The 113,672-nt window shown below is 51.8% G+C and carries 110 protein-coding genes and 1 riboswitch (1 of these 111 running past the window's edge); of the genes, 53 read left to right on the plus strand and 57 right to left on the minus strand.

Annotated elements, in window-relative coordinates; all coding sequences use genetic code 11:
- The first annotated feature begins 346 nt into the window (after positions 1–346).
- Positions 347–982 carry a pyridoxamine 5'-phosphate oxidase gene (gene pdxH, locus JIG40_RS07250; protein WP_020328702.1) on the plus strand — a complete coding sequence of 212 codons (636 nt, stop codon included), beginning with the start codon at positions 347–349 and terminating at the stop codon, positions 980–982.
- Between the two features lie 29 nt (positions 983–1,011).
- Here pdxH and JIG40_RS07255 read toward each other — a convergent pair whose 3' ends face one another.
- From JIG40_RS07255 to JIG40_RS07265, 3 genes are all read right to left on the minus strand, one after another.
- Positions 1,012–1,731, minus strand: a complete 720-nt coding sequence (locus tag JIG40_RS07255) for a helix-turn-helix transcriptional regulator (protein ID WP_020328703.1) — start codon at positions 1,729–1,731, stop codon at positions 1,012–1,014.
- 310 nt (positions 1,732–2,041) lie between these two features.
- Entirely contained in the window at positions 2,042–3,862 is a 1,821-nt protein-coding gene (locus JIG40_RS07260) for an SUMF1/EgtB/PvdO family nonheme iron enzyme (protein WP_180954019.1), read from the minus strand.
- Positions 3,863–4,019: 157 nt separating this feature from the next.
- Positions 4,020–5,123 (minus strand): PEGA domain-containing protein, encoded by a 1,104-nt coding sequence (locus tag JIG40_RS07265; protein WP_024373717.1) that lies wholly within the window; start codon positions 5,121–5,123, stop codon positions 4,020–4,022.
- 427 nt (positions 5,124–5,550) lie between these two features.
- On the opposite strand from JIG40_RS07265, the gene JIG40_RS07270 reads away from it, so the two are divergent.
- The 11 genes from JIG40_RS07270 (at position 5,551) to JIG40_RS07320 (ending at position 20,474) form a co-directional block, all read left to right on the plus strand.
- Positions 5,551–6,375: an AraC family transcriptional regulator gene (locus JIG40_RS07270; RefSeq protein ID WP_158145943.1), complete on the plus strand. Its 825-nt coding sequence runs from the start codon at positions 5,551–5,553 to the stop codon at positions 6,373–6,375.
- A 272-nt stretch (positions 6,376–6,647) separates the two neighbouring features.
- Entirely contained in the window at positions 6,648–9,767 is a 3,120-nt protein-coding gene (gene putA, locus JIG40_RS07275) for a bifunctional proline dehydrogenase/L-glutamate gamma-semialdehyde dehydrogenase PutA (RefSeq protein WP_199465051.1), read from the plus strand.
- Positions 9,768–9,791: 24 nt separating this feature from the next.
- Complete coding sequence (locus JIG40_RS07280) at positions 9,792–10,490, plus strand: 1-pyrroline-5-carboxylate dehydrogenase (RefSeq protein WP_199465052.1); 699 nt, start codon at positions 9,792–9,794, stop codon at positions 10,488–10,490.
- A gap of 72 nt (positions 10,491–10,562) precedes the next feature.
- Positions 10,563–12,053 carry a sodium/proline symporter PutP gene (gene putP, locus JIG40_RS07285; RefSeq protein ID WP_020328711.1) on the plus strand — a complete coding sequence of 497 codons (1,491 nt, stop codon included), beginning with the start codon at positions 10,563–10,565 and terminating at the stop codon, positions 12,051–12,053.
- 214 nt (positions 12,054–12,267) lie between these two features.
- Positions 12,268–12,495, plus strand: a complete 228-nt coding sequence (locus tag JIG40_RS07290) for a hypothetical protein (protein WP_020328712.1) — start codon at positions 12,268–12,270, stop codon at positions 12,493–12,495.
- 198 nt (positions 12,496–12,693) lie between these two features.
- On the plus strand, positions 12,694–14,583 hold the full coding sequence (locus tag JIG40_RS07295) for a methyl-accepting chemotaxis protein (RefSeq protein ID WP_047462279.1): 1,890 nt from the start codon (positions 12,694–12,696) through the stop codon (positions 14,581–14,583).
- 147 nt (positions 14,584–14,730) lie between these two features.
- Positions 14,731–15,207 (plus strand): Lrp/AsnC family transcriptional regulator, encoded by a 477-nt coding sequence (locus JIG40_RS07300; RefSeq protein WP_020328715.1) that lies wholly within the window; start codon positions 14,731–14,733, stop codon positions 15,205–15,207.
- 13 nt (positions 15,208–15,220) lie between these two features.
- Positions 15,221–16,651, plus strand: a complete 1,431-nt coding sequence (locus JIG40_RS07305) for a coniferyl aldehyde dehydrogenase (RefSeq protein WP_199465053.1) — start codon at positions 15,221–15,223, stop codon at positions 16,649–16,651.
- 126 nt (positions 16,652–16,777) lie between these two features.
- Positions 16,778–16,918, plus strand: a riboswitch (FMN riboswitch).
- Between the two features lie 112 nt (positions 16,919–17,030).
- Positions 17,031–17,687 (plus strand): 3,4-dihydroxy-2-butanone-4-phosphate synthase, encoded by a 657-nt coding sequence (ribB, locus tag JIG40_RS07310; RefSeq protein ID WP_020328717.1) that lies wholly within the window; start codon positions 17,031–17,033, stop codon positions 17,685–17,687.
- Positions 17,688–18,148: 461 nt separating this feature from the next.
- Positions 18,149–19,096 carry a glycosyltransferase family 9 protein gene (locus JIG40_RS07315; protein WP_199465054.1) on the plus strand — a complete coding sequence of 316 codons (948 nt, stop codon included), beginning with the start codon at positions 18,149–18,151 and terminating at the stop codon, positions 19,094–19,096.
- 184 nt (positions 19,097–19,280) lie between these two features.
- Complete coding sequence (locus tag JIG40_RS07320; protein ID WP_199465055.1) at positions 19,281–20,474, plus strand: DEAD/DEAH box helicase; 1,194 nt, start codon at positions 19,281–19,283, stop codon at positions 20,472–20,474.
- A 105-nt stretch (positions 20,475–20,579) separates the two neighbouring features.
- Here the strand turns inward: JIG40_RS07320 and JIG40_RS07325 are convergent, their stop codons facing one another.
- The gene (locus JIG40_RS07325; protein ID WP_199465056.1) at positions 20,580–21,767 is read right to left on the minus strand and encodes an MFS transporter; all 1,188 of its coding nucleotides are present in this window, start codon (positions 21,765–21,767) and stop codon (positions 20,580–20,582) included.
- Between the two features lie 281 nt (positions 21,768–22,048).
- On the opposite strand from JIG40_RS07325, the gene JIG40_RS07330 reads away from it, so the two are divergent.
- Positions 22,049–23,017 carry a LysR substrate-binding domain-containing protein gene (locus JIG40_RS07330; protein WP_199465057.1) on the plus strand — a complete coding sequence of 323 codons (969 nt, stop codon included), beginning with the start codon at positions 22,049–22,051 and terminating at the stop codon, positions 23,015–23,017.
- Positions 23,018–23,358: 341 nt separating this feature from the next.
- Complete coding sequence (locus JIG40_RS07335; RefSeq protein WP_154182927.1) at positions 23,359–24,090, plus strand: class I SAM-dependent methyltransferase; 732 nt, start codon at positions 23,359–23,361, stop codon at positions 24,088–24,090.
- Between the two features lie 85 nt (positions 24,091–24,175).
- Here the strand turns inward: JIG40_RS07335 and JIG40_RS07340 are convergent, their stop codons facing one another.
- Positions 24,176–25,066: a GNAT family N-acetyltransferase gene (locus tag JIG40_RS07340; RefSeq protein ID WP_199465058.1), complete on the minus strand. Its 891-nt coding sequence runs from the start codon at positions 25,064–25,066 to the stop codon at positions 24,176–24,178.
- Between the two features lie 179 nt (positions 25,067–25,245).
- Between JIG40_RS07340 and JIG40_RS07345 the strand changes: the two genes are divergently transcribed.
- Positions 25,246–25,662, plus strand: coding sequence for a MerR family transcriptional regulator (locus tag JIG40_RS07345; RefSeq protein ID WP_047462256.1), 417 nt, complete (start codon positions 25,246–25,248; stop codon positions 25,660–25,662).
- Positions 25,663–25,727: 65 nt separating this feature from the next.
- Here JIG40_RS07345 and JIG40_RS07350 read toward each other — a convergent pair whose 3' ends face one another.
- Positions 25,728–25,967 (minus strand): RNA-binding protein, encoded by a 240-nt coding sequence (locus tag JIG40_RS07350; RefSeq protein WP_020328725.1) that lies wholly within the window; start codon positions 25,965–25,967, stop codon positions 25,728–25,730.
- A gap of 109 nt (positions 25,968–26,076) precedes the next feature.
- Positions 26,077–27,318 carry an aminotransferase class V-fold PLP-dependent enzyme gene (locus tag JIG40_RS07355; RefSeq protein WP_199465059.1) on the minus strand — a complete coding sequence of 414 codons (1,242 nt, stop codon included), beginning with the start codon at positions 27,316–27,318 and terminating at the stop codon, positions 26,077–26,079.
- 137 nt (positions 27,319–27,455) lie between these two features.
- Here JIG40_RS07355 and JIG40_RS07360 point away from each other — a divergent pair, with 137 nt between their 5' ends.
- Entirely contained in the window at positions 27,456–27,926 is a 471-nt protein-coding gene (locus JIG40_RS07360; RefSeq protein ID WP_024373730.1) for an Lrp/AsnC family transcriptional regulator, read from the plus strand.
- A 77-nt stretch (positions 27,927–28,003) separates the two neighbouring features.
- Here the strand turns inward: JIG40_RS07360 and JIG40_RS07365 are convergent, their stop codons facing one another.
- The 5 genes from JIG40_RS07365 to ltnD all read right to left on the minus strand — a co-directional run bounded on the left by JIG40_RS07365 (position 28,004) and on the right by ltnD (position 33,122).
- On the minus strand, positions 28,004–29,455 hold the full coding sequence (locus tag JIG40_RS07365) for a TRAP transporter large permease subunit (protein WP_100268781.1): 1,452 nt from the start codon (positions 29,453–29,455) through the stop codon (positions 28,004–28,006).
- Positions 29,456–29,552: 97 nt separating this feature from the next.
- Positions 29,553–30,329, minus strand: a complete 777-nt coding sequence (gene otnI / locus JIG40_RS07370; protein WP_024373732.1) for a 2-oxo-tetronate isomerase — start codon at positions 30,327–30,329, stop codon at positions 29,553–29,555.
- On the minus strand, positions 30,329–30,961 hold the full coding sequence (locus JIG40_RS07375) for an aldolase (protein WP_000139626.1): 633 nt from the start codon (positions 30,959–30,961) through the stop codon (positions 30,329–30,331). The genes otnI and JIG40_RS07375 overlap by 1 nt, the downstream gene beginning before the upstream one ends.
- Entirely contained in the window at positions 30,958–32,214 is a 1,257-nt protein-coding gene (gene otnK, locus JIG40_RS07380) for a 3-oxo-tetronate kinase (protein ID WP_199465060.1), read from the minus strand. Before otnK ends, JIG40_RS07375 begins: the two co-directional genes overlap by 4 nt.
- A 2-nt stretch (positions 32,215–32,216) precedes the next feature.
- A complete protein-coding gene (gene ltnD, locus JIG40_RS07385) occupies positions 32,217–33,122 on the minus strand; it encodes an L-threonate dehydrogenase (RefSeq protein WP_055452525.1) in 906 nt (301 codons plus the stop codon).
- A gap of 266 nt (positions 33,123–33,388) precedes the next feature.
- On the opposite strand from ltnD, the gene JIG40_RS07390 reads away from it, so the two are divergent.
- From JIG40_RS07390 to solA, 3 genes are all read left to right on the plus strand, one after another.
- Positions 33,389–34,189 (plus strand): DeoR/GlpR family DNA-binding transcription regulator, encoded by an 801-nt coding sequence (locus JIG40_RS07390; protein WP_020328734.1) that lies wholly within the window; start codon positions 33,389–33,391, stop codon positions 34,187–34,189.
- A gap of 239 nt (positions 34,190–34,428) precedes the next feature.
- The gene (locus tag JIG40_RS07395; RefSeq protein ID WP_199465061.1) at positions 34,429–35,742 is read left to right on the plus strand and encodes a PAS domain-containing methyl-accepting chemotaxis protein; all 1,314 of its coding nucleotides are present in this window, start codon (positions 34,429–34,431) and stop codon (positions 35,740–35,742) included.
- A 181-nt stretch (positions 35,743–35,923) separates the two neighbouring features.
- Positions 35,924–37,051 (plus strand): N-methyl-L-tryptophan oxidase, encoded by a 1,128-nt coding sequence (gene solA / locus JIG40_RS07400; protein WP_199465062.1) that lies wholly within the window; start codon positions 35,924–35,926, stop codon positions 37,049–37,051.
- Positions 37,052–37,123: 72 nt separating this feature from the next.
- Here the strand turns inward: solA and JIG40_RS07405 are convergent, their stop codons facing one another.
- On the minus strand, positions 37,124–38,017 hold the full coding sequence (locus JIG40_RS07405; protein WP_047462238.1) for a LysR family transcriptional regulator: 894 nt from the start codon (positions 38,015–38,017) through the stop codon (positions 37,124–37,126).
- A 142-nt stretch (positions 38,018–38,159) separates the two neighbouring features.
- Here JIG40_RS07405 and JIG40_RS07410 point away from each other — a divergent pair, with 142 nt between their 5' ends.
- Positions 38,160–38,795 carry an NAD(P)-dependent oxidoreductase gene (locus JIG40_RS07410; protein WP_199465063.1) on the plus strand — a complete coding sequence of 212 codons (636 nt, stop codon included), beginning with the start codon at positions 38,160–38,162 and terminating at the stop codon, positions 38,793–38,795.
- A 75-nt stretch (positions 38,796–38,870) separates the two neighbouring features.
- On the opposite strand, the gene JIG40_RS07415 is transcribed toward JIG40_RS07410, so the two are convergent.
- Positions 38,871–39,758: a DMT family transporter gene (locus JIG40_RS07415; RefSeq protein ID WP_055452522.1), complete on the minus strand. Its 888-nt coding sequence runs from the start codon at positions 39,756–39,758 to the stop codon at positions 38,871–38,873.
- A 130-nt stretch (positions 39,759–39,888) separates the two neighbouring features.
- Entirely contained in the window at positions 39,889–40,854 is a 966-nt protein-coding gene (locus JIG40_RS07420; RefSeq protein WP_024375397.1) for a helix-turn-helix domain-containing protein, read from the minus strand.
- Positions 40,855–40,965: 111 nt separating this feature from the next.
- Between JIG40_RS07420 and JIG40_RS07425 the strand changes: the two genes are divergently transcribed.
- Positions 40,966–41,472 carry a cysteine hydrolase family protein gene (locus JIG40_RS07425; protein WP_199465064.1) on the plus strand — a complete coding sequence of 169 codons (507 nt, stop codon included), beginning with the start codon at positions 40,966–40,968 and terminating at the stop codon, positions 41,470–41,472.
- Positions 41,473–41,521: 49 nt separating this feature from the next.
- Here the strand turns inward: JIG40_RS07425 and JIG40_RS07430 are convergent, their stop codons facing one another.
- On the minus strand, positions 41,522–42,457 hold the full coding sequence (locus JIG40_RS07430) for a helix-turn-helix domain-containing protein (protein ID WP_199465065.1): 936 nt from the start codon (positions 42,455–42,457) through the stop codon (positions 41,522–41,524).
- A gap of 153 nt (positions 42,458–42,610) precedes the next feature.
- On the opposite strand from JIG40_RS07430, the gene JIG40_RS07435 reads away from it, so the two are divergent.
- The 4 genes from JIG40_RS07435 to JIG40_RS07450 all read left to right on the plus strand — a co-directional run bounded on the left by JIG40_RS07435 (position 42,611) and on the right by JIG40_RS07450 (position 44,704).
- The gene (locus JIG40_RS07435; protein WP_158125954.1) at positions 42,611–43,006 is read left to right on the plus strand and encodes a rhodanese-like domain-containing protein; all 396 of its coding nucleotides are present in this window, start codon (positions 42,611–42,613) and stop codon (positions 43,004–43,006) included.
- A 182-nt stretch (positions 43,007–43,188) separates the two neighbouring features.
- Positions 43,189–43,911, plus strand: coding sequence for a sulfite exporter TauE/SafE family protein (locus tag JIG40_RS07440; RefSeq protein ID WP_020328744.1), 723 nt, complete (start codon positions 43,189–43,191; stop codon positions 43,909–43,911).
- Positions 43,912–43,972: 61 nt separating this feature from the next.
- A complete protein-coding gene (locus JIG40_RS07445; protein ID WP_020328745.1) occupies positions 43,973–44,263 on the plus strand; it encodes an antibiotic biosynthesis monooxygenase in 291 nt (96 codons plus the stop codon).
- A 9-nt stretch (positions 44,264–44,272) separates the two neighbouring features.
- Positions 44,273–44,704, plus strand: a complete 432-nt coding sequence (locus tag JIG40_RS07450) for a YccF domain-containing protein (protein ID WP_020328746.1) — start codon at positions 44,273–44,275, stop codon at positions 44,702–44,704.
- Here JIG40_RS07450 and JIG40_RS07455 read toward each other — a convergent pair.
- Positions 44,701–45,297, minus strand: a complete 597-nt coding sequence (locus JIG40_RS07455; RefSeq protein ID WP_024375393.1) for a LysE family translocator — start codon at positions 45,295–45,297, stop codon at positions 44,701–44,703. The two genes, JIG40_RS07450 and JIG40_RS07455, sit on opposite strands and share 4 nt — an antisense overlap.
- 163 nt (positions 45,298–45,460) lie before the next feature.
- Between JIG40_RS07455 and JIG40_RS07460 the strand changes: the two genes are divergently transcribed.
- On the plus strand, positions 45,461–46,843 hold the full coding sequence (locus JIG40_RS07460; RefSeq protein WP_158126361.1) for a PLP-dependent aminotransferase family protein: 1,383 nt from the start codon (positions 45,461–45,463) through the stop codon (positions 46,841–46,843).
- On the opposite strand, the gene JIG40_RS07465 is transcribed toward JIG40_RS07460, so the two are convergent.
- Positions 46,830–47,696 carry a glycerol kinase gene (locus JIG40_RS07465; RefSeq protein WP_199465066.1) on the minus strand — a complete coding sequence of 289 codons (867 nt, stop codon included), beginning with the start codon at positions 47,694–47,696 and terminating at the stop codon, positions 46,830–46,832. The genes JIG40_RS07460 and JIG40_RS07465 overlap by 14 nt on opposite strands.
- A 209-nt stretch (positions 47,697–47,905) precedes the next feature.
- Here JIG40_RS07465 and JIG40_RS07470 point away from each other — a divergent pair, with 209 nt between their 5' ends.
- Entirely contained in the window at positions 47,906–48,997 is a 1,092-nt protein-coding gene (locus tag JIG40_RS07470; protein WP_199465067.1) for a hypothetical protein, read from the plus strand.
- A 140-nt stretch (positions 48,998–49,137) separates the two neighbouring features.
- On the opposite strand, the gene JIG40_RS07475 is transcribed toward JIG40_RS07470, so the two are convergent.
- Positions 49,138–49,467 carry a hypothetical protein gene (locus tag JIG40_RS07475; protein ID WP_171934459.1) on the minus strand — a complete coding sequence of 110 codons (330 nt, stop codon included), beginning with the start codon at positions 49,465–49,467 and terminating at the stop codon, positions 49,138–49,140.
- A 19-nt stretch (positions 49,468–49,486) separates the two neighbouring features.
- The gene (locus JIG40_RS07480) at positions 49,487–49,948 is read right to left on the minus strand and encodes a hypothetical protein (protein WP_024375388.1); all 462 of its coding nucleotides are present in this window, start codon (positions 49,946–49,948) and stop codon (positions 49,487–49,489) included.
- 787 nt (positions 49,949–50,735) lie between these two features.
- Between JIG40_RS07480 and JIG40_RS07485 the strand changes: the two genes are divergently transcribed.
- Positions 50,736–51,080, plus strand: a complete 345-nt coding sequence (locus JIG40_RS07485) for a YajD family HNH nuclease (protein WP_020328762.1) — start codon at positions 50,736–50,738, stop codon at positions 51,078–51,080.
- A 152-nt stretch (positions 51,081–51,232) separates the two neighbouring features.
- Here the strand turns inward: JIG40_RS07485 and JIG40_RS07490 are convergent, their stop codons facing one another.
- From JIG40_RS07490 to JIG40_RS07500, 3 genes are all read right to left on the minus strand, one after another.
- On the minus strand, positions 51,233–52,222 hold the full coding sequence (locus JIG40_RS07490) for a zinc-dependent alcohol dehydrogenase family protein (RefSeq protein WP_047462206.1): 990 nt from the start codon (positions 52,220–52,222) through the stop codon (positions 51,233–51,235).
- Positions 52,223–52,459: 237 nt separating this feature from the next.
- On the minus strand, positions 52,460–53,863 hold the full coding sequence (locus JIG40_RS07495; protein WP_172558459.1) for an HD-GYP domain-containing protein: 1,404 nt from the start codon (positions 53,861–53,863) through the stop codon (positions 52,460–52,462).
- 494 nt (positions 53,864–54,357) lie between these two features.
- Positions 54,358–55,629 carry a phospholipase D-like domain-containing protein gene (locus JIG40_RS07500; protein WP_199465068.1) on the minus strand — a complete coding sequence of 424 codons (1,272 nt, stop codon included), beginning with the start codon at positions 55,627–55,629 and terminating at the stop codon, positions 54,358–54,360.
- A 463-nt stretch (positions 55,630–56,092) separates the two neighbouring features.
- Here JIG40_RS07500 and JIG40_RS07505 point away from each other — a divergent pair, with 463 nt between their 5' ends.
- Positions 56,093–56,533 (plus strand): GNAT family N-acetyltransferase, encoded by a 441-nt coding sequence (locus tag JIG40_RS07505; RefSeq protein ID WP_020328772.1) that lies wholly within the window; start codon positions 56,093–56,095, stop codon positions 56,531–56,533.
- A 173-nt stretch (positions 56,534–56,706) separates the two neighbouring features.
- Here JIG40_RS07505 and JIG40_RS07510 read toward each other — a convergent pair whose 3' ends face one another.
- Positions 56,707–57,486: a transporter substrate-binding domain-containing protein gene (locus JIG40_RS07510; protein ID WP_020328773.1), complete on the minus strand. Its 780-nt coding sequence runs from the start codon at positions 57,484–57,486 to the stop codon at positions 56,707–56,709.
- A 249-nt stretch (positions 57,487–57,735) separates the two neighbouring features.
- Between JIG40_RS07510 and JIG40_RS07515 the strand changes: the two genes are divergently transcribed.
- The gene (locus JIG40_RS07515; RefSeq protein ID WP_158125946.1) at positions 57,736–58,086 is read left to right on the plus strand and encodes a glyoxalase/bleomycin resistance/dioxygenase family protein; all 351 of its coding nucleotides are present in this window, start codon (positions 57,736–57,738) and stop codon (positions 58,084–58,086) included.
- A gap of 29 nt (positions 58,087–58,115) precedes the next feature.
- On the opposite strand, the gene JIG40_RS07520 is transcribed toward JIG40_RS07515, so the two are convergent.
- The 3 genes from JIG40_RS07520 to JIG40_RS07530 form a co-directional block, all read right to left on the minus strand.
- On the minus strand, positions 58,116–58,733 hold the full coding sequence (locus JIG40_RS07520; RefSeq protein ID WP_024374744.1) for a 3'-5' exonuclease: 618 nt from the start codon (positions 58,731–58,733) through the stop codon (positions 58,116–58,118).
- Between the two features lie 113 nt (positions 58,734–58,846).
- Positions 58,847–59,623 carry a GNAT family N-acetyltransferase gene (locus JIG40_RS07525; RefSeq protein ID WP_158125944.1) on the minus strand — a complete coding sequence of 259 codons (777 nt, stop codon included), beginning with the start codon at positions 59,621–59,623 and terminating at the stop codon, positions 58,847–58,849.
- An 18-nt stretch (positions 59,624–59,641) separates the two neighbouring features.
- Positions 59,642–60,118: a pyridoxamine 5'-phosphate oxidase family protein gene (locus JIG40_RS07530; protein ID WP_020433431.1), complete on the minus strand. Its 477-nt coding sequence runs from the start codon at positions 60,116–60,118 to the stop codon at positions 59,642–59,644.
- A gap of 210 nt (positions 60,119–60,328) precedes the next feature.
- On the opposite strand from JIG40_RS07530, the gene yegD reads away from it, so the two are divergent.
- From yegD to JIG40_RS07550, 4 genes are all read left to right on the plus strand, one after another.
- Positions 60,329–61,681, plus strand: a complete 1,353-nt coding sequence (yegD, locus tag JIG40_RS07535; protein ID WP_199465069.1) for a molecular chaperone — start codon at positions 60,329–60,331, stop codon at positions 61,679–61,681.
- A gap of 110 nt (positions 61,682–61,791) precedes the next feature.
- Positions 61,792–62,808 carry a lipoate--protein ligase gene (locus tag JIG40_RS07540; protein ID WP_199465070.1) on the plus strand — a complete coding sequence of 339 codons (1,017 nt, stop codon included), beginning with the start codon at positions 61,792–61,794 and terminating at the stop codon, positions 62,806–62,808.
- A gap of 79 nt (positions 62,809–62,887) precedes the next feature.
- Positions 62,888–63,367, plus strand: coding sequence for a YbaK/EbsC family protein (locus tag JIG40_RS07545; RefSeq protein WP_020328782.1), 480 nt, complete (start codon positions 62,888–62,890; stop codon positions 63,365–63,367).
- Positions 63,368–63,527: 160 nt separating this feature from the next.
- Positions 63,528–64,454, plus strand: coding sequence for a LysR family transcriptional regulator (locus JIG40_RS07550; protein ID WP_199465071.1), 927 nt, complete (start codon positions 63,528–63,530; stop codon positions 64,452–64,454).
- A gap of 30 nt (positions 64,455–64,484) precedes the next feature.
- Here JIG40_RS07550 and JIG40_RS07555 read toward each other — a convergent pair whose 3' ends face one another.
- The 7 genes from JIG40_RS07555 to JIG40_RS07585 form a co-directional block, all read right to left on the minus strand.
- Positions 64,485–65,996 carry an AbgT family transporter gene (locus JIG40_RS07555; RefSeq protein WP_172571588.1) on the minus strand — a complete coding sequence of 504 codons (1,512 nt, stop codon included), beginning with the start codon at positions 65,994–65,996 and terminating at the stop codon, positions 64,485–64,487.
- 51 nt (positions 65,997–66,047) lie between these two features.
- Entirely contained in the window at positions 66,048–67,223 is a 1,176-nt protein-coding gene (locus JIG40_RS07560) for a M20 aminoacylase family protein (protein WP_199465072.1), read from the minus strand.
- 148 nt (positions 67,224–67,371) lie between these two features.
- Positions 67,372–67,551, minus strand: coding sequence for a hypothetical protein (locus JIG40_RS07565; RefSeq protein WP_020328787.1), 180 nt, complete (start codon positions 67,549–67,551; stop codon positions 67,372–67,374).
- Between the two features lie 71 nt (positions 67,552–67,622).
- Positions 67,623–68,552, minus strand: coding sequence for a Gfo/Idh/MocA family oxidoreductase (locus JIG40_RS07570; RefSeq protein ID WP_199465073.1), 930 nt, complete (start codon positions 68,550–68,552; stop codon positions 67,623–67,625).
- A gap of 110 nt (positions 68,553–68,662) precedes the next feature.
- Complete coding sequence (locus tag JIG40_RS07575) at positions 68,663–69,196, minus strand: MltR family transcriptional regulator (protein WP_020328789.1); 534 nt, start codon at positions 69,194–69,196, stop codon at positions 68,663–68,665.
- Positions 69,197–69,257: 61 nt separating this feature from the next.
- Positions 69,258–70,403: a mannitol-1-phosphate 5-dehydrogenase gene (locus tag JIG40_RS07580; protein WP_199465074.1), complete on the minus strand. Its 1,146-nt coding sequence runs from the start codon at positions 70,401–70,403 to the stop codon at positions 69,258–69,260.
- A 103-nt stretch (positions 70,404–70,506) separates the two neighbouring features.
- On the minus strand, positions 70,507–72,396 hold the full coding sequence (locus tag JIG40_RS07585; protein ID WP_199465075.1) for a PTS mannitol transporter subunit IICBA: 1,890 nt from the start codon (positions 72,394–72,396) through the stop codon (positions 70,507–70,509).
- 988 nt (positions 72,397–73,384) lie between these two features.
- On the opposite strand from JIG40_RS07585, the gene JIG40_RS07590 reads away from it, so the two are divergent.
- Both JIG40_RS07590 and JIG40_RS07595 read left to right on the plus strand, forming a co-directional pair.
- The gene (locus tag JIG40_RS07590; protein ID WP_024375415.1) at positions 73,385–74,332 is read left to right on the plus strand and encodes a M23 family metallopeptidase; all 948 of its coding nucleotides are present in this window, start codon (positions 73,385–73,387) and stop codon (positions 74,330–74,332) included.
- Between the two features lie 8 nt (positions 74,333–74,340).
- The gene (locus JIG40_RS07595; protein ID WP_020328794.1) at positions 74,341–74,646 is read left to right on the plus strand and encodes a polymer-forming cytoskeletal protein; all 306 of its coding nucleotides are present in this window, start codon (positions 74,341–74,343) and stop codon (positions 74,644–74,646) included.
- A gap of 67 nt (positions 74,647–74,713) precedes the next feature.
- Here JIG40_RS07595 and JIG40_RS07600 read toward each other — a convergent pair whose 3' ends face one another.
- Complete coding sequence (locus tag JIG40_RS07600; RefSeq protein ID WP_199465076.1) at positions 74,714–76,498, minus strand: M20/M25/M40 family metallo-hydrolase; 1,785 nt, start codon at positions 76,496–76,498, stop codon at positions 74,714–74,716.
- Positions 76,499–76,773: 275 nt separating this feature from the next.
- Positions 76,774–77,574 carry a glucosamine-6-phosphate deaminase gene (gene nagB, locus JIG40_RS07605; RefSeq protein ID WP_020328796.1) on the minus strand — a complete coding sequence of 267 codons (801 nt, stop codon included), beginning with the start codon at positions 77,572–77,574 and terminating at the stop codon, positions 76,774–76,776.
- A 319-nt stretch (positions 77,575–77,893) separates the two neighbouring features.
- On the opposite strand from nagB, the gene JIG40_RS07610 reads away from it, so the two are divergent.
- Entirely contained in the window at positions 77,894–78,145 is a 252-nt protein-coding gene (locus tag JIG40_RS07610; RefSeq protein ID WP_020328798.1) for a DUF3081 domain-containing protein, read from the plus strand.
- Between the two features lie 90 nt (positions 78,146–78,235).
- Here the strand turns inward: JIG40_RS07610 and JIG40_RS07615 are convergent, their stop codons facing one another.
- Both JIG40_RS07615 and maoP read right to left on the minus strand, forming a co-directional pair.
- Positions 78,236–80,224 (minus strand): flavohemoglobin expression-modulating QEGLA motif protein, encoded by a 1,989-nt coding sequence (locus JIG40_RS07615; RefSeq protein WP_158143509.1) that lies wholly within the window; start codon positions 80,222–80,224, stop codon positions 78,236–78,238.
- A gap of 72 nt (positions 80,225–80,296) precedes the next feature.
- Positions 80,297–80,656: a DUF413 domain-containing protein gene (gene maoP, locus JIG40_RS07620; RefSeq protein ID WP_020328800.1), complete on the minus strand. Its 360-nt coding sequence runs from the start codon at positions 80,654–80,656 to the stop codon at positions 80,297–80,299.
- Positions 80,657–80,806: 150 nt separating this feature from the next.
- Between maoP and JIG40_RS07625 the strand changes: the two genes are divergently transcribed.
- Positions 80,807–81,700, plus strand: coding sequence for a LysR family transcriptional regulator (locus JIG40_RS07625; protein ID WP_172571593.1), 894 nt, complete (start codon positions 80,807–80,809; stop codon positions 81,698–81,700).
- A 60-nt stretch (positions 81,701–81,760) separates the two neighbouring features.
- On the opposite strand, the gene JIG40_RS07630 is transcribed toward JIG40_RS07625, so the two are convergent.
- Both JIG40_RS07630 and JIG40_RS07635 read right to left on the minus strand, forming a co-directional pair.
- Positions 81,761–83,038 carry a cytosine deaminase gene (locus tag JIG40_RS07630; protein WP_199465077.1) on the minus strand — a complete coding sequence of 426 codons (1,278 nt, stop codon included), beginning with the start codon at positions 83,036–83,038 and terminating at the stop codon, positions 81,761–81,763.
- Between the two features lie 118 nt (positions 83,039–83,156).
- On the minus strand, positions 83,157–83,594 hold the full coding sequence (locus tag JIG40_RS07635; RefSeq protein WP_020328803.1) for a DoxX family protein: 438 nt from the start codon (positions 83,592–83,594) through the stop codon (positions 83,157–83,159).
- Between the two features lie 276 nt (positions 83,595–83,870).
- Here JIG40_RS07635 and JIG40_RS07640 point away from each other — a divergent pair, with 276 nt between their 5' ends.
- Genes JIG40_RS07640 through JIG40_RS07650 form a run of 3 tightly spaced genes read left to right on the plus strand, consistent with a single transcriptional unit; the run spans position 83,871 to position 86,145 of the window.
- Positions 83,871–85,241 (plus strand): AlkA N-terminal domain-containing protein, encoded by a 1,371-nt coding sequence (locus JIG40_RS07640; RefSeq protein WP_199465078.1) that lies wholly within the window; start codon positions 83,871–83,873, stop codon positions 85,239–85,241.
- Between the two features lies 1 nt (position 85,242).
- Entirely contained in the window at positions 85,243–85,716 is a 474-nt protein-coding gene (locus JIG40_RS07645) for a methylated-DNA--[protein]-cysteine S-methyltransferase (protein WP_024374890.1), read from the plus strand.
- Between the two features lie 18 nt (positions 85,717–85,734).
- Complete coding sequence (locus tag JIG40_RS07650) at positions 85,735–86,145, plus strand: hypothetical protein (RefSeq protein WP_244662647.1); 411 nt, start codon at positions 85,735–85,737, stop codon at positions 86,143–86,145.
- A gap of 10 nt (positions 86,146–86,155) precedes the next feature.
- Here JIG40_RS07650 and nhaD read toward each other — a convergent pair whose 3' ends face one another.
- The 4 genes from nhaD to JIG40_RS07670 all read right to left on the minus strand — a co-directional run bounded on the left by nhaD (position 86,156) and on the right by JIG40_RS07670 (position 90,786).
- Positions 86,156–87,601, minus strand: a complete 1,446-nt coding sequence (gene nhaD, locus JIG40_RS07655; protein WP_044367304.1) for a sodium:proton antiporter NhaD — start codon at positions 87,599–87,601, stop codon at positions 86,156–86,158.
- Positions 87,602–87,734: 133 nt separating this feature from the next.
- Positions 87,735–89,033, minus strand: coding sequence for a dicarboxylate/amino acid:cation symporter (locus JIG40_RS07660; protein ID WP_020328808.1), 1,299 nt, complete (start codon positions 89,031–89,033; stop codon positions 87,735–87,737).
- Between the two features lie 444 nt (positions 89,034–89,477).
- The gene (locus JIG40_RS07665; protein WP_020328809.1) at positions 89,478–89,807 is read right to left on the minus strand and encodes a hypothetical protein; all 330 of its coding nucleotides are present in this window, start codon (positions 89,805–89,807) and stop codon (positions 89,478–89,480) included.
- A 10-nt stretch (positions 89,808–89,817) separates the two neighbouring features.
- On the minus strand, positions 89,818–90,786 hold the full coding sequence (locus tag JIG40_RS07670) for a hypothetical protein (RefSeq protein ID WP_199465079.1): 969 nt from the start codon (positions 90,784–90,786) through the stop codon (positions 89,818–89,820).
- Positions 90,787–91,092: 306 nt separating this feature from the next.
- On the opposite strand from JIG40_RS07670, the gene JIG40_RS07675 reads away from it, so the two are divergent.
- Complete coding sequence (locus JIG40_RS07675; RefSeq protein ID WP_020328812.1) at positions 91,093–91,962, plus strand: AraC family transcriptional regulator; 870 nt, start codon at positions 91,093–91,095, stop codon at positions 91,960–91,962.
- 29 nt (positions 91,963–91,991) lie between these two features.
- Here the strand turns inward: JIG40_RS07675 and JIG40_RS07680 are convergent, their stop codons facing one another.
- The 7 genes from JIG40_RS07680 to JIG40_RS07710 form a co-directional block, all read right to left on the minus strand.
- The gene (locus tag JIG40_RS07680) at positions 91,992–92,888 is read right to left on the minus strand and encodes a DMT family transporter (RefSeq protein ID WP_061055327.1); all 897 of its coding nucleotides are present in this window, start codon (positions 92,886–92,888) and stop codon (positions 91,992–91,994) included.
- 155 nt (positions 92,889–93,043) lie between these two features.
- Positions 93,044–94,357, minus strand: a complete 1,314-nt coding sequence (locus tag JIG40_RS07685) for an alpha/beta fold hydrolase (protein WP_199465080.1) — start codon at positions 94,355–94,357, stop codon at positions 93,044–93,046.
- Positions 94,358–94,472: 115 nt separating this feature from the next.
- Positions 94,473–95,516 (minus strand): DUF2955 domain-containing protein, encoded by a 1,044-nt coding sequence (locus tag JIG40_RS07690; protein ID WP_044367317.1) that lies wholly within the window; start codon positions 95,514–95,516, stop codon positions 94,473–94,475.
- A 12-nt stretch (positions 95,517–95,528) separates the two neighbouring features.
- Positions 95,529–96,587, minus strand: a complete 1,059-nt coding sequence (locus JIG40_RS07695; RefSeq protein WP_020429523.1) for an HlyD family secretion protein — start codon at positions 96,585–96,587, stop codon at positions 95,529–95,531.
- A gap of 19 nt (positions 96,588–96,606) precedes the next feature.
- On the minus strand, positions 96,607–97,077 hold the full coding sequence (gene slyA / locus JIG40_RS07700; protein WP_020328817.1) for a transcriptional regulator SlyA: 471 nt from the start codon (positions 97,075–97,077) through the stop codon (positions 96,607–96,609).
- Positions 97,078–97,264: 187 nt separating this feature from the next.
- Positions 97,265–98,221: a porin gene (locus JIG40_RS07705; RefSeq protein ID WP_020328818.1), complete on the minus strand. Its 957-nt coding sequence runs from the start codon at positions 98,219–98,221 to the stop codon at positions 97,265–97,267.
- Between the two features lie 175 nt (positions 98,222–98,396).
- Positions 98,397–98,822 (minus strand): organic hydroperoxide resistance protein, encoded by a 426-nt coding sequence (locus tag JIG40_RS07710; protein ID WP_032080874.1) that lies wholly within the window; start codon positions 98,820–98,822, stop codon positions 98,397–98,399.
- Positions 98,823–98,951: 129 nt separating this feature from the next.
- Between JIG40_RS07710 and JIG40_RS07715 the strand changes: the two genes are divergently transcribed.
- Both JIG40_RS07715 and JIG40_RS07720 read left to right on the plus strand, forming a co-directional pair.
- Positions 98,952–99,422: a MarR family transcriptional regulator gene (locus JIG40_RS07715; RefSeq protein WP_024374884.1), complete on the plus strand. Its 471-nt coding sequence runs from the start codon at positions 98,952–98,954 to the stop codon at positions 99,420–99,422.
- Positions 99,423–99,526: 104 nt separating this feature from the next.
- Positions 99,527–100,141, plus strand: coding sequence for a fumarylacetoacetate hydrolase family protein (locus JIG40_RS07720; protein ID WP_199465081.1), 615 nt, complete (start codon positions 99,527–99,529; stop codon positions 100,139–100,141).
- Between the two features lie 33 nt (positions 100,142–100,174).
- Here the strand turns inward: JIG40_RS07720 and JIG40_RS07725 are convergent, their stop codons facing one another.
- The 3 genes from JIG40_RS07725 to JIG40_RS07735 form a co-directional block, all read right to left on the minus strand.
- Positions 100,175–100,495, minus strand: coding sequence for an AzlD domain-containing protein (locus JIG40_RS07725; protein ID WP_020328822.1), 321 nt, complete (start codon positions 100,493–100,495; stop codon positions 100,175–100,177).
- Positions 100,492–101,214: an AzlC family ABC transporter permease gene (locus tag JIG40_RS07730; protein ID WP_199465082.1), complete on the minus strand. Its 723-nt coding sequence runs from the start codon at positions 101,212–101,214 to the stop codon at positions 100,492–100,494. Before JIG40_RS07730 ends, JIG40_RS07725 begins: the two co-directional genes overlap by 4 nt.
- 155 nt (positions 101,215–101,369) lie before the next feature.
- Positions 101,370–102,206 (minus strand): AraC family transcriptional regulator, encoded by an 837-nt coding sequence (locus tag JIG40_RS07735; RefSeq protein WP_199465083.1) that lies wholly within the window; start codon positions 102,204–102,206, stop codon positions 101,370–101,372.
- 189 nt (positions 102,207–102,395) lie between these two features.
- Between JIG40_RS07735 and JIG40_RS07740 the strand changes: the two genes are divergently transcribed.
- Positions 102,396–103,028 (plus strand): LysE family translocator, encoded by a 633-nt coding sequence (locus JIG40_RS07740; RefSeq protein WP_061055331.1) that lies wholly within the window; start codon positions 102,396–102,398, stop codon positions 103,026–103,028.
- A 73-nt stretch (positions 103,029–103,101) separates the two neighbouring features.
- On the opposite strand, the gene JIG40_RS07745 is transcribed toward JIG40_RS07740, so the two are convergent.
- Positions 103,102–103,680, minus strand: coding sequence for a TetR/AcrR family transcriptional regulator (locus JIG40_RS07745; protein ID WP_020429517.1), 579 nt, complete (start codon positions 103,678–103,680; stop codon positions 103,102–103,104).
- Positions 103,681–103,831: 151 nt separating this feature from the next.
- On the opposite strand from JIG40_RS07745, the gene JIG40_RS07750 reads away from it, so the two are divergent.
- On the plus strand, positions 103,832–104,875 hold the full coding sequence (locus tag JIG40_RS07750) for an alkene reductase (RefSeq protein WP_104964999.1): 1,044 nt from the start codon (positions 103,832–103,834) through the stop codon (positions 104,873–104,875).
- A 66-nt stretch (positions 104,876–104,941) separates the two neighbouring features.
- On the opposite strand, the gene JIG40_RS07755 is transcribed toward JIG40_RS07750, so the two are convergent.
- Positions 104,942–106,654, minus strand: coding sequence for a phospho-sugar mutase (locus JIG40_RS07755; RefSeq protein ID WP_154183029.1), 1,713 nt, complete (start codon positions 106,652–106,654; stop codon positions 104,942–104,944).
- 315 nt (positions 106,655–106,969) lie between these two features.
- Here JIG40_RS07755 and coxB point away from each other — a divergent pair, with 315 nt between their 5' ends.
- From coxB to JIG40_RS07775, 4 genes are read left to right on the plus strand one after another with little or no spacing between them, the layout of a single operon-like run.
- Positions 106,970–108,139 (plus strand): cytochrome c oxidase subunit II, encoded by a 1,170-nt coding sequence (gene coxB, locus JIG40_RS07760; RefSeq protein WP_020328830.1) that lies wholly within the window; start codon positions 106,970–106,972, stop codon positions 108,137–108,139.
- Complete coding sequence (gene ctaD, locus JIG40_RS07765) at positions 108,136–109,779, plus strand: cytochrome c oxidase subunit I (RefSeq protein WP_024374876.1); 1,644 nt, start codon at positions 108,136–108,138, stop codon at positions 109,777–109,779. Before coxB ends, ctaD begins: the two co-directional genes overlap by 4 nt.
- A 10-nt stretch (positions 109,780–109,789) precedes the next feature.
- Positions 109,790–110,389 (plus strand): cytochrome c oxidase assembly protein, encoded by a 600-nt coding sequence (locus JIG40_RS07770; protein ID WP_020328832.1) that lies wholly within the window; start codon positions 109,790–109,792, stop codon positions 110,387–110,389.
- Positions 110,386–111,270 carry a cytochrome c oxidase subunit 3 gene (locus JIG40_RS07775; RefSeq protein WP_199465084.1) on the plus strand — a complete coding sequence of 295 codons (885 nt, stop codon included), beginning with the start codon at positions 110,386–110,388 and terminating at the stop codon, positions 111,268–111,270. The genes JIG40_RS07770 and JIG40_RS07775 overlap by 4 nt, the downstream gene beginning before the upstream one ends.
- A 12-nt stretch (positions 111,271–111,282) precedes the next feature.
- Here the strand turns inward: JIG40_RS07775 and JIG40_RS07780 are convergent, their stop codons facing one another.
- The gene (locus JIG40_RS07780) at positions 111,283–111,510 is read right to left on the minus strand and encodes a DUF2909 family protein (protein WP_020328834.1); all 228 of its coding nucleotides are present in this window, start codon (positions 111,508–111,510) and stop codon (positions 111,283–111,285) included.
- On the opposite strand from JIG40_RS07780, the gene JIG40_RS07785 reads away from it, so the two are divergent.
- The 3 genes in view from JIG40_RS07785 to JIG40_RS07795 are tightly spaced (at most 19 nt apart) and all read left to right on the plus strand, a layout consistent with a single transcriptional unit that may run on beyond the window.
- On the plus strand, positions 111,509–112,246 hold the full coding sequence (locus tag JIG40_RS07785; protein WP_244662648.1) for an SURF1 family protein: 738 nt from the start codon (positions 111,509–111,511) through the stop codon (positions 112,244–112,246). The genes JIG40_RS07780 and JIG40_RS07785 overlap by 2 nt on opposite strands.
- The gene (locus tag JIG40_RS07790; protein ID WP_047459542.1) at positions 112,243–112,785 is read left to right on the plus strand and encodes a hypothetical protein; all 543 of its coding nucleotides are present in this window, start codon (positions 112,243–112,245) and stop codon (positions 112,783–112,785) included. Before JIG40_RS07785 ends, JIG40_RS07790 begins: the two co-directional genes overlap by 4 nt.
- Before the next feature lie 19 nt (positions 112,786–112,804).
- Positions 112,805–113,672: the 5' portion of a COX15/CtaA family protein gene (locus JIG40_RS07795; RefSeq protein ID WP_199465085.1), read on the plus strand. 188 nt of this gene lie beyond the right edge of the window; 868 of the gene's 1,056 nt are visible here — the first part of the coding sequence; its start codon is at positions 112,805–112,807; the stop codon falls past the right edge of the window.

Raw genomic sequence — 113,672 nt, forward strand, 5'->3', positions numbered from 1 at the left:
AAAACAGCACCATCACCCACAACATAATGCGGGCACTGCTCGGGGTGTTGAGCAGCAGCGCGGCGGTCTGGTCGTCGACAAATTCAAGTTCGCCGGGCGAGAGCTGGTGATAACTGCGTTGACTCATGGTGCGATCCTGCGTGTGTGAGAAAAACGAGGTGGCAAGTCGCCGAGACTTGTCATTACAGTTTAGACGTTTTCTTATTCCTCGCTGTGATGGCTGGCCGAATAAGTATCCGAAAATTAACGGTTATGAGAGATAGAGCGCGTGCGCTTTTTGGCGGCTTGCGGCTTGAGTTCTGAGGCGTATAAGCGCACAATCGGCAAAAAATAATGAGGAGTAGAAATGGATCTTTCAGATATTCGCCGTGAATACATTCAAGGTGGTTTACGCAGAAAGGATTTGCTTGCTGACCCGATTGATCAGTTCAACCTTTGGCTGCAACAGGCGATTGATGCCAAGTTAACAGACCCGACCGCAATGACCGTGGCCACGGTGGATGAAACCGGCCAGCCATTTCAACGAATCGTGTTGCTGAAAAACGTCGATAAAGACGGCTTTGTGTTTTATACCAATCTCGGCAGCCGCAAAGCGCAGCATATTCAGCACAACAGCAAAGTGAGCCTGCATTTCCCTTGGCATCCGCTTGAGCGTCAGGTACACATCACTGGTACGGCAGAAAAGCTGAGTGCGCTGGAGAACATGAAGTACTTCACCTCTCGTCCCAAAGAGAGCCAGATCGCGGCGATTGCCAGCCATCAGAGCAGCCGTATTTCTGCTCGCGGTGTGTTGGAAGGTAAGTATCTGGAACTGAAACAGAAATTCGCGAAAGGTGAAATTCCGGTACCGAGCTTCTGGGGTGGATTCCGTATCAGACCGTCGAGCATTGAATTCTGGCAGGGCGGTGAACACCGTTTGCATGACCGCTTTATTTACAGCAAAGCGGATGCTGGCTGGGATGTGGATCGCCTAGCACCTTAATCTGCGAAGATGACACCAGACACGCCGCTTTATGCGGCGTGTTCGTTTTTCAGCACCACCGACAACTGCGTTTTGAGCAGCGTTTTCGGAATCACCGAACCAAAACCCAAATCCAGCGCTAGATCGAGCAAGTTTTCTTTGCTGTGAGCACCAAACTTATTGCGCAATCGCGCTTCATAACCTTCGACGGTCTTGATTGAAATTCCCATCACGCGCGCAATGTGCTGTGGTTTTTTACCATACAGCATCAGAAACAGCGTCTCAGATTCACGAGTTGTCAGTTTCGGTAGTTGGGTTGTGTTGTGGCTGTTGGATGTTTTGAAGGGAGATGTCAGGCCCGTGGCCCGGCATACCCAGTGTCCCACTTCTAAAATCGCCGTGTCCGTCAGATCCTGGCCGTAGAAAATGGTGCCCTGAATCCTGCCTTCGGCATCGCGCCATGGGCTTTTGGTAAAAATGTGGGCATGCCAGCGGCCATCGGGGTAGGGGTGTATATCGAGTACCTTGAGTGAGCGCCCGGTTTCCATCACATAGCGATCCTGTTCCTGAAAATCCCCGGCACAGGCGACCGTTGGGCTTGGCATTTCGAAATCGGTGCGACCGACACACTCTTCGGCGGAATCGACACCGATCAGCTCACCATACGCATCATTCGCGTAGACAAACACCGAGTTTAAGTCTTTGCAGCCCCAATAACCGGGCAATTGTTTAAACAGTAAGATTTGTTCGGCAGTCAGATGAGTAGACACACATATTTCCTCAAGTACAACGCGACTTATGATATCAAGCAGCAATACGGTTGTAAGCAACGAAATGCAGTGATTTTCGGGGAAAATGACGAAAAAAAGCCAGCCTGAAGACGGGCTGGCAATAAATACAAGAAACATATCTTGTCGACGTGTAGAAGAGGTTCCATGATTTCAGCGAGGGTCTGCTGAAAACACAGAGGTATCAATAAGATACCGGGCATTAGGTGTTACCCAGTGCTTGAGCTAACTATATTGAAGCGGCCAGAAACGCAAAAGGGGGGAAATCCCCCCTTTTGAGAAAAACCTGCAGTTAAAGTTCGCGAAGTATGCGGAAACCGACATAGTTCGCGGCCGCAGACGGCGAAATAAACAATTCGCTTTCTGCTTTGGCCATTTCCGGAGAGAAACTCCAGGCGCCACCTTTTGCTAAACCGCGTGCATCATTGGTCCACTGCCAAACGTTGCCGACCACGTCATAAAAACCTAAGCGGTTCGGTTCAAATGAGCGGACTGGTGATGTGCTCTTGTTTGACCAAGGTGTGCCACCCCAGCCCGTGTTGGCCTGACCGCTGCCGAAGTTATCACCCCACCAGTAACTGGTTTTGCTGCCGGAACGGGCGGCCACTTCCCACTCATCTTCACTAGGCAGACGGTAGGTAAAGCCGGTTTGTTTTGATAGCCAATGCGCATACGCGTTGGCATCGTTCTGACTGATACACACGGCCGGAGATTGCGCCGATTGTTTAAAGCCTGGGTTGCGCCAGTAGCTGTCTGGAATCGGCGTTACTTCGGAATTGTTGACTGCGATACAAACGTTCTGCAGCTCAGCATCGGTTTGGTATCCAGTCTGATTGACGAAGGTTTCAAACTCACCGACAGTAATCGGTGTCGCGCTGACTGCGAAAGCATGATCAAGGCGAACCTGACGCGATGCGTTTTCACCCAGCAGGTATTCTCCGCTAACTAACGTGATCATTTCCGGCGCCTTGATGTTTCCTTTCAGCGAGTCAGCAAACTTAAAGCCCTGCTTAAGAATGTTGGCCTGCTCGCGCAGCACCGCACGTAAGGTGTGATCGGAATTGATGCTCAGTTCCTGATGGAATGAACGGTAGCCTTCTTTTTCCACCGTGATCATGTGATTGCCAACCGGCAGCATGATTTCGACCGGAGTGCTGCCGTAGCTGACACCATCAACCGACACTTTGTCGTTGTACTGATTCGAACGAATGGCCAGGTTCACCCACGCCACTTCTTTTTGCTTGCTGGTCTGAGCGTTTTCACCCGGCGCAAAACAGTATTGTGAATCGACATTCAGCAGCTTACAGGGGGTGTTTTCTGCCGGGCGGGCATCCAGTTGCGTGTCGATAACGGTTTTAAACTTGCTGCCGTCATAGAAGCCAGAATCTGTCGTGGTGTGTTTGAGTACGTGGATATTGAGCGACACGTCAGCCAGATGCTGTTTCACTACCGCCGCTTCGCTGGTTTCATCAATCAGCCAGGCCTGGAACTGTTTCACGGCTTTCTGCAACGCCAGATCAGTGGTCTGTTTGGCACATTGCGCCAACGTCATATCGGCGCTACACGCGTTGGTGAAGCTGACTTTTTGCTCACCAGTGCGATTGAGCTCAGAACGCAGACGTTCAACCCGTGCGCGCAGTTTGTCTTGATCAAGCTTGGCAATACTCTGCTCAATCACCTGCTGCGCAGCTTGGGTCTGAGCAAGTGCTGCCTGCTGCTCCTGTAGTTTCTGCTCGGCTTCCAAACGTGCTTTCTGATTCTGTTTGATGTCTGACCAGGCTGCCTGATAGGCATTCTGAGAGCCTGTAATATCCAGCTCTGGCTCATCAATCATTTTCTGGTAATCACGCTCGAGGTTCGCTTTGGCTGTCTTCAGCGCCGCGTCCAAGCTTTGCGTTTGTTTATTCAGGCGATCCAGTTCAGCTTGCTGATTATCAACAGCGGTTTGCTGAGTCTGGGTAGCCTTTTTAGCGTCCTGCAACTCTGATTGCTTGCTAAACAGTGCATCATCGATAGCCATAACAGTGGCGGGTGCCGTGTCTTCAGCTATCGCGGGCACTGCCAGTAAGCATGGCGAGAGTGCGAATAACAGAGCGGGTAAACCTTGTCGCATGGTTGTCTACTTCAGTTAAATGTTTGAAAAAACCTGTCAGCATTCTAAACGAAAACGCCATTTTGTCAGAAGTCATCTTTCAATAACTTAGTGACAAAATGGCGTTTAAACGACAGCTTTGTGAAATTCGACACCAAATCAGAGCCGCATGGGATGATTAGCTGTCTTTGTTCGGGCGAAGCTTCACCCAAACCGTGTCATTACCATTGACGGTAATCACGCGGTTGTAAGTTTCATAACCGTCTTTGGCAACTGTCACCTGATGACGGCCTGCTGGTAGCACGATTTCGACTGGCGTGCTGCCGTAGTTGATGCCGTTGATGGTGACTGAATCGTTGTACTGATCAGAACGTACAGTGACATTCGCCCACTGCTTGTCTTTCTTGGTCGTTTGCTCATCAGAAGAGCCTTTCAGACAGTAGCGGCTTGAGACGTTCAGCAGTTTACATGCAGCCACTGCCTCTGGTTTTGCCTGTAGCTGAGCCTGCATTTGCGTAAAGTATTCGTTGTTGCCTTCAAAGCCGCTGCGGATGATCTGGCTTTCCTGAACGTGAATGTTCAGTTCCACACCGTTGAGATTCTGCTTGGCAATCACGGACTCAGTCAGGTTATCCAGCAGTTTGGCGCGGAACGTTTTCACTGCTTTCTGTTTCGTCAGATGTTGACCCTGACTTGAACATTCACCCAGCGTCATAGTGGTAGAACACGCTGTTTTGTAGCTGGTTTCCAACACATCGCTTTCGCGCAGTTCCGCATCCAGACGTTTTACGCGCGCTTCGATTTTGCTTTCTTCCAAGTTGGCAAATTCGGTTTTCAGACGTGCTTGCTTCTGCTTGATTTGTGACAGACGCATTTCGCTTTCGGTAATGGCCTGATCGTTCGTCAGTGCTTCAGACTGATTCTCTTTCACCGCGCTCCAGCTTTCCTGATATTTCTTCTGGAAAGTCACTAAGTCTGTATCTGGATCTTCAAGAAGGCGGCTATATTGTTTGTCCAGTGCCGACTTAGCTCGGTTACGTTTCGCATCCAACTCATCGCTTTCACGCTGTAAACGACTTTGTTCGTTTTTCAGCTGTTGAAGCTTAGAGCCTTCGGCGTCGTACTCAGACGCGATGGAATCGATCTCGCTCTGTTTTGTACTGATTTTCTCATCGATAGCGGTAACAGGATCAACCTGTGTAACTTCATCCGCGTACACCGATGCAGATACCCAAATAGGGCTTAGCGCAAGCAGTAGCGCTGGGAGGCGATGTCTGATCATAGGTCCCTGCAACAAATTGATGTGGTTCCACTGAGGTCAGTGGGAAAAGACAAACTTTTGACAGCGCGATGGATACGCTGGTTTACATAATGCAAAAGCTATTTCTATTACAATAAAATCACAAAATCTGGACAATAGGCCACTGATTTTGTGAGTCTTCTATTTCTCAAGCTCCATTTTGAGCAGATTATCGAAATATGCAAGCACCGATTTCTGATCTGGTTTGACGTTTTTCAATTGAATACACATTGACCGTAATTTATGTGCACTTGATCATTGTTCCGAAGTGTGAATTTGGTCGGAATTTCATGCCGGGCCAGCACAATTATGCACATGGTTTTCTATAGCGCATCTTGAGTGGCGGGTAATTTCGCTCGAGGCGAAATTGTTATACCATGCAGGTCTGTCATCGTGAGGTGAAACCAGTATGAGTACATTATCTTCTCACAAGCCGTCCATTTTAGAGCAAAGAGCCAAACTTTTGTCGCCTCGTCCGGCAGAGTTGGTGACCTTGCCTTCCCACATGCACTGTCACGATCACAGCTATACCCAGATTGTTATCGGCTTAAAAGGTCAGGCTGAATTTGAAGTCAGTGGGATGGGGAATATCGTCGGCCCGGGGCAGGGTTGCGTGGTGACGTCCGGATCCGATCACGCATTTGGCGGCATCATTGGTCAGTCGGATATTCTGGTACTGAACATGCCACTGCCGAGCAACGATGATCCTTTGATGTTGCAGAAGATCAACGATCTTTCCAACGCCGATGTTTATTTCCAGCTGGATGGTCAGATCCAGAAACTGGTGCAGATGTTGGTGCAGGAAATGCAGAACAGCCCGGAAGATATGTTGCTCAGCCGGGCTTGCAGTGACACAGTGCTTGCTTTGTTGCAGCGTCATATTTCCGCCTTCGAAACTCATCGCCGTGAGTCGCGATTTGATCTGGAGGCGATCGATCGCTACATCGAACAACACATCAGCAGCCGCATTTCCGTCGCACAGCTCGCGGGCAGCGTGTTTCTCGGCGAGAGCCAGTTTCATATGCTGTTTAAAGAGCAGATGGGCATCACGCCGCACCAGTATGTGCTGGGCAAGCGTGTTGATATGGCCAAACTGATGATTGAACAGGGCCGATTGACGCTCGGCCAGATTGCCGAACTGAGCGGATTCTCCAACCAGAGTACCTTTACCCACACCTTTTCTCGCCTGCAAGGGGTCTCTCCTTCTCAGTACAAAAAAATGTGCCGCAACTAAACGCTGAATATCGCGAATTTTAATGAGAATTATTCTATAACCCGAGACTGTTTATGCACTCTCGGGTTATTTATTTGCGAAAATTGGTAAATGAACAGCATTTTATTTTATCTAAATTGATGTGATTCTGTTTTTGCTTTGTTAAAAAACCGAGTTTTTGGCAAAAAGCTCGGAGTTTTTGACAAGTATTCTTCACGCGCTCAAAATACACTGCCAGCCATTGTAGGAAACCCGACCCAATTGAATCTCGGGTGTGAGATTGAGGAAAACGCATGTTTACAGCAACAGATGTGTTGAAAGCAGAGTTTGTTGAGCAGCCGCTTAGCAAGCTGTGGTCAAAGATCTCGCCACTTTACATGGTGGACGAATCCCAATGGCTAGAGCAGCTTTTACCTTTGGCGACCCCAAGCGATGCAGAAAAATCGTCGATGGCCGTCAAAACCACTGAACTTATCGAAGCAATTCGTAAGGACAAAAAGTCGATTCAGATGATCGACGCCCTGCTTCTTGAGTACAGTTTGGATACTCAGGAAGGCATTCTTCTGATGTGTCTGGCTGAAGCGCTGATGCGTATTCCGGATACTGAAACCGCTGACGCGTTCATTCGTGACCGCTTGGGCGTGGCAGACTGGAAATCTCACCTGAAGAGCTCAGATTCGGTGTTCGTTAACGCGTCCACCTGGGGTTTGATGCTGACCGGTAAAGTGATTGGTCTGGCCGATGCAGAAGGCACCAGCCCGATTCAAGCGGTAAACCGCTTGGTGAACAAGCTGAGTGAGCCGGTGATTCGTAAAGCGATGCATCAGGCGATGAAGATCATGGGTCACCAGTTCGTTCTGGGCCGCACCATTGCCGAAGCGCAGAAAAACGGTCGCCCGATGCGCGATAAAGGCTACACCTACTCATTTGATATGTTGGGTGAAGCGGCGCTGACCACGGCAGACGCGAACAAATATTTCAAAGATTACCTGATGGCGATTGAGGCGGTTGGCCGCGACAAATATGGTCTGGACACCAGCCCGGCACCATCAGTATCGATCAAACTTTCCGCGCTGCACCCACGTTATGAAGTGGCAAACCGCGACCGCGTAATGACTGAGCTGTACAGCACGCTGATCCAACTGCTGGATCGTGCGATGGAGCTGGATGTGGCGATCACGATCGACGCAGAAGAAGCGGATCGTCTGGAACTGTCACTGGAACTGTTTGAAAAAGTTTACCGCAGCGAGAAAGTGAAAGGCTGGGGCAAATTTGGTCTGGTGGTGCAGGCGTACTCAAAACGTGCCCTGCCAGTCCTGGTTTGGCTGACTGCGCTGGCGAAAGAGCAGGGCGATTTGATTCCGGTGCGTCTGGTAAAAGGCGCGTACTGGGACAGCGAAATCAAATGGTCACAGCAGAGTGGTTACACCGGTTATCCGGTTTACACCCGCAAAGAAGCGACCGATGTTTCTTACCTGGCGTGTGCCCGCTTCCTGCTGAGCGAAAGCGTGCGCGGCAATCTGTTCCCACAATTTGCCAGCCACAATGCGCAGACCGTAACCGCAATCGCAGTGATGGCGCAGCACAAAGACTTTGAATTCCAGCGCCTGCACGGTATGGGCGATGCGCTCTACAACCACGTCATGGCGGCATACAAGCAATCTGTGCGTATTTACGCACCCGTGGGTAGCCACAAAGATCTGCTGCCGTATCTGGTTCGTCGTCTGCTGGAAAACGGCGCGAACAGCTCATTCGTACACCGTCTGGTGGATGCGCGCTGCCCAATCAGCACGTTGACTCAACATCCGGTGGACATGTTGCTTGCGTTCGATACGTTGAACAACACCAAGATTCCTCTGCCTTCACGCATTTTTGCTGAGCGCAGCAACTCGTACGGTGTCAACATCGACATCGAGAGTGAAGCGAAGCCATTCGAAGAGCAGGTCAATGCCTTCCTGAGCAAGCAATGGCAAGCATCGCCGATCATTAACGGCGAGATTCAGTTCGAAAGCATGATCAAGGCAGCTGGCCAGCCAGAACTGGTTAAAGCGCCGTATGATCGTCGCATCGAAGTGGGCCAGGTTTTCCATGCTAGCCATGATCATGTTTCCGCAGCGATCGAAACCGCACATGCTGCATTTGCTGAGTGGAACCAAGCTCCGGCACAAGCGCGTGCTGAGAAACTGGACAAACTGGCGGACCTGCTGGAAGCCAATCTGGCTGAACTGGTGGCAATTTGTCATCAGGAAGCGGGTAAGACCATTCACGACAGCATTGATGAAGTGCGCGAAGCGGTCGACTTCTGTCGTTACTACGCCAAACGCGTAGACACACTGGGCGAGTTCTCGGTAGAGGGCTTTGATGGTCAGAGCCGTCAGGTTGCTCGTCAGGGCCGCGGTGTATTCGTATGTATCAGCCCGTGGAACTTCCCGCTGGCGATTTTCCTGGGCCAAATCAGTGCCGCACTGGTTGCGGGTAACACCGTCGTGGCCAAACCTGCAGAACAAACCAGCCTGATCGCAGCGCGCGCTATCGAACTGATGCTGGAAGCGGGTTTCCCTGGCGGCGTGATTCAGCTACTGCCTGGTCGCGGTTCGCAAATCGGTACGGCGTTGACGTCACACGCGGCCATTGCTGGTGTGGCGTTTACGGGTTCTACTGCGACAGCGCAGCGCATCAACCAAACGTTGGCTGAGCGCGATGCTGATCCCGTACCGTTTATCGCGGAGACTGGTGGTCAGAATGCGATGATCGTTGACAGTACAGCCCTGCCTGAGCAAGTGGTGCGTGACGTTCTGCGCTCTGCCTTTGCGTCGGCGGGTCAGCGTTGTTCAGCACTGCGTGTGCTGTTTGTTCAGCAAGACGTTGCCGATCGCATCATTACCCTGATTCAGGGCGCGATGCAGGAGCTTTCGGTCGGTACTCCTTATCTGCACAACACGGATGTGGGTCCGGTGATCGATGCAAAAGCTAAGCAAGGTCTGCTTGAGCACATCGAACGCATGACCAAAACGCAGAAGAAAGTGGCACAGCTGGAACTGGGCGAGGTGTGTGAACACGGTGATTTCGTTGCGCCGACTGCGTTTGAAATCTCGGGCATCGACTGCCTGACTGAAGAGCAGTTTGGTCCAATCCTGCACATCGTTCGCTTCAAAGCGAGTGAATTGGCGCAGGTGGTTCAGCAAATCAACGATACCGGTTTTGGTCTGACCATGGGGATCCACAGCCGTAACGAAACGACCTATCGCTGGATTGAAAAACACGCGCGTGTGGGTAACTGCTACATCAACCGTGACCAAGTTGGTGCGGTCGTCGGTGTGCAGCCGTTTGGTGGTCAGGGCCTGTCCGGCACCGGACCAAAAGCAGGTGGTCCACACTACCTGTACCGCTTCACTCAAGTTCAGTACAGCTAATCCGTTCAGCGAAGGAGACTAACTATGGTGCATCAAGTAACTCGTTTTTCTGACGCTTTTTCGGCTTGGGAAAACTGGAATCTGACTGGCTTTGACTCAAAATGTGAGTCACTGCTGTCATTGAAACACAATTTAGAAAGCGCTATGCCAGCATTGGCAAAAGTGATTTCTTACCAACTTCAACAGGCTTCAGCTTTATTGGCGCAACCGCACCAATTAGTTGGACCCACTGGAGAAACCAACGAGCTTTATACTGCAGGGCGCGGTGTTGCCCTCATCGTTCAGGATGACAGCAGTAATGAAGCAAAACTGGCGGTCGCAGCTCAATTGTGTGCTGCGCTGGTCGCAGGCAACAGCGTCGTATTCTGTAGTGACGATGCTGAGCTGACGTCCGCTCTGTCGGCTGCTTACGAGCAGTCAACGCTCCCGGCTAACCTGCTGCAGTTTGCAACGTTCGACGCCTATCATCAATTGATGGAATCGGATATTCGCTGCATGGGTTATGTCGGTAATACGTCGGTTGAACGCACAATCAACCGTCAACTAGCCAAACGCTCAGGCGCAATTGTTAGCCTGGTGTCTGAAACGGATTTTGCCGCACTCCCGGTGGCGAATGATCCACACTTATCGCTGCGTTTTATTACCGAACGTACGCGCACAATAAATATAACAGCAGTGGGTGGTAACGCGACCTTGCTTGAGCTTGGGAACGAGGCCCACTAATCCTTTCTGTAGTTCTCCCCCCGCACCTTGTGGGGGGACATGGAAGGCGATCGTATATAAGAGGACACATCAATGGAAAATAGCTTTGCTATTACGACCACATTTATCGTCTACCTCATTTTGATGTTGGCGATTGGGGTCTATGCATATCAGCGAACGAAAAACTCAGCTGATTACTTTTTGGGCGGCCGTTCTTTAGGCCCATGGCCTGCAGCGCTTTCTGCGGGTGCATCTGACATGAGTGGCTGGCTGCTGCTTGGTCTGCCGGGTTACGCATACGCGGCCGGTATTGAAGCGTTCTGGCTGGCGGGTGGCCTGCTGGTGGGTACTTGGGCAAACTGGCTGATCACAGCTAAGCGTCTGCGCACCTACAGCATTACCACTGACGCACTGACGCTGCCTGAATTCCTGTCTCGTCGTTTCAACGACAATTCAAAACTGATTCAAACGATTTCAGCGTTTTTCATTCTTCTGTTTTTCCTTTTCTACACCAGCTCGGGTCTGGTGGCAGGCGGTAAACTGTTTGAAACAGTCTTCGGTCTGGATTACAGCACAGCGGTTATCGTGGGTACGGTGTGTGTGGTTTCTTACACACTGTTCGGCGGCTTCCTGGCGGTATCTTGGACCGACTTGGTGCAAGGTCTGCTGATGGCAGCGGCACTGATGATCGTACCTATCGCAGCCATGAATGGTGGTTTCACTAAGCTGGACAACGATCTTTTGGCAATTAACCCACAACTGCTGACCATGTGGAATGACGTGAAAGGCCAGCCGCTGTCTGCGGTGGCGATCGTCTCGCTGGTTGCGTGGGGTCTGGGTTACTTTGGTCAGCCACACATTCTGGCGCGTTTCAAAGCGACACGTTCGAACAAAGATCTGACCACAGCACGCCGCATTGCGGTTATCTGGACGGGTCTGTCAATGGCGGGCGCGATGCTGGTGGGTCTGGTTGGTCTGATTTACGTGACCAACGACGGTTCTATTCAGCTGGACGACGGCGAGAAAATCTTCATGCTGCTGGTGAACGCGATTTTCCACCCAGTGATGGCCGGTATTCTGCTGGCAGCGATTCTGGCGGCAATCATGAGTACGGCGGACTCTCAGCTGCTGGTTTCTTCTTCTGCACTGGCCGAAGACTTCTACAAGCAAGTGTATAAGAAAGATGCAACGTCAGAAGAGATCGTGCGTGTTGGCCGTGCGGCGGTCATCATCATCTCTATCATCGCGCTGATCCTGGCAATGACGCCAGACAGCTCGGTTCTGGGTCTGGTGTCTTACGCATGGGCAGGTTTTGGTGCGGCCTTTGGTCCGGCACTGGTACTGAGCCTGTACTGGTCGCGCATGAACCGTAATGGCGCGTTGGCGGGTATCGTGATCGGCGGTATCACTATCGTCGTGTGGAAACAGCTATCAGGTGGTTGGTATGACGTGTACGAAATCGTACCGGGAATCATCTTCTCGACCATCGCGATTGTTGCGGTTAGCCTGCTGACGGGTGAACCTGAAGAAGCAGTGAAGAAACAGCATCTAACATTCAAGAAGCATCTTGTTGAGCTGGACTAACTGACAAACAGTTTGCATAACTGAACAAAGCCCCACCAATGTGGGGCTTTTTCGTGCTTGTGTCATGGCAATGCAATAGCAGAAACTCACTCGAAAGTGGGTGTTATTTTTTGAATCCCAGTCACAAACTTAAAACTAAAGTTTGGGACAATGGAACCAACCGATTCAAAATGCGTCAATTGTCAATAGAAAGGCTCAAACAGGAGGACCCACCATGCCAGAAGCGTATTGCAACTGTTGTCGAAAAACCACACCGCACAAAGTTGTAATGAGGCGTTGTCAGACGGAACCGACGACGGGTTGGCAGGGTTTTCAGCAATTCATGGCTGCACTGATGCACGGCGAGCATTATTACAAAATGGAGAAACAGGGTTTCTGCCGCGTTTGTAATCAACAATCCGATTTATCAGCGGCTGATTTCTCTCGAGCCAGAGTGATTTAAGTTCGTGTCAGTTTGATGACTCCCGTGGTTGTCACGGGAGTTTTTTATTTGTCTCTTCAACACAATGGGCAGCAGATCACCGATTTGATGCAACAGCCGACTTCTTGTCCCGTAATGGGAACTTTCGCAAGGTAATCTCTCTTCGTTCAGCTAATCTGTAGGGAATTCACCTGTGGATACGACGAAGGAGTCCCATTCATGCAGTTAAGTTTAAAGAGAAAAATGGTTTTCTCTGTGGTGATTGCGATCGCGCTGACCGCAATCGCATTGGTGGTCGCGGGTTATAAAACCTTCCAGCAAGACAGTTGGCGTGCCATCGAAAGTGAAAGCCGCAATACACTGCAGGCGCATGCCAAGGGGATCGGTGACTGGTTTGCCACCAAACAGCATGCTCTGAAAGGGTTGCGCGAAGAAATTGAACGCAATCCAAATCTTGATTTGGTGCCACATCTGCGCCAAACCCTCGAATCCGGTTCATTTGGCCTGAGTTACTACGGTAACGAGCAAGGAGAGATGTTCCGTCAGGATCCTTCCCTTAACAAAGCGGGTTACGACCCACGCGAGCGCGGCTGGTACAAAGAAGCCAAAGCCGCAGGCAAGCCGACCACAACGGAACCGTATGTGAGTGTGACCATGCAGACGCTGGTGGTGACGCTGACAGAGCCTGTACGCGTCAATGGCCAGTTTATCGGCGTAGCGGCGTCCAACCTGGCACTGAATAAGTTGATTGAGGATGTCTTGGCGATTGAAGTGCCGGGCAAAGGTTACGCCATTCTGGTCAATCAGAAAGGCAAAATTGTTGCTCACCCGAACAAAGACCTGATCCTCAAACCGACTCAGGATATCGCCTCTGGCTTGAGCATAGCCGCGCTGCAGGGGGCGGCGAATGATCACCATCTGCTGCCGATGTCGATTGACGGCAAGGACAAGCTGCTGATGGCGCAAAGCATCGACAATACCGACTGGATGCTGGTGATGGTGATGGACAAAGCCGTGCTGGAACAGCCGTTAAATCAGATGCTGATGACACAAACCCTGATTGGTCTGGTGATTCTGTTGATCATGGCCTTAGCCACCTCGTGGTTTGTGGCACGTCAACTGAATGAGCTGAGCAACATCGCTGCGGCACTGGGAGATATCGCTGAAGGTGATGGCGATCTGACCCGCCGTCTGACCGTAAAAAGTGACGATGAAGTGGGCATGTTGGCGGATAAGTTCAATAAGTTCGTCGATCGCCTGCACGTGATGGTGAAAAACGTGCGTGATGTATCGGTTGCTCTGAACGAAGGGGCGAACCATGCCGCGCGCGCAGCAGGTCAGCGCAGCGAGCGCATCCGTACCCAGCAAGATGAGATCACCATGGTGGCGACAGCGGTGACTGAAATGGCTTCTGCGACGGCGGAAATTGCCGGCAATGCTGACAACACGGCGAAAAATGCCAACCAATCGGTTGAGCTCGGCGCGCAGGGTTACCAGCAAATGCAGCAGAGTAAGCACTCGATTGACCAGTTGGCTCAAGAGCTGACGGGCGCGGTCAACATCATTGGCGAGCTGGAAGAGCATGCCAACGAAATCTCAACGATTTTGTCCACCATCCGTGCGATTGCTGAGCAAACCAACCTATTGGCGCTCAACGCTGCGATTGAAGCTGCGCGGGCAGGCGAGCAGGGGCGCGGTTTTGCGGTGGTGGCGGATGAAGTTCGCGTGCTGTCGCAGCGTACTCATGCCTCAACAGAAGAAATTCAGACCAAGATCGCCGGTTTGCAGAAAGTGACTTCAAATGCGGTGTCGGTGATGACGGAAAGCCATAAGCTGGTGGAAACCAGTGTAAGCGATGTCAATCAAACGGGGGAAAGCCTGCAGGCGATCAGCGAAGCGATTCAACTGATCAGCGACATGGCGACACAAATTGCTTCGGCGGCAGAGGAGCAATCCTTGGTAACAGCAGACATTAACGGCAACACGGAGTCGGTGCGCGAAGTGAGTGACGCGCTAGCGAGCGACGCTCAGGATGCGGTGCAGCAGGCCAAAGAGCTGCACAATCTGGCGCAGGAGTTGGATCAGGAAATTTCCCGCTTCAGACTTTGATTTACCGTAAACAACTAAGGGCATCTGACGATGCCCTTTATTTTTTCACTGTGAACGCAATCACAACCCGTATTGAAACGTTTCTTCCTGAGCGGATTAGTCAGTATTGTATGTCGCAAATGATGTCTCACAGGGAATTCGAACATTATGCATTTAGACCGGGTAGACCAACAAATTCTGCGCATTCTGCACGACAAAGGACGTTTGCCAGTGGTGGAACTGGCCAAGATGGTCAATCTCACCACATCCCCTTGTTCAGATCGGGTGAAACGGCTGGAAAAAGAGGGCTACATCAAAGGCTATCATGCGGAGTTGAACGCGGAAAAACTCGGATTGGACGTTCAGGTATTCATTCATATCCGTCTTGACCAGACCAGCTTTTCAATTTTTGAACGCTTTGCTGAAGCGGTGCGCGATGTGCCGGAAATCGAAGAGTGTTATTCGCTGTCCGGGGATTTCGACACCATGATTAAAGTACGTGTTAAAGACATGAAGGCCTATCAGGCGTTTATGTCAGGGAAATTGGGTACCCTACCGGGCGTGATCCAGACTCGCAGCGAGTTTGTGATTGAAGAACATAAGACCAGCTTTGGCATCAACCCGGAGCTGCTTCACAACCTGTAACTTTGGAGAGACTATGGCGCAGTTAGCCGATGTGGTCACCGAACCTCTTAGTGAGGAGGCCCTGTTATCCACTCAGTTTGGTCGTTTAGCCATTCAGTTTGCCAACGACCCGTACCCTTCATTGGAAAAACGCCAGCAGCGTCTGGTGGCGCTCAAGCAGGCACTGCTCACCGAGCAGAATGCTTTAGTGGAGGCCCTGAGCCGTGACTTTGGTTATCGCAGCCGTTTTGACAGTTTGCTGTGCGACATCGTGCCAGCAGTCAGTCATCTCGATTACACCCTCAAATCTCTCAAACGCTGGATGAAACCGCAGCGACGTAAAGCGGGGCTGATTCTGGCGCCCTCGCGCGTTTGTGTGCGCTATCAGCCGCTGGGAGTGGTCGGCATTATTGTGCCGTGGAATTTTCCGGTGGTGCTGAGCCTGGCACCGCTGGTGACCGCGGTCGCAGCCGGCAACCAGGTCATGATAAAGCTCAGTGAACACACGCCGCAGGCCAATCAGGTGCTGCGACGTATTGTGGCGTCACTGGGCGATATCGCCCAATGCGTGGAAGGAGAGGAGGAGATTGCCGCGGCTTTCAGTGCATTGCCATTCCAGCATCTGCTGTTTACTGGTTCCACGGCGGTTGGGCGCAAAGTGGCCATTGCCGCTGCGCACAATCTCACGCCAGTTACGCTGGAGTTAGGGGGCAAATCTCCGGTCATCATCGCGCCCGATGCCGATCTTCTGCGTGCGGTAGACAACATCATGTTGGGCAAGGCCACCAACAGCGGCCAGATCTGTGTTGCGCCCGATTATGTGATGCTGCCAGAAGCGCAGGTGGCCCCTTTTACCGAACTCTATTTACGCCGCTTTGCCAAACGTTTTGTCAACAAGCAGGGCAAACTCGATTGCACACACATCATCAATCAGGCGCAGCATCAACGGCTGCAGGCGCTGCTGGATGATGCACGTCAGCAAGGCGCTGAGGTAAGCACACTGACTGGTACACTTGACTTGGCTGAGCGTCAGATAGCGCCACAACTGGTGAGCAAAGTGACGGATCAGATGCGAGTGATGCAAGAAGAGATCTTCGGTCCTATTTTGCCGTTAGTCGGTTACCGCACCATTGAAGAAGCCATCGAACGCGTCAATGCGCAGGCGCGACCGCTGGCGCTGTATGTGATGAGTGACGATCAGGACATCATCGATTACGTGCTTAAACGCACCCACAGTGGTGGTGTGGCGATTAATGACACCCTGTTGCACGTCGCGGCCGATGATGCGCCGTTTGGCGGTTTGGGGGAATCGGGGATGGGACATTATCACGGCCTTGAAGGATTCCAGACGTTTTCACATGCCAAAACCGTGCTGCATTCCTTCAGCAAACTGCCACGTAGCCGCTGGTTACTTAACCATCGCAAGCTGTGGCTCAAGTTGCTCGGACGCTTCGTTCTGCGTTAAATCGCTCGCTTTGATCGAGACGCGGCGCTTTTTACACCATTTGCGCCACGGATGCTTTTCAATCGTCTATGAAAGCACTACCATACCTCAGGCCGCTATGCTGAACGTAGCGGCTTACTATTTTTAACGTATTCTCAGGGCGGGGCGAAATTCCCCACCGGTGGTATGCCCAACAGGGTGAGCCCACGAGCGCTCGATTCGTCGAGGTCAGCAGATCTGGTGAGACGCCAGAGCCGACGGTTACAGTCCGGATGAGAGAGAATGACAAACACACCAGCCTGACGGTTTGAGGTTCCCTCACGCCTAGGATTTGGTGCACTTGGTTTTGGCTTTTGATCCCTCATAACAGCCCTGATTCTGGTCATTATTAGGAGTAACCATGAATCAGTTATCGCTACTTGCCGAATTCGGCGACCCAATCACCCGTGTTGAAAATGCACTGCAAGCGCTGCGCGAAGGCCGCGGTGTGTTGCTGCTCGACGATGAAGATCGTGAAAACGAAGGCGACATCATCTACTCAGCAGAAACGCTGACCGCGGAACAAATGGCACTGATGATCCGTGAATGCAGCGGCATCGTCTGTCTGTGTCTGACCGATGAACAGGCCAACAAGCTGGAACTGCCACCCATGGTGCAAGTGAACGACAGCAAAAACCAAACTGCGTTTACCGTGACCATCGAAGCGCGCCACGGCGTGACCACTGGTGTTTCTGCAAAAGACCGCGTGACCACCATCAAAACGGCGATCAACCCGAATGCGAAACCTGACGATTTAGCGCGCCCGGGACATGTGTTCCCGCTGCGCGCACGCAAAGGCGGCGTGTTGGCGCGTCGTGGTCATACCGAAGGTACGGTTGATTTGATGCAGATGGCGGGTCTGATGCCATCAGGTGTTCTGTGCGAAGTCACCAATCCAGACGGCACGATGGCTAAAACGCCTGAAATCGTAGCATTTGGTAAGCTGCACAACATGCCAGTTCTGACCATTGAGGATATGGTGCAGTACCGCATGCAGTTTGATCTCAAATTGGCATAAGCCGCTTTACACTGTAAAGGCGCGATGATTCGCGCCTTTTTTGACGTGATTCTTACCCAAACCTTCCCGTTTCTGGCTATCTTATCCAGTTCAGATCAGCAATTACTGTCATTAAACAGAAATATCAACGAACGTTCATGCCATTTCTCGGTCTTACTGAAAGTTAAGAACGAGCCACGAAAATCAGAAGTTCTGTCTTTAGTTTGACTAGGCTTAGAAATTTTTATTGTGGATATCGTTTCTGTTTGTAAAATGTTCTGTATAAAACATGGTAATTCCCCCATGTATGGCGTTTCTTTTTGTTAACCCTTTTTGCCTTGGAATTCCCCCTTTTTATGTTACTTAAGCTTTTGTTTAAATGGAGTATTTACTTCATTGGTAAGCCAAGATTTTTAGCGTCCAAGGCCTCTGCAAAGCCAAGAGTTTTACTCATCCCATATAACGCGATTGGCGATATGGTGATGACGGCACCATTATTTAGCGCGTTGAAACAGTCTTTTCCTGATTGGCAGTTGGAGGTGCTTTGCAGTTCCAGAAATCATGAAATCATCCGCTATCACCCGGCGGTGAGTCGCTGCTGGCTATTAGATCTTGGTTTAAAACCGCAGCGAGCGCTTGCACAACATCGTTTGAGAAAAACGCTGTATGAACAGCACTTCGATAAAGTTGTCTATTTGGGTGAACGCAGTAACTGGGTTGAGTTATGGCGTATCAACCGCTTGGCGGCGAAAGGCAAATTCAGCTTGCCCTATCTGCAGGAAACTCTGGCCAAGAAGATAGACCCGTTTGCGCTCAACATTTTTGATGGGGTTGTCGGTAAAGACAAACATCAGGCTCCGCATTTTACTCGCCGCATGATGAGCATTCTGAGTGATCTGGAGGCGAAGGAACCTGAGCAGTTAGCGTTCAATCTCAATCTGCCGCGAGTGCATGATCAAGACCGTTCGTTGCCGTCAGGTATCAAACTGTTGTTCAATCCGTGTGGTTCACAGACAGGAAACACGCTGAGTGACGAGCAAACCAGCGCTATTTTGACTGGCTTGGAGTCGCTGGGTATTCAGGTGTGCGTATTTGATTTACCTGAAAACCGTGCCAAGTTGGCGGCTTATGCGCATGAAGAGCGTGTTCATTACATCCGTTCATCGTCAATCAGCGATGCTGGCGACTGGCTGCGCGAAATGGCGTTGGTCCTGACGACAGATACCTCTATGGGACACATTGCTGCGGCGCTTGAGGTGCCGACATTAATTATGAGAGCCGATGAACAATGGCGCGCGAACTGCGACCCTATTTCCGATTTCGCTACTATGCTGGTGGCGCAACCTCAGGGTACCATCCAGACCATTACCGCGAATGATGTCGTGGCAGCAGTTAAGAATCTTTTGCAAACATTACCTCTGGTAAAGTGACTCCTTTTTCTCCTGCTGGTTATCCTCACTCGGCGTGATGTTGTCGTTCTTTGGCATATGCACAAGACGAATTCCATAGGGCGAATCTGGTCAGCAATCATTGTCTCGTTGTGCAATCATGCTAGAATTCCGCGCTGCGGTAGAGCATGCTCTACTTTAACGGTTACCAATTCAGAGTCTGTTCATGTCATTTTCCAAACTTGGACTGAGTGAAGCCCTGACACAAGCAGTGGCAGAACTCGGTTATCAAAAGCCAACCACCATTCAAACCAAAGCCATCCCGGTGATTTTGCAGGGGCAGGATTTGATCGCTGCGGCGCAAACCGGGACGGGTAAAACCGCCAGTTTCGTGCTGCCTATTCTGCACAAACTGCAAGGACGTGAAACGCAGCGTAAAAAACGCATTCGTGCCCTGATTTTGGTGCCGACTCGCGAGCTGGCGATTCAGGTGGCAGACAAAGTGGCGCAGTACGGCCAACACACCGGACTGACGACGCTGGCGATGTATGGTGGTGTGGAAGAGCAGGCTCAGAAACAGCGCCTGATTGAAGGTGTGGATGTGCTGGTGGCGACGCCAGGTCGTTTGCTGGATATGTACGGTCAGCGCGCCGTCTACTTCGAAGAAGTGGAAATGGTGGTGCTGGATGAAGCCGACCGCATGCTCGACATGGGCTTTATCGAATCGATCAACAAAATCATCGATCGCCTGCCTCGGGATGCGCAGTACCTGCTGTTCTCTGCTACGTTGTCGCACAAGGTGCGCGATCTGGCGAAAACCGCGGTGAGCGACCCGTTTGAAATCAGTATTGCGGCGAATCAGGCATCGAAATCGAACATCGAGCAGTGGCTGATCACGGTCGATAAAGACAAAAAATCCGCGTTGCTGAGCCATCTGATCACTGAAAACAACTGGGATCAGGCGCTGATTTTCATCGAAACCAAACATGGTGCAGCAAAACTGGCGAGCCAATTGGAAAAACGTGGTATTACGGCGGAAGCATTCCATAGTGGTCGTAGTCAGGCTGTGCGCGTGCAACTGCTGGAAGATTTCAAAGCGGGCAAAATCAAGTACATGATCGCGACTGGTGTTGGCGCGCGTGGTATCGACATTCACGAACTCTCTCGCGTGGTGAACTACGATTTACCATTCCCGGCGGACGAATACGTGCACCGCATTGGTCGTACGGGCCGTGCAAACGCCAAAGGCGAGGCGATTTCGTTTGTCTCCAAAGACAACTTCAAAAACCTGTGTATGATTGAAAGCCGTCTGGGTCACTTGATTGAGCGCCGAGTGGTGGAAGGATTTGAACCGAAAAAGCTGGTGCCAATCTCGATTCTGAACTACGTTCCGAAAAGCAAACGAACTCCGCAAGACTAATCTCAGCCAGCATTGCGCCGATCTTGGTGCAATGCTGGACTCTTGGCGTGATTGACTATTGACGATCGCGCGAACGACTTTCTCCTTCTTAATCACTTCACGAAGTTATGACTGACAAGCGTGCACCTTCGGCTTGCTCCTGGTGAGCCCTACGATCACCACACTCATCATGGCCACCCCAAACACCCAACTGTGGCTCTGAGTTGCGCCCCCGGCCAGCATAGCCGCCACGCCCGCCATTGATTGTTGCAAAAAGCCACACAGGGCAATGCTGCGTGCGCCACTGTGCGCTGAATGGCTCGCGGCCAGCGACATGCTGTTGGGAAAAATCACCGCTTGACCCCAAATGATCACCAAGTACAGCGCGAGATAACCGCCGGTCAGGACGTGGGGTGGCAGCGTATCGCTCAGCAGCCACAGGCCTAACATCAACAGGGCACCCATCGCCACGCAATAGGCGCCGCGACGCAGCATTGGTTGGCTGCCGCTTTGAGTCACGTGGCGCTTCACGTGCAGTGAGCCCAGCAGGTAAACCAAGCCTATCGCCAAACCAAATACACCAAACCACTGGCTCGAAAGGTGCAGCGTTTCGGCAAAGACAAACGGACTGGCTTGCTGCAACGTGACGATCGTAGCAAAGCCCAAGCCGCCTTGAACACAAGGCACAAGAAATCCCTTGTCTTGAAGAATGGTCAGGTAGTGGGTGCTGGCGCCAGGTGTGTGCTGGGGTTGCGCTGGCCCTTTGAGTGGGAAACGAGAGGTGGTCAGCAGCGCCAGCAGGGCAATCAACGCCAGCAGCAGAAAGCCGACGCGCCAGTCACTGTAGCGCGTGAGCATCGCCCCCACAAACTGCCCCAGGCCCAAGGCGGCGATAAAGGCCATCGACAACAACGAGAGTTTTTGCGCCAACACGTCACCGCTCCAGTAATCCCGAATCACGATTCGAGCAATGATTGCGGCCCCGCCAGCGGCTGCGCCTTGTATCACGCGAGCCAACAATAACTGGGTCAGCGATTGAGCCACATAGAGACTCAAGCAAGCACCAATAAACAGCAGCAACGCCAACGAGAGCGCGGGCCTGCGGCCGTACTTTTCGGCGGCATGGCCCCAGTAAATGACAGGAAGCGCCGCGCCGAACACAAACAATGAAATCGAGAGTTCAGCGCCGTAGCGGCTGATGTTGAGCTCGCTCGCCACCAAGGGCAGCGCGGGTAAGTACAACGTGGTGGACATTTGCGCCATCAACACCAGTGAACATGAGAGCAGCAGCAAGCGAGTGCTAAGGTTTTTCATTGTTTCGCCTCCGATGGCGTTAAAGTGCGATTCCTGTTTGATGCGGCAGGAAAATAACAATCAACGCGATTGAAAAGATTCCCTGAGATCGGGGTGACGTTATTTCTGAATGATTTGCGATACAAAACGAATCCTTATTATGAGATGACTCATGATGGAGGGATGAATTTGTCGTTCCCCCGTGACAATCAGCAGCGCGGCTTATCTTGGTTTCGTATCTTTATGAATCGGTGTTAATCTGGCAAACGATCATTCCTTACCTCTGATTAAGGCTGAGTTAATTGAAACGTCGTCACCTGCCCCTGCAAGGATTGCTCTATTTTTATAAGTCTGCCGAATTGGGCAGTTTTAAATTGGCGGCTCAGGATTTATGTGTTTCCCCTGCGGCGGTGAGCCAGCAAATCCGCCAACTTGAAGCCACGCTCGACACGTCGCTGTTTACGCGCAATCATCGCACCATCGGCCTGACGCCCAGCGGCGAAAACCTCTATCAAGAGGTCAAACTCGGTTTTCACCATTTGCAGGCGGGCGTGGATGCATTGACGGCGGATGAGCGCCCCAACCAGCTCTCCATCTCCGCACCCAGCTCGTTCGCTCATCACTGGTTGATCCCTCGATTGCAGGCGTTTCGCGCTCAGTTTCCCGACATCAGCATACTGGTCGAGCCCACCAATCGCCTCACCTCGCCCGACGACACCCGTGTGGATGTGTGCGTGAGATTCGGTTCAGGGCAGTATGCCGGTATGCATAGTGAATGGTTGATGGATGATGCGATTTATCCCGTCTGTCATCCTCATTATCAGCAGGAGTTTGGCATTGAAACGCTGGCGGATTTGCAGAAAGCTGCGTTGATTGAAGATATTCATACCGACATGCGGTGGGAAACGTGGCTGAATGAGCATCACCAACCAGTGAAGCAGCCGACGCTATTATTTGATGGTTCTCAGTTTGTGGTGGAAAGTGCCTTAGCGATGCAAGGGGTCGGCTTAATTAAACACAGTTTGGCGCAGCGATATATTCAAAACGGCACACTGGTGCGAATTGATGCGCAGCAATCTCAGCCTCAAGCCGCTTATTTTATTTGTTTACCGGAAAAGAATTTACAGCGACCCAAAGTGCGCTGTTTTATTCAGTGGTTGAAGCAGCAAATCGCGGGCGATGCCTTGCTACGAGCAAGTGCCGAACGTCTTGACCAAGTCACCGCACTTGACTCTATGCCCGAACGGCATAAAATTAGTGCCGATTCATAAACAGCAAGTTGAAGAAAACGACCATGCAACCGCTTTATGCCTCGGATCAGCGAGTGACCCGAGTGAGCTCTGACAATTGTTTGCGATGAAACATTGGACAGAGCCAACGAAATAAACATTTCGACAAATTCATCGCTATGGTTTTGACTGATCTCTTTACGGAGAGATCACGTCATGTCGATAGCGAGCGAAACAAGGGCTACGGATGAGGTTTCACCGTGGCCCTTGTTGTTTCTGCCGTTTGTCGGCAGCACGAGCGAACGGGGCCAGCCAGCCCGGTTCGCTTTTTTTATGCCTCGCATTTGAGGTTACTGATTTTTATTGATTGAGGAATGAAGACCATGTCTCAGAATATTTATGATAATGCTGCGTTTTTTGATGGTTATGCGCAGTTGCCGCGCTCGCAGTTTGGACTCGACGGCGCGCCGGAATGGGCATCGATTGAAGCGATACTGCCGGATCTCACCGGAAAAAACGTGGTGGATTTGGGTTGTGGCTACGGCTGGTTTTGCCGCGCGGCGACCGACAAAGGCGCAGCCAAGGTACTGGGAATCGACTTGTCGCAAAAGATGCTGGATAAAGCGCACGCCATGACTTCGGATGCGCGCATTACTTATCAGCGCGGCGATCTGGAACACCTCACGCTGGGTAATGCGCAGTTCGATCTCGTATACAGCTCGCTGGCGCTGCATTATCTGCCCGATCTTAACCCAACGTTTACCACCGTATTTCAGGCGCTGAAACCCGGCGGTCAGTTGGTCTTTTCCATGGAGCACCCGATTTTCACCTGCTCGCCGCGCCAGGGCTGGCTCACCGATGCCGACGGTCAACGTTCTTGGGCGGTGAATCGCTATCAGGATGAAGGCCAGCGCGTGTCGAATTGGCTGGCCGAAGGCGTCATCAAATACCACCGCACATTGGGCTCTATTCTCAACGCCCTGATCGCGGCGGGCTTTGTGCTTGAGCATATCGACGAGTGGGGACCAAGCGCCGAGCAAATTGCCGCGATGCCTGCTCTGGCGGAAGAGGCGGAACGTCCGATGCTGGTGCTGGTGTCGGCGCGCAAAGCGTAACTGAAAAGGCACGCCGCCAAGGCGGTGTGCCTTGGGACAACAGCTATACTTACCCCATCCTTTAGAGGCAGAGCGTGAACCTGCCTCACATCAGCTGCTGAGTGGCACGAAAATGCGTGGCGGTGAGGCGCATGGGCGTGACGGGCATGCCATAGAAATCAAACGCTTCACCCAGCACCTCACCGCCGAGTTGGCGCACAATGTTGACGGTGGTATCGCGCGCTTCAATCAAGATTTCCGGCTCTGTCGCAAGCAGTTCTGTCAGCGAGGCCAACGCCAGCGATTTCCCAATTCCCAAACCGCGAAACTGACGATTCACGGCAAAGCGTCCCCAGTGCCAAGCGTCACCTTCACGCCAAGCGGCAACGGCGCCTAAAATGTACTCGCCGGAGCGCGCAACCCACCATTTCACATCGCTGTCATTCGCAAATGGAATCAATGCTGGCGGAATATTCTGCTCCTGCGCAAACACATCCATCACCAACTGCTCGACTTCGGCGCGATAAACCGGATTTAACGCCTCCACTTGTACGCGGGCTTGCTGATGGCGTGTGTTGTGGTGAAAGGCGCTCAGGCGCAGCGTACGCAGGCCATTGAGCACCGCCGCTTGTGCATCGTCAGCCAGCGAATTTATCACATCGCCCAATGCGAGGTTGGCGGCATGATTGGCGCACTGTAGAGTGTCGCTGCCCGCTGGCGTGATTTGGTAATATTTCTGGCGTTTGTCGTGTGGGTGCGGCATCGGCTGCACGTCGCCATTTTCGACCAGTTTGTTGATGGTGCGGCTGAGTGACGCTTTGTCGGCGTTGAGCTGAATACACAGTTCGGAAAACGGAGTTGAGCCGTTTTTACTCAGGTAGGTCAGCAGGTGTGCCTGACTGAGCGACAGCCCCGAATTCCAGCAGTTTTTGTCCAATAATCCCAATTCTCGCACCAGATAACGCAGTTCACTGCGAATCTGTTCCACAGAGTTCATAAGTGCTTTCCTAATAATGTTGACTCTATCAACGATATGGTTTTGGGCAGAGTAACTAAGCCTTGTTGATAGTGTCAACAATTTGCTTGAGTAAACCGACAATGTTGGCTTCAAACAGCATTGACCTTCAAGTTCACTTAAACTTTATAATGACTCATCGTCACCACAGGATGAACAACATGAAGATTGGAGAGCTGGCAAAACGCACGGGCTTGGCTCCGTCGGCCATTCGGTTTTATGAAAGTGCCGGGCTACTGAAAATGGTGCAGCGCCGCGCCAATGGTTATCGCACTTATCCCGAAGAGGCGGTGCTGGCGCTGGAGCTGATTATGCTTGGCCAACAAGCGGGGTTCAGTTTGGAGGAAATCGGTGCGTTGCTGCCGTCGGATCTGACGCAATGGCAGGGCGAGGTACTGGTGGAGCGGCTACGCAGCAAAATTGCCGATATTGAGCAACTGCAGGCCAAACTGGCTGAGACCAAAGCGCATCTGCTGAGTATTGTCGAGGATATTGAATCGCGACCGGAGGGTGTCGATTGTTCCACCAATGCACAGCGCGTGCTGTCGCGTCTGAAACTGGCTGACAGCGGCACCTGAGCCCATCATTCAGACACAAAAAAGCCAACCCGAATGGTTGGCTTCTCTCTCTGCAGAATTTGAGATTACTGCTGCGCCGCTTTCACGCGGATTTTGCTTTTTGCCACGCTTGTCATGTTCAGCGCATTGATGGCCGTTTTGGCTTCTGCGGCATCTGGCATTTCGACAAAGGCAAAACCTTTTGACTGGCCAGTTTCCTGGTCAAGAACCAGCGTACACTCTTTTACTGTGCCGAAATCTGAAAACAGCTTGCGGATTTCCTGTTCAGTCGTTGAACGAGACAGGTTGCGAACTAAAAGTTTCATAATGAACCTTAATATAAAGAAACGCCGCTATTGTCGCAGTAAACCCGGCGATGACCAAGCGATTGTTTTGATCGCTTGGTCAATTGTTCAGTGAATCAGCACGGGGTGTTTACGCGGCCAGCAGTGCATCTAACGTGTCGATTAACCGCTGCACTTCCTCAGGACTGTTGTTATGCACCATCGAAAAACGCAGCACGCCAAGCGTTGGGTCGATATCCATACCTTGCAGCAGGCGATAGGAGTAAAAATGGCCTGCGCCGCACAAAATGCCCGCCTTACCGAGTGTTTCTGCCAGTTCAAGCGGCAAGTGGCCTTCAACCGTGATCGACACCGTTGGCGCTCGGTTTTCAAGCGTGTCCGGGCCGACAATACGAATCGCGGGGTGCGCTCGCAAATAAGTCATCAACGGCTCCAGGAGTGCCAGTTCGGCATCGTGCAGCAGCGTGCGTACAGCCTGTGCTTTGTACGCGTCACTGGCATTGAGTTCATCAGGGAAATGATGCTGATACAGCGCCGAAAAGTATTCACCCACCCCTTTTGTCGCCGCCACCTGAGCGTGATCCGGCCCCGCAGGATAGAGCATTTTCTCGCGAATTCCGGCGTTAAAATAGTGGCCCTGATTGCTGAGTTTTTCCGCCATCTCTGGTTGAATCACCATGACTCCCAAATGCGGCCCGTAGACTTTGTACAGGGAAAACAGATAGATATCGGTACCCAGAGCAGGCACATCCGGCAGACCATGGCCAGCGTAGGAGACGCCGTCAACCACTGTGCGTACACCGTGCTGATGAGCCAGCGCACAAATTTCTGCCACAGGATTCACGTAGCCCAATAGGTTTGAGCAGTGCGGAAAGGTTAGCAGCTTGGTGTTGGCGTTGAACAGTGGCGTCAAAGTCTCTAGTTCCAGCATACCGCTGGCACTGTTGACGGACCATTCGCGCACCACAATGCCGCGTTCAGCTAGACGTCGCCATGCGCCGCTGTTGGCTTCGTGATCCTGATTGGTGACGATGATTTCATCACCCGGCTGCAACCAGCCCATCACGGCATTGGCCAGCACATAAGTGTTTTGTGAGGTGGACGGGCCGAAGTAAATCTCGCTGGCGGAAACACCCAGCCAAGGCGCAAGCGCCTGATAACTCTCGTCCATCCATTGTCCGGCTTTGCCTGAGACCGCATTGGGGTAATAGGGCTGCACTTTCAACTGGTGAAAGTAGGTGTCGAAGCGATCCAGCACCTGGCGGCACAGGTACGAGCCGCCGGCGTTTTCAAAAAAAGCCTGAGATTGCAGGGAAGGTTGTTCAAACGCAGGAAACTGCTGGCGAATAAAATTGAGGTCGAGTGTGCTCATTGTGGCTCCGTTCCTTGGGTAACATCGTAGTTCTAATCATACGAATAAAGTCACGCTGAATTCTTAGCAATCTACGCTTGAAAAGCACAAGCTAATGCGATAAACCAAGCATAAATAGTGATATTAAGGAAAATATTGTGCATTCCATAGCCCTGGACCGCCTCGATGTTCGCATTCTGGAGTTACTAATGAAAGACAGCCGTATCCCGCGTCTGGAATTGGCCGAAGCTGTTAACCTCTCGTCATCGCAATGTTTTCGTCGCCTGAAACGGCTGGAGCAATCGGGGATCATTGAGCGCTATTCAGTGGTGCTTAACAACGCCAAAGCAGGGTTTGATGTCAATGCGCTGGTGATGGTGCAATACAGCAAGTCGGAGCCGGATGCACGCCATAAGCTGCTGGCACTGATTGAGCAAACGCCGATCATTCACGAATGTTATTCGATTACCGGTGAGCACGATTTTGCGCTCAAGGTCAGTTGTGCCAGCATGACGGAATTCAATCATCTGATTAACGAGACCTTTCAGACGCGCTGCATTTCCGGCATGCACTCTTATATGCTGCTCGATTGTTTCAAGAACACGCTGGCGCTGCCGTCGGTGCAGTGAACGCAGAATGTGAATAAAGAAAAGCCCCTTCACTCTGAGCCGAGGAAGGGGCTTTTTACGTTGAGTGCTAAGCGCGCTTAATTGGCGGTTTTCAGCACTTTCTTGGGCTCTTTGGCTTTCATCCACAGCATGATGGCGGCAAGGACAACGAACGGTACGATTGGGTCCAGCAGGGTACCTGCTTTACCGAAGATCAGGTTCAGCGCCATGACGATGCTGGCACCAATTGCCCATGCGATGGTTGAGGATACTGTCCAGATTTTCAGTTGGTCCGACAATTCCGTAATTCCCAGCGTACGGCTGATGATGTGGAAGTAAGAGTCGTTGAGGTGCGAGAAGCCAACCGGGCCGACTGCGCACGCTAGTGCAACGAATACCGGATCCAGACCTAACGTTTCCACCAGCGGTAGTGTCATGGTGGCTGCTACCATCATTGATGCGGTCGCAGAACCTTGGATCAGACGCAGCATCGAGGCAATCGCCAGTGGGACCAGAAGAGGGGGAATACCGCTGCTGGCAATCGCTTCGGCCACCTGAGGACCCGCACCAGAGGCTTTCAGTACCGCACCCATCGCTCCGCCACAACCGGTCACAACCAGAATCAGACCCGTCGTTGATAGGGCATCATCCATTGAACCGATCATGTCTTTGCGTTCAATGTTACGGGTCAGGCCGTACAGTGCCATCAGTACACCGATACCGACCGCCACCACCGGGTTACCCAGCAGCGAAATCACCGCATAGAACATCGATTCGTCTTTTGGCGTCAGCGTGCTGACCAGGATCAGAATAATCGGGATCAGAATCGGGCCAAATGACAGGAAGTTGCTTGGCAGGTGGCGCTCGTCGGTCTCTTGTACAACTTCCAGATTTGCCCAGTCGGCTTCACGTGTGATCCAGCTGTCGCCGTTTGGTACGCGGTAGTACTCTTTGCCCACTTTACGGATGTAGAACAGAGACAGCAGCATCATAGGAACCGACACCACCAGTCCCCACAGCATGTATACGCCAAGGTCTACGTTCAGAATGCCTGCGACAGCAACCGGTCCTGGCGTTGGTGGCACCATCGCATGGGTGATCAGCAGGCCTAAAGCCAGCGTTACCCCAAGGCCGACTGCGGACTTGCCAGTATTGCGCGAAATGGCGCGAACAAGGGAATGAAGAATGATGTAGGCAGAGTCACAGAAAACCGGGATAGCGACCAGCACGCCAGTGAAACCAAGCGCCACGTCCTCACGTCCTTTGCCGCACAGTTTGACGAAGGTTTTCGCCATACGTACTGCCGCGCCGGAGCGTTCAAAACAGGCACCCATGATCACACCAAACGCGATGATCAGGCCAATACCACCGAGCACACCACCAAAGCCGGCTTTGATCGCATTGACCAGATCCGTTGGTGCCATGCCGGCAAACAAACCCATGATGATACTGGCGATGATCATAGCCAGTGCCACAGGGATACGAGTCTTGATGATCATGACCATCATGGCCACGATCCCAAGGATGATTCCAATTAAAGCAGCGTCCATCTTTCGGTCCTTTTTATAATTTATCCATATTTAGATTGTGTAGGGCCACTGCCTCAGGATTTTGAGGCAGGCGGCGTTTTGCTATTGCTCACAAGGGTTACAGGTAAGGTTTGACCCAGGCCAAGCCCTGCTCTGTGGTGGTTTTTGGTTTGTATTCGCACCCAATCCAGCCGTCGTAACCGGAGTCGTCCAGCACATCGAACAGGTACGGATAGTTGATTTCGCCGCCGGCGGGTTCATTGCGGTGCGGCACAGACGCGATTTGAATGTGGCCGGTAAACGGCGCTAAATCGCGGATCAGTACATCCAGATCGCCATCCATGATCTGCGCGTGGTACAGGTCCAGTTGCAGTTTCACGTTCGGACGGTCGACCATCTGAATCAGTTCCACCGCGCGGCGCTGGTGGGCGACGAAGTAGTTCGGTACATCGCGGGTGTTCAGTGGTTCAATCAGCACATCTATCCCATGTTCGGCGAATGTGTCCGCGGCATAACGGATGTTGGCGATAAAGGTATCGATGTGTTGCTGCATGCTGTACGCAGGGTCAATAATGCCCGACATGGCGTGCACTTTTTTGCAGTTCAGTGCTTTGGCATACATCAGCGCGGTGGCCACGCTCTGTTTGAACTCCTGCTCGCGCCCCGGCAGGGCAGCAAAACCTTTTTCGCCCGCGTCCCAGTCGCCCGGAGGCATGTTGAACAGCGCTTGCTCAAAGCCGTACTGTTCCAGTTTTTCTGCCAGCACGTGTGGCTCGAACGCATACGGAAACAGAAATTCGATCGCCTTAAAGCCAGCGCGGTGCGCTTGTTCAAAGCGCTCTAAAAACGGCACTTCGTTGAACAGCATGGTGAGGTTTGCAGCAAATTTGGCCATTATTTTCCTCTCCCTTTCAGGTCTTCCACTTCCGCGTCGGTCAGGTAGCGAACAGGGTGATTGTTAAGTAAAAACATCAGTTTGGCAGTCTCTTCCAGCTCTTCCGCGTTATCGACCGCATCTTCCATATCGGTGCCGGTGATGACCGGACCATGGTTCGCCAGTAAAAAGGCGCGATAATCGGCGGCGCGTTTACCCAGCTCTTCAGCAATGCGCGGTTCACCCGGACGTAGATACGGAATCACCGGTAACTGGCCGATACGCATCACGTAGTACGGCGTAAACGGGCGAATGGCGTTTTCCGCATCGAGGTTGTCGAGACACGACAACGCCGTCAGATACGTCGAATGCAGGTGCACAATCGCGTTGCATTTCGGGTTGTTGCGGTAAATCGCCAGATGGAATGCAATCTCTTTTGACGCGCGTTTGCCGGAGATCTGATTACCGTCGATATCCACCACTGAAAGTTCATCAGCAACCAAACGGCCGAAAGATGAGCCGGTTGGGGTGGCAAGAAAATGGCCGTTAGGCAGTTTCAGCGACAGATTTCCTGCGCCGCCGGTGGCGTAACCGCGTTCGAACATCGAACGTGCCAGACTGACCATCTGTTCTCTGAGTTGTTGTTCTGTCATAGATAAAAATCCTGCGCTTTTTCGAAGAACCGTTCATCGCCGAAGTTGCCTGACTTAAGCGCCAGCGACAGTGAACCGTCGATGGATTTGACCCAAGGCACGCCAGGAGCGATTTGCGGTCCGATGTGAAAACCTGTGACGCCAAGGCTCTGGGTCACGGTGCCGGACGTTTCACCGCCCGCGACGATAAAGTTCTGCACGCCAAACTCCTGCAACTGGTGCGCAAGCTGGCTGAAAAACTGCTCCACCGCTTCGCTTGATGCCGCCGCGCCGTATTGCGCTTGAATGGCTTTGAGTTGCTCGGCTTCAGCGGTGGCGTATACCATCGGTGCGTAGTCGCCATCCAGCTGTTTGGTCACCCAGTCAAATACATACTGCACGTACTGTTCATCACGTAAACACGCTTCAACATCGACGGCAAAATGCGGTGCCAGTGTTTGATAACGGGCCACTTGTTGGTTGGTCATCAGCGAGCAGGAGCCTGACAGCACCACACTGCGCGCGCGCTGCGGCAGACCTGCTGATTTGGCTTCGCTTTGATCCGCTAGTGTGTCGGCCCAGTTTTGCGCGATACCTGCGGCGAGACCTGAACCGCCGGTAATGAGTTTGAGCGATTTGGCCGCCTGACCCAGTGTGACCAGATGAGCGCTGTTAATCGCATCAACCACAGCATAACGTTTGCCTTCGCTTTGCAGCTCGGCAAAGCGGGCAACCACGGCATCGGCGCCTTGCTCAATCACCTGATAGTTCACCAGACCACATTCGCCTTGCGACTGACGATTCATCAGGCGCACGACGCTCGAATCGGTCATCGGTGTCACCGGGTGATGACGCATCCCGGATTCGTTCAGCGGTTCACCCAGCACAAACAGATGGCCGTTGAACACGGTGCGCCCGTTCACTGGCAGTGCCGGACAGACGATAGTGAAGGTTTCATTCAGTTCGGCCAGCAGGGCATCGGTCACTGGCCCAATGTTGCCCTGCTCGGTACTGTCGAACGTCGAGCAGTATTTGAAGTAAAACTGTTGGCAACCCTGAGCCTGTAACCAGCGCAGCGCAGCCAATGACTGGCTGACGGCTTGGTTGGCCGGGCATGAGCGTGATTTAAGGCTGATGACGACCGCATCGGCATCCACTTGAGTGTCGCCCGTTGGTACCCCATTGAGCTGCACCGTACGCATGCCGTTTTCTACCAGAAAACCTGCAATGTCGGTCGCGCCGGTAAAATCGTCGGCAATGACTCCTAGCAACATAATTATTTCTCCACGCCAGGCAGGTCGATGCCGTCAAAAATCTTAATCACGGCGCTGTCATCCTCTTTACCAAAACCCGCGTTGCTGGCGGAGGTAAACATGTTGAGCGCAGTGCTTGCCAGTGGCAGCGGGAATTTCAGATCCTGCGCGGTATCGGCGACCAGATTGAGGTCTTTGACAAAGATGTCGACCATGGATTTTGGCGAGTAGTCGCCGTCCACCACGTGTTTCATGCGGTTCTCAAACATCCAGGAGTTGCCTGCTGCGTTGGTGACTACGTCGTACATCAGATCGAGAGGAATATTGGCACGCGCGGCCAGTGCCATCGCTTCCGCGCCTGCGGCAATGTGCACGCCAGCGAGCAACTGGTGAATGATTTTCACCGTGGCGCCAAGACCGATTTCCGTGCCGATGTTGTAAACTTTGCCCGCAGTGGCGTCGAGTACCGGCGCCAGTTTTGCAAAGGCTTGTTCGCTGCCGGACGCCATGATGGTCATCTCGCCCGCTTCCGCTTTGACTGCGCCACCCGAAACGGGGGCGTCGAGCATCAGCAGGTTGTGAGCCTTAAGGCCGGCTTCAATGTCTTTTGCGTCTTGAGCAGAGATCGTGGCAGAGACCATCACAGCGGTGCCAGGCTTGAGGTTCGCGGCCAGACCTGAATCGAACAGCACCGATTTCACCTGTTTGGCGTTGATCACCAGCAGCAGTACTGCATCCAGTTGGCTGGCAAATTGGTTCGCGTCGCTCGATACCGCTTTCGCGCCGTAGTTGCCGAGTGTCTCCAGAGCAACCGGATTAAGGTCAACGCCGTACACATCCAGCCCGGCACGAACACAGGATTTCGCGGCGCCCATGCCCATAGAGCCTAATCCGATCACAGCTACCGACTTAACTGTTTGATTATCCATACACTTATCTCGCTCTAAACGTGTTTTAAAATGTTAATTTGTGTTCTTTGTTGTGATTATATGTGAATTTTACGCGATTATCCTGTGTGGTAACTCACAAAATTTACCATTCACTAACAACAATGTGAAAATTAAGCCGCAATTCACACTCCTTACCCTCAGTTTAGTGCCCAAAAGCGGATTGAATTCACAATAGTTAACACAACTTCACACATCGATGGATGGCTGGTAAGATGAACACACTTATCATCTACGGCTAAGTCATTATGATTCCAGCAGAACGTCACAAAACCATCCTGTCACTGCTTTCACAACAGGAAGTTATCAGCATCAACGAGCTGGTTGAGCAACTCGATGTGTCGCACATGACCATTCGCCGCGACATCGCCAAACTCGAAAAACTGGGCAAGGTGCTGTCGGTGTCCGGTGGCGTGCAGCTTACTAAGGTGCTGCATCAGGAGCCGTCCCACGATGCCAAAGCGACGCAACATGCCAGCGAGAAAGCGGCGATTGGCCACATTGCCAGCCAGTTGGTGCCGAAAAATTCCACGGTGTATCTTGATGCCGGCACCACCACGCTGGAAATTGCCCATCAACTCGCTCCGCGCGACGATCTGCTGTTTATTACCAACGATTTTGTGATTGCGGCTTATCTCACTCATCACAGCAAAAGCGACCTTTACCATACCGGCGGGCGCGTGGATCGCGAGAACCAGTCGAGCGTGGGCAGTAAGGTGTCGGACTTTCTGGCGGGGATGAATGTGGATGTGGCGTTCGTGTCGACTTCGTCATGGAACCTGCGCGGCATCTCGACCCCCAGTGAGCCGAAGGTGATTGTTAAAAAAGCGGTGGCTGCGGCGGCGCAGAAGGTGATTCTGGTGTCCGACTCATCCAAATACGGCAAAATCGCCACCTTTCACGCCCTCGATATTCAGAGTTTTGACGCGGTGATCACCGATGCGTCATTCCCGGTCAGCGTGCGTCAGGAACTGGAAGAAAAAGGCATTCAAGTGCTGATGGAGACGTCGGCAGTCAGCGTGACAGCACTGGGTGAAGCCATCGTCTGAGGCCGGGTTCACATAAGTGACCATCCATAGCCAGCGCTTGTCGCTGGCTTTTTGGTTTCTGCGCCTCGGTGGGCGGGCGTTATGACACATTGGTCATGTGTATAGAACGAAATGATTTAAGCGCTTTAATTGATATATTGAAGAATAAGGTTAACTTTAGTAGGAGTTTTGCACATTTTTTATGCAGCAGAATGCTGCGTTTTTTAATCTTACGCTGCTTGTCAATCGAGGGAGTGAGTATGTTGTTTCGTAAAAATGTTACCCAACCTAAAGATAACAATAATCAAATCATCAACGCGCTACAGGCTGAACTGTCGAGTATCGCCAATTCATGTGCAACCATTTACTTTACTCCGGAGGGGGAAGTGGTTGATGCCAGCCCGCTGTTCCTGAGTACCATGGGTTATACCCTCGATGAGATCAAAGGCCAGCATCACTGTCTGTTTTGTCCGCCTGAGCTGGTGGACAAACCGCAATATCGCCAGTTCTGGAGCGACTTGGCCAAGGGTAAACCACAGCGCGGCACCTTTTTGCGCAAGAGCAAGCAAGGCCATGATGTGTGGCTGGAAGCAACCTACATTCCGATTGAGCAGGATGGTCGTGTGGTGCGCATCATGAAAATCGCCAACGACATCACGCAGAATTTTGAAGAGTCGGTGGACGACAAAGCGCTGCTGCAGGCGATTCATCGCTCCAATGCGGTGATTGAATTTACCGTCGATGGTCGGGTGATCGACGCGAATGACAACTTTGTGCACGCGCTGGGTTACAACGAGTTGAGAGAGATCAAAGGCCAGCATCACGAGATCTTCTGTCCGCCGGAATTTTATAAAGAGAACCCGACCTTTTGGCGAGACTTGGCTAATGGTCAGGTGAAAAATGGCTTGTTCCGCCGCGTGAGTCGCAATGGTGACAACGTGTGGATCGAAGCGACATACAATCCGGTGTTTGATCATCGCGGTAAGGTGATCAAAGTCACCAAGATCGCTTGCGATATTACTGAACGCATGGAGCGCCAACTGGCGATCCAGAAAGCGGCGGAAGTGGCGCACAGCACGTCGGTGGAAACTGCCCAGGTATCGGAACGTGGTGCCAGTATCCTGAAACAAAATCTGAGTAATTCAGAAAAAATCTCCTCAGACATTCGCCGTTCGTCGGGGCTGGTGGATGATCTCAATACCCAATCGGAAGAGATCTCGAAAATCGTCACCACGATTAAATCGATTGCCGATCAAACCAACTTATTGGCACTCAATGCGGCGATCGAGGCGGCGCGGGCAGGCGATCACGGACGCGGGTTTGCGGTGGTGGCGGACGAAGTGCGCACGCTGGCGTCACGCACGACGCGCTCGACGGAGGAAATTAACACCATGGTTGATCGCAATAATCAGCTGGTGGGCAATGTGCGCAGCAGCATGGTGGAGGTGACCGAACAGGCGACGCGCAACGCCGACCTGATTGCCGAAGCCTCGGAAATCATTCATGAGATCCTCAAAGGAGCCGACTACGTGTCGCACGTGGTGGGGGACTTGGTGAACAGTTCGCAGCGCTGACGGTTTTCAACCCGAGCGCGACTGCTCAAGCGGTGTGCGCTTTAGCTGAGATTTGCGGTTTGTTTGCGCAAAGCTGAAGAATTTTCATTATCCATTGCCGGACGAGGCAGTTAGAGTAAAGCAAGTGGCGGGCATCAACCCGCCGTTTGTATTTAATTCAGCAGCCAAAGGAGAGGTGGGTGTGAAATACGATGTTGTGGTCGTTGGGGCCGGTTCGATGGGCATGGCCGCAGGCTATTTTCTTGCCAGACAGGGCAAAAAAGTGTTGATGATGGACGCCTTTGACCCACCGCATCACCACGCCAGCCATCATGGTGAAACCCGCATTATTCGCCACGCTTACGGTGAAGGGGAAAAGTACGTACCGCTGGCACTGCGCGCACAGGCGTTGTGGGAAGAGCTGCAAGCCCAAAGCGGCCAGACGCTGTTTCTCAAAACTGGCGTGCTTAATATGGGTGAAGCCACCTCGCCGTTCATTCAGATGATCATCGCCAGTGCGGAAAAATATCAGTTGCCGATCGAAGTGCTGACTGCGGCACAAATTCACCAGCGTTTTCCGGGCATCACGCTGCCAGAGAGCTACATCGGCTGTTTTGAATCGACCTCGGGTGTATTGCGTTGTGAAGACTGTATCAGTGCTTATCGCCAGTTGGCGCTGGAGCACGGTGCTGAGCTGCTGACGTACCATCCGCTGGAAGAGATTGAAGTCCAAGGTGGTGAAGTGACGCTGCGCAGCGGCGCCAAAGTGATCGTGGCGGATAAAGTGATTGTCTCTGCGGGAGCGTGGGCGACCAAGCTGATGAACAAGCTGGATTTTGCTCTGCCGATGCAGCCGAATCGCAAAACCTTTGCCTGGTTTGAAGCCGACGAAGCGCTGTATGGTGACGGCGTGTTCCCGGCATTCTCGTTTGATTCGCCGCAAGGCATTTACTACGGTTTCCCAAGTATCGACGGTGCGGGGCTGAAAGTCGGTCGCCACGATGGTGGTGACGCGCAGGACCCGGATCAGCCGGTTGCCCCTTACGACAACGTTACTGACAGCGTCGATTTGGAGCGCTTTTTGGCGACGGTCATGCCCAAAACGTCTGGCCTGATGTATGGAAAAACCTGCATGTACAGCATGACCGCCGATGAGAATTTCATCATCGATACGCATCCAGAGCACGATAACATCATTGTGGCGGCTGGTTTTTCCGGCCATGGCTTTAAGTTTGCCAGTGTGATTGGTGAGATCCTCAGCGATTTGGCTGTACGCGGTGAAACGGAGCACGATATCTCACTGTTTTCGCTCAGCCGTTTTCAGTCATAACAACGCGTATTCAAAGCGAAAGGAAGCCATTCGGCTTCCTTTTTTATTGTGTGTTTTTCTGCGTGATGGCGCTTAAACCGGCGCGCGAATGTCTTCCTGCCAGCGCTCGGCGACAAAATCGATGAACTGACGCACCAATGGCGTTTGATAACTGCGCGACAGATACACCGCCCACAGATGACTGCTCGGGCTGTGATAATCGGCCAGCACTTTGACCAGTTCACCGCGTGCAAGATACGGGTTAGCGAGATCGCACGGCAGCCACACCACGCCTTTATGATGCAGCGCCGCGCTGCGCAGAATATCCATGTCGTTGGCGCGAATCGTACCGCTGACTTTGACGCTGAAATGCTGATTGTCGCGCACCATATCCCAGGTGTGATTGGTGAGATGCACGAAGCAGTTATGGCGGGTGAGATCGGCAGGCTCAGTGATGGGGTCATGCGTTTGCAAGTACTGTGGCGAGGCACACACCACCGTATCGACCTGGATCAGGCGGCGGGCAATCAGACTCTCGTCCGGCTGCTGAGTAAAGCGCAGCGCCACATCCACCCGTTCATCCACCAGTTGCGACAGGCGGTCGGAGGCGAGAATATCAATCGTCACCTGCGGATGCAGATCGGTAAACGCTTCGACGGTGTCGAGCAGCAGATGCTGCGCCAACCCGATCGGGGCGGAAATACGAATGCTGCCGGTCAGTGATTGCGACTGCTCCAGCGCACGAATTTCCAGCTCGGCCGTTTGGTCGAGAATTTGCTCGCAGCGGGTCAGCGCCTCTTCGCCGGCGGCGGTCAGGCTCACTTTGCGTGTGGTGCGGTGCAGCAAGCGCTGTTTGAGCCAGTCCTCAATTTCCTGCACATGGCGCGTAACCTGCAACCGGCTGAGGCTCAGGTTGTCCGCGGCTTTGGTAAAACTGCCGGTGTTAGCGACTTCAACAAAACTGCGCATGGCGGTCAGTCTGTCCATCGTTGGCTCCAATTAGTAACTTACATTGAAACAATCTACATCCTTTTTGTGCATTTTTCACGGTTTGGTTAGCAACTAAACTGGACTCCGTTGATTGGAAACATCCATTGAAAAATTCAGATTCCAGATGAGGAGAGTTCAGATGAAAGTAGCAGTATTGGGTGCAAGCGGTTGGATTGGTAGCCACATTGTTGAAGAAGCACAAGCGCGTGGTCATGACGTGATTGCTGTGGTGCGTGACCCGGCAAAAGTCAGCGCACAAGGCGTGGACGTTCGCCAGTTTGATCTGCAAGCGGGTGGTGACCTTGCTGCGGCAGTCGCTGGTGCCGACGTGGTGGTGGCATCCATTGGTGGCCGTGCATCTGGTGCGCACGACATCGTCGCGAAAACCGCAACCGTGATGCTGGAACAGTTGCCGCAAGCAGGTGTTGAGCGTCTGCTATGGGTTGGCGGTGCGGGTTCACTCGAAGTGGCTCCGGGCGTAAAACTGGTGACCGTACCGGACTTTCCTGAAGCGTATAAAGCTGAAGCCTTGGCACAAGGCGAAGCGCTGGATGTGTTTAAAGCCAGCACCAGTTCAGTGAACTGGACGTTCATGAGCCCAGCGGCGGAAATCTTCCCGGGCGAAAAACAGGGCGCTTACCGCGTTGGCGGTGACCAACTGTTGAGCGATGCGGAAGGCAACAGCCGCATCTCTGTGGCGGACTACGCCGCGGCGTTGGTCGATGAGCTGGAAAGCGCAGCGCACCCACGTCAACGCATTGGTTTTGCTTACTAATACCAAGCAATTCATGGCCAAGTGAAAACCAAAAGCCAGCCCGAAACGGCTGGCTTTTTTTAATCTTCAATGCATTTAAGAAAGCTCTTGTTGCGTGAGCGCTTTGTTCTGTCTGGCGCGCCACAGCCGGCGCCATTTGACCGGCATCATCGGCACCACGATAAGCAAGATGCCCACCACGGTCAGCACGTCCGGCACTTCGTCAAACCACATCACGCCAAACCAGGTGACAAACACCAAGCCTGAATATTCCGCCAGTGCGATGCGGTTGGCTTCCACCCCTTTGTATGCCAGCAGCACCAAAACGTGATAGCCCAGTACCAACAGGTTAATCAGCACAATCCAGCCCAAATGACGCCAGGAAATTGGTGCCCATTGTGGCAGCGCGAGAATCAGCGCCAGTGGCAGCGTCATCACTCCAGTCCAGAATAGAGTCGCGACCATCGGCTGCTCCGAGGGCAGTTTGCGGATCAGAATATTCCCCAGTCCCATCGACAGCGCGCAGCCCAATCCCGCAATCGCCGCCCAGTGAAACTGCTCCGGACGTAGCACCACCAGCACGCCGGCAAAGCCAATCAGAGTGGCGACAATCTGTTTCACTGCCGGGCGCTCACCGAGCAGGGTTATCGACAGCGGCAGCATCAGCAGCGGGCCGACGTAGAACATCGCGTTGGCGGTGGCGAGTGGCAAGTAAGTGATCGCTATCATCGCGCACGCGCTGCCCAGCAGGATCAGTTGCGCACGCGAGAAGGTTACCCAGCATTTTCCACCCTGCATGCGTTCAGCTTTCGGCAGGCGCAGCCACAACGGCAGCAGAATCAGCGTGCTGATCAACTGGCGAATAAACACATATTGGAAAGTCGGCACTTCGCCGTTGAGCACTTTAAGCGACACATCGGAAAAAGAGGCCAGCAAGTTCGCCAGTACCAACAAAGTAATCGCGCGCGAAATGGGGTTCGACATGAAATGTGCCTGCAAAAATGAAAGCGCTCAGCGCCGGAGAGTGGCGCTATTTTAGAGGATTTGTGAAAAATGAAAAGGTGTTTTAAAAAAGAATTTAACGAAGTTTAAAACACCTTATCAAGGGAAACTGTCAGCCGCTTTGCGCCACGGTATCGACCGTATAGTGGGACGGCGCGAAGCGGCGGCGAAAATCGCTTGGAGTTAACCCCATGATTTTGATGAACACTTTTCGGCAAGCTCCGACATCTTCGTAGCCAATTTGATGGGCGATCCATTCAAACGGTTGCGCGGTGGATTCCAGCCAGTCGCAAGCTTTTTGGATCCGCACGCGTTGCAGATACTGAATCGGGTTGAGCCCGGTCGCTTTGAGGAAGCGGCGCTGCACCGTGCGTTCGGTGACGCTGGCGTGCTCGGCGAGCTGCACGATGGTTAAGTTGTCGGCAAAGCGGCGGTGAATCAGATGTTGCAGTGCGACGATGCTTTCATCACCGTGCAAAAAGCTGGGCGTGAACTGCTGGTAGTAGCGCTGCTCACGTGAGCCGGTATCAACCACCAACAATTTGCCCACCTGACGCATCACGGCAGGCGAAGCAAACTGCGCGATAAGTTCAAGACCCAAATCAATCCATGACATCATGCCGCCGGCGGTGATGATGTCGCCTTGGTTGATCAGAATGTCGTCGGTATTGAGCTGCAACTGGGGATGGCGCTGCTGAAACAGTTCGGCCAAGCCCCAATGGGTGGTGATGACTTTGTGCGCCAGCAAACCGGTATCGGCGAGCAAAAACACGCCCGCACAGGCGGAAGCGAGAATCGCACCTTGTTGATGACGCGTTTGCAGCCAGTCGGTGAGTTCAACCGGCGCTTTGACGTCAAAGCCGCGTTCACGACTGGGTGGCAGCACCACCACCGCGTAAGGCACATCTTCATGAGTGGCGGCGTCCAGCGGCCAGCGCAGCAGGTGGCAGTCAAACTGAAAGGGCTGCTCCAGTTCGGCGCAGGCGCGGTTCGCCATCCATAGCATCTCTTCCAGCCCATGCACGGCAGAGAGCAGGCAACCGGGGTAGGCGATAATGGCAATCTGAATGTGGTTCACGAAACATCCTTGCTGTCGTTTTTGGCTCGATAAAAGTCATTTTAGACTCTGAACAACACAATGCAATCGGCGGATACTCAGGACTCATCCCAACAAGAATAGGAGAAAACCATGAGTCACACGGCGTTAATTGTTATCGATGTTCAAAACGACTACTTCCCGGCAGGGGCTTATCCGCAGCATCTGGCTGAGCAGACGTTGGCTAACACACTGTCCGCAGTAGATATCGCGCAGCAACGCGGCTGGTCTGTCGTATTGGTACAGCATGTCGGCAGCGAAGAGGCACCCTTTTTCAAAGCGGGCGGCGAAGGGGTGAACTTGCATTCGGCACTGATTGCCAAAGCCCCGGCGGACGTCGTGGTGGAGAAGCAGCACGCCGACAGCTTTCTCAATACCACCTTAAGTGACGTACTTCGCGCGCAGAATATCCGTGAGTTGGTGGTGTGCGGCATGATGACGCAAAACTGCGTCACCCATACCGCGCTGTCGCCTGCGGCCAGTGATTACTCGGTTCGCGTGCTCAGCGATGCGTGCAGCGCGCCGGATGCCATGGTGCATGGGATTGCACTACGCGCATTGAGCGACCGTGTGCCGCTGATAACCTTGGACGAATTGTGAGCACTCACTTTCTCTTTATCTTCTCATACAAAAGGCACTAGCCGATAACCTAAGGAAGAAACTGCTGCTGATACTGCTTGGGCGAGACGCCGAGTAAACGGCGAAAATGGTGGCGTAGCGTCACCACACTTTCAAAGCCGGATTGTTCGGCGAGGCGTTCCAGCGGCAGCGTGGTTTCTTCCAGCAGCCCTTTAGCGCGCTCGATTTTTTGCTGAATCAGCCACTCGTTCGGCGAAAGGTTAAAACTGGCGCGAAACTTTCGCTCAAAGGTGCGGCGCGACATATTGGCGCGCGCGGCCAGTTGGTCGACATTAAGCGGCGCAGTGAGGTTCTGCTGCGCCCAGTCCAGTGCGCCCGCAAACTGGTTGGGCACCGCCAGCATCGGCGCTTCAACAAACTGCGACTGACCGCCCGCGCGATGCGCCGACATCACCAGCCGCCGCGCCACCTGATTGGCAACCTTGTAGCCGAAATCGTGGCGAATCACCGCCAGACCCAAATCCAGCGCAGCGGCACTGCCGGCCGAGCAGCCAATCGGATCCTGCCACACGTACAGCACATCATCGACGTAATCGACCTTGGCAAAGCTCGCTTTAAACTGCTCAGCATAACGCCAATGGGTGGTCGCCTGACGGCCATCGAGAATGCCCAGTTCAGCGAGTAAAAATGCGCCGGAGCAAAACGTCAGCAGGCGCTTACCTGCCTGAGCAAACGCGCGCACTTCACTGGCGAGTCGCTCGGGCACAGGGGAGCCCTGCGTCGGCCAACTGGGAATCACCAAGGTATCGTAATCGCTCAGGCTGGTAACACGTTTGGCTTCAATTCGTACCCCAGCGGTGGAGTCAAATGGCTCGCCTTCAAGGTTGACCACATCGCAGTGATACCAGTGTTCGATCTCCGGACGCGGCAGGGCAAACAGCTCGACGGCGCAGCCGAGTTCAAACAGCGAGCAGTGAGCGTGAGTGAGAATGGCGATACGGCGCATAGGCTTCCTTTGGCACGAAAGGGTGGTATGAGTGTTGACGTAATATTGTCGATAATTGGCGTTTGCGCCAGTGTTGCGTGAGCAAAGTGTGCGGCACACTACACATCACTGATACACACCATTGACGCATCAATCATGAAAAGGAGAGTCATTATGTCGAGCGCGGTATCGAGAATTCCTGCGGCCAGCAGTGAGCAAGCACTTGCTCATTTTTCCGCCTTATTGCAATTTGAAACCGACTGCTGGGATGTGCACCACGCACTGACCAACCACACGCAGGACTTCATTTTGCTCGATGTGCGTGGCGAAGCGCTGTTCGCTGAAGGGCATATTGACGGCGCGGTCAACCTGCCCCACCCGCGCCTTAATGAGCGCACTTTAGCCGATTACCCGCCAGAAACCCTGTTTGTGGTCTACTGCGCGGGGCCACATTGCAATGGCACGGAAAAAGCGGCGATACGTTTGGCGAAACTGGGGCGTCCGGTGAAAAAAATGATTGGCGGCGTGACCGGCTGGCTGGATGAAGGCTTTAGCCTGCTCCCGGCGTGAACCGGCTGCCAGCGAAACGTTTTTATTGCGAAAATTCAGCAAACTGTTAACGTTCAAAAGTCATGCAATTGCATGACTTTTTTCATTCTCTTTGGGCTTTCGCCCGTCAATCCAACCTCAAACCATGGGGGTGGCAGTCAGCATTGCTGCCGTTGTAAAACAAAAAGGTATAAGGCGTCATCATGGACTATTTCAGCAGTACCGTACTCATTGCGATGTTTCTTATTTTTGTCGGCTCGTTTGTGCAGACGGCAATTGGGTTCGGGTTGGCGGTAGTGGCTGCGCCTTTGTTGTTTATGGTTTCGCCGGATTACGTTCCCGCCCCGATTTGTATTGTGGCGTTGTTCATCTCCTTGTTGAGCGCCATGAAGCATCGCAGCAGCATCTCTATCGGCGGTTTAAAAATGGCGTTGATCGGTCGCGTGCCGGGTTCGATTGCCGGTGGTTTGCTGCTGGTGTGGGTCTCGACCGATGTGCTGGCGTTGTGGCTCGGTTTGCTGGTGCTGTTTGCCGTCGGGGTGAGTTTTCTGCCGTTTCGCATTGAACCGACGCCCGCGCGCATGGGTATTGCTGGTTTCTTCTCCGGCTTTTTCGGCACCAGCAGCGCGATTGGCGGCCCGCCGATGGCGTTACTGCTGCAGCATCAGGAAGCCAACCAACTGCGCGGCAACTTGTCGGCGTTTTTTGTCTTCAGCTCCATCATTTCACTGATGGTGCAGATCCCGGCGGGCTTTCTGACCATGCACCATCTGCTGATCACCATTCCGCTGATCCCATCGGCGTGGCTGGGTTACGCTCTGGCACGTAAAACCACTCAAACCCTGCCGAAAGAGAAAATCCGCGTGGGCGCGCTGTCGCTGTGTTTGCTCAGCGGTCTGACCGCACTCGGCAAAGGATTGATGTAACACATTGAAAAGCTGAAATTTGCGTCTGAATGACGCATTCATATTACGTTAAGGAAAAACCATGATACTGGAAGTCGCGATTCTGGATGTAAAACCAGAACAGGAAGCGCAGTTTGAACAGAGTTTTGCTAAAGCGCAGCAAATTATCGCCAGCATGGCGGGTTATGTGTCGCATCAGTTGCAACGCTGCTTAGAGAATCCGAGCCGCTACATTTTGCTGGTCAACTGGCAGACACTGGAAGCACATACCGAAGGATTCCGTCAGTCGGCGGAATATCAGCAATGGCGCGCGTTGCTTCATCACTTTTACGATCCGTTTCCCACGGTGGAGCATTATCAACGTGTGTTTTAAGAGGAAGACATGAGAACGATCGGTAACATTATTTGGTTTTTATTGGGTGGCGTGATGATGGGCCTCGCCTGGTGGTTTTTCGGCTTGCTGGCGTTTATCAGCATTGTCGGCATTCCCTGGGGGCGCGCCTGTTTTGTCATCGGTAATTTTTCCTTCTTTCCGTTTGGTCAGGAGGCGATTGGCCGCGACGAACTGACCGGCAAAGAAGACATCGGCACTGGCGGTTTTGGGGTGATCGGCAACGTGATTTGGTTCTTGCTGGCCGGAGTGTGGTTGGCGATTGGTCATCTGCTCTCAGCGGTGGCGTGCTTTATCACCATCATCGGCATTCCGTTTGCCCTGCAACACCTCAAACTGGCGGTCATTTCGCTGGCCCCGATTGGCCAGACGATCGTCTCCAAAGAAGAGGCCGCCCGCGCACGGTACGGCCAGCGTCGTTAAGCCTGAAACAGCACTGGCAGGATGGTCGCAAAGGTCATTCCGCTCAGGCTGTAGTTGAACGTTCGAATCTTACGCGGCGTGTCGAGATACAGGCTCGCCGCTTTTCCCATTCCTGCCCAGCATAAATTACACACCAGCCCGGTCACGGTAAACGCGGCCAGAATCCATAGCACTGATACCCAATACAGCGACGGCAGCGTATAGGTGGCGACCACCGTCAGGCTGGCCGCCCAGGCTTTGACATTGCCGAGTTGAAACAGCGCTGCCTGAACTAACGTCAGTGGCTGCGCCGCATGGCTTTTATTGAGATTACCACCCGCCAGAATCAGCTTGATGGCCAGCCAGCTCATGTAAATAAACCCGAAGTATTTGAGCGCCGAGTAGGCGAGCGGATACGCTTGCACCAGCACACCGACACCCGCCGCACTGAGCAGAATCAATCCACTGACACCGATACGAATGCCCAGAATGTGATGCCATGTGCGGCGCAGACCAAACTGAGAGCCGGAACTGGCGAGCAGAAAATTGTTCGGCCCCGGCGTGAAGGCGGTGATGAACGCGAACAGACACAACGAAGGCAATAGGGTCCACATGAGAGTTAAGCTCCTTTAACTGACGATATGCGCACACTCTAATCCGCCCGCAAAGTGAACCCCTAGTGTTTATGCGTCACCATGACACTTTTGTATTTCACATTCCGCCAACCCTTGAATATGCTTAACTTTCTAACCAAGTGTATCGATGACAATGGTGACAATGTTTATACCGGATCTCACTGGCCGTGCGGGGCCGAAATACAAAGTGCTGGCCGATGCGTTTGAAGAAGCGGTCGAGCGCGGCGAGTTACGAGCGCACAGTAAATTGCCGTCGCAGCGCATGCTCTCTTACAAACTTGGCGTGACGGTCGGCACCATCACGCGTGCTTATCAGGAGCTGGAACTGCGCGGCGTCACCGTACCCGTGGTGGGCAGCGGTACCTACATTAAAGATCGCAGCCACGAGCAGCAGGACTATTATCATCCACTGGTGTCGCGCGGTGGCGTGGATTTGTCACTGTGTCGCCCGTTAATTCTCAGCCAGCAGCGCCATTTGATGGCGGCTTTGGGCGAACTCGCCAGTCAGCCGACGGCGCAAAAAGCGGTGCTGGATTATTTCTCCGCCGACGGTTTGCAAGGCCACAGTGCCACGCTGCAACGCTGGGTGAATCAGCGTTGGCAGTGCGATATTGACCGCTCCAGATTGCAATGGACGTACGGCGGCCAGCATGCGCTGAGTACAGTGCTGCAAGCGCTCACCCGCAGTGGCGATACCATTTTGCTTGAAGGGCTGTGCTACGGCGAATTCATCAATGCCTGTACTCAGCAGGAGCGCAAAGTCATTCCGGTGGCGGTTGATGACGAAGGCATAGTGCCGGACGATCTGCTGCTGCACTGTCAGCGCCATCGTCCGCGCTTGCTCTATATGACACCCGCGATTCAAAACCCGACAGGTGTGGCACTGAGCGATTCACGGCGCCTGAAAATCATCGAAATCTGCCGCCGTTTCGATGTCTTGATCATTGAAGACGACGTGCTCTATTGCCCGCCGGAGCATCGACGTTCGCCGTTGGTGACCATTGCGCCGGACATTACGCTCTATATCGGCAGTTTCTCTAAGTATTTTGCCGGTGGTATTCGCGTTGGTTACATGGTGCTGCCGACCAACCTCAAGCTGCCGCTGCAAAAAGCGCTGCGCGCATCGTGTATGCACGTCAGCCCGATTCTGGTGGATTTGGTTTGTCGCTGGCTGAGCAATGGCGCGATGCAGCAAGTCGATGAAGATATCGCGCTGGAACTCAGCGCCCGCCACCGGATATTGCAATCGGTGTTTCCTGAGCGCCAAACCTGTGCGATTCCCGGATTCAACTGCTGGATCACGTTGCCGGAACATTGCCCCGCGAGCGAACTGAAACAGCAGCTCGCCGAAGATGGCGTGTTTGTGCGTGATGCGGCGTTCTTTCGCGTCGGCTCTTACCCCTTGCCCAACGCAATTCGCATTTCACTTACCGGGCCGTTATCGCGCGATGACTTAAAGCAAGGCTTGCAACGCATCAAAGCGCATCTGGATTTACGGGCGCACGATCCGCTCAATAAGCCTTAATGCCGTGCTCACGAAGCCGAGCGGGCAGAATGTCGTCCAACTGATGCACCTCTTCGGGAGTAACTTCAATCAGCTTGAACTGGTGGTCAGCGTACACGGCGCGGGTCTCGTCGCGCTGCTTGTCGCTGATGGGCGTGCCGTCGGTGCCCCAGTATTGAAGATACACATTGCCTGACGGCAGGTAGAAATCGCTCATCAGCGGTTTTTCGATTGGCAGCGGGCGCTGGTAGGCATGCACCACGCCAGCGAGATACAGCCAGTTATCGATCAGCAGTTCGCCCACCGAGCGCACGTAATGGCCATCGAGGGTGCGGTGTTTGGCTTCGAACTTCTGGCGAAAGCTGGAGTAGGATTTGTCGGTCGCCTGTTCACCGGCATCCTGACCAAGAAACTCCACCACCGATTGACGCAGGTGCGGGTTGTGGCGAATCGAATCGTGCCACACCACAAACTTTTGCTCTGAGGCTTTGTCTTCACGCTGCTGTGCGCCAGCACGCAGGCCGGCGGCGGTGGCGACCCAGCCCAGATCACTTTTGCTTATCCATCCCAGTTCGCTGAACAACTGATTCATTTTCTTAGGGTTGAGTTTGAAGTACTCACCCACTTGCGTTGCGCTGAGTGTGCTGCCGCTGGTGGCCACCATGTCGATGAGTAAATTCTCCGGCCAGACAATAAAGGTACCGAACTTGGCATGCTGGACGTATTCGCCACCAAACTTCGCGCCGAGTTCCGTCAAAATCCATTGCTCGTCATGACGGCTGATGTAGCCCGCCTTTTTTAAATCCGCGAACAGCTGCTTGGCTTCGATACCGCGCAGTTTGGCCAGCGCTGAAGTCGACAGTTTGTCAGACATGTGAGAATCCCTTACCGAGGTGATGCTGATATTCAATCAGTTTGCTGCGCAGCGCTCAATCTTTGGCGTCAAACCGCGACTGAAATCTGTGAGCGCGCCGCGCGATTTACATTGTAAACACAGCGGAAAATTCCTGACGCAGACGTGCTTTTCTCTACAGCGAAATCGTTGCTAGGATAGGGGAACTGGGTTTTTCACGGCGGTACGCGATGTTCAAACGGCTTTTCAAATTCACGCTTTTGGTGTTGGCGCTGATCTCAGCGGGCGTGCTGTGGCAGCAAGCGCAGCTTTCTGTGCTCGCGCTGGGGCGTATTGACCCGCTACCGGAAACACGCCAAATGCTGGCGGAACAACGTTACGCCGATGCGGCCAGCTACCTTGGCTTTTTTATGGATTACGACTATGTGCGTGATAACCCGAAAGCGCAGGCGCTGTATGCTGATATCACCCGCATTCGCAGCGATTGGCGTTATCAGTTCGACAAACTCAGCGAAGGCTTACTGACCGGCACCAGCGACGAGACCATTGGTCAGGCTGCGGCCGTAACCACCGATTTTCTGGTGATTGGTGATATTCGTGACCTCACCTTGCAAGGCATGAATCATCTGCAAGGGGAAGAAGTGGATGAAACGTTAGTAGCATTGTCGGCGCTCGGCCTCGTGGCAACGGCCGCGCAGATTGCCAGTGGCATCGGCACCGTCGAAACTGCGGGTGTCGCCGCACCGACGTTGGTCGCCACCACCGCGACCAAAAACGGAATCGTCGCGCTGAAAACCGCCAAACGTTTAGGCAAACTGCCGCCTTGGCTGGGGAAAACCTTAGTGCGAGAGGCCAAAATCGCGCAGCAATCGAAAAGCCTCAGTGCGCTGACGGAGATGCTGAGCGATGTCACCACGCTCGCCAACACCCGCGGCGGATTTCGTTTGCTCAGCCGCACAACAAACAGCGCTGAGCTGAGCCGCATGGCGGAGTTTGCCAAAGCGTTTGGCTCACAAAGTGCGACTCTTTATCACCTCGGCGGCGATGTGGTGGTGGTGATGACACCACGTGCCGCACAACTGGGCAAAGAGAGCATGAAACTGGCGGCCACGTTTGGCCAAGGCGGGCTGCGTTTGCTGGATAATCTGGGGGCGTTGAAGTTCACCAAATTGGCCGCGCGCGGGGCGAAAATTGCCTACAAAGGCGATGCCATTGCGTTGCTGGCGAAGTGGTTATTGATGCTGCCGATGTGGCTGTTGTATGCGGTGATGGGGATGGCGGCGGTAGTTTGGCTTCCGGGGTGGGGACGATTTAAACGCTGATTTGCTGATTTGTCGCGTGAATTTGCTTGGTGAGCATTAATACCACGCAGGCCTATGAACGAGGCCAAATCTTGCGGCGGTGAATGCGCCGAACAGCATTTAGCCTCGTTCTGAGTAAAGCGGGTCTGAGCCCGACGGATTCAGATAAAGTATCCGGCGATGATCAGACTACTTAATACAGTAGAGCCCACCACGAACGTGATGACTGATGCCACTTTCATACGTGAACAGTCACAGATGCGATAGAACACAAAGCCGAGCACAAGAAATACGATGATATCGAGTAACCCATGGGTCACCCAGTGATGGCCAGTGATCGCGGCCAATACACTGTGGACTTCTTCATTGCTTTCTTTAAGCACAACCAGTAGGGCGCTGAACACACTAGTGATGGCATAGGATAAACCGAACCCAATGGTTATCGCATTACTGGTTTCAGGCTTGTGTTGGCTGGTTTGGTTGACGGACATTTTCCCATCTCCTTATATCTCATTGGCTGGCAAGCAAAGAGACTTTGACTCCCATGCTGATAATGGCTCCGGCTCCCTCCATAACAAGCGAGAGAACAATGACTATCGCTGACGTCCACAATAACAATTTTCTACTGGGTAATTGGTTGACGATATCATTCCAGGCAACAATAGGAAGGTAGGTTGAAAGCAGCAAAAGCATAAGGAATATATGTTCTTTCATTTCCATGTAGAAAGAATGAGAAAATGGCCATGGTCCCTGCTTAATAATGGCCTTTTCACCGCCATAAAAAACGACGTACCAATAGCCACCGGCGATATAGGTCAGCCACATTAAAACTGCGACTAACACACTCATGTTTCGAATACGGCCAGAGTTCGTGTCGGTTGCATTCAGCGTGTCGACGAACACCCAGACGGCGGCAATCAGCGCAAGGACTCCAAACGTAGGGTGAAGCATCAATATAAATTCTTTGGACATAGTTCGCCCTCCTAATAAATGTTCCGCAAAGGTTCATTTATTCTGATTTTAAAAGCCCAAACGGGTGTCACCATGAATAGAAAAAATGGCGAACGTCGTAAGCTCTCATTAATATTAGTTATGACTAAAGTAATGCGCAATATTAATAATTTAATTTTTATATCATATTGATTTTAAATCATATATTTAGGTTTCAAGGTAAAAGTCATCATTGGTTACAGTGTTCGCTGTTCTATATTTAGCAGACGACAATCACGCTATATCGGTGGTTACGACGAGAACGAAACAGGGGAGAACATTGAGAGGTCAGTTTGCTTGAAATCTTGGCGTGTCCAACAAAATAGTGAATGGCTTTGCTCTCAAATTTGCGGGTTAATAATTGACCAAAATCGGCTTGGCTGATTACCGTATCTTTCTTATCACTGAATGATGACCGACGCTTATGACCCCTTCGATTCTTATTGCTCGCGTGGAATCTCATGCGTTTTACTCCATGACGGGGTTTGAGCTGAAGAAGACAGCGCACAACTATGAGAAAAAATTGGGCTGATGATGTCTCTGTGTGCAAGGTGAAGACAGTTTGATTGTCACGCTGGCAGGTTCATGAGTTTCTCTCTGTATTGTGGCTTGGTTTTAGGAATTTGTGTTTTCAGAGGGAGAATCGTTTGTAGCCCATTTTAAGTTGTGCCTATTTGAATCATTATTTCTGAGAGCGGTAATTTGACCTATTTGGGGTCATACTAAAAGTGGTTACTATAGCGGTAGCTAACCACATAAAGGAGCAAAGATGTCTTCAGATCATTACGGAACCAGTGCCCGTTACGCGCGTAAAGAAGCCGATTACCGAGAGAAAGCACTCAAACTTTACCCTTGGGTATGCGGAAGGTGTGCCAGAGAGTTTGTCTATTCAAACCTACGTGAATTGACTGTTCACCACAAAGATCATGACCATACCAACAACCCCGAAGATGGCAGCAATTGGGAGTTGTTGTGCCTCTATTGCCACGATCATGAGCATAGCAAATACCTAGAATATGAACTTCATGGTAGTGAAATAAAGCCCGGAGAAGATGAACATCAGGGGGCAACGTACAATCCATTTGCTGATTTAGCAAAGATGATGAAGAAGTAATTCAAAGTATTAAAACGATTCGAAGTTTGCGCTCTAAAGCATTTTTGCCCTTAGTGTTTTAACGTAAATACTCAGTTATGGGGGCGGGGGCTCGCCTCTGAATTTAAAGTACTTTTTCCGATGATAACTAGCCGTAAATGGTCATATCTCTACTACATTGGTAGCAAAATGATTTTTCCATGTAAGTTCGTAGAATTAGACTCGATTAGCTTGATAGCGTCCTGAATTTGTTCCAATGGAATACAACGATCTACATCTAGTTGTATTCCATTGGTGATGAAATGGTCTAGCATCATCGAAAATTTTTCACGTCGGATATCTTTACCAACAGCATTCTCCCAGTAACGTAAGAAAAATGTACTGAATTCAATGTTTAGGTTCTTCGCATACTCAAAGAAATGAGGCTGATAGAACTCCAGAGAAAGAGTTCCATAGTTGATATACCGTCCATTCTCGCCGATGGTATGAATCAGTTCTGTTCCTTTTTTGCCTCCAATAGCGTCGAATGCAATATTTGGGCTAGGCAAATCAAGTTGCTGTAGTTGAGTGAGTAGGTCTACTTTTGCATCTATGACATGGTTTGAATCATATGGATAATTTTCAGGCTTCGACGTTACGACAATAAGAGTGAACCCTAGCGAAGAAGATAGCTGTGCAAAAATTTTACCTATTGCAGAACTTCCAGCGTTGATAATCAGTACATCTTCTTGCTTCAACTGAGCAATTTCGGTGGTTAAAACCCACGCTGTTAGCGCATTGATATACAACTGGCACGCATAGCCGTTGTCCAGATGCGGCGGAATGATGAAGAGGTTATCTGGTGATACATCGATATATTTCTGCCAAGTACCGCTGGTAGCCACGACAACTCTTTGCCCTACGGTAAATTCTGCATGGTTGGAGACGAAGATTTGTCCAACAGCTTCAAATCCGGGTACTCGGGGCGGCTGATGACTATGCCTGTATTGACCTACACCATGTATAGACAACAAGTCGCTTGGATTAATATTAGTTGCTTCGATTTTTACTCTGATTTTATCTTCTTCAAGCGAATTCAAAGGTACCTGTTCAATCGTCAATGAATCTTGTGGTTGACCGAAACAGAGCTGGCGAATTCTGGTGTTTGTAGTGATGTTAGACATTGTGTTGTTTTTGTTCGATAAATTCTTCAAGTATCATACGTTAAGCAGGCATTTTTATCACAAATGTCCAGCTTTATGCTGACTCTTCTTTGTCCCATTGTGTGCCTGCGTAAATATTAGTTCGTATTCTGTTAATGGGTGTTTGATCTATAAGAAATCATACTTGTAAAAAGGAAAGGCCTGACGCAAGTAGGTAGTCGTATTCACTTGCGCTCATTCATATTGTTTCAAATCAATCTAGAGCATCGGTGACGAGGGAACCCCACCCATACCAATATCTTGCATATACTTATCAGGTAGTTTGTTTAGTGCCGCTTTTAGTGCGTTAAAGCACAATGGATCGATGGCTGTACCCACATTTTCTTCCATGATTTCTAAAGTTTTTGGAATTGGCACAGCACCTCGATAAGGGCGTTCAGCCGTAATGGCATCAAAAATATCTGCTGTGGTAATAATCCGTGTCATCATCGAGATTTCATCGGCAACCAGTTTATCGGGATAGCCTGTGCCATCTAACTTTTCATGATGAGCAGCTGCCATTTTGGCGAATTGTTTTAGAGGGGATATCTTTTCAATGATCTCTCTGGTAAACACCGCGTGATTTTGTATTTTTGCCCACTCGTCATCATCCAATTTTCCTGGTTTATCCAAGATCGTGTTACTTACCCCTAGTTTACCTAGATCATGTAAGAGTGCGGCACGTTTTAGCCATAGTCGATCCTCTTTGTCGACCTTGAGTTCTTCTGCTATGAGCGTACTAAAAATAGCCACTCTGGAACTGTGGCCGGAGGTAAAAGGACTCTTGGCATCAATGATTTTGCCGAAAGCCGTCACAATTCGATCGAAATAATCATCATCTAATGGAATCATCGCTTGGGCGGGGGACATAGAGAGCACAAAAGGGACTATGGATGGGGCATTAAGTGCCTTAATGAAATCAGTATTGTCTTTCAACTGCTTAGCAATGGCCACTAAGTTAGGATCCAGCCAGTTTCCGGAACGACTTTCTAATTCAGAAAATGCAATATTCAAATCATGTTCACGTTGAAAAACATCCATCACTTGAGCAAGAAGGGCAATTCTTGAAAATAATGGGATTTGATTATGCATTAACGCATCAGGACGACCTGAACCGTCCCAGTGCTCATCCAAATGTTGTATACCTTGAGCCACATCTTCACTGAATAAGAGCTCACGAGCAACTTCTGCCCCTTTTGTACAACGCGTTTGAATCAGTTCTTGAGCGTAATCTGTACCATTTTTCAAAATATCAATCGTGGTAGAGATACGCTTATGCCAATGTTCTCCTGAGCCTGCATTTTTTAGTACAAAATTAATTGCACTCGTCAGGCTTGTACCGACCGTTTTATAACGTTGTTTAAAAGTAAGATCATCGGTGGCGTAGAGTTCACAAATACGCGCCGCATTGCTGCTGCAGCCGGCATCCTTGAGAAGTAACGTAAAATACAGATCATAGAGCTCTGATGATGAGAGGTTCATTCGCTCACCAATATGCATTCCAATCCAGCAGCAACGCATACTGTGCTCTGGAGGCTGTCCCTCTGTCATATCTAGCGCTACTGTCAGTGAAGAGACCAGCTCGGCCAGAGGCATATTGAGATTCGAACCTTGTAATAACATCGCATGCTACTCATCAATACTTAAAAAAAAACTATAGTGCAACCTTACACTGTAATCTAATGACAAATAACAAATAACAATAAAAATACGGCAGTGAATGAGTAATTTTGACCACTCAGAGAGGGGCTTCGCAATATCTCAAATAACACCTCAAATGCTTATCTAGTAAAGGCGCTAGCAAACTTGTGTTCAGAATGTCCACAGTGGGCACTTCGTAACTTAGAAGTGCCCCAAAACGTGCCAGCCCTCGTCCTTGTCCAGATTCGTGCTAGTGAGATTGCACCTAGCACATTTGTACCTCAAAGGGAGTTTACGCGACAGAATGGAGGTCTCCTTCCGTCAGAAAACAGCTTTACTTTACCTCATGGCAAACTGAGCACGAAGGAACGTGTGAAAGCACATAAGTCGAATCACCTTGTTCGAAATTTGCGATATGTTTTTTAGTTAACATGTGAGCATTATTGATTTTATTTTGTGTTTATGTGTACCTATTTTTATTCACTAATCTGACGAATATCATTACCAAAATATCTGAGAACTTTAGTTGTTCTCCCATTGATAACAGGTAGTTCTTCCTTGTTTATCCATCCAATAAGCTCTTGAACGTTGGATTTACCGAACTCATTAAGTTTGTATTCACCATCGTAGATACAATCAGCCATTCGTCCAATGGCGTCACCTGTGCCGTAGAGTAGATAGGTTAGAGTGTTCTTTACTCTTTGTTCTTCATTATGCTCAATGAAAGAGGCTTTCAAGGTCTCGAGTCCTCCTTTGTAAAAGCGGAATCGATCATGGAATGAATGTAGAACGCAAAGAGCATCGACTATTTCTTTCATTGTCGCTGCTTTGATTGAATCCTTCGAGCCTAAGACGCGTTTGATTAGTGGATAGTTTATCGGCACGATGCGATCTTCAAAGTGTTCCCATTTGGTCGTTAGCCATTCATCAATAAGAGCTTTGGCTCTGGACTTTTGATGATCATCCCATCCAAGAGCCTTGTGTTTCCATGTATCTTGTATTGCATAGAAGTCACGAACGAAGCTGAAGAAGGAATCGATCTCTAGTCGTTGTGGGATTAACTCAGCATCAACTTTTCTGTCGAATGTTTTGTAGATCTCCTCAATACGTCTAAAAGCTGTAACAGCTTCTTGATAAGATTTACGGTAGGAGTCCAAGAAGATAGACTTTTTATTGGCTGTCTTCTTGCCTCGGTTAATATTCGAGAAGTTCACATCGCCCATTGTCTCAGTGACAGTGTCGTCTAAGTCCTTGATCATCTTGTTTACTTGCGAGAACTTGTTATAAATATTGCGATATTGTTTGATGGCTTCTTTGGTTAGAACTTCAGCCTCATCCCAATAATCGCCAAACAATTCTTGAAGCTCAGCAAATCGATCATCAACTGAATCAATTCCTACCATAACCTCTTGGTTAGACAGAATGGCTGAGCGAGTAAGGTTGGCTGAACCCAATAGAATCGTTTTATCACCAAAAATGTAGAGCTTCGGATGGAAAGAACTACTTGTGAAGAATCTGGCTTCGACGTTTTTGTTATTCAGAAGCTTCTCAAGAGCTGCTGGGGAGGTGGGAAAACCAAGACGAACAACGATTCTTACATGACATCTTTTGGCAATCAAATCATCAATCACATCTGATTCAGTGAAGAATGCAGATGCGATAAAGATGTCCATATCATTTTCAACATGCTCGATGATACCGTGTTTGATGAAATCATTTTTTGAGATTCGGTTTGTGTACAGATCCATCATTGTTATCCTACATAATAATCTAGGGCCATCATGCCATTAAACGAAAATAGATTACCTATTCAGTATCAAACACTCGGAAAAGAATTTCATATCGATATGTATTGCAAACTCTTAATCTCTGTTGATATCTCTTTGATTTACAACCTAGTAATGGTGCAGTAGATGAGTAAATGTGGCCACTATAGATATGGGTCTCATGATGCTGAATGTAATCTATTAAATGCTAATTTAGTAAAGACGCTGGTACATTTATGTCCAGTTACGAGTTAGCTTTGTACCTCACAAACAGGAGAAAATTCATGGATGAATTTTTTGTCCTGATTTTGTGGCTTAGGTTAGGTCTCGTTTTTGATTGGGCATTGTTGGTTATCTGAACTCTCAAATTCGTTGACTGATTATTGACCGAGATCGGCTTGGCTGAGTACCGTGGTTTCTCGTTTATAGATCATGGTCAACCCTTATGACTCCCTCGATTCTAATCGCTCAACCGTCTCATCTTGAAGGCATTCACTCCCTGACTGCCGAATGGGGTCACTCCGCTAGCTTAGAGCAAACCAAATTCTGGCTAAATGCGATTACGGATTCCGACCATCACACCATGTTTGTTGCAAAACATGAGGGTGAAGTGCGTGGCTGGATCGTGGTCGAAAAACGTATTTTTCTCGACGCAGGACATAAAGGAGAAATCACCGCGTTAGTGGTGAGTCAAAAAGCGAGAAGAATGGGCATCGGCAAGTTGTTATTGGCCGCAGCTGAGCAGTGGACAAAAGAACTGGGCTTGTCTCATCTTGTTGTGCGCTCCAATATTGCGCGTATGGAATCCCATGCGTTTTACACAATGACGGGGTTTGAGTTTAAGAAGACGGCGCATAATTATGAGAAAGGGCTGATTTGGCAGTGACGTTTGCGTGGGAAAGGGAATTTTTTGTTTGCTACGAAGGTAGGTTCATTGGTTTCTTTGTATTTGACCGGCTCGGTATCTCAGTGAAGACAGTCTAAATGATCAAGCCACCTCCTAATTTGGAGGCGGCTTATAGTTTACAGAAGGCTGGTAATGTCGAAAGTTAGACTGAATTACATAGTTTCGGCATTGTAGATATCGTAAGAGAAATATTTATCAGCAATTGATTTGTGAGTACCGTTAGCAACCAGCCTTTCCAGAGCTTGGTTTAGTTGTACTTTCAAGTCGTCATCTTGTTTACGTACGGCAATTCCAATTCCTTTACCAAACCATTTGGGATCAGTGTACGACGGACCTGTAAAATGAAAGTTTTTGCCCTCTTCGGTGTCGAGAAAACCGCTTCTTAAACCAATGGCACCGCCGAATACAGTATCTAAGCGGCCATTTAGTAAATCCGTAAAAGCTTCATCAAAAGTATTGTATCGACGAATTTGAATATCAGGAAAAGCTTGGCTTAAATACTCATCACCGATAGTCGCACGCTGAACACCTACGACGAGTTTATTCATACCAATCATGCTGGTATCAATTTCTCTATCATTGGTCATGACAAATCGTTGCGGAACACGTGCATAAGGATTTGTGAAAGCTACTTTTTCTTCTCTTGAAGGCGTAATTGTCATCGCAGCAATAATGGCATCACTTTTACGTGCCAGTAACGCAGGGATAATACCGTCCCAGTCCTGCTTGCGAATAACACATTTCGCTTTTAGTTCTTCGCAAAGAGCATTGGCTAAATCAACATCGAACCCAGCCAAATGGCCGTCTTCAGTTGTCCAGTTAAAAGGAGGATAAGCACCTTCGACCATAAAACGGATAGTTTTCCACTCTTTAGCAAATGTATTTGCTGATAAGCCGCAGCAGATAACCAATGTGAACAATATTTTTCTCATCTAAACATCCTTTTATTCACGAGATAAAGTTTATTGAAGGTTTATTTACATATAAAACCAATTGATTATCTTAAGAGTGCTGGGCATCTTTCACAAGATAGGATTGCAAAAGTTTTAACAAAAATTAAACAAGGTGGTAAAGAGGAGACTTTGGCAGTCGACAAAGACTATCTGGTGAACACTCCCATACGTTGTGTTTAAAGCTTGGCCAAAGCGCAACATTCCACGATCAGAATTTGAGAGGCTACTGTGGCACCATCTGCTGTTCTTATTCATGTCCCTGACGTTCAAGCCGGATTGGCGTGGTATCAAAAAGCCTTTCCACAAGCGATGCCCGTTTTTCTCCATGAGTTTGATTTCACTATTCTCGATATGCAGGGTTTTTCTATTGAAATCGTGCAGGCGGATGAGAAAGTGAGCACAGGGAAAAGTGGTTCAGTGTTGTATTGGTGGGTCTCTGACTTTGAAGAGACGTTGGCACATTTCTTATCGCTTGGTGCCAAACTCTATCGTGGTCCGCTCAATATTGAGAGCGGAATGGTGATATGTCAGGTCGAAGACCCATTTGGCAACCTAATCGGCCTGCGGGGAATGAGCTAACGTTTTCAGCACATCAACCCCTCTCGCACTCACCCCATGTACTCAGCCAACACGCCCCGCAACGCCCCTTTATTGGTTTTGCTGATCTTCTGCATCAGCGCAAAACTCGGGTCGCGGACACCGCGTTCGCGCAGGTCGTTGACCATCAACATCCACAGGCTGGCGGTCATTTGTGAGTCGGCTAAAGCGCGGTGAAAAGTGCCGTCGTTTTCAATCTGTTTGAAGCGCACCAAATCGCCCAGTTTGTGGGTGGGCGCGTTTTGAATCAGGCGGCGGGCAATCAACATTGAGCAGGCAAACTGACCGGGATAGCGCGCGCCGATGCGGTCAAATTCGGCATCCAGAAAGCGTTTATCGAACGACGCGTTGTGTGCAACTAACGGGGTGTCGCCGATGAAGTGAGCGAATTCGGCCATCACCTCTTCACAACTGGGCGCTGCGCGCAGCATGGTGTTGGTGATGCCAGTGTAGCCTTCAATAAACCCGCTAACGCGAAAGCCCGGATTCATCAACTGTTGAAACGTGCCAGCGACCTGACCGTCGATGAGTTTCACCGCACCGATTTCAATCGCGCGATCGCCCATGTTGGGTGAAAGTCCGGTGGTTTCAAAGTCGAGAACAATAACGGAGTGAGCGGGATGGTGCATAACAAAGCCCTGATAAACGTAAAGGGCGAGTATACGCCGATTGACCCCAAGAAGGTAAGCGTAGGCTGGCGCGAATCGTTCATTCCCGCCGCGCGAGCCACATTATCCAAAGCTCATTCGCTTTGACACCACACCTGACGCGTTACCACGGGCTCAAAGCCGACCGACAGGCAGTTGCGAGCGCTGGTGCTCTCTGGCATCACATCGGTTAAGAGTAGCGTGGCGCCGTGTTCAATCGCATCACGAATGCGGGCATGAAGCAGCGCGGTTTGGCAGCCGTTGCCGCGCGCCGCTTCCTGTGTGAACGCATTGGCGAGTGTGGCGACGTCATCATCAAGATATGTGGTTGCCCACGCGCAAGGCGTATCGCCCTGATAGGCGACAAAGCAGCGAAACGCATCACTGCAATACAGGTGGCGTTTAGCTTGCCAAATCTCATCGCTGCATTGCAGGCCGGAGGTTTTCAGCAGCGCCAGAAAGTCATCGGCGCGCGTTGATGTCCAGCGCTCCACGCGCACCACAGGGTGATAATCACTGGAGTGGTAATCGCGGCTACGCAATTGCAAAAACTGGTGATCAAACTCGCGCTGGAAGCCGTTGTCGCTCATCCAGTTTTCGAGCGTCACGCTGTCGGCCGCTGGCGCGACGCTGATCTCCGGTGCGGGGCCGTTGGCATACAGCTCAAGCGCAGCGGCGAGCTGGCTAACGCTGCATTCTGCCTGAATCAGTAACTGGTTATCGTAGCGGCGGGTCGGGTCGATATACGCCTGATACACACCAGCGTTAAGCACGCGCAGCTCACTCGGTGCATCGGTGGACAGCGTGCGCGCGTTATTAAACTGAAAGTAGCGCGCAAAGGCGCGGATGTGTGTGGGTGATGTATGGGTCATAAGCATGCTTGTGGTTCGTTATTCGGCGGCATTGAACGTGCGTGGACGCTCAACCTGATAAGTGCTCAGCGCGCTTTTCACCTGCTCTTCCACTGTGGTGTCGCTGAACAGGAAATAACTCGGCGCGATGATGGTGGTGCTGGACTGAATCTGCACCTCAAAAATGTTTTTGATCGGAAAACGTTCGTCAGCCAGTTCACGCAGCGCGCCAATGTAGTCGCTCCATTCGGTATCGTCCGGGCGCACAATGCGCGCTTTGCCACTGAGTTTATAGCCGCGCTGCTCAAACACATCAATCATCGAGACGCACACGTTGGGGTTGGCGAGAATGTTCTGCTCGCTGACGGGCGAGGCGATATTGGCGATCAGCAGACGTTCGTCATCCCACAACGTAAAAATCTCTTTGGGTGACACATTGGGAACGAGGGTATGACTGACGGTGGCCAGCCAGCACAGCACGCTGCTTTCGCAGTAGGTATTGAGGTCCATCTTCATCGTTTTCTTCCTGAACTCGTGTATGACGCCGGGCATCAGTTATCCGACTGGTTGCTTATCTTTACAACTTGTTCACCGAGAATCAATGCTGAACAGAAAATGCGCGAAAGCGCTATCAAACTGCATAAAAAGTAACAATTTCCGCTAGAGATCAGGCAAGGCTTGCGGTAGTATCGCCGACCTTTTTCGCACCAGAGTAGGAGTAAGCAGATGTACATAGGGTTTGACTACGGCACGGCCAACTGTTCGGTGGCCAGCATGCAGGATGAGAATCCGGTGCTGATCCCTCTTGAGCGCGACAGTCTTTATATTCCGTCGACACTGGCGGCGCCAACCCGTGATTCGGTGTCGGAGCACCTGTTCCGCCATCGCCAGATCTCGCCGGCGGATGCGCTGGGCGAGCAACTGCTGCGCCGTTCGGTCGCGGCCAACCGCGATGAAGACATCGATCTGCAATTTGATGACGTGGTGTTCGGTCAGGCGGCGCTCGATCTCTATCTGTCGGACCCGCATGAGGTGTATTACGTCAAATCGCCGAAATCGTTTTTGGGCGCGATGGGGCTGCACGATATTCAGCTGAGTTTCTTTGAAGATCTGGTGTGCGCCATGATGGCCAACATCAAAGCTCAGGCGGAAGCGCGCTCGAATGCAGTGATTGATGATGCGGTGATCGGTCGTCCGGTCAACTTCCATGGCCGTGGCGGGGAAGATTCCAACCGACAGGCAGAAAACATTCTGCGCCGCGCGGCGACACGTGCCGGATTCCGCCACCTTGAGTTTCAGTTTGAGCCGGTCGCCGCCGGGCTGGAATATGAAGCGACCTTAAACGAAGACAAAACCGTATTGGTGGTCGATATCGGCGGTGGTACCACCGACTGCTCGTTGATTCAGATGGGGCCATCGTGGCGCGGCAAAGCGGATCGCACCCAAAGCCTGATTGCGCACACGGGTCAGCGCGTGGGCGGTAACGATCTTGATATTCATCTCGCGTTTAAACAACTGATGACGCCGTTTGGTTTTGGCAGCCAGACTCAAAGCGGGTTGGAAATGCCGATCACGCAGTTCTGGAACCCGATTGCGATTAACGATGTCAGCGCACAGGCCAAGTTCTTCGCCCGTGAAAACCTGGCGGATCTAAAGCGCTTGCACAAAGAAGCGCGTGAACCGGAGAAATTGGCGCGCTTGCTGGCGGTGTATCACGACACGCTCGGCTACAGCCTGGTGAAGAAAGCCGAAGAAGCGAAGATTGCGCTATCGGAAGCGGCGCAGGTGACGGCGCAAGTGAAGGTGCTGTCGGAGCTGCTGGAGGTTGATATTCAACGCGAAGCGATGATTGAAGCGATTGATGCACCCAAAACCAAGATGATTGAACTGGTGACGGAAGCGGTGACGCTGGGCGGCGTGACGCCGGATGTGATCTTCATGACTGGCGGCAGCGCGCGCTCACCGATTTTGCGCGCCGGGGTTGAGCAGGCGTTGCCCAATGTACCCGTGGTGAGTGGCAACTACTTTGGCTCGGTCACCGCCGGCCTGGCGCGCTGGGCGCAGGTCTGTTTTCGCTGATGCTGAAAAGCCTTCTTCGGAAGGCTTTTTTATGCCGCTTTGGCTCGTGATTGGCCGCAGAATCTCGTAACATAGCCGCATCTTCCCTTCTGTTTGGTGCGAAAACGACCATGACAAAGACCCGCATTCTGATCTCCGATTCTACCGACCCGTGGTTTAACCTCGCGGTGGAAGACACCATTTTCCGTTCCATGCCTGCTGACCAACGCGTGCTGTTTTTGTGGCGCAATGCCGATACGGTGGTGATTGGCCGCGCGCAAAACCCGTGGCGCGAGTGTAAAACCGACCGCATGGAACAGGACAAGGTAAAGCTGGCGCGTCGCCAAACGGGCGGCGGCGCGGTGTTCCACGATTTGGGCAACACCAACTTCACCTTTATGGCGGGGAAACCGGAATACGACAAAGAAGTCTCGACCAACATCGTGCTGGCTGGGCTGAAAAAGCTGGGTATTGACGGTGTGGCCAATGGCCGCAACGACTTGGTGCTGGAAGATGCGAATCGCATTCGCAAGTTTTCGGGGTCTGCGTATCGCGAAACGCTGGATCGCGGTTTTCACCACGGCACGCTGCTGCTGAGCGCCGATCTCAGCCGTCTGGCGGATTACCTCAATCCGGACATCAAAAAGCTGCAAGCCAAAGGCATCACCTCGGTGAAATCGCGGGTGATCAACCTCAACACGGTAAAAGCCGATATTGAACACCAAGCGGTGTGCGAGGTGATCATGCAGGCCTATTGCGAGCACTACCAGCAGGAGGTGGAGCCGGAATTTATCTCGCCGCAGTCGTTTTTGGATTTACCGGGCTTTGAGCAGAAATTTGCGCTGCAAAGCAGCTGGGACTGGAACTTTGGCCAAACGCCACCGTTCACCCACAACATGGATGAACGCTTTGGCTGGGGCGGGGTGGATGTGTATCTGGACGTGGAACGCGGCGCGATTGTGCAGGCGACCATTTTCAGCGACATGCTCGACCCGTACCCGATGGAGCAACTGGCACAGCGCCTTGGCGGGCTGGCCTACAATAAAATCGCGATTGAACCTTGCCTGGCTGAACTGATGAGCGAGCTGCCGCAATATCAGGCGCAGCTGGAGGATTTTCAGCACTGGTTTATCGGCCAGATTGACTGAGTAAAATCGCCGCGTTGCGCGGCGAAAAGCGGGTTCCTTTTCTATAATCAGGAAGGGGAAAGGACATGCGGAGGCTAGTATGACCATGGAAACCCGCTTAGATCATTATTTACGCGACCATCATATTCCGTATCAAAGAGTGGTGCACCGCCACAGCAACAGTTCGCTGCACAGTGCCCACACCGCTGCCATTCAGCCTATGCATCTGGCGAAAGGCGTGGTACTGGAAGATCATGATGGTAAACACTTAATGGCCATTCTGCCGGCAAACGCTAAAGTGAGTTTGCGGGTGTTGAATGACGAATATCAGGCCAAATATCATCTGGTGAAAGAGCGCGATATCTATCAGATGTTTGATGACTGCGACCGCGGTGCAGTGCCGCCGATGGGAATGCCTTATCACATGAACATGGTGTGCGATCAGTCGCTGACTGAACTCGACCACGTGTACTTGGAATCCGGCGACCACGAAACGTTGATCCGCCTGGATCGCAATGCGTTTAACCAGCTCATCGGCCACAGCCGCTGCCTGCGTTTTGGCAGTGAAATCTTCCATTAAAGTGATGCACGCAAAACCGGGCTTAAGGCCCGGTTTTTCTTTGCCTGAAATGGGGTCATGAGAGTGAGATCTGCACCACTCTCTGCGTTGCCAAAGCGGCTTAGGGGCTGGCGATAGGGTATACTGGCGCCTTTGCCGTTAATCTGGAATGAGCCTGAATATGGACATCAGCTATCGCCAGCTCAAAGCCTTTATCGCGCTGGCTGAAGAGCAGAATTTCACTTACGCCGCCGACAAAGTGCACATTACCCAATCGGCGTTGAGTCAGATGATGAAAAAGCTGGCGCAGCAGCTATCGTGTGAGTTGTATGAACGCAAAGGACGCAAGATTGTGCTGACGGATGCCGGCCATCATCTCTATCAGGAAGCGCGGTTTATCGTCAATCGCCTGGATAAACTGGTGCAGGAAAACCGCGATCGCCAGCATGGCTATAACAAGTCGCTGGTGGTTTCATCGCTCTACACACTGTGTGCTTCGCTGGCACCGAAAACCCTCAATGACCTCAAAAAACGCTACCCGGATTTTACTTTTCGGCTGATTGAAGAGAGGGTGGACGACATCACCCACTCGGTGTTGGAAGGACGTGCGGATATTGGTATCAATACCAATCCCAATCATCCCGATCTGAACTTCGATCTGCTGTTTCGTGATTATCTCTGTTTTGTCTGCCGCGCTGATCATCCGCTGGCGGAGCAGAGCGAAATTAGCTGGGAGCAGGCGCATCAATACGCCACCATTGGCGTTAGTCCGGGCAACAGTTTACGCACACTGGCCGAAGAAGCGTTCTCTCGGGTCGGGCTGACTTACGATCCTGAGTTCAGCGCCTCGCACACTTCGACGCTGCTGGGCATGATCTCCAGTGGACTGGGTTCGACCATTCTCTCGTCGACGATTGCCGGGTTAAACCAGAGCGACGCGATTCGTTTTATTCCGATTGTGCAGCCGGTGCAATTTCGACTGGTGGGACTTATCACGCGCAAAGACACGCAGCGGGCGTTGGTGGATGAGTTTGCGCTGATCCTGAAAAAGCATGTCAGCGAATCGACGTTGTGGGAAGCAGGGATTGGGGTGAGTGAGCCTCAGTAAGAGGCTCACAACATCCGTTGATGATTTGGTTTACATCGGGCCGACTGGCAGCCCGGTCAGCATGTACAGCAGGAAGAAACCGCCCCACACACCGAACAGCACCAGCGCGTACGGCACCATCATCGCAAGGAATGTCCCGAACTTCACCTCCGGGTTGTATTTGGCGATCAGCGCCAGCACCATCGGAATATACGGGTTGGTCGGCGAGATAATGTTAGTGGTGGAATCGGCAATACGATAGCCCATCTGCGTCACTTGCGGATCGACGCCGAGCAGCATAAACAGAGGAATGAACACCGGTGCCATAATGGCCCACTGCGCCGAGCCGCTGAAAACGATCATATTCATCAGGCCGGCCAGAATCATAAACACCGCCATCATGGCCAGCTTGGGCATCTCGACTGACGACAACCATTCTGCGCCGTTCACCGCGATGAAGATCGCCAGATTGGACCATTTGAACCAGGCAATAAACTGGGCAATCACGAACACCAGCACGATGTAACCGCCCACGCCTTTCAGCGCTTTGGCCATCAGTTCCGGCACATCACTTGCCTGTTTGATGGTGCCCGCTTTCACGCCATACACCACCGCATTCATGATGAAAAATGCCATGATGATTGGGATGATGCCGCTCAGAAACGGGGACGGTACCAGGCTTCCATCAGCGTTGCGCAGCGGTGAATCGCTTGGCCAGATGACGGCCAGCAGTAAACCGATAAACAGCAGTGACGCAATGCCTGACCATTTCAGCGCGTTTTTTTGTTGCGCGGTGATGGTGAAAGATTGCTGGCTTGCCGATTCGTGCGCCACCATTCTGTGGGCAAAGCGTGGCTCAATGTATTTGTCGGTCAACAGAGTGCCTGTCACGACCAGAATCGGCACTGAGATCAGCATGAAGTACCAGTTCGCCGCCGGGCTGACTTCCACATGTTCCACAATGTTGGACGCTTCTGTTGTGATGCCTGACAACAGTACGTCGGTCCCGGCAATAAACAGGTTGGCGGTAAAGCCAGCCGCGACGGCCACGAAACCGGCGGCGATGCCGACAATCGGGTTGCGGTTGGTCGCGGCGAAAATCAGACCGGCCAATGGCGGAACCAGAATAAACGCAGCGTCAGAGGCCAGATTGCCGATGATGCCGGTCAGGAAAATGGAGGCCGTTACAAACTGGCGCGGCGCATTGAGCAGCGAGTGTTTGATGGCGCTGTCCGCCAGACCGACTTCCTGCAGTAAACCCACCGCCAGCATCATACACAGTACCAGCCCCAGCGGTTTGAACGAGACGAAGTTGTTGACGGTGGACTTGAGGATATACACCAGCCCTTCGCCGCTGAGCAGATTCTTCACGTGTACCAGTTCGCCCGTGGCCGGGTGCGTGACACCACCACCGCCAATAGCAAGCAACCAGGAGAGCACCATGACGCCTAGGCAAAGGAAAATAAACAGATAAAACGGATGGGGCACTTTGTCCCCGAATCGCTCAATGCGATCGATCATCGACGCGCGTGGCGCCGCTTTTTGTGACAGTACGGTCGACATTGTCAGTACACTCCTTGTGTAAAGAGGGGACTCACTTCCCCTCATGCGGTGTTAGTGTTTTTCAATCAGATGGATGAAATAGGCAGCACCAATTGGCAGTAAATTATCATTAAAATCATAGGCTTTATTGTGCAGGCCTACGCTGCAGGTGCCGTTTTCGCCCGCGCCGTTGCCCAGAAAGCCGTAGCAGCCCGGAACCTGGTTGAGGAAAAAGGCGAAATCTTCGCTGGTCAGTTTGGCTTCGCAGCTCGGGTTGACGTTCTCTGCCCCAACGGTTTTTTGCGCCGCCAGAATGGCTTGATCCGTTTCCGCTTGAGTATTGACCGTTGGCGGATGCGAGACAGGGCCGAGTTTGAATTCTGCGCTCATGCCGTGCGCTTTGGCGCTGTGTTCCACCAGTTGCGCCAGACGTTCCACCAGGCTGTCGCGGGTCGCTTGGTTGAGCGTGCGGAAGGTGCCGCTCATGTGCGCCTGATCGGCGATTGCGTTAGTGGTTTCGCCGCAATGCAGCTGAGTCACTGAGACAACAAGCGGATCAAACGGGTCGTAGCTGCGGCTCACCATTCCCTGAATGCCCTGATAAATATGAGTCGCGACCAAGAGTGGGTCCTGAGTCAGATGCGGCAGACCAGCATGGCCGCTTTGGCCGTTGATGGTGACAAACAGGCGATCTGAACTTGCCATGATAGGCCCGGTTTTAAACGCAAACTGGCCAGCCGGAATGCCCGGCATGTTGTGCAGCGCGTAACAGGCATCAATCGGGTAGCGTTCAAGCAGTCCATCACCAATCATGGTTGCAGCACCGCCACGGCCTTCTTCCGCTGGTTGGAAAATTAGGACCACTCGGCCGCTGAACTGGCGAGAGTCGGTCAGATAACGCGCCGCCAGCAGCAGCATGCTGGTGTGGCCGTCATGACCGCAGGCGTGCATTTTTCCGTCGTGGCATGACCGATGCGCGAAGGTGTTCTCTTCATGGATCGGCAGCGCGTCCATATCCGCGCGCAGGCCAATAGAAGGGCCATCACCCAGCGCGCCGTTGATGATACCGACGACGCCGGTTTTACCGAAATCAGTACACACTTCATCCACGCCGTAGCTGTGTAGCTCTGAGACCACCAATGCCTGAGTGTGGTTCTCTTCGAACCCCAGCTCCGGATGTTGGTGAATGGCGTGACGAATACTAATAGCTTCTGGAATCCAAGGTTTTAAAACATCAATAATGTTCATACAGCTCCCCTTTGTTTGATAGGGATTTAACACTATTGAAACAATCGGAACAAACCAGATTTCTACTCATACTATTAGCAACGCTAATAGTTGGGGGGTAACACAGGTGGAAATAAAAAACCGGGCGAGAGTGCCCGGTTTGCTGGAGTCAGGATTCGTCAGGGTAATCTTTCTGACGGCCGCGCTGTTCGGCTTTGGCTTTCCAGTGCTCTTGCTGATCGTACGCTTCGTCGCACAGATCAATGGTAAAGCCCATGTCGCGTACCTCTTTGAGAGTGAGGTTGTCGGCAAGATGGGTCACCTGACCGGATTTATTACGGAGTTCCATGGTGCCTCCTTCGGCTGTGTTCTGAGCTAGGGTTTGAACAACAACACAGTAAGTATAGGAGACTCTCCGCGCTAACGGACCAAAGCCGTCACGCGCGCACACACCGCTTCGGCCAATTGGTGACTGGCGAGGTTGCGGGCGATGATGTCGCTGGCGAGTTTGCCGCTCTGCACCACATTCAGCCAGTCGCCAATCATGTCGGCAAAGCCTTTGCTGGTCAGCATCGGCGTCCAGTCTTTGAGGGCCAGTGTGGATTCCTGATTGGCGTGCCAGCGTTTACCTTCGACAAACGAGTCAAACTCATAGGCGTCATTGACAAATTGGGCGCTGATGCGCTCACCCGTTTTGCCAAATTGACGGTTCATCGATGCGTGCAGCAGTGTGTCGCCGTGCTGCCATTGCACATCAATCCGGGCCAACTGATTGCCCACCATCTGATGGGTGATGTACACATCATTCAGGTCGGCTTTGGCGAACAGGTTGACGCTGTCGAGCGGGTGAATGAAATCATCGAACAGGAAAGTGCGGATTTCACCGGTCAAATCGTAGCGATGTTTCTCCCAGCGCAGACCACGCAGATCGTCGCGAGTACCGTTTTGCATGCCGCTCAGATGCGCATTGAACAGAGGAATGTGACGGCGGTTAAAACCGACATACAGTGGCTGCTGGTGCTTTTCGGCCACTTCATACAGCTGTTCACAGGCCGCGGCACTGTCGGCCAATGGCTTATCCACAAATGTCGGAATGCCGTGGCTGAGGAAAAAGCTCGCAATTTCCGGATGCACGGCGGTGGCCGCGTGAATCATCACTGCATCTGGCTGGAAATTGAGGACATCGCGATAGTCGGTGCAGGTATCAGCAATACGATACTGGCTCGCCAGAGAAGACAAAGTGTCGGCGTTACGGGTACAGAAAATGAGTTCGACGCCGGGCAGTTGAGTGATGACTGGTAGGTAGGCTTTCTGCGCGATATCGCCCAGGCCGATGATGCCGATTTTCATGAAAGATTCTCTGTTGGTGAAGGATGTGCCAAGGCTAACACGCGACAGAGAATTCGGTAGTGACTCGTGATGAAAATGGGAAGGCGATCCGTGCCTTAGGACGTGACGGTTTAGAACGGACTCTCTTTGTTCAGCTCATTGCAGATTTCAATGATGGCGAGTGACAGTCCGGATTTGATCACCTGCTGTTGGCGTTGCAGCTGCAAGTGGTAAAACTCCAGGTCGACGTCTCCGTCGGGTTCTTCAAGCGGGTTGAATTGAACCATGCCCATTTTTTTGACTAAATTGAGTGCTTGGATAGGTGCGATGATCTTGGGATCAGTAAAGGTGTATTCTGCGCCGTCGCTGTTGAGCTGATTACGCAGTTTGATGATGCTTTCGATGTCGTGGTAAACGGCATCAGGCAGAACACCCAAACCATAAAGCAGTTTTAAACGAACTGAGAGATTGCCGAGCGGTCCGGTATCTTGAAGTAGGGGGCCAACGACAGATTGAACGGCAAAGTTGTCTTTGCGGAAAATACGTTGCATCAGTGCATCAATGGCTTCATTGAATACTTCGACTGTTGCAATGAAGAAACCACGGACAGATGGCGCATCGTTCAGTCGTTCTAGGATCTCGGTCTCGTTAATTTTTTCTGCCATATACTGATCTAAGCTATTTCTTGGGATGGAGGGCAATCTGCCCCCCAATCTAGCTGCACCGTTATAGCTGGTTGTATAGAGACTCAATGGTCTGTACTTCCGCGCTATTTTCGTCAAGACCAGTGTAGTGTGCGACAGTTTTGCGAACACCTTGTTGGTTGAGCGAATCATGCAACTCTACGGCTTGCGGGTCGCTGTCGTTGGTGTACTTCAGCGCCGCCGCGATGCCTTTTAGTAATGTTTTGTTTTCTACGCCGTACTCAATAGTGCCGAGTAATGGCTTCACTAGTCTATCGTTCGGACCCAGTTTACGAATTGGCTGACGTCCTACGCGGTCCACTTCATCCACCAGATAAGGGTTGGCAAAGCGGCCGAGAATTTTTTCGATGTAAGCAGCGTGCTTGTCGGCATCAAAGCCGTAGCGTTGAATCAGCACTGCGCCACTTTCCTGCATGGCTTGTTTCACTTCTGCGCGAATGGCATCGTCTTCAATCGCTTCGCGAATCGTGTTGTGGCCGGCCAGGTTACCCAGATACGCGGTCACACAGTGGCCAGTGTTCAGAGTAAACAGTTTGCGTTCCACAAACGCCATCAGGTTGTCTGTGCGTTCCATACCCGGAATGTTCGGGATGTCGCCTTTAAACTGAGTTTCATCCACGATCCACTCGCTGAACGTTTCAACGGTGACCGCCAATGGATCCGTTTCGCCTTCTTCTGCTGGTGGAACGATGCGGTCTACCGCAGAGTCCACGAAGCCAACCAGTTGTTCAACTTTGGCTTTAGCGTCGGCTGAAAGGTGTTCGAATACAGCTTCTTTTAACTGACTGGTACCGCGCACCATGTTTTCACACGCGATAATGTTCAGTGGTGATGTCACGCCATTACTGATGCGTTTTTCCAGGCCCTGAGCAAGCGTGCCAGCGATGATTTTCAGGACAGTTGGGCCAACAGCGGTGGTAATGATATCAACTTCAGCAATAGAGTCGACAATCTTTGGGTCTGTTGAGTTGATGGCTGTCACACCTGTGACCGTATCGACTACACAGTGTTCACCTACCACTTTAACAGGGTACTCTTGTCTCTCGCGCAGAGCATTCACAACGACTTCATTAACGTCTGCGAAAGTTACGTGAATATTGGTATCAGCAAGCAGTTTGCCGATAAAACCACGGCCGATATTACCGGCACCGAAATGTAACGCTTTCATAACAGATCTTCCACAAAATAAAGAAATAAAAAATCTAAAAAATAAGGCCAGTCGGGGGTGGACCGGCCTTAGGTTCATCGAGGAGCATGGCTTTAACGCTTAGTTAGCCATTTAGGATTCGAAGAACATCTTCCGGGTTGGTTGTTGTCTTCAAACACTCGACTGCTTCTTCATCATCTAGCGAATTCGTGATGGCAGTAATAACTTGAATGTGTTCATCGCCTTGCGCTGCAATACCGATAACCATTTTCGCTACGTCATCCTCTTCTTCGCCCCACTGAACACCCTCAGGGAATTGGCAGAAGACGATGCCGGTTTTCTTCACGTACTTCTTGGTTTCGATGGTGCCGTGCGGTACGGCGATGGATTCACCCAGGTACGTTGACACTAACTTCTCACGCTCAAGCATGCCGTCGACGTATTCAGGTGCCACATTGCCTAACTTAACCAACTGCTCACCAGCAAACTTGATTACCTCTTCCTTGCTCTTAGGTGCCAAGCCCAAGAAGATGTTTTCATTTGAAAGCTTTAGTGTTCCTGCATTACCAGAGCTTGCGTTTGCTGGTGCTTCAGGCTTTTTTAGTTCGCCCTCTTGAGCCGAAACTAAATCTGCCACCAGGTTGTCGTACAGCGAGTTATCCAGGAAGTTGGTCAGCGAGATGTGTTTCGCATTGGCGGCGTGCTTACGAGCACGGTCAGTCAGGTCGCGGTGAGTCACTACGATGTCGACATCGCCAGGCAGGTTGTTGATCGCCAGGTTGGTCACGTCGATTTTCAGATTTGCCGCTTCTACTTTCTTGCGCAGCAGGCTTGCACCCATGGCACTTGAACCCATACCTGCGTCACACGCTACGATGATTTTGCGAACGTTTGCCAGGTTGATGTCTGCCGCTGGTGATGCTTGACCTTTCGATGAGGCTTTCATGTCCTGCATCTGGTTGGTCGCTTTTTCCAGAGATTCGTCGTCAGAAGTCTGTTTCTGAGTCTTCAGCAGGAACGATGCGATGGCACAAGATACCGCTGCAGAACAGATTACCGACAGAATAACACCCAGGAATGCTGACTTCGGCGTCATCAGCAATACCGCGAAGATAGAGCCAGGTGATGCTGGAGAAACCAGACCTGAGTTGAACATTACGTTTACGAATACACCCGTCATACCGCCACCGATCATCGCCAGAATCAGGCGAGGGTTCATCAGTACGTATGGGAAGTAGATTTCGTGGATACCACCCAGGAAGTGGATGATTGATGCACCGGCTGCAGATTGTTTCGCGCTGCCTTTACCAAACATCATGTATGCCAGCAGAAGACCAAGACCCGGGCCTGGGTTTGCTTCAATCAGGAAGAAGATAGATTTACCCATTTCTTCAGATTGCTGGATACCTAGTGGTGAGAAGATACCGTGGTTGATCGCGTTGTTCAGGAACAGAATCTTCGCAGGCTCAACAAAAATTGAAGTCAGAGGAAGGACGCCAGTATCAACCAGTACGTTTACACCTGCTGCCAGAGCGGTAGACAGTGTTTTTACTGCTGGGCCGATGACCAGGTAGGCGATGATCGCACAGATCATACCGATGATGCCCGCTGAGAAGTTGTTAACCAACATCTCAAAGCCGCTCTTCACTTTACCGTGAATCGCTGCGTCGAATTTTTTGATGGCTAAACCGCCTAAAGGACCAGCGATCATTGCACCCATAAACATTGGAATGTCGGTACCAACGATCACACCCATCGTGGTGATGGCACCCACAACCGCGCCGCGGTCGCCGCCGACCATTTTACCGCCGGTATAACCGATCAGCAGTGGCAGCAGGTAGGTAATCATAGGACCAACCATGGAGGCCAGTGTTTCGTTTGGCACCCAACCTGTTGGGATAAATAACGCGGTAATGAAACCCCAAGCGATAAACGCGCCGATGTTCGGCATTACCATGTTAGATAGGAACCGGCCAAAATTTTGTACCTTGACCTTCGCTTCTGGTGATAACATATGTTTTCCCCGTTCGATGTTCTGATGAATTTTGTTGTTGTAACGGTTTCGCTAAAAACCGTTGATTGCTTAGTACACAATCAATTTACCACACAATTTTGACCCGGAACTGGCAACGGGTTTTTCGTGATCAAAGCCTCAAAATTCCCGCCATTCAAATATTTTTTCCGTGATCTACATCTATTCCTGACCATGTAATTTTGCTACAAATTAGTGAATTTACAATTTTCAATAACTTTGTAATGCGTGATGTCACAAATTAAAGATCTTTGAAATTAAATAAAAAGTGACAAGGATCACGTATTGATTCGAATTTTAAACTGGAAAAAATATCAAAGTGATCTACGTCACTCATTGTTATTTATTTCAAAAGTCGAAATAAATAAGTCATAAATCTAATGAGTGATTTGTAACTTAGATACGAAATTTCGACAGCGAACTTACGTAATTTTAGACGATATTTTGCAACATGTTGCTTACGTTTTTGCTGCATTTAAAAGTGGGGCTGCGTGAGCGGAGTGCGAAAAAAGTGAGGCGTGCTTTCCAGAAATGGTGTCATTTTTGCTTCATTGCCCCATTCCGGGTCTCGAGCCAGCTTTTTAATTAAAGATGCCAGCTCAGCCTGTCGCATTACCTTGATAAGCGCAGAATGGAATAGCGAACGTGTCCCGGCGTTGCGTTTTTCGACGCACAATCCGCGAACGATCATTGCACTATTGACAAGCAAAGCGTGGTGTTGACGAATATCTTGCGGCAGGTTTTTCAGATTCAGTGAATTAAATCGCAGTATCGTTTGACGCATACTGTTAATAAGTTATTGATTTAAAATTAAATGGATTGGGTCAGGGCAATGCTCGTTTATGCTCTGATTCACAAACTGAACAATAAGGATGCAAGTTGCGGAAGAGATAAGCAGCAAACAGTTTAGTCAATAAGCGTTCCTTGCTAGAATTCCGCCACTTTCAAGAATGACAATTAGAATTTGCGCATGAAAGAAAACGTCATTGTTTCGGTTTCGTCTATTCACGGAACACGGCACTTTCATATTGGCAAATGGTTCCGTCACTGTCTTAAAGGCTTCGGCTATGTCCTGCTTGCAGGAGCAGTCGCAGCGGGTGGTGTTATTTACTACCTGGTCGGTGAGGTGGATTTTGCCAAATTGAAACAGCAAGAGCTGGAAAGCCAGTCAACGTCGCTAAATGAAGAAGTTGCCTCGCTTAAAGAGCTTAAAGATAACTTGGAAAACGATCTGCTCGAACGTGAAGAGAAGATGCAGATTGTTTCCGACCGCTTAGGCGATTTGGAGAAAGTCCTGGGTGTGGAAGATTCGGGCGCGGAACTGGAGTCACGTTTGGACACCGCCGCAATCACTTCTTCTGTCAGGATGGTGATGTTAACCCAAATCCCCAGTGGTGCACCTGTTCATAATGCAAGAATTTCGTCAGGATACGGTAAACGTGTCCATCCGGTCACCGGACAGGTGAAATTTCATCGTGGACAGGATTTTGCGGTGAATACTGGCACTCCCGTTTATGCTCCGGCGGACGGGGTAGTGGAAGTCACCCGCGCAAGCAGCAAAGGGTCAGGTAACTTTTTGCGTTTGCAGCATTCGTATGGGTTTACCAGCTCTTATTCGCATTTACAGAAGTTTGCGGTAAAGAGCGGAGACTTCATTCAGAAAGGTGACTTAATTGGTTATTCAGGCAATAGCGGACTGTCTTCTGGCCCGCATTTGCACTATGAAATTCGATTTGTCGGCCGTTCGTTAGATCCCAGACCGTTTGTTGACTGGGGTGTAAATGATTTCGAGTCGATATTCACTAAGGTAAGAGGTATACGATGGGAATCTTTAGTAAACAAAGTCGAGCTCAGAGTCAGCGCTCAGCTACAACTCTCATCGCAAAGGGTTGTTCAATTAGCGGACAACTCCGGGTAGAGAGTAATATGCAGGTTGACGGTCAGATTGATGGTCAGATCCATGTTGAAAAATCTCTGGTGATCAGCGAAAGCGGAATCGTCAGTGGTGAAATCTACGCTGAACACGTGATCGTCAACGGCGAGTTTGAAGGAACCTGCCACGCCGACAAGATTGAGATTCTGAGCAAAGGCCGTGTGAATGGCAGTATTTATAGCGATGATCTCAGCATCGAGCAGGGCGGACGCTTTAATGGTGTCACTCATCCGGCAGCGCACACCAAAGTCGCTGAACTGGTGGAAATCAGTGAGATGAAAATGGTCGCTGAAGGCTAAGTTTCCTCACCGTCCCGAAGACAAAAAGCCCCGCAATGCGGGGCTTTGTCGTTTGTCAGTAATCCGATTACTGTTTGTCCTGATCAAAATCGCCGTGGAAATGGGCGTGATCCGAATGGCTGTGCGCCGCTTTCAGTTTTTCACCAATACGCAGTTTCTGCGCCGCTGGTTGGGCACTCATGCTACGCAGCATCGGTTGTTCACTGTCCGCTTGTGCCGGGAAGAGCGGGTTGCTCATGGCGTAATACGTGGTGACGTAAGCCAGTGCTTGAGTGTTCACCCACAGCGCCTGCTGGCTGATGTTGTTGAGATCGTCACACGCCTGGTGGTAACAAACGTCGTAGGCGACATCAATATCCCCGCCAAATTGCTCCACTTCTTCTGCGGTTTTGGTTTGTTCTGCTCCGGTGAACAGGCCACCAAACGCCACGCCCCAATCCGCAAAGCCTGCGTAATCAGAGCGTTTCGACAATGCCTGAGGAACCGTCGCGCTGTCTTTTGACGTGAAGAATTCGTTGAAGATGGATTCGATGTCTGAAGTGCCGTAAGGCGGTTCAAAATCACCAGTGTAGGCGTTGTCCGGGCTGTCTTTGGTATCGGACAAGTCGCCATCCATGACGCCGTATATGTAGTTCGGAGAGCCAATCATGTCGAAGTTGAGATACAGCTTCACTTTGTTGAGCTTGTTGTATCGAGCATCGACCAACTCCAGTTGCGCATCCGTCAATTGCGCCGGGTCGCTGATGCCCAGCTCATCCATGATTTGCTGCTGCGCTTTGTCGTACAGCGGGGCAAACAGTTCATTGGTGTAGTATTCCGACCCCACTAAGCCTGCTTCCTCTGCTGCCCACCAGGCAAAGCGGACGCGGTTTTTCACCGGCACTTTCAAATCAGCCAGCTTCACTGCGTATTCCAGCAGGCCAGCGGTGCCTGAGCCGTTATCGTTGATCCCCGGACCTTCCGGTACGGAGTCGAGGTGCGCACCGAGCATGACCACATTGTTCGGGTTGCCGCCGCGGGTTTCGGCGATGACGTTTTGCGTCACCACCATTTCATCTTTGACATCAATGTTCAGCACGGCCGGAACCGAGGCAGACTGAGCGGCCTGATACCAGCTTTCACCTAACTCAAAGCGAACTCCGAAAGCCGGAATAGTGGCGGAGGTATCACTGCCGAGGGTGCCGTTCACGACGCCTTTACGACCCTCATCATTGCCTTGGTTGAAAATAATGGCCGCAATCGCGCCTGCATTCTGCGCGTTGATGACTTTGTCGCTAAAGCTACACGAACCGCGTTGAATGACCGCGATTTTGCCGGCGATGGCTTTGCCTTCGAAATCGGAAGCTTCACAGCCATCGCTGCTGTCGTAGGTGTCAGAATCAAAGTTGAAATCAGGAGTGACAAACACCAGTTCTCCGCTCAGTTCACCGTTTGAACCACCGGAGTAGGACATTGCTGCGTAGTCCGGTTCCGTGCCTTCAGGTGTGCTACGCGTGCTGAGCAGTTCATCACCGTTAACATTCAGATAAGTATTGGCCAGCTCTTCCCAGGCGCGGAAATCAAACTCCTGAGTGGTCACCTTATAGCCGTGCTCTTTCATGGTGGCGATAATGTATTCCACCGATTCCTGATAACCCTGGCTGCCCGCCGCGCGGGTAATCCCGCTGTTATCACTGGTTGGGGACGCTAACCCTTCAAGAGTCTGAAGGTGATCCACCACATCGCTTTGCTGGATTCGTTTGGCGACTTGTTGCGCGACCCAACGAGGATCGTCGAGAAAACACCCGGTCAATAGCGTTGCACTGACTGCGGTTGCGATCAGCGTTTTTGTTGTTGTCATGCGTACTTGCATCTGTAACTCCTTGTGTAAGAGATCCAGACTATTCTTTGTCAGCTACTAGGTTAATGAAATGTTAATTAATGCATCTTGGTGCATAATGTGAACTGATATCAAATAATGATGATGCAATGAAATAATTATTCGCAAGACCAATGAGTGGATGTCACGAAATCCACAGGATTAGTAACGTTCTGATAAATAATAAAAATATTAATTGAGGTGACCAAATTTGTGGCACAAAAAAGCCCTGCATGAAGCAGGGCTCGAAAAGATACGCTAGCGAATGCTTAGAAACCTTTGATGTTCTCAGCTTCCAGCTCAGTGAAGTATTTTACCGTCTTCACTTTCAGTTCTTGCGTTGCTGGTTCGTCACATACGATCACCGCTTTTGGATGCAGTTGCAATGCAGATACTGTCCACAGGTGGTTTACACAACCTTCGACTGCCGCTTCCAAAGCTTGAGCTTTGTTGTGGCCAGTGACCAGAATCATCACTTCTTGTGCATCCAGCAGAGTGCCCACACCGATAGTCAGCGCGTATTTTGGCACTTGGCTGATGTCACCATCAAAGAAACGAGAGTTTGCGATACGAGTATCGTGAGTCAGTGTTTTGATACGAGTACGTGAAGCCAGTGAAGACGCTGGTTCGTTGAATGCGATGTGACCGTCGTTACCCACGCCACCCATGAACAGGTGGATTTTGCCGAAGGCTTTGATTTTCTCTTCGTACTGACGGCACTCTTCATCGTGATCACCAGTGTTGCCGTTCAGCAGGTTGATGTTCTGATCTTGAATATCAACGTGGTTGAAGAAGTTGTTGTACATGAATGAACGGTAAGATTCTGGGTGGTCAGCTGGCAGGCCAACGTATTCATCCATGTTGAATGTCACAACGTGTTTGAAGCTCACTTTGCCTTCATTGTACAGCTCGATCAGTGCTTTGTAAGTTGTCAGAGGTGTACCACCAGTTGGAAGGCCAAGCACAAAAGGACGGTCCGCAGTTGGCTTAAAGTCGTTAATGCGTTTTGCAATGTGTGCTGCAGCCCATTTACCTACTTGTGCCGCGTTGTTTAATGGAATCAGTCTCATTTGTAGCCCCTAATGTGATAATTCGTGATTCGGATAATCATTAATTCGCATTATAAAATAAGTTTAAGTGATCAGCCATTGTTTTGGGTCAAATTTTTCAACATTCTTTTTCTTTTCGTTGCAATGATCGCATAAATGGCCATTTTTAGGCGAAAAATTCGGCACTCAGGCTGACTAAACCCTGTTAAGCATAGTCAAAAATGACAAAAAATTTATTTATAAAATTAAGTGATAATTTGATGTGTTTCGTGTTGCAGATTGGCGAAGCGAGGGTTCGTTATCCATACTTGAACTGAATGATGAAAAAGGAGCTGTGCATATGAAAAATGAACTTGATCCTGCCAAAATTTTGCATGCATACGAAGTGGTTATGGAGCATGGCACACCCACGGAGTTCGGTAAGATTTATGAAGGCATCGAAGCGTTTTCCGACTATGACGGCTACAACGTCTACATGCGGGGGAATGGCGTCGAACTGAAGGTCGGATTCCACAATACCTACCATCTGGAGTATGACCAGGAGCATCTGCGCGACAGCTTTCTGAAGAAAGTTGCCATGCTGGCTAAATAGTGTGCAGGTCGATAAGGAAAGTCCCAAAACAAAGCCCTAGGCGAATATCGCACTAGGGCTTTGGGAGAAAGATTCGATCAGAGCAAACGCTTAGTGGCGCAATGAATCGATGAGGTATTTCAGCACCGGCTCGGGTTCAATGCCTTTATCATCAAAGCGATGTTTTGGCTTGACCAGCCAGCCGCGTTCCACCAGTTCATCAATCAAATCCAGATAGGTGTGGCTGCATTTGCCGACCAATAGGTTGTCGATGTTACGTTTCTGCGCTTGCTGCAAGGTGTGCAGGAATCCTTCCAGATACAAATGATCTTTAGTAAAGCCGCCCCCGCGGTAAACGCGCGTGGTGGTGACAAATGCGCTGTCACGATCGAGGCCGAACTCATCTACAAGAAAATCAAAGGTCTGGTAGAAGTTTTGCTCTTTGAGCATAGAATCTACGGCCAGCACGCGGGTCGCAAGTGTCTGTAAGCGATCGTGTGACATATAGCCCGCTTTATACTCCGCCAGAATCGCTAACCCCTCCTGAGATTCAGTAGAACCCGGCAGACCGATAGAGAACACTTTCAGTGGCTGCATGCGTGCGTTGAACGTGGTCGCCATATGCACGCCAAGTTCGTGCTGAATCAGACGCTGCACTTCCGCGTGCGAGTAGGTCACTTTGCTGTTGAGATAGAGCGTCGGTGGCTTTTTACCGCTCACCATGGCACGCGCCGCGAGGGAGGACGTCGGCGTCACATTACACGCCATACCCCACTCTTTGGCTTTGTTGGCCATGATCACCGCCGCTTCATCGGCGGTGTAGAACGGGCCTTTTTCTTCTGGCAACGTTTTGGCGTACAGCAGAAAGCGGGCGTTATCGATAGCCGTTGTACTCGGACGCCCATAAAAGCGCAGCGAGTTGTAGAGGAATTTCTCCTGCCCAATGCTGGTCAGCAGGTCGATTTTCTCACTCAGCTTGTTAACCATCGAGCTGTAAAGCTGCTTAAGATCGGGATCCGTAATTGACTCAATCGGTAACTGGAACAGCTTATGTTTGAACTCGTTGGCGTGGATCGGTAACTGTTTGTAACGAAAATCCGGCTTAAAGCGACTCGGCGCAGCATCGAAACGCTTACGTTCAGCGTTAATATTGCTCGGGTTGACGTATTTGAGCGTTTCCACTTTTTGCGTCAGCTTGGCTAACGCTTTATCAATCGCCAGCACGTTCGGCTCAATCGACGAGCTGAGCATGTTGGCTTTGGTGGTTCGGCGGCGGTTGTGACGACGCTGGAAATAGGCACTGGTTTGGCTGAACGCCTCTTTAAGGCCGCTTTTGAGTGCATCCATCACCAGCGGATAAACGGTGCCGTCCGCCTCTTCCATGAATACTTTTTTGACTTCCGTTGGCAGCACCAGTGTGCGGTCAAAATGCGCGTTGGTGTGCGCAATCAGATAGCCACGGCCTTCAAACACCGCGTTCATGGCTGTCTGGTTTTCAATATGGGGCAACTGAATCTTGCCCAGTTCAGTACAGAAACGTTTGACCACCGCGCCCCAGCGCTGCATGTCGATCTGCGCAGTACCGACGTTAAATACGGGCGTTGGCTGAGGCAGTGACTGGTAATTGTAAGCGTAGAGATCGAACACGATCACCATGCCGAACATCGATTCCAATTTGCGAATCAGAGCTTCGTAGAGCTGATAAAACAGGCCGTGTTTGAGGTGGCTGGCAGAGCGTTGCTTGTCGTTGAGCGGTTTCTTCCACGCCGATTTGTAGCGGGTGCTCAGCGTGCGAGCGCGGTTGAGATCGTACTCAAAGCGTGAATCGAGTCCCCACAGCGTAATGGGCTGAGATGCGATGAGTTGGTCGGTCAACGGGGCTTCTTCGAGGCGGCGCTCGGTTTTAGAAAGCTGACACTGTTTTTGCAGGTCATCGCGCAGACGGCTACCCGCATGAATAGCGGTACAGACGACAGGCAGGTATTGTTCAATTTTGATAAAACAACCAGCGGCTTCGAGTTCGCCGGAGAAAGGTTGCCCCCGCTGAATCAGCGAGAGCATCTCTTCTAGAGAATAAACTTTGGAAATTGGGTTGGCCATGCGTGACCCTATTAGAAGACGGCTATTCTCGTCGTTGAAGTAAGCGGCGCCGAGAGTTCAACGCCGGGCACATTAGTCTTCTTCTGTCAGGCTTGGTTCGTCATCCGTGAAGTCGTCCGCCGCATCTGGTTTGTTGCGACCGTTCAACGTATGGAAGCGCTTGCGACCGCGAGACAGACGAACGTACTTCATCCAAACGCGTTCAATCTTGCTCTGAGCCAGATCCGGGTTATCCAACACCTCTAAAAAGTGCTGTTCTTCCGCATTTTCAGGCTGAAGCAGACCGGTCTCAAGGCCAACCATTGTATCCCCGTACAGCGTTAGGATATCCTCTTCTCCAAGAGTGAAATCACCAGACTTGGCAAAGCCTCTTGGAAACTTTTTAGTATCGAAAAATCGTTTTTTTCCTTGACGAAATACTGTCTCAGACATATCAACCTCGTGTGAATATGTGCTACCACTACGTAGCCGTGGTTCACGGCGAAAGTTAGGCGCAAAATCTCGAAAAGAAAAACAAAAATTTTTTATCGTCATTATTGTACTTACTTGTTAATCTTCACGAGGAATATCAGAGGATTCAATATGGACGTAAAAGTCTTTCGCACCTTTCTTGAACTGGCTAAAGTTCGCCATTTTGGCCGGGCCGCAGAGAATCTGTACCTAACTCAGGCCGCAGTCAGCGCACGTATTAAACAGCTGGAAAGTTACTTCGATGCTCAGCTTTTCACTCGTGACCGGAACAACATCAAACTGACCTCCGCTGGTGAGCGTTTGGTCGGCTATGCCGAAGTGATGGTGGCGACCTTACAGCAAGCGAAATTTGAACTCTCGCTCGAGAGCGGTAAAGCGCTGCAACTGACTCTGGGCGGGACACCGAACATTTGGGACGCCTACCTACAGAACTGTTTGAGTGTGGTGACCGATGCGTTCAGCGGTTACGGATTCATGGCGGAAGTCATGGGGCGCGAGCAGCTTAGTCGCAACCTGTTAGAGCGCACGCTCGATATGGCGTTTGCGCTGGACCAAATTAAAGCGGAAGAGCTGCAGTGCAAGAAAGTCGCCGACTTGGTACTGGTGCTTGTGTCGACCCGTCCGGATACCGCAGACAGCGTTTTTGACCATCAGTACGTGTATGTGGACTGGGGCGCCCGTTTTGCATCAGAGCATGCAGACCGTCACCCGAAAGCGCCAGCGCCGTTTCTACGCACTTCTACCGCGCGTATTGCGCTGGATTTCATTCTTGAGAAGGGCGGCAGTGCCTATCTGCCAGCGTCTGTGGTTGAGCCGTTCCTCAACTCAGGGCAGTTATATCGCGTGGTCGGAGTCGAAGACTGGTATCGGCCAATTTATCTCAGCTATCGCAAAAACAGCTCGTCGGTCGATGCGATTACGCAAGTGGAAAAACTGGTCAAGAGTATCGACCCCCTCACCGCATACAGCCTGCAAAGGGCCGGTGGTCTTGGGATGTCATCCTGAACATGAAAAAGGCGAGAGAATCTCGCCTTTTTTGATTACCGAAATTAGCGCAGCGAGCCATTAACGGCGAAAGTCGATGGCTTCACTGCTTTCGAGGTGAATCCGAGTGGCGGCTGGCTGCGTTTCCGCGATCACTTTTCCGTCACGAACCGAATAGCGCACTGCGACCTGGCGGCGCACCGCATCAAAACCGCTTTCGGCAGGCAGCACCAGCAGGTTACCCGGTTTGCCCACTTCAATCCCATACTGATCCTGAATGTTCAGCGTGCGCGCTGAATGGCGGCCAATCAGCTTGAGTGAATCGTTGATTTGTTCATATCCCATCACCTGGCATACATGCAGCCCCATGTGCAGTACTTGCAGCATGTTAGCGGTGCCGAGCGGATACCAGGGGTCAAACACATCATCGTGCCCGAAACAGACGTTAATGCCCGCATTCAGCATCTCTTTTACCCGGGTAACGCCGCGGCGTTTGGGATAATCATCAAACCGGCCCTGAAGATGAATGTTCACCAGCGGGTTAGCGACAAAGTTAATCCCCGACATGCGCAGCAGGCGGAACAGGCGCGAGGCGTAGGCACCATTGTAGGAACCCATGGCGGTGGTGTGGCTGGCAGTGACTTTTTCGCCCATCTGATACTGAAGGGCCAGGGCGGCGACGGTTTCGACAAAGCGTGACTGCTCGTCGTCGATTTCATCGCAATGGACATCAATCAGGCGATCGTATTTCTGGGCCAGTTCGAACACGTAATGCAGCGATTCCACGCCATATTCGCGGGTGAATTCAAAGTGCGGGATCGCGCCAATCACATCGGCGCCGAGTTTGACCGCTTCTTCAAGCAGCGCTTTGCCATTCGGGTAGGAGAGGATACCCTCCTGCGGAAAGGCAACGATTTGAATGTCGACCCAGGGTTTCATGGTGTCGCGTACTTCCAGCATTGCTTTGAGCGCGGTCAGCGTCGGGTCGGACACATCCACGTGCGTGCGCACATGCTGCACGCCGTTGGCAATCTGCCACTTCAGGGTTTGAATCGAGCGTGCTTTGACATCTTCTATCGACAGCAACGCTTTGCGTTCTGCCCAGCGTTCGATGCCTTCAAACAGCGTGCCGGACAGGTTCCACGCCGGTTCACCCGCTGTTTGGGTGGTATCCAGATGAATGTGGGGTTCACAAAACGGAGCGACCACTAAGCCACCAGAGGCATCCAGCACCTTGCCTTGATAGTCGATGTGAGTGGTCGCTGGTTCGATATACGTAAAACGGCCGGATTCAATCAGGATCTGTTTGAGTGATGATTCGCCCTCAAGTCGGGCATTGGTGATCAGAAGTGTGGTCATGGAAAGTCCTTTTGCCAACAGCACTGTTTACTGCCACCTAGTGTGGCACAGAGTGCGTAACGGCGTAAGAACAAAAAAAGGGCGAGATAATCTCGCCCTTCATTGAATCATCAGAAAATTATTTCTGGCTGACTGCTGAGTCGATGCTCACTTTGCCCGCGCCAGAAATCAGCAGTGATACGCTGGCGGCCAGCAGAGCAAGACCAAATTCGTAACCGTTGTTCGCCATGAACAGGCCATTGCCGATGTGCACGCTCAGAATGGCAACGACCATGGTGAATGCGGTTACAAACGCAGCAGGACGAGTCAGCAGACCGATCAGCAGGAACAGGCCGCCAAAGAATTCACCGCTACCCGCCAGGAAAGCCATCAGAACGCCCGGCTCAATGCCGATGGATGCCATCCATTGACCAGTGCCTTCCAGACCGTATCCGCCAAACCAGCCAAAAAGTTTTTGCGAGCCATGCGCCATAAAAGTGATGCCGATTGGGATACGTAGAGCCAGTGGTGCAAATCCTGCGTCAGTGCTCATGAGTTTTTTCAAAAATGCGTTCATGTGGGTTTCCTCAATATTCGATAATCTGCAATAAGTGTCGTGCATTGTTGTGTGCCGATGGAGAGAGTTTAGGAGAGTTTAAAAAAATAGATAACGTTCATAACTCGACATTCTTGTTCGAAAAACTTGAAGGACTTTCCGTGAACTTAATCTCATTTTCGTGAATAGCCAGGTAACGATGAGTGAACGCACGGTGTGACCATTGAGTTCCGAAAATGGCTAGTGTTCTGGTGATGACGTCGTACACTGTGCTTAACAGAACGAAGGAACCGATATATGGACACTGAGGTTGATGTTGCACTGACTCCACAAGAGTGCCAGCGAGCTAGGCTAAGCCGCGATCCGCGTTTCGATGGACGCTTCTACGTTGCCGTGAAAACCACGGGTATTTTTTGTCGGCCGATTTGTCCGGCCAACCTGCCCAAAGAGGAGAACGTAGAATATTTCCTCAATCAGGCGCAGGCACTGCAAGCGGGTTATCGTCCTTGTTTGCGTTGCCGCCCGGACAGTGCGCCGAGCTCGTGGGCGTGGAAAGGGGTGGAAACCACGTTTCTGCGTGCGATGAAACTGATTGATAACGGTGAGTTGCAAGGCCAGCGCCTGAGTGAGTTGGCTGTACGGCTGGGGATCAGTGATCGCTACTTGCGTCAACTGTTTCAGTCGCATCTCGGTATGTCGCCGAAACAGTACGCGCAATATCACCAACTGATGTTCGCCAAGCAACTGCTGCACACCAGCCATATGTCGATCACTGATATCGGCTTTGCATGCGGGTTTAACAGTACCCGACGTTTCAATGATGCGTTTCAGAAAGTGCTCAAGCTGACGCCCAGCCAGGTGCGTCGGCAGTCAGCACCGGTGACGGCGCACAATCGATTGTCGCTGGCCTATCGCGGCCCATTTGACTGGGCGCACATGCTGGCGTTTTATCGTCTGCGTGCCGTTGATGGGATTGAACAGGTTGAAGAGGACAGCTATCAACGCCATGTCAGAATTAACGGTTGCGACGGCTGGTTTAAAGCGACGCTGGCGTCGGATTCGCAGTTGGAGATCGAATTTGAACTGGCGGAGCTGACCGAATTGCGTCATTTGGTGAGCCAGTTACGCCGCGTGTTCGATCTCGATGCCGATATTGTCAGCATTGAAGCGCAGCTTGAGCAGGCGGCGCCGGGGCTGGTGACTCACTCTGGCATTCGTATTCCCGGCGTGTGGAATGCCTGGGAAGCCGGCGTGCGGGCGATACTGGGGCAGCAGGTGTCGATTAAAGCGGCGATAGGGCAGCTCAACCTGCTGGTTGCGACGCTCAATTACAATTGCGCCAAACCGTGGTATTTTCCCACCCCGCAGCAAGTGGCTGACGCGGATCTGAGTTTTTTGCGCATGCCGCAAAGCCGCAAGGATACCCTGCACCGCTTTGCGGTGTTTATGGCTGAGCAGCCGAATGCATCACTTGACGACTGGCTGGCACTCAAAGGTGTCGGGCCGTGGACCGTCAATTACGCCCGCTTGCGCGGTGTGTCAGACAGCAACTGCTTTTTGCACACCGATCTGGTGGTGAAAAAAGCATTGGCGACCTTTCCCCATCTGACACCGGAAAGCGTGTCGCCATGGGGCAGTTATGCCACCTTTCATTGTTGGGACCAATAACATGAATCAATTTACTTACTTTGATAGCCCGCTGGGAAAAATGACCTTACAAGCGAACCAGAATGGCCTGTTGGGTGCCTGGTTTGAGACAGAAAAAACGATGCCAAAGGATCTTGGTCAATACAGTGAAAGTTGTCCTATACTCGTCAAAACAATCAATCAGTTAGAAGAGTATTTTGCGGGCAAGCGCCAAGATTTCGACCTACCGCTCGCGGCGACGGGCACACCGTTTCAGTGTTCCGTCTGGCAAGCGCTGTGTACCATTCCATATGGAGAAACCTGGAGCTACTTGCAACTGGCTGAAGCCATTGGTAACCCGAAAGCGGTGCGCGCAGTTGGTCTGGCGAATGGCAAAAATCCACTCTCTATCATCGTGCCGTGCCATCGAGTGATTGGCAAAAGTGGCAAACTGACTGGCTACGCGGGTGGTGTCGAGAGAAAAGCCCAGCTGCTGGCGTTAGAAAAAGAGGCATAACAGAGAAAAATGTTCGTCATGGAAAGATCGACCCTTGTCCCCCTGCTGCTCATCTGTGTTGGCGCGATGTCCGGTTGCAGCCGCGATGATTTGCAGCGCATGGTCAACAAGGAGACCTATATGTTTGAAGGGATCTACGACAATCAGTATGACCAGCAACTTCTGGTATTCAAAGACGGTAAAGTCGCGATACAGGATGCTCATGGCGATGCTGTGTGGCAGCGACCGTTCGATCTCGACGATGACGAACTGACGATTAAGATGAGCCAGAACTCCAAAGAGCAGCGCCCTGAGCTGGTGATGCGTGTGCATGGCAAGGGGGAGGTGCTGACATGCAGCGCCTGCGCCCGTTATCAGTTGAGCAACATCTGGGTACGAGAAGGTGCAGAGGCGCAGAACGTCGAACTGCCCGGCGAAAACCAATCTTAATTTCTGCGCACTACATACTCATAAACAGGGGTTGATTGAGCAGCAGATGCAGGGCGATGCTCACAGCGTAACCAAGAATAATCACCGGCGTCCATTTCAGGTGACCAAAGAAGGTGTACTTGCCGTGTGAGGCGCCCATCAGCGCGACCCCGGCGGCCGAGCCAATCGACAGCAGACTGCCGCCAACCCCGGCGGTCAGTGTCACCAGTAACCAGTTGCCGATAGACATGGTGGGCTCCATCGTCAGAACGGCGAACATCACCGGAATGTTATCGACTACAGAAGAGAGGAAGCCAATCATCACGTTGGCCCACACCGGATCCCACTGAGAATACATCACGTCAGAAATCAGCCCCAGATAACCAAGCAGGCTCAGCCCACCGACACACATGACCACACCGTAGAAGAACAGCAAAGTGTCCCATTCGGCGTGCGAAATGCGGCGAAATACGTCAAACGGTACTACTGAACCAATGCGGCGCAGCGCCGCTTCGTCGTTGTTGGCAATCGCCAGCGCGGTTTTCTTCGCCAGCGAACTGGCCAGCGTTTTACGCAGGAAGTAACCGAAGAACTGCAAATAGGCGAGCCCCATCATCATGCCCATCACTGGCGGGAAGTGGAACAGCGCATGGAAACTGACCGCGGTGATAATGGTGAGCACAAACAGCAGCACAATGCGCCGCGCGCCGCGTTTGAGTTCTACCTGTTCATACACCGAATCCGGCTGTTCTTTCGGCAAATAGAGCGACATGACCATCGCCGGAACCAGATAGTTGGCGATCGACGGCACAAACAGATCCATAAACTGCATGAAAGAGACATGTCCGGCCTGCCACACCATCAGTGTGGTGATGTCGCCAAACGGACTGAACGCACCGCCTGCGTTGGCGGCGATCACAATGTTAATGCAGGCAAGGTTAACGAACTGGTCGTTCTTGCCACCGACTTTCATGACCACGGCGCACATCAGCAGGGCGGTGGTCAGGTTATCGGCAATCGGGGAGATGAAAAACGCGAGCAAACCGGTTATCCAGAACAGCGAGCGGAAATTAAACCCTTTGCCGATCATCCAGGCTTGCAGCGCATCAAACAGACGCCGCTCTTCCATGGCACTGATGTAGGTCATGGCAACCAGCAGAAACAGCAACAACTCGGCGTATTCCAGCAGATTGTATTCCAGTGCTTCGCGAGCAATGTCTGCCATGCCGTGTTGTTGATAGACATAGCCAATCATTGCCCAGATGAGACCAGCCGCCAGCAGTACTGGCTTGGATTTTTTCAGCTGGAGGTACTCTTCCAGCGTAACCAGAATATACGCCAGGCCAAATAGAAGAAGTGAGAGATAACCGATAGTGGAGCGGGTTAGCGGTAAGGTTGATTCAGGCGCCGCAGACGCGAAACACAACGATGAAAACAGGGACGAGACAAGGATCAGGCCAGGCCAAACTCGCTTCATAATCTGTGCTCCAAGCTGCGGAAATTACACAAATTTTAGAAGCTATTTTCCCCACTAAGTGTGAGGTGTATCGAATCTGACTGATCGACAGGCAATAAAAAACCCCGGCAGGCCGGGGTTTTTAACACGATGATTACGCGCGTTTCAGATGAACTTCTTCTTCTTTTGCACCCGCCATTGGGTCATAAAAGCGTGCTTCATCCAGTGCGTTTTCTGATTTCGCCACGATACAGGTGACCACACTGTCACCAGTGATGTTTACTGCAGTACGAATCATATCCAGCAGACGGTCAACACCCATGATCAGGGCAATACCTTCCAGTGGCAGACCCACCTGGTTCAGAACCATCGCCAGCATAACCAGACCTACGCCCGGAACACCCGCAGTACCGATTGACGCCAGTGTCGCCGTCAGGATCACGGTCAGGTAGTCACCCATCGACAGATCGATGTTGAAGGCTTGCGCGATAAATGCGGTCGCAACACCTTGCATGATAGCCGTACCATCCATGTTCACTGTCGCACCCAGAGGGATAGTGAATGACGCAATTTTGTTGTCGACGCCGAAACGGTTTTTCGCCGTTTCCATGGTGACCGGAATGGTCGCGTTTGATGATGCGGTTGAGAACGCAAACATGATGGCGTCTTCCATCTTGCGGAAGAAAGTAATTGGGCTCAGGCCCGCAAAGCTCTTCAGCATCACACTGTAAGTGACCAGACCGTGGATCAGCAGCGTTGCCGCCAGAACCACAAAGTACTCAGCCAGATTCAGAATCGCGCTCAGACCGAGACCGGTGAACAGTTTCGCCATCAGGAAGAACACGCCGTATGGGGCAACGTTCATCAGCAGCGCAACCAGCTTCATGATCACTTCGTTCAGATCGTTAAACACAGCCGCAATACGTTCACCCGGTTTACCTGCTGCACTGATCGCAATACCGAACAGCACCGCAAACACGATCACTTGCAGAGTTTTACCTTCTGCCATCGCGTTGATTGGGTTGGTTGGGAACATATCAATCAGCACTTTACCCAGCGATGGTGCTTCTGCTGAAGTAAAACCGCTGGCCGCTGTCAGATCCGCACCTGCACCCGGCTGGAAAATGGTGCCCATAGTCAGTGCTAGTGTGATCGCAATCGCGGTGGTTGTGATGTAAAACGCCAGAGTTTTTCCGCCCATGCGGCCCAGCGTAGATAGGTCTTTCAGTGAACTTGTCCCGCACACCAGTGAAACAAAAACCAGTGGCACAACAAGCATTTTCAGGCTTGCAATGAAGATCTTGCCGCCAACTTCGAATAATCCATTAACAATATATGCGTCCACAAATCCGTTGTCCGCAAACAGGGTGCGAATAGCAAACCCTGTCAAGATACCGGCTACCATACCCAGAATTACACGGCTGGTGAGCGACATCGGCTTCTTGGTATTCATCTTGAACACTCCTTATATTTATGCACTTCGACATCATTTCAAAGCGAGCGGCAGGGTAGCAGGCGCAATTCAAAATAAAAAAGTAATTTCACAATACCTATCCATCGCTGTGATCATGCTCACCATTTATCCGCTATTTTTAACCGATTTATAACAATTTAATAGTGAATTAATGCGCTTGTATGTAACTTGGCAACATATAAGCTTATCCATGCAACAATGTTCACGATTCTCAACCATTGATAATCTGGGGGATTTTTGACTTTACATGGCAATAAATTGGTGCATATTTAGTCGAATATTTGTATTCATGTGCATAAGTTTGCACTTAAGCGTTCGGCGATATTGGTGGGGTGAATGAAAGGTATAGAGCCTATCGAAGAGAAGGAAGTGACACGCGCTTCTTTTTCAGCGTGCCATTTATGCTCAACTTAAGTGGCACGCTCAAGTCACCAGCTTGGCGAGCGTCTTGGTCACCTTGCCAGCCGAGCGAATAACGCGCGCGATACCCGCTAAAGACGCCACATTCTCATTGAGCTCATCGCATACGCGGCGGCTTTCATCACAAAGCTCTTCCAGCCCTTGCATCGCATCCTGAATCTGGCTGGTGTCCTGCAGTGATTCAATCACCAGTGCGGTGTATTGTTGGCGCAACGTATCCTGCTGCTGCCACAGTTCATCGTATTCCGGTGTGGCCACGTTCATCACTGCCATCAAATCGTCGATTTGCAGCAGAGACAGATAAAGCTGTTGTTTGAGTGATGCCTGATTCATGGTTCCCTCCTTACTTAGGACAGCGAGCGCCGTTCTGGTCAATGATGACCTGGCTTAAACAAGTGTTGACCATATCTTCCACCGATGAGAACAATTTGTGTGTGCGTTTCAGATGTTGGACAGCATCAATAATCCGACTGGAATCAAAGCGACCAGCCTGTACTTCACTGGCAATCACATGGTGCGCACTGGCCATTTCATGCAACGCGCGGGCACTGCTTTCTACCGCAGCCAAACTGGCCAGCATCGCTGAATAGCGCTGATAACTTTGTTCGACGGCCTGACGCCGCAGTAACAGATCCTGACGCGTGGTGTTATTGACCGCAGTGAGATAAAGGCTGAGCTCAATATTTTTCGCCACTTCCAGCCGCTGGCTGAAATCCTGGCGCAATATCTGTTCTGCGACGTGGCGGCTGAGAGACTGCACCAGCGGGTCTGCGGCCATGACCAGATCGCGAATGGCTTTGGCACGCTGACGGTCGGTGTAAACCGCGAACGCTTCACTGATGATGCGACTCGAGCGTGCGGCCTGTTCATCACTGATGACGGATGCCTTCCCCCACTTTTGATACGCATGGTCGAGATCAGATAACGCATCCGCCAGTTTGACTCCGGCGCGAGCCATCTCCTGATTGGAGGCGGTAGTACTTAACTGATACAACGCCTGCGAATAGGTCAGCAATGCCTGATTTGCCTGATACAAGGCGTTGCCATCAAGGTTGCCAAGGCCCGCTTGCGCGGCGGTTTGCAGCGATTGCTTGGTGACTTTGTTAGGGCTGGTGGTTAAGTTGGCCAGCACTTCATTACGCGCAGAGGCGTTGTAATCGCTGATCAGGCCATCAATCTGCTGGCTGACCTGACGGGCATTGTCGCTGTAACTGGCAATCGGGCCGGTTGGTGTGACCGAGCAACCACTCAGCGCAGTGGCTCCCAGCAGTGTCATGCACACCGCGCGCCGCGAATCATTCCATAACGTCATGCAACCCAGAATTCCAGTTTGATTGAGCAAAGTGATGAATTATGACTCTTTATGCATATTGTTGCTGTGATGTTAATTCCGAAGCGAGCAATTATGGATCCGAGAAGCGTCGGGCAGGGCTGTGAAAGGCTTAAAAAGCGAAACCGTGTATGGAATTTCGGGGTGGGGGTGAAATATCAGGAGCACACACGATTTCGCCTGATCACATTCTGGCCATTTGCCGCTAAATGGGTGATGCAATCTTGGCAAAAAATAATACTATTCCATCAAAATAAAGTAATGATGAAGTCAGTATTGTAGAAAACCATGCGTGCGCAGTTTGAAAAAGTGGAATACCGGGACGACAGTTCCTGGCGATTACTGATTCGGGAACTGGAGACCATTCCGTTTGAGTGGCATTTTCACCCCGAATATGAGTTGACCCTAACGCTCAACAGCGCTGGCGAGCGCTATATCGGCGACAATATCAGCGATTATCATCATGCGGATCTGACGCTAGTGGGACCGAATATTCCGCATACCTGGCAATCACAACATCACTTGGACCCGACGCGGCCACAAAAAGTGTATGTGTTATGGTTTGACCAAGCGTGGGTCGATAACTTGCTGCGTTCGTTTCCGGAATTTAGTCCGCTCGATACGCTGTTTAAGCAGGCTCGCCACGGTGTGGCCTTTCCAAACGTCTTTGCAGCCTCGTTGCTGCCAATGTTTGAGCAGTTGGACGTCGCCGCTCCGGCGCGGCGCTCAACGTTGTTGCTGAGTATTCTGACCTCGTTGGTGGAGTGTGAACAACCAAAGACGTTGGGTGTTGAGGGCGGTGCCAGCTTGGCTGAAACCCACGGGCGAGAGCAGCGTCTGTTGTCACAACTGCTGGAGCGTATTCACGCTCACTATACTCAGCCACTGGCGCTGAGCGAACTGGCGCAGGATGTGGGGATGAGCGAAAGCACACTCACCCGCTTTTTTAAACGCCTTATGGGGCAGGGGGTCAATCGCTACATCACCCAGGTTCGCATCGGCAAAGCCTGCTCTCTGTTGATTCGCACCGATTTTCCGGTATCGCTGGTGGCACAGCAGGCCGGATTTACCAATCAGGCCAACTTCAACCGGCTGTTTCTCAAATACAAGCAGATGACGCCGCGTGAATTTCGCCAGCGCTTCAAACCGCTACCATAAAAAACGGGGCCAATTGGCCCCGCGCTGTCTTATATTGATGCTGCTTGTTTTCGCGCTCTGAGTAATGCGAGCGGCGAAAAGTTGGTCACCATCATGGTGCCCGTCAGTACCAGTGCAGTGCCGAGTACCGTGTTAAGCCCAATGGTTTCGCCAAGCACCAGATAGCCCCACAAAATACCGAACACCGGGATCAAAAAAGTCACGGACAAAGTCGGCGACGGCCCGATCTCTTTCACCAGTCGAAAATAGAGCAGATAAGCCAGGCCGGTACAGATGATGCCGAGCGCCAGCACGGAAAGCACTTCTGTTCCGCTGGGCGCTTCGCGCATTGGGATGAATGGCAATAAAGGCAGCACCCACAGCGAAGCCGCCCACATGCTGCCGTGCGAGTTATCAAACGACGAGATCGCCGGCGCGTTTTTGGTGTAGTTGGTCGCAATGCCATAACAGAATGCAGCCATGGTCGCCGCCACAATCGGCAATCCCGCATCAGTGCCGATCAGCGAATGGTCGAGGCCGACAATCACGGACACACCCGCGACACCAATCAGCAGACCCGCGATGGCTTTCGGGCTGAGCGGCGTTTTGTGCCACACATAACCAATGACCGCACCCCAAATCGGCGCGGTGGAATTGAGAATAGATAAAGTAGACACGTTCAGTGTTTGCGCCGCATAAGCGAACAGCAGAAACGGCAGTGCGCTGTTGAACAGGCCGAGAATCATAAAGTGTTGCCAGTGCTGGCGAAATGGCAGTGATTTTTTCAGATACAGGCCAATCAGCAGCAGGCTCAGAGCGGCAAATCCGACTCGGGCTTCAATCAGGTAGGCCGGGCCGAAGCTGTGTGCGGCAATACGTAAAAACAGAAATGACCCACCCCAAATGGCGGCCAATCCGAGCAGTTGAAGAAAACTGGCGACAGGCATGACGAATCCTTGTTGTGTCTGGAAAAGCTACTGTGAAGCAGTGCTGAATTTTGGTCAATCACTAAAAAGATTACACTGCCGGAAATGGCGAGTCCGGGCGGTAGGCAGAGGTAAAAAAGCAGGCCGAAGCCTGCTCATTGAAAGCTCAAACGGCGTTACAGCAGTGGTTGGCCAAGATTCGCCGCCGTCTGCTCACCCATGGCGATCAGTGTGTTGAGAATGTGTTCGCCATCGGCACGCAAACCGTTGTGTTCATACTGGTTGGTGATCCACGCTTTGCTGTTTGGGATCTGCTTGAGCGTTTCACGGCTGATGTCCATTTCGACAAACATGTCGTCGGCGTACACCGCGCAGCTGACCGGAACGGTGTTGCGCGCCAACACGCCGGCATCGTACAACTGACCCCAGTCCGCTTTATCCGCCAGCAATTGCGCAGCGTCTTTCAGTGGCAGCAGATTGGTGTAGAGATCAAACATCCACGGAAACACCATCTCGCCGGTAAACAGGAACGGTTGCCCTGACTGGTAATGGAACTCCGGGAAGGCATCACGCATGCGATGCGCCGACCACTGTGAGGCAAAGCCCTGACAATAAATGGCTTCGTGCAGAATCGCGTAGATAGGGTTGGTCTGAAACCCTTGGTCCATCATCATGTGCTGCAAAAATTCGTAGCGTAGAGTCTCTTTGCCATCGACGTCGATAAACGCATTTTCCAGCGTGAAGTAGGTCGGCATAAACGCATCACTCATACCGAAATGAATACCGATCTGTTGGAACTGCTCAACGGTAAAACGCTGGCCGTTTGGCAGGCGAACGTCGTTAGCCAGCAAGTGATCGGCAATGCGCTGACACATCGCCTGCGCTTGAGGAAACTGAGCAAAGAACGCGGCGTTTTTGTCCAGAGTGCGCTGGAAGGTGGCGCGGTAGACGTCATCCGGTTGACGTGACAATGATGGTACGCCGCCCGTGATATAGCTGCGTAGCAGGCTCTCAGGGAACAGCGACAGATAGGTCAGCGAACAAAAACCACCAAAGCTCTGGCCAAGTATCGCCCAGCGTTCAACGCCCCATTGCTGACGGATGAACTCGGCGTCGCGTACGATGTTGTCGGCGCGAAAGTGGCTCAGATATTCCGCTTGCTGTTGCGGCGTTTTGCCTGCCAGTGTCTGGTGGTTAACCACGCTGCTTTGACCGGTGCCACGCTGATCCAATAACAGCACTCGGAACTGCTGCAGCGCGCGTTTCATCCAGCCGCTGCTGGCACTGGCGCGCGGCGCCGGAAAGCCCGGACCGCCCTGAAAATAGACCAGCCAGGGTTTGTGTTCATCATTGCCGCTGGCCGATGTCACGGCGCGGGCAAATACCGTGAGGGTTTCGCCCTCAGGTTGCTGATAATCCAACGGGACAGAAAAGGTGTACGGCGTGTAACGAACGCCCGCTTCAACGAAGCTGTGCAGGGAATGCATCATGACTGACTGATTTCCTTGTGAGTCATCTATTGGTTTGCGCAGACGATAGCACAAGGCTGAAGAGGGAGATATGACGCTCTGCGATTTTTGCCACAGAGCGTCATGGGGGTGTTACTTAACCTTCAATCGGCCCGAATCGGGTTGATTCGAAGCTGTTAAGGATGCGATGGACCAGATAGGTGATCATCAGCGTGACCACAATGGCAAAGAAAATACTGCTGACCCGGTACAGTGCGCTGTAGACCAGATCGCCGCCCGGACTGAGGTACTGACCAAACAAAATGCCCAGCGTCGTCAGGCCGCCAAATCCGGCGCCAGAGCCGCTGGATTCTTTCACGTGCATGTAGCTGAATACCATGGCGCCAATCCACAGCAGTGGCACCACAAACAACAGTAAGTCAGACCAATCGTATAACAGCAGCTGCCCGGCCAGACCAAACGTCACACCGAGAATCGTCCCCATACCGCGTTTGCGTGCGTATCCCATTGCGCCGTTCCAGTGCATCGGAAACAGCAGCAGAATGGTGGTGGCTTGCGCCGAGAGGGAATCGCTCAAATCAAACACCTGAAATACGACAAACGACAACGTGGTGATGGTCGCGCCCATTAACGCCTCGTGACGCATACGGTGCGACTGCTTGGGCGTCGTCGGACGCGGTGGCGGCTGACGAGGCTCGGCATCCGGCATCACAAACGTCACCAGATAGGCAATCATCACCGACAAGACGGTGGCAAAAATATTGCCAAAAATCAGGTCGTTGAGGTCGGTGGTCGGGTAACTGGCAAAGTGCAGCATAATACTGAGACTGATGATGCTGTTGGCACCGAACAGAAATAGGCTGCCTTTTGACATACAGGCAAACTTATACAGAAACAGAAAGAAGGCGATGATGGTCATCATGCCCGGATGCGTACCGAAGTAGCCGCCCAGAATTCCCACTTCCAAACCACATACCACAGCAGAAGCCAGCAACTGGCGTGCCGCGTGGGCGCTCATTACCGGCACCATACCGAGCAGCAGCATCGGCGTGACGGTGTAGAACACCCCGTAGTTCCACCCCATCAACTTATTAAAGGTGAAACCCAGTGTGGCACCTGTGGCGATACGCAGACATTGCCGGAGATCGTTCTCCGACAACGGATGGTCCCATAGTCTCATGCCATCACCTGCTTAGTAGATGTAGTGCAGAGCACTCAGGAAACGGATCTGGATTTTCGCCAGCAGATTAAACACGCTGTTTTCCGGCAGCAACTGAACGGTCGCACGTGCGCCCGCTGGCAGTTTTTGCAGCTGTTCATCGCTCAGCGCCAGATGCAGACGCATACGCTGTGCGTCACGTACCCAGCGAGTTGAAGAGGTCGGTGACGCCAGCAGGCCGTTGGCATCAAACTGACCGGAGCTCACTCCGGCATCGACACTGCTTACACGCGCCTCAAATACCTGACCCGGTTTACTGTCAAACGCGATCAGCGCATCGCTGTCGGTGCTCAGATGGCGCAGGCTCTTCTCGCGGAAATCGGCAATCACATCCACCTGGTTATCTACCAGAGCGATCAGCGGGCTACCCGCCGCCGCGTAAGTACCGGCTTCGAGTTGCAGGTTGGTCACCACGCCATCATTTTCTGCCATCACTTTGGTGTAAGACAGATTCAGTTTGGCTTGGTCGAGTTGGTTCTGAGCAACACGAACGCTGACGTTTGAATCGTCAGTGTTGCCACGGCTAACCTGAAGCTCTTTCAGGCGAGCGCGTGCGGCCGCCAGATTGGCTTTCGCGGCGGTGGCGGAACTTTGCGCATCATCACGTAGCTGTTGCGAGGTGCCGTTGCGATTAAATAGGGTATTTAAACGGTTGTATTCGCGGGTTTTCTGGTCGGAAACGATCACCGCTGCGGTCACGTCGGCCTGTGCGGCAACAATTGACGCATCCAGCTGATCGTTACTTTGCATCGTGCGCTCTAAGTTGAGCTGAGCTTGTTCTACCGCCAGCTGATACGGCGCCGGATCGATCTGGAACAGAACGTCGCCCTTGTGCACGGTCTGGTTGTTCTTGACGTAAATCTCTGAAATTTGTCCGCTAACGCGTGGTGACACTTTGGTGACCACACGGGTCGCCATGGCTTGCGGTGTGAGCGGCATCGCAAGGTCGGCAACGAGAAAATAAGCAAAGACGAAGACAAACACGAAGCTGGAGTATTTGATCCAGCGTGCGAATTTCTGATCGGGTGTCATGGGAGTTTATTTCTCTTAATTAAAGGTTATCTGACTTTTCGCTAAGTGATTCGAGGGCATTGTTGGCAATCTGCTCCAGAATCTGACCGAGTTTGAGCAGCTCTTCATCATTGATGTGAATAAGCAGTTGGCGACGAACCTGAAGAATACGCGTCTCCATTTGCTTGATCATGATGCGGCCTTGTTCGGTCAGGCTGACAATACGTGCGCGCTTATCGCTGGCACAGCAGTGTCTGGTGATGAGTGATTGCTCTTCGAGTTGGTTGAGCGTGCGCATCAATGACGCCAGTTCTATCTCCAGCGCTTCGGCAAGATGTTTCTGGCTGATGTTGTCGCCAAGGCGTTGCAGTTTCCACAGTGCGGTCCAGCGAGGATGTGTCAGGCCCAAAGGAGCCAGCTCGCGGTCAGCCACCATCTTCCACAAACGCGAAACGCGGGCGAGTTTTTCTGCCAGAGTCAGCTCGTAAAGGCTGTTGATGTCTTGAATCATGATGCTTCCCTAAATACTTAGCGTGCTAAGTAATATAATTTAGTTAGCACGCTAAGTAAATGGGGTGTGATAGAAATCACAATAAAAATTCTAAGCGGATGAGAATGGCGTGAATCAAAAACAAAAAAGGCCAAGCGAATGCTTGGCCAAAAGGACAGTAAGTATCCTTGGGAGTATCGAGAGCCGATTAGAAATCGTAGCGGATACCAGCTTGTAGTTGGTCGTCTTTGTCGTTCAACTGTTCAAACTTGTAACCTGCGTAAGTGCGGATGTGAGCGTCGAACTTGTACACAGCTTCGATGGCGAAGTTGTTTGCTGTTTCGCCGTCAGTATCAGCATCTTGGTTTTCTTGGTAGTTGTACACACCAATCACATCCAGTTGCTTCGTCGCTTTGAATTTTGCAGACAGCTCGTAAGCGATGTAATCGTCGTCGCTCTTCTGACCTTGAGCAAACAGAGCAGCCAGAGTCAGCGTGTCGATTGGTTTAACTTCTGCTGCCAGGTTGTACTGTTTGTCATCGTTGTCCTGACCAACATAGCCCGCACCCAGAGTGAACATGCCGAAGTTATACATTGCTGCTACGCCGTAGCTGCTGTTTTCGTCGCCGTTCAGCTCTTTCTCATCCGCTGCCAGGTAGTTGGCTTTCACGGTCAGAGAATCGAATTTACCGGTGTACAGGAAGTTGTTCTGACGTTTGTCTTTGTTGCCCGTTACGATGTCAGCAGCATCTGCACCGAACGTTGCCATGGTATCTGTCAAATCAGTCAGCATAACCTGAGCTGAATCTTGTTTACCGTATGAGAATTCACCGATAGAAGTACCCACACCCGCGAAGAAGTAACGGTTAGTCAGGTTTTCGTCGCCATCGAATTCAGCTTCGTATTTACCAAAGCCGTACAGGTTGTCAGAAAACTGAGATTTACCCACAAGGTTTACGCGAGCACGTGACTTGTCTTTAAATTTCGTTGAACCTGACTCTGTTGCCGTTGCGTCAGATTCGTTGTTGTCTGATACGTTGAAGCGAGCTTCAGCTCGGCCGCCAACTTTAAGTTCTGTACCATCTGCTTTATAAACAGTTGCCGCCATTGCTGAGCCAGAAACTAGTGCTGCGAAAATCGCGGTTGCTACTGCTGCTTGTTTCATTGTTATTACCTTATTCATAGTTTACGAGCTTCGATGCTCTATCGTTTGGTTGAGAGTAAGGTAGGTTTTTTAAATGACGGTTTGATTTCTGGATTGTTACGTTTAGGTTTTGTTTTTATTGAAGAAAAATGAAAAGCCCGCCGATTGGCGGGCTTTTGTACAAATACAGAGCGAATTAGGCGATTTTTACACCATTGGCAATCACACCCACGGCGATGTTGCCGCGCGTTGCGTTTGAATAAGGACACACCTGATGCGCCGTTTTCACCAGCTCAACTGCTTGCGCTTCTGGCAGATCCAGCGTCGCTTCCAGATTCACCGTCAGGGCAAAGCCGCCGTTAGCGTTCGGACCAATACCGACTTCAGCGGTAACCGGGGCTGATTTCAGTGCTACTTTCGCTTCACGTGCTACGTGCAGAATTGCGTTTGAAAAGCAAGCCGAGTAACCCGCAGCGAACAGTTGTTCCGGGTTAGTGGCGGCGCCAGTACCGCCCATCTCTTTTGGATAGCTTAGTTCCAGTGACAGTAGTCCGTCATCCGTTGAAACTTTACCGTTACGGCCAGCCAGTGCGGTTGCTTTTGTTGTGTATAGCGTACTCATGATGTTGCTCCTTTGGGAATGTATATTGTGTAAAATTAAGTTGTGTACAATCTAATTGTTGGCAATATTAAATCGATCTTGAGATGGAATGCAAGTATATTGTGCACAATTTAATTGTGAGTTATGAAGATGAGTCGTTGTGTTTCTTCCCAGAACCCTTTTCCTGTCAGTGATGACGAGCTGTTACTGCTCGACAACCAGCTGTGTTTTCCGCTTTACAGTGCGGCGAACGCGGTGGTGCGCGCTTATCGCCCGTTGCTGGAAACGCTGGATCTGACTTATCCGCAATATCTGGTGATGATGGTGCTGTGGCAGCAAAACGCCATCAGCGTGAAAACGTTGGGTGAAAAACTGCATTTGGATTCCGGCACATTGACGCCGCTGCTCAAACGTCTGGAAGGTAAAGGGCTGGTGGAGCGTCGTCGCAGTCTGACCGATGAGCGTGCACGCGAGTTGTGCCTGACAGAGCAGGGAACGGCTTTGCGCGAACAGGCTTTGGCAGTACCGAAGTCGATGGTGTGCAAGTTCGACCTCGATATCGAAGAACTGGTGACGCTCAAACAGTTGTGTGAAAAGGTGATTGGTAAACTCAACGGATAAGAGTTTGCCAAGGATCAGAATTTTGACATCGCGCGCGCTAATTTTGTTGGCGATTGAGTGGGATACGGTACACTTTGCGCTCAATCATCATTCAAGGAAGAGATATGAAGGCGGTTCGTTTCGAAGAGCAAGCAGTGAGCCCGTCCAAAATTTTATGCGTCGGACGCAACTATGTGGAACACGTCAAAGAGCTGAATAATACCATCCCGGATCAGATGGTGGTATTCAACAAACCCAACAGCAGTATTTCCAGTACGCTGCGAGCCTTTCATGAAGAGCCACTGCATTACGAAACAGAAATCTGCTTCGTGGTTGAAAACGGCCAGTATGTGGGTGTCGGACTCGGATTGGATCTGACCAAGCGCGAACTGCAATCGCAACTCAAACAAAAGCAGTTGCCTTGGGAGCGCGCCAAGGCGTTTGATGGTTCTGCGGTCTTCAGCCGCTTTGTGTCGCTCGCTGGTCTCGATATTGAACAGTTGTCGCTTGAGCTGTTCATCAACTGCGTGCGTGTGCAGTGTGGCGGTGTTTCACAGATGATGTTCAAACCAGCAATGATTCTGCAAGAGCTGCAATCGTATACCACGCTGTTTGACGGTGATATCGTCATGACGGGCACGCCGCAGGGTGTTGGGGTTGTGCACGCGGGTGATGTGTTCCTCGGCCGCCTGAAATGCGGCGAACAAACCTTACTCGAAATTGAATGGCTAGCCGAATAGGCTAGCCTTTTTTCTTTTGCAATCCAGCCAATGTTAGGCGCTGAAGACCACCAAGTTCAGCAGCAAAAACACCGCCATACTGACCACGGTGGTCAGCAGTACGTTCTTGGTTCGCCACGCCAACAAACCTGCCAACAACGCGGCCCAGATGTAAGGGTTGGTGCTTTCCAGCCACAGCGATTTTTCATGCGTAAACACAATGGGAGCCCAGATAGCGGTCAGTACTGCTGGGCCGGAATAACTGAGCAACCGTTGTAAACCCGGGCTCAGGCGCAATGGCAGTTTAGGTTCTAGAAACAGATAACGGCTCATGAACACCAGTGCCGTCATGGCCAGAATCGATAACATGATCATGCCTGACCTCCTTGCAGTTGCTCAGTCGCGTAGCCTGCCAGCATGGCTCCGACACTGGCAATCATCAGGCTGCCATCCACACGGAGCACCGTCAGGCCAACGGACAACAGCAGCGCCACCATCACCGACACCACCACCGGCAAACTCTTAATGTTTGGCACCACAATGGCGATAAAGGTGGCGGCAACCGCAAATTCCAACCCGAGTTCGTTCAGCGCCGGAATGTAGCTACCAGCGATAATGCCGACCAGAGTCGCGAGGTTCCAGATCAGATAGAAGCTCAGCCCCGCTCCCAGTGCATACCAGCGATTGAATTGCTGTTCACTTTGCTGACCGCACAGCGCAAACAGCTCATCGGTTAACAGAAAGCCCAACGCTAAACGCCAGCGTGTCGGCAGTGGACTGATTTTGCTGCGCATCGACACACTGTAGAGAAAATGGCGCGAGGTAATAAACAGGGTCGTGATCAGCATCGTCATCAAACCTGCGCCCGCTTTGATCATGCCGGTCGCAACCAGTTGCGCCGATCCGGCAAACAAAATGGCTGACAGTGCCTGACTTTCAAACGGGTTGAGGCCGGCATCAATCGCGAATGACCCAGCCAGCAGCCCCCAGGGCAAAACAGCCACGCTGAGGGGCAGCATGGCGACGGTTCCCTGCCAGAACAGGCGGGATTTGGATTCGGTGTGAGAATGTTGAGACAAAACGGTACTACTCATGAAATCGTCCTGATAGTGAATGCTGACTTTATACGCAACTGGCTTAAAGATACAGTGCGTCGCCGCTACTGGGATGCGAGCGGGCAAGATTCATCACATCACAGCCGCGGGGCAATTACTTGTACAAAGTTGCTCACTTCAACCGGGCAGGCGGTTCAATGCTGAACGTATTGTTTAGGGGTAATGCCCATTGCCTTTTTGAAGTGACGGTGCAGATGGCTTTGATCGTGAAAGCCGCATTCCTGCGCGGTATCGGAAATCGAGTGGCCTGCTTTGAGCAGCGTGCGTGCGTAACGCAGGCGAGCCTGAATCTGGTAAGCGTGTGGTGGAAAGCCAAACTGTTTTTGAAACGCCCGCACCAGATGAAACGGGCTGATCCCCGCCAGTTTTGCCAGTTCCTCTAACGAGACATCCGCCTGCGGAAAATCATCCAGAAACTCTTTAACCAGAGTCAGTTGCTGCTGCGCTTTAGACATCTCGACCGGCTTCGGCGGCGTTTTGCCGTGACGCGCCATCAGCTTGACCAGGCTGGCGTACACCAGCGTTTCACGCAACAGGCGATTGTCGGATTTCTCAAGCGTATCAAACACCAGGCGAAATTGATTGGCGAGTTCCGGATCGTAAACCACGGCTTCGGGAAAGTAGGGAGTGCCGTAACCACCATCGCCCAGTTCGCGCGAGATAGCCTGAAACTGCTCGGGTAACGGGTACATGGCTTTGTAGGCCCAGCCGCCTTCGACCGCTGAATGGCCGGTGTGAACTTCGTCGGCGTTGACCAGAATGATGCTGTCTTGCGGGGCAACATGGTTGCCGCCTGTGCGGTAGAAACGTTGTGCGCCGCGCTCAATCACACCCACGGTATACCCTTCGTGGCTGTGACGGGAAAAGTTCTGTGTTTCGTATTGGGCATCAAGCAGCTCAATGCCGCCGAGTTCGTCGGCCACCTGAAACTTGGCACTTTCCTTTGATTTTGGGGCGCGTTGTTTATCCATAATCCACTCTTTGCACGACGGCTGTTCAGTCTACTTCAAACCGTACCGCGTTTTTTGTACAAAATTGCTCATGTGATTAAATATGAAATCATTAACCAATTACCTTTAATTAGTTGGATGATGGTATTGGATTGGTCGATGTTGTTGATATAAAATTCGCCGCTTCCTGATTCCTATAAAATATTTACTATGATCGACTTTGCTGTTTTGCCGGTCTATCTCACTGCGGTGGTGGCCTTGTTGCTGCTGCCGGGGCCGGATATGTTGCTGATCGCCAGTTCGAGTCTCAGCTACGGACGAAAAGTAGGGGTGTTTGCCAGCCTGGGCAATGCGACCTCCGGTATTATCCTCACCATGTTGGCCGCGCTGGGCGTATCGGCACTGATTGCCATGAGCCCGGTGGCGCTGCAGATCCTGCATCTGCTCGGCGGAGCTTACCTGCTCAAAATGGGTTTTGATTGCATGCGTGCCAATGCGGCGCAGGCACCGGAACTGGAGGGCAGCCAGACGATGGCGAGCACCTTTTATCAGCGTGCGCTGGTGAGCAATCTGCTCAATCCGAAAGCTCTGGTGTTCTTTGTGATGTTTTTGCCGCAGTTTGTTTCAGGCAATATTGCCGCGACGTCGGGAGAACAAATGCTGGCACTGGGACTGCTGCTCAATGTGTGTGGCTTGCTGTTTAACCTGCTGCTGGTTGGGGCGGTGGGAGTATTTGGTCAGTCTCTGCTCGATAATGAGAAGTTCCGTACTTATCAGCACAAGCTGATGGGGTTGATTTTCTTTGTGCTGGCGTTGTGGATGCTGAGCGACTTGCTGCGCTAATTCCACACCATCGAAATCAAAACGACAAAGGCACCGAAGGGTGCCTTTGTCGTGTCTGAATGGATGCTTGAAGTTATGCCTGAATGGTCGAGAGCAACTGATCGGACATTTTGCACAGCAGCTCTTTCTTCGGCTTGGTGTGGGCAAATGAGCGCAGGCCGTAAATACCCATCACCAGATACTCTGCCAGAAAATCACAATCCGCATCCGGGGCGATTTCGCCGCGCTGCTGCGCCTGATTGAGCTGCGCCAGCAAACCAAGCTTCCAGATATTCAGTGTGTCGCGAATCACTTGCTCTACTTCGTCATCCTGCTGGGACAACTCACTCAGGGCCTTTTGCAGCAAACAATCCTTGATCTCTTCGCGTGCACACTCGTCCACCACCATGCAAAAGTAGCTTTTCAACCCTTCCATCACGGTCGGTTGTGCGGCAAAGATGGCGTTGAATTCCTCGGTGCGCTCGCAGGCGTAATGTTCCAGCGCTGCCAGCAGTAAGCCGCGTTTATTCTCAAAGGCACAGTAAATCGAACCAGGGTGCAGACCGGTGGCTTTTTTCAGGTCCTGCATGCTGGTTTTGTTGAATCCCTTCGACATAAATTCGTACATCGCAGAGCGCAATACCTGCTCTCTGTCAAATTCGGCTACGCGCACATCGCTTCTCTAACTCAATTATCTTGCTGCGATTCTACTCCGATTTCTCTGCGCTGACAAAAATTCTTGAACGATCATTCAAAATATATCTTGAATGATCGTTCAAGTTTGATCTAGCATAAGCGTATTGACTAAAAGCAAGGACATTGCGATGACCGATTTACTGTTTCAACCTTACCGACTGAATGACCAGATCACTCTGGACAACCGTATTGTGATGGCACCTCTGACCCGTTGTATGGCGGGCGAAGGTCTGGTTCCAACTGATGAAATGGCGGCATACTATGCGCGCCGCGCCGATGCTGGCCTGATTATCTCTGAGGCGACGATTATTCGCCCGGACGGTCAGGGTTACCCAAGCACACCGGGTCTGTTTTCGGCTGAACAAGTGGAAGGCTGGAAGAAAGTGACTGCGGCAGTGCACGAACGTGGCGGTAAGATTTTCGCTCAGCTGTGGCACACTGGCCGTGTTGCGCATCCGGCATTTTTTGATGGTGAATACGTATTGGCACCTTCAGCGGTCGCGTTTGAAGGAACGGTACCGCGTCGTCGCGATCTGACTTACACCGTGCCAAAAGCGGCAACGAAAGAAGAGATTGCCCAACTGATTGAAGACTACGCCGTCGCGGCAGAAAACGCGATTGTGGCCGGATTTGACGGCGTCGAAATCCACGGCGCGAACGGTTACCTGCTGGATCAGTTCCTGCACTACGACACCAACCTGCGTGATGATGAATTTGGTCAAACGCCGGAAAATATGGCGCGTTTCCCGCTGGCGGTGATTGATGCCATCATTGAACGCATCGGCGGTTATCGCACCGGTTTACGTCTGTCACCGGGTGCGTATGCGCACATCAGTCCGGATCCACGTGACCGCGCGGTATTTGACTATCTGCTGGCCGAGCTGGAACAACGCGAATTGGCTTACCTGCACGAAGGTATGTTTGACGACAGCATGGAGTTTGATTATCTCGGCGGTAAAGTGTCGGAATACATGCGTCAGCATTACTCGAAAACGCTGATGGCGGTGGGTGGCTTTACTGCACAAACTGGCGCTCAGGCGATTGAACAAGGTCTGTTTGAACTGCTGGCGATCGGCCGTGCGTTCATTGCCAACCCGGATTACGTGTCGCTGGTGCGTGATGGTCAGGCAGTCAAAGCATACGATGAAAGCATGCTGGCTGAACTGGTGTAAGTTCACTGGTTAAGCGCGAATTCATTGCAATAAAAAGCCCCCGCTTCGGCGGGGCTTTTCGCATGATTAATGACCTTGCAGGCTGGTCTGGTGCTCGCTGATTAGCAGCGCCATCTGTTCATCGGCACGCTCCTGGGCACTTTCGAAGCTTTCGTTGTGAGCAAAGCTGCCCACCACCTCGTAGTAACACTTCAGTTTTGGCTCCGTACCGGATGGGCGAACAATCACACGTGCGCCGCCATCAAGGTGATAAATCAGCACGTCACTGCTTGGTAGGTCGATGCTTTCTGTCGTGCCATCTTTAAAGCGGCGTACTGAATGCTTCAGATCATCGGTGCTGATGATGGCCTTGCCAGCAATTTCGTGCGGCGGTTCATTGCGCAGGCGATCACCGACAGGTGGTGCCGCAGGGTCGAGCGCGATGCTGCGCTGCGCCGTGACGTACAAACCGTGTTGACGGTAGATGGCTTCCAGCTGATCCCAGATGGTTTTGCCTTGATCGTACAACTCGGCCGCAAGCTGGGCAAAAGCCACCATCGCCGACAGGCCGTCTTTATCCCACACCGCGTTACCTACGGTGTAACCCAGCGCTTCTTCGTAGGCGAACAGGAATTGATGTTGCTCGCTTTGCTGTTGCATGGCGATGTTGGTCAGCCACTTAAAGCCCGTGAGAGTCTGATAATACTTCGCCCCATGCGCCGCTGCGATTTTGCCCAGCAGGCTCGATGACACGATGGTGTTGCCCACCAATTGTTTGCTGGCGTTGGTTTTGCTCAGCAAGTAATGACCAAACAGCGTTCCGACCTGATCGCCGGTCAGCATCTGATAGCGGCCATCAGGTTTGCGTACGGCCACGGCAAAGCGGTCGGCATCCGGGTCGTTGGCGCACGCCAGTTCAGCGTCGATAGAGTCGGCGAGCGCAATCACCATGTCCATCGCGCCGGCTTCTTCCGGGTTGGGGAAGTTCACGGTCGGAAAGGTGCCATCCGGCTCGCGTTGTTCTTTCACGCTCAGCAGATTTTTAAAGCCTGCATCGTGTAGCAGCGTCTCGGCCATTTCAGCACCGACGCCATGCATTGCGGTGTAAGCGATGGTAACAGCTTGTGGGTTAGTGTGATTGTTCAGCAGCGGGCTGCTGTCAATGGTTTTGCGGTAAGTCTGGTAGTAGGCGTCGTCCAGCCATTCCAGCAGACCGACCTGATGGGCGTCATCCAAAGACATCAACGGCACCGCGCGCTGAGCGGCCAGATCGATTTCGCCAGCGATACCGGAATCGTGCGGTGGAATGATTTGCGCGCCGTTTTCCCAGTACACTTTAAAGCCGTTGTATTCCGGTGGGTTGTGACTGGCAGTCACCACGACGGCCGCCGCTGCATTGAAGTGTTTTACGCCAAATGCCACGACTGGGGTCGGGGCGACTTTGTAGGTCAGATAAACTTTAATGCCTAGTGATGTCAGCACGGCTGCTGTGTCGTGGGCAAATTGTTGCGAATCCGGGCGACCATCATAGCCAATCACCACACCACGCATTTTGGCATTGTCGACTTGTTTGATGAGGTATTCTCCGAGTCCAGCTGCGGTTTCCTGAATCACCAAGCGGTTCATTCGATTTGGGCCACAGCCGACTTTTCCACGCAGGCCAGCGGTACCGAATTCCAGTCGGGATTTGAATCGCTCCTGCAGCTCGTCAAGATTCTGCGCATCAATCAGCGCCTGAAGCTCTTCGCGGGTTCTTGGATCGGGATCTTTCGCTAACCATTGCGTGACTTGTTGCATCATGGTTGTCACCTTATTTTGTTCATTGAGTTGTTAGTGTAAGTGATATTTATTCTCGATTATGAGGGCGCAATCGCTAAACTTTTATGGCCTGATGCTTTCGCAGCATGGTTGCCCAAGTCTTCGCCTACTCCAATCTTAGGACAAATTTTCAGTCACTTATCTCCCTCAAGACTTTATTGTTCGTTTCTTGAACAAACGCAAAACACTAACTAGCCTTTAGTTAACATAAATATAACAAATTGTGTCGAATTCGCTGTTCACACGGAGCCCATCCAGAAACGCACATGCCGTGCGGCTGAGCAGAGGAGATCTCTCTTGAGAAGATTTGTGACCAATCTGTGGCTGTGGACTGATCTGATCCTGATCGGTTTTGCGGCCCCAGCGATTTCTGCTGAACGATCACTGAACATGACACCCGGTGTCACCGAAATCAGTGGCAAGGTGTATCACCTGCACATGCTGATTTTCTACATCTGTGTTGCGATTGCGCTGGTGGTGTTTGGTGCCATGTTCTACGCCATTTTCAAGCATCGTAAATCCAAAGGTGCGGTGGCGGCACATTTTCACGAAAGCACCAAAGTTGAAATAATCTGGACCATCATTCCTATCGTCATTCTGGTCGCGATGGCCATTCCGGCCACCAAAACACTGGTGGCGATGGAAGACACGTCTCAATCGGACTTAACCATCAAAATCACCGGCTCACAGTGGAAATGGCACTATAGCTATTTCGATGAGGGCGTGGAGTTCTACAGTTTGCTTGCCACGTCTCAAAAGCAAATTGACGGGATTGAAGCTAAAGGCGCGCACTACCTGTTGGAAGTGGACCAGCCGCTGGTGGTGCCGGTGCACCGTAAAATCCGCTTTCTGCTCACTTCTGATGATGTGATTCACTCTTGGTGGGTGCCTGCCTTCGCCGTCAAAAAAGACAGCATTCCCGGCTTTATCAATGAAGCATGGACCCGGATTGAAGAGCCGGGCGTCTACCGCGGCCAGTGTGCTGAGCTGTGTGGCCGGGCGCATGGATTTATGCCGATTGTGGTACAGGCGATGGCCGAAGACGATTACGACCAATGGCTGAACGATAAGAAAGCGGAAGTTGCGCTGGCCAAACAGGAAGCCGAAAAAGCATTGCAAAGTTCGATGTCGCTGGATGAGCTGATGACGCTGGGCGAGAAAGTGTATCTCGACCGCTGCGCCGTGTGTCACCAGCCAACGGGGCTCGGGATTCCGGGTGCGTTCCCGGCGATGAAAGGCAGCCCGGTCACCACCGGCGATGTGCATCAGCATATCGCAACAGTGGTCGATGGCCGTTCGGGCACGGCCATGCAGGCATTTGGTAACCAGCTGAGTGAGAAAGAGCTGGCGGCGGTCATTACTTACGAACGCAATGCGTGGGGCAACAATACCGGCGATGCGGTGCAAGCGTCAGACATCAATGCGTTTAAAACTCAGGGACAAGCCAGTGGCAAGGAGGGGCAATGAAACCGTCCACCGAACAATCCAAATCGGCTCCGGTAACGGATGCGGATCTCAGCCGTGCAAACAGCACGCTGGCGCTGGATGAACACGAACATCACGGTCCGCCGAAAGGGCTGACCCGCTGGCTCTATTCCACCAATCACAAAGACATCGGTACCCTTTATCTGTGGTTCAGTTTCACCATGTTTTTGATTGGCGGCGCGATGGCGATGGTCATTCGTGCCGAACTGTTCCAGCCCGGTCTGCAACTGGTGAAACCGGAATTCTTTAACCAGATGACGACGGTGCACGGATTGATCATGGTCTTTGGTGCGGTGATGCCAGCCTTTACCGGCTTGGCGAACTGGATGATCCCGCTGATGATTGGCGCGCCGGACATGGCGTTGCCGCGCATGAACAACCTCAGTTTCTGGATTCTGCCGTTTGCCTTTTTGATTCTGCTGTCGTCACTGTTTACCGAAGGGGGCGGGCCCAATTTCGGCTGGACCTTCTACGCGCCGCTCTCCACCACTTATGGCCCGGATAGCACTGCACTGTTTGTGTTCTCTGTTCATATTATGGGGATCAGTTCCATCATGGGGGCGATCAACGTCATCGTGACGATCGTCAATATGCGCGCACCGGGCATGACCTGGTTTAAGCTGCCGATGTTTGTCTGGACGTGGCTGATCACCGCTTTTCTGCTGATCGCGGTGATGCCGGTGTTGGCTGGCGCGGTTACCATGGTGCTGACCGATAAGTACTTCGGCACCAGCTTTTTCGACGCGGCGGGGGGCGGCGATCCGGTGATGTTCCAGCACATTTTCTGGTTCTTTGGTCACCCGGAAGTGTACATCATGATTTTGCCGTCATTCGGTATCATTTCGGCGATCGTTCCCGCATTTAGCGGCAAGAAGCTTTTTGGTTATCACTCGATGGTCTACGCGACCAGCAGTATCGCGATTCTGTCGTTTCTGGTGTGGGCACACCATATGTTCACGACCGGGATGCCGGTGTTTGCCGAAATCTTCTTTATGTATTGCACCATGCTGATCGCGGTGCCAACCGGGGTGAAAGTGTTTAACTGGGTCGCGACCATGTGGCGAGGCTCGTTAACCTTTGAAACGCCGATGCTGTTTGCGATCGCCTTCATTGTGCTGTTCACCATCGGCGGTTTTTCCGGCCTGATGCTGGCGATTGTGCCGGCGGATTTCCAGTATCACGACACCTATTTTGTGGTGGCGCATTTTCATTACGTGCTGGTTTCCGGTGCGGTGTTCTCGATTATGGCCGCGGCGTATTACTGGCTGCCGAAATGGACCGGACACATGTATGACGAACGCCTCAGTCGTTGGCATTTCTGGTGTTCGGTCATTTCGGTCAATGTGTTGTTCTTTCCGATGCATTTCCTTGGTTTGGCGGGGATGCCGCGCCGAATTCCGGATTATGCGATTCAGTTTGCGGATGTGAACCAGATAGTTTCCATCGGCGGGTTTGCGTTTGGTTTGTCTCAACTGATTTTCTTGTGGTTGGTGATTAAGTGTGTGCGCGGCGGTGAGCCAGCTGCCGCAAAACCATGGGAACGTGCTGAAGGCTTGGAATGGACCGTACCGAGCCCCGCGCCTCATCACACCTTCTCAACTCCGCCAAAAGTGGAAGAGTAGGAGGTGAGTGATGACGCAGCCAACTTCCGGCCAAGCCAACCGTAAACTGACCTTTAAGCTGCTGCTGGCGGTGGTGCTGATGTTCGGTTTTGGTTTCGCGCTGGTGCCGCTATATGACGTGATGTGCAAACAGCTGGGCATCAATGGCAAAACTAATGAGGTAGCCGCCATTCAGCCCAAAGGCATGCAGATCGACGAATCGCGTACCATACGGGTCGAATTTATGGCGCACATCAGCCACAACATGCCGTGGACGTTTGCCCCGAAGGTGACACACATCGACGTTCATCCCGGGCAGGTGATTCAGACCGCGTATCTGGCCGACAATCTGTCGGGTTCGGACTTGGTGGGGCAGGCGGTACCGTCTGTCTCTCCGGGGCAAGGTGCGACTTACTTCAACAAAATAGAGTGTTTCTGTTTCAGCCAGCAGCCGCTGATGGCCAAAGCTCACGCTGAAATGCCGTTGATTTTCTATATTGAGCCGGACATTCCGGACACCATCCACACTCTCACACTTTCATACACGCTGTACAACATTACGGATAAAGCGGAACCGCAACCTGCATTGGCCAACGCGGGAGTCTCTGTTTCGCAAGGAGCAACCCAATGAGTGACAAACCGAATGCGTACTATGTTCCGCCTCAGAGCCGCTGGCCGATCGTCGGCGCGCTGGCGCTGTTTATGGTGGCGGTCGGCGCGGGCATCACCGTGCAACACGTGGGCACAGATAGCGCGGGTGGGGTGATTGGCAAAGTCATCCTGTTTGCTGGATTTTTTGTTCTGCTGTACATGCTTTCCGGCTGGTTCAGCAATGTGATCGGCGAGTCGCTTGCCGGGCTTTATTCGGCGCAAATCGCCCGTTCGTTCCGCCAAGGCATGAGCTGGTTTATTTTCTCTGAAGTGATGTTTTTCGGCGCGTTTTTCGGCGCGCTGTTTTATGCGCGTATGGTCGCGGTGCCCTGGCTGGGCGGGGCCAGCAACAATGCGATGACGCACGAGGTGCTGTGGCCGGGGTTTGAGGCCGTGTGGCCACTACTGACTACGCCGGGCGGCACTACGACCGAGGCTATGCCCTGGGAAGGCATTCCGCTCAAAAACACCATTATTCTGCTGACATCGTCCATCACGCTGCACATGGCGCACCTGAGTTTAGAGCGCAACCGACGGATGGCACTGGTGGTGTGGCTGGAAATCACCATCATACTGGCGGCGTGTTTCCTCTATTTTCAGGCTACCGAATACCTGCATGCTTATCACGAGATGGGGCTGACGCTGCAGTCGGGCGTGTACGGCAACACCTTCTTTATGCTGACGGGCTTTCACGGGTTGCACGTTTGTCTCGGCACCCTATTCCTGACGGTGCTGCTGGCGCGCATCGCCAAAGATCACTTCACGCCTAAAGACCATTTTGCGTTTCAGGCCGGCAGTTGGTACTGGCATTTTGTCGATGTGGTTTGGCTGTGTCTGTTCGTCTTTGTTTATGTTTTATAAAGATTTTTAAGATTAGTAGGGCGTGGCATTCGGATGTAGCCAGCCACTCAGGAGAGCGAAAATGAGCAGAATCACCACCAATGCCGAGAACATCAAACGGCGACCGAGATAGTAGCTCATCGGGCGTTCTTCTTCGCCCTCTTTGGGTTCACTCACCATTCGAATCAGTGCGCGGGCCAGATTGAATATGATGAACAGTAAAAGCAAAACCAAAGCAATTTTTACAACCAGTGGCAGCATGGCGGCTCCTTCAAGGCGTGTGTGGTCGGGCAAAATCTGGGTGGGTGCTGTATTAACTGTGGTCGTGTTTGCGCTGCTGGTCAAATTGGGCTTTTGGCAGTTGGGGCGTGGTGAAGAAAAGCAGCGTATAGAAGCCAGCCTGGCCGCGCGAGCGCAGATGGCTCCGCTGAGTTTGCCGTTGGCGCTCGAACGTTACCCAATGGCCGAGCTTACCGGGTTACGGGTTACGGTGACGTTTGACCCGCATACCGACGCGACATTCCTGCTCGATAACCAAACGTTCGACGGCAAAGTGGGCTATCTCGCCTATCAACTGGCGAAACAACAGGATGGGCACTGGATGTTGATTGAACGCGGTTTTGTGCCAGCGGGAAACGACCGACGCGTGCTACCGAAAGTGGACTGGCTCTCTGAACCGCAGACGCTGACCGGGCGTTTGTATGCCCGTTCTCCTAATCCACTGAGCTCCTCATTGGGTCTGGAAGCGGGCAATCCGCACCGGATTCAGAACCTCAACATGGACGAGTTGTCGCAGTGGCTTGGTACGCCGATTCTGCCGTTGGCATTTCAGCCACAGCAGGCAAACTGGCCCTATCCGCAACCTTGGCAGCCACTGGTGATGAGCGCGCAGAAGCATTTCGGCTATGCCTTGCAGTGGTTCACCATGGCAGCAGTTCTGGCCGTGATCGCGCTGGTTATTGGCTTAAGAGTGTGGCGAGCAAGGAGGCATCAATGACATCAAAAAACAAAGGCCGCTTGATTCTGATCGGTATCGCGCTGTTCTTTGCGCTGCCCGCGCTGGTCGCTCAGGCAGTACTCTCCAACCACTGGTATCAGTCCGGTGCGACCAACAAAGGTCAACTGATTGAACCGCGGGTCACTATGTCTTCGCTCGGAGTATTTAACCCGCTTGAACAGGTGAGTTGGCAAATGGGGTATGTGGTGCCCGCGCATTGTGCCGCGGAATGTCAGCAGCAGATTTACTTGCTGGCCCAAAGCCATACGGCGCTTGGCAAAGAACAAGGCCGAGTCACGCCAGTGCTGCTGGTGAGCGATCAAAGTGACATGACGGCGCTTGGTGGCAGTGTGCTCAAACAGATTCCGGTGAATACGCTGTTTATGCAGCACGTTGAGGGTGGGGATGTGGTGATCGTCGACCCGCTCGGTCAGTTGGTGATGCGTTTTGCCGAGCCGGAAGCGTCACAGCAAATCGCGCAGAGCCGCAACGTACTGGCGGATTTGCGTAAGCTGCTCAAGTTATCGCGCGTCGGCTGAACACATCAGGGAGGGTGGTATGTCGAATCAAACGCACAGTCTCGCAATCTCTACCCCAAGCGTCAGTTGGCTGAATCTGGTTCGCTTGAGTCTCGTACTTACGCTCGCGGTTATCGCGCTCGGCGCGTATACCCGGTTATCTGATGCGGGGCTGGGATGTCCGGATTGGCCCGGTTGTTACGGCCATTACACTGTGCCGCTCTCGCCCAGCGCGCTGCAAAAAGCCGAGTTTCTCTATCCTCATCTTGATGTTGAGCCACACAAAGCCTGGCCGGAAATGATTCATCGTTATTTCGCCGGAACACTCGGGCTGGTGGTGTTCAGCATCACCTATTTGTGTTTGCGCTATCGGCCCATTCCGATGACGCTGCCGCTGATGATTGCGGCTATCGTGGTGTTTCAGGCGCTGCTGGGCATGTGGACAGTGACACTCAAACTCTTGCCGCTGGTGGTGATGGGACATCTCATTGGTGGGTTCAGCCTGCTGAGCTGTTTGTGGCTGCTGTATTGGCGCCTGAAGGCGGTAGTATCAACGTCAGTTTCCCACGCCTTAGCGCCGGTCAGCCTGCGCCTGCTCGCCATGATTTCACTCGGGGTCGTGGTTATCCAAATCATGCTCGGCGGCTGGACGTCGTCTAACTATGCGGCGCTGATGTGCAGCAGCCTGCCAGTGTGTGAAGGTAACTGGAGTCAGTATCTTGATTTTCGTACCGCGTTTACGCCGGTTCATTATGGCCACGATAGCTATGAATTTGGCGTGCTCGATTACGGCCCCAGACTCACCATCCATGTAGCACATCGCTTTGGCGCCATGCTGACGATTGCCGTGCTGGGATTACTGGCCTTGAGGTTACGGGCGCTCGGCTATCTCCGACCCGTCAAGATGT

This window comes from Vibrio sp. bablab_jr001, from assembly GCF_016464285.1.
Lineage (GTDB): Bacteria > Pseudomonadota > Gammaproteobacteria > Enterobacterales > Vibrionaceae > Vibrio > Vibrio fluvialis.

Excerpts from the sequence above, each read along its gene's own strand:
- JIG40_RS07525 (WP_158125944.1), bottom strand. The coding sequence starts at position 59,623 with ATGACCCATACATCACCCACACACATCCGCGCCTTTGCGCGCTACTTT.
- JIG40_RS07665 (WP_020328809.1), bottom strand. The coding sequence starts at position 89,807 with ATGAATCAGGCATCACTCAAACAACAGCTTTATCTGTCTCTGCTGCAA.
- JIG40_RS07565 (WP_020328787.1), bottom strand. The coding sequence starts at position 67,551 with ATGGAACTCCGTAATAAATCCGGTCAGGTGACCCATCTTGCCGACAAC.
- JIG40_RS07465 (WP_199465066.1), bottom strand. The coding sequence starts at position 47,696 with ATGTCTGACAAACTGTCGACTTCAGCGCTGGCCAAACTGCGCGGTATC.
- JIG40_RS07750 (WP_104964999.1), top strand. The coding sequence starts at position 103,832 with ATGACCGATTTACTGTTTCAACCTTACCGACTGAATGACCAGATCACT.
- JIG40_RS07265 (WP_024373717.1), bottom strand. The coding sequence starts at position 5,123 with ATGATCAGACATCGCCTCCCAGCGCTACTGCTTGCGCTAAGCCCTATT.
- putP (WP_020328711.1), top strand. The coding sequence starts at position 10,563 with ATGGAAAATAGCTTTGCTATTACGACCACATTTATCGTCTACCTCATT.
- JIG40_RS07635 (WP_020328803.1), bottom strand. The coding sequence starts at position 83,594 with ATGAACGCATTTTTGAAAAAACTCATGAGCACTGACGCAGGATTTGCA.
- JIG40_RS07440 (WP_020328744.1), top strand. The coding sequence starts at position 43,189 with ATGGACTATTTCAGCAGTACCGTACTCATTGCGATGTTTCTTATTTTT.
- JIG40_RS07675 (WP_020328812.1), top strand. The coding sequence starts at position 91,093 with ATGCGTGCGCAGTTTGAAAAAGTGGAATACCGGGACGACAGTTCCTGG.
- JIG40_RS07730 (WP_199465082.1), bottom strand. The coding sequence starts at position 101,214 with ATGAGTAGTACCGTTTTGTCTCAACATTCTCACACCGAATCCAAATCC.
- JIG40_RS07585 (WP_199465075.1), bottom strand. The coding sequence starts at position 72,396 with ATGTTATCACCAGAAGCGAAGGTCAAGGTACAAAATTTTGGCCGGTTC.
- otnI (WP_024373732.1), bottom strand. The coding sequence starts at position 30,329 with ATGGCCAAATTTGCTGCAAACCTCACCATGCTGTTCAACGAAGTGCCG.
- JIG40_RS07780 (WP_020328834.1), bottom strand. The coding sequence starts at position 111,510 with ATGCTGCCACTGGTTGTAAAAATTGCTTTGGTTTTGCTTTTACTGTTC.
- JIG40_RS07560 (WP_199465072.1), bottom strand. The coding sequence starts at position 67,223 with ATGAACATTATTGATGTTTTAAAACCTTGGATTCCAGAAGCTATTAGT.
- JIG40_RS07405 (WP_047462238.1), bottom strand. The coding sequence starts at position 38,017 with ATGGACAGACTGACCGCCATGCGCAGTTTTGTTGAAGTCGCTAACACC.
- JIG40_RS07685 (WP_199465080.1), bottom strand. The coding sequence starts at position 94,357 with ATGATGCATTCCCTGCACAGCTTCGTTGAAGCGGGCGTTCGTTACACG.
- JIG40_RS07715 (WP_024374884.1), top strand. The coding sequence starts at position 98,952 with ATGAGTCGTTGTGTTTCTTCCCAGAACCCTTTTCCTGTCAGTGATGAC.
- JIG40_RS07530 (WP_020433431.1), bottom strand. The coding sequence starts at position 60,118 with ATGAAGATGGACCTCAATACCTACTGCGAAAGCAGCGTGCTGTGCTGG.
- JIG40_RS07320 (WP_199465055.1), top strand. The coding sequence starts at position 19,281 with ATGTCATTTTCCAAACTTGGACTGAGTGAAGCCCTGACACAAGCAGTG.
- JIG40_RS07660 (WP_020328808.1), bottom strand. The coding sequence starts at position 89,033 with ATGAATACCAAGAAGCCGATGTCGCTCACCAGCCGTGTAATTCTGGGT.
- JIG40_RS07550 (WP_199465071.1), top strand. The coding sequence starts at position 63,528 with ATGGACATCAGCTATCGCCAGCTCAAAGCCTTTATCGCGCTGGCTGAA.
- JIG40_RS07290 (WP_020328712.1), top strand. The coding sequence starts at position 12,268 with ATGCCAGAAGCGTATTGCAACTGTTGTCGAAAAACCACACCGCACAAA.
- JIG40_RS07575 (WP_020328789.1), bottom strand. The coding sequence starts at position 69,196 with ATGGCAGAAAAAATTAACGAGACCGAGATCCTAGAACGACTGAACGAT.
- otnK (WP_199465060.1), bottom strand. The coding sequence starts at position 32,214 with ATGTTGCTAGGAGTCATTGCCGACGATTTTACCGGCGCGACCGACATT.
- JIG40_RS07775 (WP_199465084.1), top strand. The coding sequence starts at position 110,386 with ATGAGTGACAAACCGAATGCGTACTATGTTCCGCCTCAGAGCCGCTGG.
- ctaD (WP_024374876.1), top strand. The coding sequence starts at position 108,136 with ATGAAACCGTCCACCGAACAATCCAAATCGGCTCCGGTAACGGATGCG.
- JIG40_RS07645 (WP_024374890.1), top strand. The coding sequence starts at position 85,243 with ATGAATCAATTTACTTACTTTGATAGCCCGCTGGGAAAAATGACCTTA.
- JIG40_RS07740 (WP_061055331.1), top strand. The coding sequence starts at position 102,396 with ATGATCGACTTTGCTGTTTTGCCGGTCTATCTCACTGCGGTGGTGGCC.
- JIG40_RS07670 (WP_199465079.1), bottom strand. The coding sequence starts at position 90,786 with ATGACGTTATGGAATGATTCGCGGCGCGCGGTGTGCATGACACTGCTG.
- pdxH (WP_020328702.1), top strand. The coding sequence starts at position 347 with ATGGATCTTTCAGATATTCGCCGTGAATACATTCAAGGTGGTTTACGC.
- slyA (WP_020328817.1), bottom strand. The coding sequence starts at position 97,077 with ATGATTCAAGACATCAACAGCCTTTACGAGCTGACTCTGGCAGAAAAA.
- JIG40_RS07455 (WP_024375393.1), bottom strand. The coding sequence starts at position 45,297 with ATGTGGACCCTATTGCCTTCGTTGTGTCTGTTCGCGTTCATCACCGCC.
- JIG40_RS07505 (WP_020328772.1), top strand. The coding sequence starts at position 56,093 with ATGACTCCCTCGATTCTAATCGCTCAACCGTCTCATCTTGAAGGCATT.
- JIG40_RS07710 (WP_032080874.1), bottom strand. The coding sequence starts at position 98,822 with ATGAGTACGCTATACACAACAAAAGCAACCGCACTGGCTGGCCGTAAC.
- JIG40_RS07490 (WP_047462206.1), bottom strand. The coding sequence starts at position 52,222 with ATGTCTAACATCACTACAAACACCAGAATTCGCCAGCTCTGTTTCGGT.
- JIG40_RS07280 (WP_199465052.1), top strand. The coding sequence starts at position 9,792 with ATGGTGCATCAAGTAACTCGTTTTTCTGACGCTTTTTCGGCTTGGGAA.
- JIG40_RS07435 (WP_158125954.1), top strand. The coding sequence starts at position 42,611 with ATGTCGAGCGCGGTATCGAGAATTCCTGCGGCCAGCAGTGAGCAAGCA.
- JIG40_RS07325 (WP_199465056.1), bottom strand. The coding sequence starts at position 21,767 with ATGAAAAACCTTAGCACTCGCTTGCTGCTGCTCTCATGTTCACTGGTG.
- JIG40_RS07340 (WP_199465058.1), bottom strand. The coding sequence starts at position 25,066 with ATGAACTCTGTGGAACAGATTCGCAGTGAACTGCGTTATCTGGTGCGA.
- JIG40_RS07460 (WP_158126361.1), top strand. The coding sequence starts at position 45,461 with ATGTTTATACCGGATCTCACTGGCCGTGCGGGGCCGAAATACAAAGTG.
- JIG40_RS07720 (WP_199465081.1), top strand. The coding sequence starts at position 99,527 with ATGAAGGCGGTTCGTTTCGAAGAGCAAGCAGTGAGCCCGTCCAAAATT.
- JIG40_RS07570 (WP_199465073.1), bottom strand. The coding sequence starts at position 68,552 with ATGAAAATCGGCATCATCGGCCTGGGCGATATCGCGCAGAAAGCCTAC.
- JIG40_RS07770 (WP_020328832.1), top strand. The coding sequence starts at position 109,790 with ATGACGCAGCCAACTTCCGGCCAAGCCAACCGTAAACTGACCTTTAAG.
- JIG40_RS07415 (WP_055452522.1), bottom strand. The coding sequence starts at position 39,758 with ATGTCGAACCCCATTTCGCGCGCGATTACTTTGTTGGTACTGGCGAAC.
- JIG40_RS07625 (WP_172571593.1), top strand. The coding sequence starts at position 80,807 with ATGGACGTAAAAGTCTTTCGCACCTTTCTTGAACTGGCTAAAGTTCGC.
- JIG40_RS07470 (WP_199465067.1), top strand. The coding sequence starts at position 47,906 with ATGTTCAAACGGCTTTTCAAATTCACGCTTTTGGTGTTGGCGCTGATC.
- JIG40_RS07300 (WP_020328715.1), top strand. The coding sequence starts at position 14,731 with ATGCATTTAGACCGGGTAGACCAACAAATTCTGCGCATTCTGCACGAC.
- ltnD (WP_055452525.1), bottom strand. The coding sequence starts at position 33,122 with ATGGATAATCAAACAGTTAAGTCGGTAGCTGTGATCGGATTAGGCTCT.
- JIG40_RS07735 (WP_199465083.1), bottom strand. The coding sequence starts at position 102,206 with ATGGATAAACAACGCGCCCCAAAATCAAAGGAAAGTGCCAAGTTTCAG.
- JIG40_RS07475 (WP_171934459.1), bottom strand. The coding sequence starts at position 49,467 with ATGTCCGTCAACCAAACCAGCCAACACAAGCCTGAAACCAGTAATGCG.
- JIG40_RS07345 (WP_047462256.1), top strand. The coding sequence starts at position 25,246 with ATGAAGATTGGAGAGCTGGCAAAACGCACGGGCTTGGCTCCGTCGGCC.
- JIG40_RS07315 (WP_199465054.1), top strand. The coding sequence starts at position 18,149 with ATGACGGCACCATTATTTAGCGCGTTGAAACAGTCTTTTCCTGATTGG.
- JIG40_RS07260 (WP_180954019.1), bottom strand. The coding sequence starts at position 3,862 with ATGCGACAAGGTTTACCCGCTCTGTTATTCGCACTCTCGCCATGCTTA.
- JIG40_RS07785 (WP_244662648.1), top strand. The coding sequence starts at position 111,509 with ATGGCGGCTCCTTCAAGGCGTGTGTGGTCGGGCAAAATCTGGGTGGGT.
- JIG40_RS07725 (WP_020328822.1), bottom strand. The coding sequence starts at position 100,495 with ATGATCATGTTATCGATTCTGGCCATGACGGCACTGGTGTTCATGAGC.
- JIG40_RS07680 (WP_061055327.1), bottom strand. The coding sequence starts at position 92,888 with ATGCCTGTCGCCAGTTTTCTTCAACTGCTCGGATTGGCCGCCATTTGG.
- JIG40_RS07615 (WP_158143509.1), bottom strand. The coding sequence starts at position 80,224 with ATGGCCAACCCAATTTCCAAAGTTTATTCTCTAGAAGAGATGCTCTCG.
- JIG40_RS07485 (WP_020328762.1), top strand. The coding sequence starts at position 50,736 with ATGTCTTCAGATCATTACGGAACCAGTGCCCGTTACGCGCGTAAAGAA.
- JIG40_RS07695 (WP_020429523.1), bottom strand. The coding sequence starts at position 96,587 with ATGACACCCGATCAGAAATTCGCACGCTGGATCAAATACTCCAGCTTC.
- JIG40_RS07450 (WP_020328746.1), top strand. The coding sequence starts at position 44,273 with ATGAGAACGATCGGTAACATTATTTGGTTTTTATTGGGTGGCGTGATG.
- JIG40_RS07640 (WP_199465078.1), top strand. The coding sequence starts at position 83,871 with ATGGACACTGAGGTTGATGTTGCACTGACTCCACAAGAGTGCCAGCGA.
- JIG40_RS07600 (WP_199465076.1), bottom strand. The coding sequence starts at position 76,498 with ATGCAAGTACGCATGACAACAACAAAAACGCTGATCGCAACCGCAGTC.
- JIG40_RS07375 (WP_000139626.1), bottom strand. The coding sequence starts at position 30,961 with ATGACAGAACAACAACTCAGAGAACAGATGGTCAGTCTGGCACGTTCG.
- JIG40_RS07350 (WP_020328725.1), bottom strand. The coding sequence starts at position 25,967 with ATGAAACTTTTAGTTCGCAACCTGTCTCGTTCAACGACTGAACAGGAA.
- JIG40_RS07480 (WP_024375388.1), bottom strand. The coding sequence starts at position 49,948 with ATGTCCAAAGAATTTATATTGATGCTTCACCCTACGTTTGGAGTCCTT.
- nagB (WP_020328796.1), bottom strand. The coding sequence starts at position 77,574 with ATGAGACTGATTCCATTAAACAACGCGGCACAAGTAGGTAAATGGGCT.
- JIG40_RS07445 (WP_020328745.1), top strand. The coding sequence starts at position 43,973 with ATGATACTGGAAGTCGCGATTCTGGATGTAAAACCAGAACAGGAAGCG.
- JIG40_RS07690 (WP_044367317.1), bottom strand. The coding sequence starts at position 95,516 with ATGAGACTATGGGACCATCCGTTGTCGGAGAACGATCTCCGGCAATGT.
- JIG40_RS07590 (WP_024375415.1), top strand. The coding sequence starts at position 73,385 with ATGAAAGAAAACGTCATTGTTTCGGTTTCGTCTATTCACGGAACACGG.
- JIG40_RS07395 (WP_199465061.1), top strand. The coding sequence starts at position 34,429 with ATGTTGTTTCGTAAAAATGTTACCCAACCTAAAGATAACAATAATCAA.
- JIG40_RS07335 (WP_154182927.1), top strand. The coding sequence starts at position 23,359 with ATGTCTCAGAATATTTATGATAATGCTGCGTTTTTTGATGGTTATGCG.
- maoP (WP_020328800.1), bottom strand. The coding sequence starts at position 80,656 with ATGTCTGAGACAGTATTTCGTCAAGGAAAAAAACGATTTTTCGATACT.
- yegD (WP_199465069.1), top strand. The coding sequence starts at position 60,329 with ATGTACATAGGGTTTGACTACGGCACGGCCAACTGTTCGGTGGCCAGC.
- JIG40_RS07595 (WP_020328794.1), top strand. The coding sequence starts at position 74,341 with ATGCAGGTTGACGGTCAGATTGATGGTCAGATCCATGTTGAAAAATCT.
- JIG40_RS07305 (WP_199465053.1), top strand. The coding sequence starts at position 15,221 with ATGGCGCAGTTAGCCGATGTGGTCACCGAACCTCTTAGTGAGGAGGCC.
- JIG40_RS07630 (WP_199465077.1), bottom strand. The coding sequence starts at position 83,038 with ATGACCACACTTCTGATCACCAATGCCCGACTTGAGGGCGAATCATCA.
- putA (WP_199465051.1), top strand. The coding sequence starts at position 6,648 with ATGTTTACAGCAACAGATGTGTTGAAAGCAGAGTTTGTTGAGCAGCCG.
- JIG40_RS07540 (WP_199465070.1), top strand. The coding sequence starts at position 61,792 with ATGACAAAGACCCGCATTCTGATCTCCGATTCTACCGACCCGTGGTTT.
- JIG40_RS07365 (WP_100268781.1), bottom strand. The coding sequence starts at position 29,455 with ATGGACGCTGCTTTAATTGGAATCATCCTTGGGATCGTGGCCATGATG.
- JIG40_RS07495 (WP_172558459.1), bottom strand. The coding sequence starts at position 53,863 with ATGTTATTACAAGGTTCGAATCTCAATATGCCTCTGGCCGAGCTGGTC.
- JIG40_RS07520 (WP_024374744.1), bottom strand. The coding sequence starts at position 58,733 with ATGCACCATCCCGCTCACTCCGTTATTGTTCTCGACTTTGAAACCACC.
- JIG40_RS07510 (WP_020328773.1), bottom strand. The coding sequence starts at position 57,486 with ATGAGAAAAATATTGTTCACATTGGTTATCTGCTGCGGCTTATCAGCA.
- JIG40_RS07650 (WP_244662647.1), top strand. The coding sequence starts at position 85,735 with ATGGAAAGATCGACCCTTGTCCCCCTGCTGCTCATCTGTGTTGGCGCG.
- JIG40_RS07580 (WP_199465074.1), bottom strand. The coding sequence starts at position 70,403 with ATGAAAGCGTTACATTTCGGTGCCGGTAATATCGGCCGTGGTTTTATC.
- JIG40_RS07355 (WP_199465059.1), bottom strand. The coding sequence starts at position 27,318 with ATGAGCACACTCGACCTCAATTTTATTCGCCAGCAGTTTCCTGCGTTT.
- JIG40_RS07295 (WP_047462279.1), top strand. The coding sequence starts at position 12,694 with ATGCAGTTAAGTTTAAAGAGAAAAATGGTTTTCTCTGTGGTGATTGCG.
- JIG40_RS07390 (WP_020328734.1), top strand. The coding sequence starts at position 33,389 with ATGATTCCAGCAGAACGTCACAAAACCATCCTGTCACTGCTTTCACAA.
- JIG40_RS07705 (WP_020328818.1), bottom strand. The coding sequence starts at position 98,221 with ATGAAACAAGCAGCAGTAGCAACCGCGATTTTCGCAGCACTAGTTTCT.
- JIG40_RS07430 (WP_199465065.1), bottom strand. The coding sequence starts at position 42,457 with ATGCGCCGTATCGCCATTCTCACTCACGCTCACTGCTCGCTGTTTGAA.
- JIG40_RS07610 (WP_020328798.1), top strand. The coding sequence starts at position 77,894 with ATGAAAAATGAACTTGATCCTGCCAAAATTTTGCATGCATACGAAGTG.
- nhaD (WP_044367304.1), bottom strand. The coding sequence starts at position 87,601 with ATGAAGCGAGTTTGGCCTGGCCTGATCCTTGTCTCGTCCCTGTTTTCA.
- JIG40_RS07555 (WP_172571588.1), bottom strand. The coding sequence starts at position 65,996 with ATGTCGACCGTACTGTCACAAAAAGCGGCGCCACGCGCGTCGATGATC.
- ribB (WP_020328717.1), top strand. The coding sequence starts at position 17,031 with ATGAATCAGTTATCGCTACTTGCCGAATTCGGCGACCCAATCACCCGT.
- JIG40_RS07410 (WP_199465063.1), top strand. The coding sequence starts at position 38,160 with ATGAAAGTAGCAGTATTGGGTGCAAGCGGTTGGATTGGTAGCCACATT.
- JIG40_RS07425 (WP_199465064.1), top strand. The coding sequence starts at position 40,966 with ATGAGTCACACGGCGTTAATTGTTATCGATGTTCAAAACGACTACTTC.
- JIG40_RS07500 (WP_199465068.1), bottom strand. The coding sequence starts at position 55,629 with ATGGATCTGTACACAAACCGAATCTCAAAAAATGATTTCATCAAACAC.
- JIG40_RS07790 (WP_047459542.1), top strand. The coding sequence starts at position 112,243 with ATGACATCAAAAAACAAAGGCCGCTTGATTCTGATCGGTATCGCGCTG.
- JIG40_RS07755 (WP_154183029.1), bottom strand. The coding sequence starts at position 106,654 with ATGATGCAACAAGTCACGCAATGGTTAGCGAAAGATCCCGATCCAAGA.
- JIG40_RS07270 (WP_158145943.1), top strand. The coding sequence starts at position 5,551 with ATGAGTACATTATCTTCTCACAAGCCGTCCATTTTAGAGCAAAGAGCC.
- JIG40_RS07545 (WP_020328782.1), top strand. The coding sequence starts at position 62,888 with ATGACCATGGAAACCCGCTTAGATCATTATTTACGCGACCATCATATT.